The organism is Pseudomonas sp. 29, from assembly GCF_002754355.1.
GTDB lineage: Bacteria > Pseudomonadota > Gammaproteobacteria > Pseudomonadales > Pseudomonadaceae > Aquipseudomonas > Aquipseudomonas neuropathica.
Genome location: NZ_PEEY01000001.1, coordinates 568,382 through 681,762, shown reverse-complemented (window position 1 = coordinate 681,762; position 113,381 = coordinate 568,382). Strand labels below are relative to the sequence as shown.

Genomic DNA, 113,381 nt, shown 5'->3' with positions numbered 1-113,381 from the left:
CCACCAACTGGACCGACGTCAACGGCACCACCAACCAAGCGTGGGGCAACAGCTTCGCGGTGTTCCAGGGCGCGGCCGGCACGGTGACCGTCAACGGCGCGCAAACCATCACTGGCATGCAGTTCGTCACTGACGGCTACAGCTTGGTGAATGGCACGGCGGGCTCGCTGAATCTGGTCAACGGTTCGCTGGGCAATGCCACGGTGCGGGTTGACCCGAATGCCACGGCAACCATCGGTGTCGCGCTCAATGGCAGCGGCACGCTGGGCAAATACGACAGCGGTACGCTGGTGCTCAACGCGGCCAACGGCTACACCGGCGGCACGGCGCTCAATGGCGGCAAGATTGTCGTTGGCAACAACGCGGCGCTCGGCACTGGTGTATTGACCGCCGCCGATGGCACCGCGCTGGACAGCAACGCGGCCGTCAGCCTGGGCAACGATGTTGTGCTCAACGGTGGCTTGAATGTCGCAGGTTCCAACGCTTTGACCCTCGACGGCGTGGTCAGCGGCAGCGGCAGCCTGATCAAGGCCGGCGCATCGAGCCTGACCCTCAACGGCAGCAACACTTACAGCGGCGGCACTCAGCTCACCGGCGGCACGCTGGTTCTTGGCAACAACAGTGCGATCAGCAGCGCTGCGCTTAACGTGACCGGTGACGGCACGCTCGACAGCACCTCGGCGCTGCAACTGGCCAATGCCATCAACCTTGGCGCGCAACTGACCCTCGCCGGTAATCAGTACACCACATTGATCGGTGCGGTGACCGGCACCGGCAGTCTGCTGAAAAACGGTAGCGGCGATCTCGTCCTCAGTGGTGCCAATACCTACAGCGGTGGCACCACGCTGAACGGCGGCACGACGCGCGGTGACACCAGCAGCCTGCAAGGTGCGATCGTCAACAACGCAACGCTGACCTTCGAGCAAAACGCCGACGGCAGCTACACCGGTAACCTCACCGGTGCCGGCACGCTGAACAAAACCGGGGCTGGAGAGTTGCTGCTGACTGGCAACAACACCTTCACTGGCAACACCTCGGTGCAGGCTGGCAACCTGATCGTCAACGGCGTGCTCAACAGCGCCAATGTCGACGTTGCCAGCGGTGCGGGCATCGGCGGCGGTGGCCAGTTTGGGGGTGCCGTGCAACTGGCCAGCGGCGCGACGCTGCTGGGTGGCGGTACGGCAACGCCATTGTCAGTCGGTTCGCTGGCACTGTCGTCGGGGACCAATCTGGATTTCAGTTTCGGCTCGGCGGCCAGTTCGACCACCGTGGTCAATGTCGCCGGCAATCTGACCCTCGACGGTACGTTGAACATCAGCAACGCCGGCGGTTTCGGCACTGGGGTTTATCAACTGTTCAGCTACGGCGGCAGCCTGACCGACAACGGTCTGGTGTATGGCAGCCTGCCGGTGTCGGCGGCCAATCTGACCCTGCAAACCGCGATTGCCAATCAGATCAACCTGCTGGTGCAAGGCACCCCGGGTGAGGTGCAGTTCTGGAACGGTGGCACCACCAATCCGGACGGCAGCATCGGTGGCGGCAGCGGTGTTTGGGGGCCGGGCACCAACTGGACCGATCCGAGCGGTACTCAGGCGCTGGCTTCAAATGGTCAGTTCGCGGTGTTCGGCGGTCAGGCAGGTACGGTTACCGTGCAGGGCAATCAGAACTTCACTGGCCTGCAATTCCTCGCCGGCGGCTACAGCCTGACGCCGGGTGCCGGTGGCTCACTGACCCCGGTCAACGGTGCGGACGGCAGCCTCGCGCCAGTGCGGGTCAATGCCGGAGGGAGCGCGGAAATCTCCGCGCCGCTGGTGGGCACGGGCGGTATCGAGAAACTTGATTCCGGCACGCTGGTATTGAGCGGCGCCAACACCTACAGCGGTGGCACCACCGTCAGCGGCGGTACGCTGGTCGGTAACACCACCAGCCTGCAAGGCAATATCCTCAACAACGCTTCGCTGTTTTTCGTGCAGAACTTCAACGGTCAGTTCAATGGATCGTTGCGCGGACTGGGCGCGATGCTTAAACGCGGTACCGGCACCTTGCTGTTGACCGGTGATCAGCCATTCAGCGGCACGGTCGCAGTCGATCAAGGCGTGCTGCAAGTCGGCAGCCGTGCGGCGCGGGCGTCGCTGGGCGGGCAAGTCACCGTGGCCAACGGCGCAGGGCTGAGCGGTAATGGCAGCGTCGGCTCGGTGGTCAACCATGGCGTTGTCGCCTCGGGCTCCGAAGCAGGAACGCTGAGCGTGGCCGGTAACCTGACCAATGCGAGCGACGGGGTGCTGGCGCTGACCGTCAGTTCGCCAACCGCGACACCGTTGGCCGTCGGTGGCACTGCGACGTTGGGCGGCGCTTTGCAAGTCAACTCGCTGGCACCGTTCACCGGCAACACCACGTATTCGCTGATCACGGCGGGCGGTGGCGTGAATGGCACCTTCAGCGCTGCGGACCTGCCGCAATACGCGTTCCTCAACACAGCACTGGTGTATGACGCCAACGCGGTGAACCTGATGGTCAGCCGCAATGGCAATTCGTTCGCCGATGTCGCCGCCACTGGTAACCAGTTCCGGACTGCTACTGCGCTGTCGAACAACGGCCCGGCCGGTGCGGCGTTGCAGAACGAGATCGTCAACCTCAGTGTTGCCGGTGCGCGCAATGCCTTCGACAGTCTGTCCGGTGAGATCCACGCCAGCACCGCCAGCGCCATCCTCGAGGATTCGCGCTATGTGCGTGACGCGGTCAACGATCGCATGCGCCAACCGTCATGCAGCGCGGCGGATGATCCACGCCGTGCCTTGGCGCCAAGTGACAACCAACTGAGCAGCAACGGTTGCCACGGCGAAATGGTTGGCTGGGCGCGGGCCCTCGGCGCGTGGGGTGAGTCGGATGGCGACAGCAATGCGGCGAAACTCGATCGTAACCTCAGCGGCTTCATGCTCGGCACCGACAAGCAACTCGATGACCAGTGGCGCGTGGGCATGGCCGCCGGTTACACCCGCAGCGACCTTGATGCCCATGATCGTCGCTCGGACGCCACCGTCGAAAGCTACCATCTGGCCGCGTACCTCAACTCGCAGTTCGATGCCCTGGCCGTGCGCCTCGGCGCGGCTTACAGCTGGCACGACATCGAGACCAAACGCAACGTCAGCGTCGGCAGCTACAACGACCGCTTGAAAGCCAACTACGACGCGCGCAGTGCGCAGGTGTTCGGTGAAGTCGGTTACACGATTGACGCCGGCGGCATTGCCCTTGAGCCGTTCGCCGGTCTGGCCTACGTCAACTACGACAGCGACAAAGCCAAGGAAAAAGGCGGAGCAGGGCGCCTGGAGGCCGATGCCGATCAGGACATCACCTTCTCGACCCTCGGCGTGCGCGCCGGCAAAGTCATCACCCTGGCCAACGGCGGGCAATTCACCCCGCGCGCGGCGCTCGGCTGGCGCCATGCGTTTGGTGACACCAAGCCTGACGCTGATCTGACCTTCATCGACGGCGGCGCCTCGTTCAGCACCCAAGGCGTGCCGATCGCCAAGGACAGCGCCATCGTCGAAGCGGGGGTCGACTTCCAGATCAGCCCGACCGGCAAACTCGGGGTCGGCTACTCCGGCCAACTGTCGAACGACAGCAACGACCATGCGATGACCATCAGCTTCAGCCTGGGCTTCTGATTTAGGGTCGAAGCACTTTTAGCCGCCCGCGAGGGCGGTTTTTTTTGCCTTGTCTCAAGCTGCTCGTTCCCACGCTCTGCGTGGGAATGCCTCTAGGGACGCTCCGCGTTCCGGCTCCGGAAGGGACGCGGAGCGTCCCGGGCTGCATTCCCACGCGGAGCGTGGGAACGATCGGATAGACCCGGCGTGCTCTGCTAGAATCGGCCCCATCAACAGCCTGAGACTCCCCCATGAGCGAGCCGATTCGTCTGACCCAATACAGCCACGGCGCCGGTTGCGGCTGCAAGATTTCCCCACAGGTACTGGAAGTGATTCTGGCCGGCAGCGGTGCCCAGAACCTTGATCCGAAACTGTGGGTCGGCAATGCCTCGCGCGATGATGCGGCGGTTTACGAAATTGATGCCGAGCGCGGTGTGGTCTCGACCACCGACTTTTTCATGCCGATTGTCGACGATCCGTTCGACTTCGGCCGGATTGCCGCGACCAACGCGATCAGTGACATCTACGCGATGGGCGGTGATCCGCTGATGGCCATCGCGATTCTCGGCTGGCCGGTCAATGTGCTGGCGCCGGAAGTGGCGCGTGAAGTGATTCGCGGCGGCCGTGCCGTGTGCGACGCGGCGGGCATTCCACTGGCAGGCGGGCATTCGATCGATGCGCCAGAGCCGATCTTCGGCCTCGCTGTCACCGGTCTGGTCGAGAAGCGCCACATGAAGCGCAACGACACCGCCACCGCCGGTTGCCTGTTGTACCTGACCAAACCGCTGGGCATCGGCATCCTCACCACCGCCGAGAAGAAGGGTAAATTGCGCGCCGCCGACGTCGGCGTGGCCCGCGACTGGATGTGCACCCTGAACAAACCCGGCAGTCGCTTCGGCAAACTCGCCGGCGTTACAGCGATGACCGACGTTACCGGTTTCGGCCTGCTCGGGCATCTGGTGGAAATGGCCGATGGCAGCCAGCTCACCGCGCGCATCGCCTATGACCGTGTGCCACGTCTGGACAGCGTCGAGTATTACCTCGATCAAGGTTGTGTCCCCGGCGGTACGCTGCGCAACTTCGACAGCTATGCGAGTAAGGTGGGCCGCGTGCAGGAACTGCACAAACGCGTGCTCTGCGACCCGCAAACCAGTGGCGGTCTGCTGATCGCGGTGACGCCGCAAGGCAATGAAGAATTCCTCGCTGTTGCCGCCGAATTGGGTCTGAACCTTGCGCCAATCGGCGAACTGGTTGAGCGACAGACGAACGCAGTCGAGGTGATTTGATGCTCCGCGACTGCACTGACTACCGAGACATTTTCCTCAACGATCGGCCGCTGATGGATGCCCGTGCGCCGGTCGAGTTTCACAAGGGCGCGTTCCCCGGCGTGATCAACCTGCCGCTGATGAATGATGTCGAACGGCAGAAGATCGGTACCTGCTACAAGCAACACGGCCAGCAGGCCGCCATCGAGCTGGGCCATCAACTGGTTTCGGGCGCGGTGAAGGCCGAGCGTATCGAGGCTTGGGCCGATTTTGCCCGCGCCCATCCTGACGGTTATCTGTATTGCTTTCGTGGCGGCCTGCGCTCGCAGATCACCCAGCAATGGCTGCGTGACGAGGCTGGCATCGACTATCCGCGCATCGGCGGTGGTTACAAAGCGATGCGCAACTTCCTCATCGACACCCTTGAACAGGCCATCGCGCAATGTGATTTCGTCCTGCTCGGTGGCATGACCGGCACTGGCAAGACCGAAGTGCTGGTGCAGTTGCGCAATGGCCTGGACCTGGAAGGGCACGCCAATCATCGTGGCTCAAGCTTCGGCAAACGCGCCACCGGACAGCCGTCGAACATCGATTTTGAAAACCGCCTGGCCATCGACATTCTCAAGAAACGCGACGCGGGGTTTGCGCAGTTCGTGCTGGAGGACGAGAGCCGGGTGGTCGGCAGTTGCGCCTTGCCGCTGCCGCTGTATCAGGGCATGCAGCAGTACCCGATGGTCTGGCTGGAAGACAGTTTTGACGATCGCGTGGAGCGGATTCTGCGTGATTACGTGGTGGATCTGTCAGCGGAATTTACGGCTGTGCACGGTGAAGAGGGCTTCACGTTGTTCTCTGAACGCTTGCTGGAAAGCCTCAACAATGTGCAAAAACGCCTCGGTGGCGAGCGTCATCGGCGAATGCTGCTGTTGATGGAAGAGGCGTTGATCGAGCAGGGGCGGAGTGGGGCGGTGGACTTGCATCGCGGCTGGATAGAAGGGTTGCTGCGTGAGTATTACGACCCGATGTATGTGTTTCAGCGCGAGAAGAAGGGCGGGCGGATCGAGTTTGCCGGGGAGCGCGGGGCGGTGCTTGATTATCTGCGTGAGCGGGTCAGCCAGAAAGTTTGAGGTTGTCGCGGCTGGCCCCTTCGCGAGCAGGCTCGCTCCCACAGGGGATTTGTATTTCACGCCGATCCAATGTGGGAGCGAGCTTGCTCGCGAAGGGGCCGGGCCAGGCCACACAACACTCAGGTCGGGCAGGTTTCCTTGCCATGATCCAGCCCCTGCTTGTAGCTGTGGCTCTGCAGACTGGCCTTGCCGTTGTGCCAGGTCAGGGTCAGCACATACAGCGAGTCAAAGTCGTTGCCCGCCCAGTCATCAGTGATGTTCTGTTTCTCGCCGACCGCTTTGCCGGCGACCTTGTTGATCAGCTCCGGCAGATAGCCGTGGGACCAGGCGGTGTAGATCGTCGAGTTGTGATACTTGTCTTCCAGCAGTTCGCGGGCCAGATCGCTGGTGTCGTTGGCCGAGAACTCAATATTCACCGGCAGGCCGAGCTTGATCGCGGCGGGGCTGATGGTCATCAGCGGGCGAATGTAGCTGTAGGAATTATCCAGCTCACCTTCCTCGACATTGCGCGTCGGGTTGGCGGCAAACACGTAATCGGCCTTGCCGAATTTCTCCGGCAGCAGCGTCGACAGGTCGATGGCGCGGTTCAGGCCCTGACAGTTGAGCTGGCCGAGGCCACCTTCGGGTTTCTCCGCATGGCGCAGGAACACCAGCGTCTGGGTACCGTCCACCGGTTGCGCGCGGCTTTCGCTGGACTCCAGCGACAGGAACAGCGCACTGACGGCCAGCAGGGAAGGCAGGGCCACATATGCGCGGTGTTTGAAACGTTTGGCGAATCGCATAAGGATCGTCATGAAATAAAAGGTTCTTCAGCAAATTCGGTTAAGGCTGACAAACCTTTACACCGCGGGCTCCCAGCGCCGGGTGTTTTCCCTGTCGTGAACGGCTTCCTCTGCAACAAAGCCATAGCTCAGAGTCCCTTGGGGCCGATTTGGTTCGATCCGTACGAGTGCGCGGCACTTTAGCGGCAAACTTCAACGGCTTGGGCACAGGTTAGCGACAGGATGTTACGGTTCGACGCAGCAGACGTTTTTTTGCGCCGGCTCCACGAGAATGCACAAAACTCCCTTTTATGTGCGATATCCATGTACCGCACCCGATGCTGCTCAGTCGATTGCAATGGCGCCTGTGTGATAGACGACTATCGCGACGTCTGCCTGGTTTTTCATTGGGCAGCACTCTTAAAAAAAGGATTTTTATGGGCATTGTTCGCAAAACCGCTACTTACTCGCTGTCCAGCCCTGGACTGGCAGACGCAAACCCGTCTCGTAAAAGAAGCAACGGTGTGCTCGCCGACGACGGGCCGGTGAAGAATTCGCGGCTTGATGAGCCGCAAACGCAGGTGGCGGCTGCCAATCAACCTGAAATGTCGACTACACCTTTCACGGTCTCAGCATTGCCGTCTGCCGGGGCTTTACCTATTCGTCCTGTGGTCGGATCACTTGAACACTATCGCTTGAAATCACCGGCCAGCTTGCCTACGGCCGATGCCCAGGGCTTGAGGATCTTCAACGGGCGCCAATACGTCGATATTGCTCACGACGAGATCGTTCAGGTTCGGCAAACAGCAGCAACCGGCGAGTATCGGGCGACATTGGCATCCGAATTGGCAGCTTCCGGGCCGGCGCTGATCTTTGATCCGCAAAACAGGCTGTGGAAGCTCGCCGCTGCTCAGCCTTCCTCTGACTTAGCCAACGTGATTGATATCGATATTGATGAGCTGATTCGCGGCATCAGAAATGAATCGACCGCAAAAAAACGGATTCATGATGGCAGCGAAGACATGATCGAGCGTGACACGTTGATCGGTGCCACCCTGGTTGCGCGTGGGTTGAAGCAGTTCAAGCCAAAACAGGCAGCACTCATTCGTTCGGAGTTGCGGGCGATCGAAACGGTTTTCTCTGATGCCAATTACGCCATAAGTCAAAATCTGCACGAAGCCGATGCGGTTTACACAAGCTTCTTTGGCGCTGACCATCGAGTCGTTGCAGGGCAATTCGCTGAGTCAGTCTCGCGAGGCCTGGCGCTGTCCAGGGAGTATCAGGGCGTGTGGGGGGAGGAAAAATTTATCGGCGTTGATGTCGATAATGACGCCGCCGCATGGATGTACAAAAGAGATTTTCATGGCCGGTTCTTCATCAACCGGAAGTACATGCGACGTGGAATTTTGAGTATGTCGCTGGGCCATGAAATGTTGCACACCAACAGAGTCGACCGGTTCCAGGCCATCGGGCCCAATGCCGCGGATTTCTTCTATCTGAGCAACCATCTGCAAGGTCTGTTGAGCCCGGATTTGCCAAGCATTTATGACGTGCCGGAGCGCGGTGTTTCCGAAGCGATCATGCGTGGTGGATTGACGGTCGATTACTTGAAGGCCTTCGGGGACGATCACGATAGCTTTTTGTTCGGCGTCAGTGACTACCTGGGCGTCGACGACGATCTGGATCTTCATACGGCGGTTGAACTGTTCAATGCCAATTCGCAAATGCGCGCGCACATGGCCGCGAACAATGCTGACAGCGTTGTTTACGCGGCGAAAAGCCTGCAGACGTTGCAGCGCAACAAAATTGAATATGCGTGGCTTGACAGCCTTATCGAGGATTGATGTGGGCGAGCACTGGCCAAAAGATCACAGGCTGCGGCGGCTCTGAATTATGATCTGGCTTTAATTTGTGACTGGATGCTTCCCATGACCGATCTGTCCGCGTTCCCGATCACCCAGAAATGGCCGGCGCAGTACCCTGACTGGATTCAGCTCTATTCCTTGCCGACGCCCAATGGTGTCAAAGTCTCGATCATGCTCGAAGAGATCGGCCTGCCGTACGAGCCGCACAAGGTCGCTTTCGACAGTAATGATCAATTGTCTGCCGAGTTCCTCTCGCTGAACCCGAACAACAAGATCCCGGCGATCCTGGATCCGCATGGCCCCGAAGATCAGCCACTGGCGCTGTTCGAATCCGGTGCGATCCTGATTTATCTGGCCGACAAAAGCGGCCAGTTGCTCGCGCAGGAAGGTGCGCAGCGCTACGAAACCATCCAGTGGCTGATGTTCCAGATGGGCGGCATCGGTCCGATGTTCGGCCAGCTCGGTTTCTTCAACAAATTCGCTGGCAAGGATTACGAGGACAAGCGCCCGCGTGATCGTTACGTCGATGAAAGCAAACGTCTGCTCAAGGTGCTCGACGGCCGGCTCGAGGGCCGTGACTGGATCATGGGCGAGCGCTATACCATCGCTGATATCGCTACGTTTCCGTGGGTGCGTAACTTGATCGGGTTTTATGAAGCGGGTGATCTGGTCGGCATCCAGAACTTCCCGAATGTCACCCGCGTACTCGAGCGATTCCTCGCCCGCCCAGCGGTCATTCGCGGCCTGACCATCCCCTCGTAATCTCAGGGCTATACACATAACCCTGTGGGAGCGAGCTTGCTCGCGAAGGCGTCGTGTCAGCCAGCATTGCTATTGCTGATACACCAACTTCGCGAGCAAGCTCGCTCCCACAGGGGATTTGTTGTGCCACAGGGATTATTACACCCCCGGTAATGCACTCTTGATTGATCCAGGTTTGTACCGCGCGCCCCGCAAGGCATAAGCTTCGCCCCCTACGACTTTCGTCTCATCTGCCGTTTTCAGGAAAGGCCCCCATGTCCAGTCAGTTCCCCGAAGCACGTCCCCGCCGTCTGCGCCGCAATGCGAGCCTGCGCAGCCTGTTCCAGGAAACCGAGTTCAGCCTGAATGATCTGGTGCTGCCGATTTTTGTCGAGGAAGAAATCGATGACTTCGTGCCGATCAAGAGCATGCCCGGGGTGATGCGCATTCCCGAGCGCAAACTGGCCAGCGAAATCGAGCGTTATGCCCGTGCTGGCGTCAAGTCGGTGATGACCTTCGGCGTGTCGCATCATCTGGACAGCAACGGCAGCGACACCTGGCGCGAAGACGGTCTGGTCTCGCGCATGTCGCGCATCGCCAAGGACGCTGTGCCGGAGATGATCGTGATGTCCGACACCTGCTTCTGCGAATACACCGATCACGGCCACTGCGGCGTGATGCACAACCATGAAGTCGACAACGACCAGACCCTGATCAACCTCGGCAAACAAGCTGTAGCCGCTGCTCGCGCCGGTGCCGACGTGATCGCGCCGTCGGCGGCGATGGATGGTCAGGTGCGGGCGATTCGTCAGGCACTCGACGCGGCCGGGTTCACCCAGATTCCGATCATGGCTTACTCGACCAAGTTCGCCTCGGCACTCTACGGCCCGTTCCGCGAGGCCGGTGGCAGTGCGCTGAAAGGCGACCGCAAAAGCTATCAGATGAACCCGATGAACCGCCGCGAAGCCCTGCGCGAATCGCTGCTCGACGAGCAGGAAGGCGCCGATGCGCTGATGGTCAAACCGGCCGGCGCTTACCTCGACATCATCCGCGACATTCGTGAAGCCTCGAACCTGCCGCTGGCGGCGTATCAGGTCAGTGGCGAGTACGCGATGATCAAGTTCGGCGCGCAGGCCGGGGCAATTGATGAGGATCGCGTGGTGCGAGAGAGTCTGGGCGCGATCAAGCGTGCGGGTGCTGATTTGATCTTTACTTACTTTGCGATGGATCTGGCATTGGCCGGGATCTAAGTAACAACGCAAATCCAAACTGTAGGAGTGAGCCTGCTCGCGATAGCGTCGTGCCAACCGACATCAATGTTGACTGATACGACGCTATCGCGAGCAGGCTCACTCCTACAGGGTTTTGTGGTGTGTCAGGGGCAGTTGAAGTAGGGCCGGATGCCGTGATCGCGGAAGTAGCGTTCAATCACTTTCGGGTCCGCGCTGCTTTCGGCAATCGCCACATAAGTATCCGGGCGCAGCAGATAAAAACCGTTGCGCCCTAATCCTGCCGCTTCAAACGCCGGGCGCCAGTCGAACACATGCAGCGGTAAATGGTGTTCATTGCACCAGGCGATCATTTCGTCGCTGGTGTCGCCGTACACATGGACCTGCCAGCACGGTTGCCTTAGCGGTTCGTAATTATCCCCCTCACCATCATGCGCCCACGGCAAGCGATCGCCGCCATGCACATGGCCGGCCGCGCCCTGGCTCAGCGGCATGCCGCGATAGTTGAGGGTGACTTGTGACACGGTGCGAAAAAGGAACTCGCGACTGGCCTCGAACGAAGCCATTTTCGGGATCAGAAACGGTGCCACACGCATGCGCAGCAGATCGGCCATGCGTCCCTCGGCGGTGACAAAACTGAAGACTTTGTCGGTGGTCGACACCAGTCGGCGGGCGAAGGCAATGCGTTCGGTTTCGTAGCTGTTGAGCAGGTTTGGTTCGGCGGCACCGCTGAGCACGGCGGCGAGTTTCCACGCCAGATTGATCGCGTCGCCAATGCCGGTGTTCATGCCCTGACCGCCCGCCGGGCTATGCACATGCGCGGCATCGCCGAGCAGAAACGCACGACCGCTGCGAAAATGCTCGGCCACGCGGTGATGCACGCGGTAGGTCGAGAACCAGTGCACGTCTTCGATATGCACTTTCAGGTGTTCGATGGCACGGCTGCTGACGTCGGAGAATTCCAGGCTTTCGGCGCGATCCGCGCGCTCATCACGCACCGTGCCGATCAGCCGCGCGCGGCCTTCGCCGGCCAGGGGAAACACGGCGAGGAAGTCCGCCTCATCCAGATCCAGGTGCAACTCGCCGTTCATCGCCGGGCCGCTGGCCTTGACGTCGGCGACGTAGAAAATCTGCTGATAGGTGCCGCCGGGAAAACCGGTGTCGAGGGTTTTGCGCACCACTGAGCGGGCGCCATCACATCCCGCCAGATAACAGGCCTGGCAGATTTCCTGCTCGCCATCGGGCAGGCGCAAGTGCGCGGTGAGGCCGTCGCCGGTTTCCTCGAAGCTTTCCAGCGTCGTGTCGCGTTCGACCGTGACGCCGTAATCTTCGAGGCGTTCGATCAGCAGCCGTTCGTGCTCATCCTGCGGGAAGATTTCGACGAATGCGTAGGGCGTCAGGCCTTCGCCGATGCGATTGAGCGGCAACTGCGCGATCGGTTTGCCGTTGACCCAGAAATTCGCCGCCGCCACCCGATGGCCGTTGCGCACCACGGTGTCGGCGAGGTCCAGTTGCCGGTACAACTCGAGGGTGCGCGCCTGCACCGCCAGCGCTCGCGACGTGGTACCGGGCGCGGAGGCCTTGTCGATGATCCGCACGCGCACGCCCAGTTTGCTCAGCCACAGGGCCAGCACCAGCCCGGTCGGGCCGGCGCCGATGATCAGAACGTCGCTGCGGTTCATGGGCCTGTCCTCCGTTTGCTGTGCAGCAAGTATGGATCAGAAGGAGAGGCTGGCCAGTTGATCGGCCAGACGGGGATGTTTTGATGGTGTTCGGCTGGGGGGCTGTTGTGTGACGTAAATACGGGCCCCTCACCCCAGCCCTCTCCCGAGGGAGAGGGAGCCGATTTGGGGGCCGTTCAAAACCTGAGTTCAATTCGATTGCACATGTCGGCTTAACTCGAAAGAACACCCCTGTCAGTCCCCTCTCCTTTAAAAAGCGAGGGGGGAAGGGAGCCGATTTGGGTGCCTTTCAAAACCTGAGTTCGACTTGGTGGCACACGTCGGCGTAGCTGAAAAGCCCCTCACCCTAGCCCTCTCCCTCTGGGAGAGGGCTAGGGTGAGGGGCTTTTCAGCTTTAAAAATCAATGGTGCCGGACAACTTGGCAACCCGCGGCTCACCCTGAGTCAGATACCCACCCTGAGCCGATTCCCAGTACTTCTTGTTCGCCAGATTCTCCACACCCAGACGCAACGTCACGTCCTTCTCCGACATCTTGAACGCATAACGCGCCCCCGCATCGAAGCGGTTCCAGGTCGGCAGGCTCAGATTGTTCGCCGCATCCGCGTATTGACCGCCAGTGCGCAGCATCCGCGCATTCAGCGCTACACCTTGCAGACCCGGCACGTCCCAATCCGCACCAGCGTTGAACTGGAAGGTCGGCACACCGATCGCACGGTTGCCGTCGTTGGCGCCGTTGAGGGTGTTCTTCAGTTCGGTGTCCATCAGGGTCAGACCGCTGATCAGACGCAGGCCCTGGATCGGCTCGCCGAACACGTTCATTTCCACGCCTTTGTTGATCTGCTCGCCTTCACGCACGTAGGTGCAGGTGGTGGCGCTGTCGATTTCGCAGTAACCATCGCTCGGCTGTTCGATGCGATAGACACCCAGGCTGGCGCCGTAAGTGCCCATGTCGACTTTCACCCCGACTTCGGTCTGCTTGGAACGCGCCGGTGCGTAGACTTCGTTGCCGTTGGTCACGCGAAAGCCGCCGGTGCTGGTCGGCGAGGTTGGGCCCTGGGCCAGGCCTTCGATGTGGTTGGCGTAGAACGACACGTGTTCCCACGGCTTGAACACCACACCGTAGACCGGTGTGGTAATCGATTCGTCGTAGCTCGACTTGCGGCCGCCGCTGCCCCAACTGGCGTAGTTGTAGCCTTGCACCACCAGTTGCTGGCGACGCAGGCCGGCGGTGACCAGCAGGCGATCATCGAAGAAACCGAGGGTGTCGGAGAGTGCGATGCTGCGGTTGAAGGTCTTGCCGACGATGCCCGGATCATTCAAGTCGCCGCCGGCAAAATTGCCCACTGGCGACGGCGTCTGTACCGGGTGGTAGATGTTGTTGGCGTACTTGGTCAGGTCGAAATCATAGGCGCTGCGTTGTTCGGCCCAGATTCCGGTCAGGCCGAAGTTGAGCTTGTGGCTGACCGCGCCAGTGTTGAATTTACCGTTGAGGCCGGCCATGACGCTGGTGTTGTCTTCATCGTGCGGAATGAACGAGCCAGTGGTGAACGAAGCGCCGTTGTTGCCGACCAGGGTGGTCGAGTTGTAGCGCCCGACTTCGCGGGTGTGCTTGGCGCCGCCGGCCGCGTAGGCGGTCCAGTTGTCATTCAGGTCGTATTCGGCGCGGAGCATGCCGAAGGTGTCTTCGATGTCGGTGTAACCCCACTTCGGCGCGTAGTTGGTGTCGGCCGACGGCGCATCCGGAATGTGCGTGGCAGTGCCGAGGTTGACCGAGTTGCGGCCACCGTTGACGCGTTCTTTTTGATACGCGAAATCGCCGGAAATGCGCAGGGCATCACCGCGATAATCGAGGCCGATGGCGAACAGTTTCGAGCGCTGGTTTTCGTGATCGATGCCGGTGTCGCCTTCGCGCTGGGACAGGTTAATCCGTGCACCGAAGCGGTTGTCTTCACCGAAGCGCTGGCCAATGTCGAAGTGATGACCGATACGGCCTTCGCTGTTGATGTCGGTGGTGTAACGACGCAGCGGCACATCGCCGGCGCGTTTCGGTTGCAGGTTGACGCCGCCGCCGATGCCGGAACCGGTCGGCGTTACGCCATTGATAAAGGCGTTCGGGCCTTTGAACACTTCCACGCGCTCCAGCGCGTCGGTGGAAATGATCTGCCGTGGCAGAACACCGTAGAGGCCGTTATAGGAAATGTCGTCGCCGGTCAGCGGCAGGCCGCGGATCATGAAAATCTGCGCCTGGTTAGAGAAACCGGAGGCCTGACGCACCGACGAATCGTTGAGCAATACGTCGGCGACGTCTTCGGCCTGCTGATCCTGAATCAATTGTTCGGTGTAGGAGGCGGCGCTGAACGGCACGTCCATCATGTCCTGATTGCCCAGCACGCCGAGCTGGCCGCCACGGGCGACCTGGCCACCCGCGTAAACCGGGGGCAGGGCGTTAGGCGTCGGGGCTTGGGCATTGACGTTGACGTCGTCCAGCACCAGCGCCTTGTTATCGCCGTCTGCGGCGTGAGCGGTGACAGTCAGGGAGCACAGCAGGGCGAGAAGCGTCGGGCGAAACGGGACGGCGAGTCGAGCTGGAACGGGCATTTAGGGACCTGGAGGCGCACGGCCGGTGAGAAAAATAAGGGCGGCGCGGGAACTCCTTGCGCAAATGCGACTCCAGGTGCAAATGATAGGTTTTCTCAGTAGCGACTTGCAATCAGTTTGTCATCACCCCTTCAATACCCGCATTCCTGTGTAGGAGCCTGCGGCAGCTCCTACACGGATTGTGTATGGTGGTTTGGGCTTAACGGACTGGATAAAGCTTCATGCACAACTTTCAATTACCGATCACCCTCGCCGCACTACTGGTGCTCGCCGGTTGCGCCGGGCAACGCAGCCAGGAACCGGTGCCCCGTGCGCCTGCTGAAGTGAAGGCCGAGATCGTGCGGCTGATGCCGGCCAAGACTGCCGATCGGCAAGGCTGGGCCACCGATATCTACGCTGCATTTGCCGCGCAGAACATCAGCCCGACCACGCAAAACCTCTGTTCTGTGCTGGCCGTCGCCGAACAGGAATCTACCTTTCAGGCCGACCCCACGGTGCCCGGCCTAGGCAAGATCGCCCGCGACGAAATCGACCGTCGCGCCGCTAAAGTGCACATCCCCAGCCTGTTGGTCAGCGGCGCGTTGCAAGTGCGCTCAACTAACGGCAAGACCTACAGCGAACGCTTGAATGCGGCGCGCAGTGAGAAAGAACTCAGTGGTATTTTCGACGACTTCATCGGCCGGGTGCCGATGGGGCGCACGCTGTTCGGTGGCTTCAACCCGGTGCACACCGGCGGGCCGATGCAGGTCAGCATCGAATTTGCCGAACAGCACGCCAAGGATTATCCGTATCCGGTTGACGGCACGATCCGCCGTGAAGTGTTCAGCCGCCGTGGTGGCATGTATTTCGGCATCGCACATTTGCTCGGTTATCCGGTGAGTTATCGCGAGCCGCTGTATCGGTTTGCCGATTTCAACGCCGGTTGGTACGCCAGTCGCAATGCCGCGTTTCAGAATGCGGTGAGCCGCGCTTCGGGCATCCCGCTGGCGCTCGATGGCGACCTGATCCGCTACGACTCGATCATGCCCGGCGGCACGGAACTGGCGGTGCGCACCCTCGGCAAGTCGCTGGGCATGCGCAACCCGACGATTCGCGACCAATTGGAGAAGGGCAAAACCCTGGAATTCGAAGAGACCAAGCTCTATCAGCGAGTGTTCGAACTGGCGGAGCAAGCGGAGGGGAAAAAGCTGCCGCGCGCGGTGTTGCCGGGGATCGTGCTGCAGAGCCCGAAGATCACCCGCAAACTCACCACAGCGTGGTTCGCCAAGCGCGTGGACGAGCGCTACAAGCGCTGCATGGCCAAGGCCGGATAAATCAGGCAGACATAAAAAACCCGGCCAAGGGAGCCGGGTTTCTCTGGGTTGTTGCGCTTACAGCCAATCATCAGGCAACGCGACGTTCGATCAGACGATCCGAGCCACCTTCAGCAACGCGACGTTCGAGCAGACGATCAGCGCCACCTTCAGCGACGCGACGTTCGAGCAGACGATCAGAACCACCTTCAGCAACACGGCGTTCGATCAGACGATCCGAGCCACCTTCAGCAACGCGACGTTCAAGCAGACGATCAGCGCCACCTTCGGCAACGCGGCGTTCGAGCAGACGATCCGAACCACCTTCAGCAACGCGACGTTCAAGCAGACGATCCGAACCACCTTCAGCCAAACGGCTTTCGATCAGTTTGTCCGAGCCGCCTTCGGCGATCATGGTGTGGGCCGGGGTAGCGGCGAAAGCGTTGATAGCGAAGACCGAGAAAGCGATTCCGAGAAGAGTTTGGCGTTTCATGATGGTGTGCTCCGGGGTGTTGTTGGTTGGTATGGAGCAGATGTTACGCCCGGGATTTTTTATGAGAACTTCATTGCCGTGATGGTGAACATCGATGCCGATGATGGTAGCCAGGAGCCGCAGAGCAGAGCCTCACAGCACCTTCACAGCGCGCCCGATCGCCTGAATCGGCCCGGTCGGTTTGCCGATCGGCGAGCCATTGGCGCCCTCAAGTGTCAGCTCGAATAGCTGATTGGGTTGCAGCGGCGGCAACTTGTCCAACGGCACCGACAACGCCTGTCCAGGCTTGACCAACCCTAGCGAAACCGGCCCCTGCCAGCCGTCAGCCTTGGTCCAGAATTCCAGCGCCTTGTCCGCCGGCACCTCAACCACACCGAGCGGAATCAACTGAATTTCCCGCGAGTTGCTCGCCTGAATCACCCAGCCCGGGGCCTTGTCCTGCGGCGCAACCAGCACTACCAGATAGCTGGGTTTCGGCGTGGTCTGGGTCAGCAGGATCGAACCCAGAATCAACGTGGCGGCCAAACCGGCTGCGCTCAACCCACGCCAGAGCGGCAGCAGGTTCCACCATGAAGTTGAAGGTGCTTGCCGCGCCAGTCGCCCGACACTGCGCTCGATGCGTTGCCACAACTGCGCCGAGGGTTGCTGCGGTTCGGCCAGATCCGTCAGCTCCAGCAGACGCCGTTCCCAGGCGTCTACCGCTGCGCGCAATTGCGGATCATTCGGCAAGCGCCGTTGCACCTCGCTGCGCTGTTCGAACGACAGCGTGCCGAGCACATATTCGCCGGCCAGTTCATCTCGTTCCTGCGCTGATTCGCTGGTCATCCCACGCACTCCCGCAAGGCATTGAGGCTGCGCTTGATCCACGCTTTGACGGTGCCCAGCGGCGTGTCGAGGCGCGCGGCAATCTGCGCGTGGCTGTAGCCGTCGACGTAAGCATGCAGGACGCAACTGCGCCGTTGTGGCTCCAGCTGTTCAAGGCAATGGTGGATGCGCGCCGAATGCGCGTGGGCGTCGAAGCTGGCATCGTCCGCAGCGGTTTCGTGGGCCTCGCTGAACGGCGTTTCCCGGCCGTGATCACGCAGCAGATTCAGCGCCAGATGCCGGGTCACGCTGAACATCCAGCCACGCGCCGAACCGCGCGCCGGATCAAACCCCGCCGCGCCGTTCCAGATTTTGATGAAGGCCTCATGAACGATGTCCTCCGCCAGCGCCGTATCGCGCACCAGGCGCTTGGCCACGCCGAGCAGACGCGGACCTTCCTGCACATACAAATCGCGCAGGGCCGAACGCTCGCCACGGGCACAAGCAGCGAGGCGGGCTTCGTAATCGAAAACGGATTCGGCTAAAGGCATGTCGTGCAATCTAGCTCACATTCCGTAAACATCCAGAACCCATTGACCACTGTGGGAGCGAGCTTGCTCGCGAAGGCGGCCGGTCAGAGAAGACTGTGTTGACTGACACTCCGCCTTCGCGAGCAAGCTCGCTCCCACAGGGTTTATCAGTGGTGCCAGAAGTCAGTTCGCCGCCCAGAAAATGTAATCGGCCTGATACTTCACCACTTCCTGCTTGCCCTTGTTCGCCGTCGTGCATTCGCTGCCCGGCGCCACGCCGCCCTTGAGCGCGACACGCTGGATGTAACTCACGCCGCTCATCGCGCCTTTACCCTCGGCGGGGTTGGCCTTGACCAGTTGATAGGGCAGGTTGCCAGGAGTCGACGGCGCCACGGCCAGTTGCGTGCCGGTGACTTTCGAACCGTCCTTGGCCTGCCAGGTCGCTGGCGGGCCGAAGTAGGTGCCGACCTGCTTGCCGCTGCGATCATTGAGCACCGCTTTCGGACCGACAAACGTCCACTCGGTCTGCCCGGCCGCGTTAGGCTTGTCGCGGCACTCGTAGGTGATCTCGCCGACGCCGGTGGTTTCCATCGCAATCTTGTGGCCATCCGGCACTTTGATCGCGTCGGGATAGCTGCTTTGGGCGAAGGTCGTCGAGGACAGGGCGAGCAAACCGGTGAGGCCAATCAGCTGGGTGATGTTCATCAGTGTTATCTCCAAAAAAGGGTAGACCGCTGACAGCCGAAGAGGGCTGTTACAGGGACTACCCGTGACGGAGGCGTTTGGATGCAGTGCCTGAAAAATAAATTTCAATGACTCACCACCATCCCTGTAGGAGTGAGCCTGCTCGCGATGGCGGTGGGTCAGGCAGCACTCATGTCACTGGAATACCGCTATCGCGAGCAGGCTCACTCCTACAGGGTTTTGTGTCGGGCTTGAGGCCGGAGGCTTTCAGGAGTTCCTGGGTATAAGGGTGTTTGGGCGCGGCAAAAATCTCCCGCGACGAACCCTGCTCCACCACCTTGCCATCCTTGATCACCATCAAGTCATGCGCCAGCGCATGTACCACCGCCAGATCATGGCTGATGAACAAATAGGTCAGCCCATGCCTGATCTGCAACTGCCGCAACAACTCCACCACCTGTTTCTGCACCGTGCGATCCAGCGCCGACGTCGGTTCATCCAACAGAATCAGCGCCGGCTCCAGCACCAGTGCGCGGGCGATGGAAATGCGTTGGCGCTGGCCGCCGGAAAACTCGTGGGGATAACGATGGCGGCTCTGCGGATCGAGGCCGACTTCCTCCAGCACCCGGATCACCGCCGCTTCCCGCTCAGCCTCAGTGCCGATACCGTGAGTCAGCAAGCCTTCCGCAATGATCTGCTGCACCGACATCCGTGGGCTGAGGCTGCCGAACGGGTCCTGGAACACCACTTGAATCTGCCGCCGCAACGGCCGCATCAAACGCTGATTGAGCAGGCTCAGTTGTTTGTTACCGAATCGGATATTGCCCTCGGACTCGACCAACCGCAGGATCGCCTGACCCAGCGTCGATTTACCCGAACCCGACTCACCGACAATCCCCAAGGTCTTGCCCCGTTGCAGAGCGAAACTGACCCCGTCCACCGCTTTGATGTAATCCTGCTGCCGGCTGAACAACGCCTTGGGCAACGGAAACCACACCTTCAAATCATCGACTTCGAGCAGGTTGTGATCGTACTCACTCGGCACCGGCGCGCCGCTGGGTTCCGCCTCGATCAGCAAGCGACTGTAAGGATGCTGCGGCGCGCGAAACAGCGTTTCGCAATCGGCCTGCTCAACGATCTCGCCCTGGCGCATCACGCACACCCGTTGCGCGATGCGCCGGACCAGATTGAGGTCATGGCTGATCAGCAACAGCGACATGCCCAACCGTTGCTGCAACTCGATCAGCAGTTCGAGAATCTTCTGCTGCACCGTGACATCCAGCGCCGTGGTCGGCTCATCGGCGATCAACAGTTCCGGCTCGTTGGCCAGCGCCATGGCGATCATCACCCGTTGCCGTTGTCCGCCGGAAAGCTGATGTGGATAGGCTTTCAAACGCTGCAACGGCTGGCGAATGCCGACCAGTTCCAGCAGCTCCAGAGTCCGTTCGCGGGCAGCGCGGCCCTTGAGGCCTTTGTGAATTTCCAGTACTTCGCTGACTTGCTTTTCCACGGTGTGCAGCGGATTCAGCGAGGTCATCGGCTCCTGGAAAATCATCGCAATGCGGTTGCCGCGCAGGCCGCGCATATGCTGCTCGCTGGCGTGCAACAAGTCCACGCCGTTGTAGCGGATCGCGCCGCTGCTGCTGACGTTCTTGCCCGGCAACAAACGCAGAATCGAATGCGCCGTCACCGACTTGCCCGAGCCGGATTCACCGACCAGTGCCAGACACTCGCCGCGGCGAATATCGAGGTTCAAACCGTGCACCACTTCCTGCCCGGCGAAGGCCACGCGCAGATCGCGGATCTCGATCAAATTGTCGTTCATCTCAGCTCCGGGGATCGAATGCATCACGGCAAGCCTCACCAATAAAAACCAACAAGGACAGAATCAGTGCCAACGCAAAAAACGCCGTTAGCCCCAGCCATGGCGCTTGCAGATTGCGCTTGGCCTGACCGATCAATTCGCCCAGCGACGCAGTGCCGGCCGGCATGCCAAAGCCGAGAAAATCCAGCGCAGTCAGGGTGGCGATGGCGCCGGTGAGAATGAACGGCAGGTAGGTGAGGGTGGAGGTCATCGCGTTGGGCAGGATGTGCCGGCACATCAGTTCGTTGTCGGTCAGGCCTAGCGCTCGCGCGGCTTTGACGTATTCCAGATTGCGTCCGCGCAGAAACTCGGCACGCACCACATCGACCAGCGCCAGCCAGGAAAACAACGCCATGATCCCCAGCAACCACCAGAAACTCGGCGAGACAAACCCGGACAAAATGATCAGCAGGTACAGCACCGGCAACCCCGACCAGATCTCCAGCAGCCGTTGTCCGAGCAAGTCGACCCAACCGCCGTAATAACCCTGCAATGCCCCGGCAACGATGCCAATCAACGCACTGATGCCAGTGAGGATCAGCGCAAACAGAATCGAAATCCGCGTGCCGAAAATCACCCGTGCCAACACGTCGCGCGCCTGATCATCGGTGCCCAGCCAATTGCTCGATGACGGCGGACTCGGTGCCGGTTCGCTGAGGTCGTAATTGACCGTGTCGTAACTGAACGGGATCGGCGGAAACAGCATCCAGCCGCCCTGATCCTCAATCAGCTTGTGTACGTAACTGCTGGCGTAATCCGGTTGAAACGGCAGCTCGCCGCCGAAATCGGTTTCCAGGTAATCGCTGAGGATCGGGAAGTAAAAGGCGTCGTGATAACGGATCACCAGCGGCTTGTCGTTGGCGATCAACTCACCGCCCAGACAAATCAGGCACAGTCCGATAAACAGCCACAACGACCAGCGTCCGCGCCGATTGGCCTTGAATTGCGCAACGCGACGCTGACCGAGAGGAGAAAGAGTGAACATCAGGCAGTCCTCGCCGAGAAGTCGATGCGCGGGTCGAGCAGGGTGTAGCAGAGGTCGCCGATCAGCTTGATCAACAGGCCGAACAGGGTGAACAGAAACAGCGCGCCGAACACCACCGGGTAGTCGCGCGATACCGCCGCTTCGTAGCTCATGCGCCCGAGGCCGTCGAGGTTGAAGATGGTTTCGATCAGCAGGGAACCGGCGAAAAACACCTCGATCAGTGCCGACGGCACACCGGCCACCACCAACAGCATTGCGTTGCGAAACACATGGCCGTAGAGCACGCGCCTCTCGGTCAAACCCTTGGCCCGTGCGGTGATCACGTACTGACGGCTGATCTCGTTGAGGAAGCTGTTCTTGGTCAGGATCGTCAACGTCGCAAAGCCGCCGATCACCAGCGCCGTCACTGGCAGCACCAGGTGCCAGAGGTAGTCGCCGACCTTGCCCAATGTGCTGAGGCTGTCGAAGTTGTCCGAGACCAGCCCTTGCACCGGAAACCAGTTGACGTAGCTGCCACCGGCAAACACCACGATCAACAGAATCGCGAAGAGAAACGCCGGCATCGCATAGCCGATGATGATCGCCGTGCTGCTCCAGACATCAAACGCGCTGCCGTTCCTTATCGCTTTGCGAATGCCCAGCGGAATGGAAATCAGGTAAGTGATCAGCGTCGCCCATAAACCCAGCGACAGCGAGACCGGCAACTTCTGCACGATCAGATCAGTGACCTTGGCGCCGCGAAAAAAACTGCTGCCCAGATCCATCTGCGCATAGTTTTTCAGCATCAGCCACAAACGTTCGTGCATCGGTTTGTCGAAGCCGTAATGGTGTTTGATCTCCTCGATCAGCGCCGGATCGAGGCCACGGCTGCTGCGCCCGGCGCCGCCAATTGCAGTAACCTCGCCACCACCGCCCATGCTGTGCCCGCCGAAGCCTTGCAAGCGGGCAATCGCCTGCTCCACCGGCCCACCCGGCGCGGCCTGCACAATCAGAAAATTCACCACCAGAATGCACAGCAGCGTCGGGATGATCAGCAGCAAACGTCGACTCAGATAACGCAACATGTCACTGGCCCCCCGCAAGCTGGCTGTGCATCTGATGCGTGGTCAACGCCTTGGCCGAGACCTCCCACCAGGTGTTGAGGCCTTCGTCGTACGCCGGTTGCACGGCCGGCATGCCGAAGCGGTTCTGATACACCGTCGGTGTGCCTTTGGAGTAGTAGTTGGGAATCATGTAGTAACCCCATTGCAGCACCCGATCGAGGGCGCGGGCGTAATGCACCATGGCTTCGCGGCTGTTGGCCTGGACCAGTCCGTCAATCAGTTGATCGACCGCCGGATTGGCCAGCACCATCGAGTTCGAACTGCCGACTTGCGTGGCGCTTTGCGAGGCGTACAGGCTGTACAACTCGCGGCCGGGAGAGACGATCGGATCGCCGCTGCGCGGGAAACTGGTGACGATCATGTCGTAGTCGCGGGCGTTGAGGCGGTTGACGTATTGCGCTGAATCGATGCGCCGCAAATTGAGGGTGATGCCGATCTGCGCGAGGGTGCGTTTGAACGGCAGCAACATGCGGTCGAAGCCGCCCTGACCGTCGAGAAAAGTGAACTCCAGCGGCTCGCCGTCAGCGTTGACCAGACGATTGTGTTGCGGCGTCCAGCCGGCCTCGGCGAGCAGCTGCAACGCTTGCAGTTGCTTGTCGCGAATGTAGCCGCTGCCGTCGGTTTTCGGCGCTTCATAGACCGTGGTGAAAACCTCGTCGGGAATCTGCCCACGCAGCGGTTCGAGGATCTTCAATTCTTCGGCGTCGGGCAGGGCGGTGGCGGCCATTTCGCTCTTCGGCCAGAAGCTGTTCTGGCGCACGTAGAAGCCGCGCATCATCTGTTTGTTGGTCCACTCGAAATCCCACAGCAGGCTGATCGCCTGACGCACGCGGCGATCCTTGAAGAACGGGTTCTGCAGGTTGAACACGAAGCCCTGAGCGGCAGTGGGTTTGTCCGGGGCGAGGATCGACTGTTGCAAACGACCGTCGCGCAATGCCGGGCTGTCATAGCCGACCACATAACCGGACGAGGAGAACTCGCGGTTGTAGTCGAACGCGCCGGCCTGCAGCAGTTGGCGGGCGACGTCGGTGTCACCGTAGAAATTCACCGTGAGCGTGTCGAAGTTGTACATCCCGCGACTGACCGGCAGGTCTTTGCCCCACCAGTCCGGATCGCGCTCGAAACTGATGCTGCGCCCGGCGTCGACCTTGCTGACCCGGTACGGGCCGCTGCCCAGCGGTGGCTCGAAACCGCCGCCATTGGCGAAGTCGCGAGTTTTCCACCAGTGCTCGGGGACCACGCGCATCGTCGCCAGATCCAGCGCCAAGGTGCGGTTGAGGTTGTTCTTGAAGGTGAAGCGCACCTGCCGTGGGCCTTCGATCAGCACGTCCTGCACATCGGCGTATTGCTGGCGATAACTCAGGCTGCCTTTGGTCATCAACAGGTTGAAGGTGTAGCGCACGTCTTCGGCGGTGATCGGTGTACCGTCGGCGAAACGTGCTTTTGGATTGAGGGTGAAGCGCACCCAGAGTCCATCGGGATCGCGCTCGATCTGCTGCGCGACCAGTGCGTAAACGGTGTACGGCTCGTCGAGTGAACGGAACGCCAGCGGCGAATACACCCAGTCGTTGACCTGCACCACGGAAATGCCCTGATCGGCATACGGGCTGATGTAGTTGTACTGGCCGATCTCCATCGACGCGCGACTGAGCGAACCGCCCTTCGGCGCGTTGGGATCGACGAAATCAAAGTGCTGGAAGTTCGCCGGATACTTCGGCGCCTCGCCGTACACCGTCAGCGCATAGCTGCCAGCGGCCAGCGCCGAGGTGCCGGTGCACAGCAGCGCACTGCCGAGCAGCAAGCCAGCCATGTTGCGCAAAAAACTCATGCAATCACTCCTCAAAATCCCTGAAGGAACCCGACCCCCCCTGTGGGAGCGAGCTTGCTCGCGAATGCGGTGTATCAGTGAAGGATGTGTTGACTGATACACCGCATTCGCGAGCAAGCTCGCTCCCACATTGGGTTTGCGGTGCTCTTGGTTAGAAGTGGTAAGTCATGCGCGCAAACAAGGTGCGGCCCAGCGGGTCGGTGTAGCGCGGGTCATAGCCGCTCTGGAAGTTGTAGGCCTGGTTGGAGAACGGCGGGTTGCGGTCGAATACGTTCTTCATCCCGGCATCGACATCCAGCACCTTGTTGAAGGTGTAGCCGGCCGACAGGTCCCACACCGAATACGACGCCACGCGTGCGTGGGTGTCGCGGTCGTAGTCGTTGTAACCCGTGGTGAAGCGGTTGGTCAGTGCCGCCCGCGCCGCGCCGAAGGTCCAGCTGCCGGTGAGGTTGTGCTTCCAGCGCGCGATCACGCCGTCACCCTGGAAGTCGCCGACCTTGTCGGTGAACGGGCCTTTGATGGTGCTCTGGAAGTCGTATTCATCGACGTAGGTGCCTTGCAGGCCCAGACCGAACTGACCGTACGGCGTGTTCGGAAAGCGATAATCCAGCGACACATCGACACCGTTGGTTTCGACGATACCGAGGTTGGCGTTGCCGGTGACGATGTAGTTGAGCGTGCCGTCGGCGTTGCGCACGAAGCGGTCCGGGTAGGAACCGGCCTGATCAAACACGGTGGATTCCGGGAACGGCTGGATCTGGTTGGAGATGTGAATCCACCAGAAATCCAGACCCACCGAGAGGTTGTTGATCGGCTGATAGACGAAGCCGAGGGTCACGTTACGGGCCTTTTCCGGGGCCAGATCTTCGTTGCCGCCAATCTGATTGAGGAACTGCTGACCGCAATCACGGCCGCCGTTACCGCCCGGTTGCACCACGCCGCCAGTACACAGCACCGGGTCGTTGTAGTAACCCTGAGTGAAAGTGATGCTGCGCGGCGAATACAGCTCGTACAGCGACGGCGCCCGGAAGCCTTCACTGTAGGCGCCACGCACCACCAGCTCTTTCAACGGCTGATAACGGAACGAGTATTTCGGGTTGGTGGTGCTGCCGAAGTCGCTGTATTTGTCGTGACGCACGGCGGCGGACAGTTCGAGGCTGTCGAGCACCGGCACGTTGATTTCCGCGTAGGCGGCTTTGACGCTGCGGTCGCCCTCGACACTGCCGTTGGGGTCGATGCCGAGGCTCTGGATGTCGCCGGCGAACGACTCGAAGTCCTGATGGAATTTCTCTTTGCGGTATTCGCCACCCAGTGCCAGACCGGACGGGCCGGCGCCGAACCAGTCGCCGATTTCACGACTGATACGACCATCAAAACCGGCGACACGACCCACAGCAGTGGAGTAGGCACCGTGGTAGGCCGCGTTGTCGATGTACTGCTGACCGGCGGCGGACTGCGGGCCGAACGGGTTGAGCAAACCACTGGCCAGACCATTGATCATCGCCTGGTCGCTGACAAAGCCATTGGTGACGCTGGAGACGATTTTGTTCTGGTTGTACGAAGCGCCGACGTTGTAATCCCAGCCGCCAACCAGACCATCGAAACTGAGCAGGAAGCGCTGGCTGGTGTTCTGGTCTTTCGATTCACGCGGGCCGGCCGCAGTTTCACGCCAGTTGACGTCGACCGGTTGGGTCGGGTCGAGGGCGAAATCGGTCGGCGCTGGGGTGATGCCGTTGCCGGGGTAGTAGGGCGACGAGCTGTCGAGGCTCAGGCCGGTCAACGGCGCAGGGCCAATCGCCGTGGCGTTGTTGTTGCGCGACCAGAAGTACTCGAGATTGACGTTGTGATCGTCGCCGAGTTTGCCGGTGGTTTTGCCGAAGAACGAGGTCTTCTCGGTCTGTGGCACCAGGTCGATGTATTCGCGGGTGCTGAAGCGGCACAAGCCGTCTCGGGCGACCAGGTTCGGCCCGTTGCAATTGCTGTTGGCCAGCGGGTTGGTGGCGTTGCCGTTCTGGCTGTAGTTGCCGGGAAACGCGGTGCCGGAGGTCTGATCGAGGCCGCGACCCGGGGCGTAGTCGGTGGCGAAGGAGCGGTCGTTGGCGTCGAGGTTCTGCTGCTTGTTGTAGTTGAACACGCCGAGAACGTTGAAGCGGTCTTCTTCCAGATCGCCGTAGCCCCAACTGGCGCTCATGTCTTTGGTTTGGCCGCCACCGCTGTGGGTCGGGGTTTCGCCGCCGAGGGTCAATTGGCCGTCGGTCAGGGATTTCTTGGTGATGAAGTTGATCACGCCGCCGATGGCGTCGGTGCCGTACAAGGCCGAGGCGCCGTCACGCAGCACTTCCACACGTTCGATGGCGGCAAACGGGATCATGTTCAGATCCACCGCGCCGCCGGCCGAGTTGGTCCCCGACAAGGCGTTGTTGGCCAGGCGTCGACCGTTGAGCAGCACCAGCGTCTTGTTTGCGCCGATGCCGCGCATGTCGGCGAATGAGGCGCCGCCAGTGGCTGCGCCCACGGAGCCGGCGCTGTTGTTGATCGACTGGCTGCCGGTGATGCGCTGCACCAGTTCGGCGGTGGTGGTCACGCCCTGTTTGCGCAGCTCATCGGCCTTGAGAATGGTGATCGGCACCGCCGTTTCCGCATCGACCCGGCGAATCGCCGAACCGGTCACTTCCACCCGTTGCAGTTGCGTGGTCGGCGCAACCACCGCCGCAGCCGCCGGGACGTTAGCGTTGTCGTCCTCGGCCGCCTGCACAGTCCCGGCGCCCATCCCCATGGCCACCAGATACAACGGAACAAAACGGTGACGAGAAATCGTTGCCACCAATGGTTTGAGCGTGAAGCGTGGAGTGTTCATCAGCATGGTTATTTCCGACTTTTTAGACGTTATCGAATTGGCCTTGTGAGCCCCTCATTGCTCCGCTATCGGTGATACCGCGTGCGGAAAACCACTTTCTTCAAGCAAGCCGATCCCCTCCGAAGACGCGTGGCGTTTTTTCGGTCGGCCGTTTACGACGGGATTCGGTCAGCGGTGCCGGACGCGTGTTTTCAGTACGCGGCCGCCACCGCACTCAGTGGGTGGTCATCACCGAAATCTTGGTAATGCCCGAGCGTTCGATCGACGCCATGGCTTTCGCCACCTGGCCGTAATTGACGGCGGAGTCGGCCTGCAACTGCACGCGCACTTCGGCGTCCTTGGCCTTGACCTCCTTGAGGCTGGCTTCCAGTGATTCCGGGGCCAGCTCGGTTTTCGCCAGATAGAACTTGCCGTCCTGATCGACGCTGACCACCACCGGATCCTTCTTCTCGGCGGGGGCGACGGCGTCGGTTTTCGGCAGGTTGACCTTGATCGCGTTGGTCATCAGCGGCGCGGTGACGATGAACACCACCAGCAGCACGAGCATCACGTCAACCAGTGGCGTGACGTTCATTTCGCTGAGCACTTCATCGCTGTCTTGAGTGGAAAAGGACATCAGCTGGCCTCCCGCACGGCGGCCGTGGTTTTGCTGGCGATGGCCTGACGGCTGATGGAAAACGCACTGCGCGAGGCGAGGGCGTCGAAGTCGTGGGCGAAGTCGTCCATGTCCGCCGAGGCGAGCTTCAAGCGACGCAGGAAGAAGTTGTAAATCAGCACCGCCGGTACGGCGACAGCGATACCGACGCCGGTGGCGATCAACGCGTGACCGATGGGACCGGCGACCGCTTCCAGGCTGGCCGAACCGGTTTCGCCGATGCTTTTCAGCGCTTCCATGATTCCCCACACGGTGCCGAACAAACCAATGAACGGCGCGGTGCTGCCGATACTGGCGAGAATTGCCTGGCCGTTTTCCAGCGAGCGGCGTTCCTTCTGGATCTGCTGGCGCAGGTTGCGTTCCAGGCGATCCGAACGGTTGATGGTGTGCGCCAATTGCTGGGTGGTACGCGGCGAATCTTCCACCAGCAGCGCTTCGAAACCGCTGCTGGCGATACGCGCCAGCGAGCCCGGATACTGGCTGGCGTGTTCGGCGGCGGTGAGCAGATCCGGCGCGCCCCAGAAGGCTTTGCTGAATTGTTTGTTCTGCGCTTTCTGCCGCAGGTACTGCGCCGACTTGACCAGCAGGATCGCCCAGCTGACCACGGAAAACAGCACCAGACCCCAGAGCACGCCGGGGACAATCATCGAAGACAAATCGTTCATGGTGACACCTCGCTTGCGTTATTCGGTTGTGCGTTGATTGAGCGTTCGGTTATTGCGGCAATTTGAAATCGATGGTCTGGGTGGCGAAGCCGTCGATCGGCGTGTCACCGCGTTTGGCCGGAATAAACTTCCAGTTCTTCACAGCGGCGACGGCGGCTTCATCCAGTTGCGGCTTGCCGCTGGATTTGGTCACCGTCACCGTGCCGGCGCGACCGTTGGCGAGTACCTGAATGCGTAGCACCACGCTGCCTTCCCAGTTGCGCCGCAGTGCCAGCGACGGGTATTCCGGCGGCGGATTGCCAAGGCTGGCGAGACCGGAAATCGCTGCCGACTCCTTGACCGGACCCGGCGCGGCGGCAGGAGCCGGTGGCGCGCTCGGGGTAGCCGGGGCAGCAGGAGCCGCCGGTTGTGCCGGCGCCGGTGGCGCTTTCGGTGGCTCGACCTTTTTCACCGGTTTCGGCTTTTCGACCGGTTTCGGTTTTTCGATCGGCTTGGGTTTCTCCACCGGTTTCGGTGGTGGCTTGACCGCGTCCTCGTCTTCCACCGGTTGTTCCGGTTCCGGCGGTGGTGGCGGAGGAGGCGGTGGTGGCGGTTCCGGTGTGGGCGGTGCCGGTGGCGTCGGACTGGTCAGCTCGACGGTCATTTCCGGAATCTGCGGTGGCGTTGGCAATGGCTCTGTTTTGGATTGCTGGAGAAACCACCAGGCGCCGCCGTGTATCAGCGCCGACACAGCCACCAGCAACACCATCTGCTGTTTATTCAGACCGCCGGGTTGCGAAGTGTTGGCTTTAAACGCCGGCCTGCCCGGAGGCGGCGGAATTGGCGCTTCCCGCAACGACCCCGGCAGGGTTCTGTGCTTTACCGCATCGTTCATTAAAGCTCCCTCGGGTTGATGAAGGGCAATAAGGTGCCGTCCGAACATCCAGGAGATGTTCGAGTGGGTGGGTGCAACTTTCTTCAAGGTGAGCAGAAGCCGATAGTTGAACTATCCGGTTAACAAGGCTTGTGCAAACTTACTGGCTTGGCGTCATCGACTTTGAGTGTTCATTGGCCATTCCCTGGTTGTTCTTCTATTGCGTAAGACAACGGTCGGTGTCTCATGCTTGTTACACATAGCAACCGCTGTGCCAGATATTGCTGAAATGTAGAGTGCGTATTTCATGAGTGTTACCCATGTCGCATTTATATAAGTTTTAACCTTGTCGTGGTTTTTCCATGGCGCGCAGATTGCCGTTACTCCGGTCGAGGGAGCTTTTTCACAGGCGAGTCAGGCTGTGCGCCATATCACGCTGATCGGCGGGATAGAGCGGCGGCTTGGCTTGCGGCCAGGGCACTTGCTGGTGCGCGGCGGACCGAATTGGTGCGGGTCAATGTTTTAGCGGCTCACGGGGCATGTTCCTTGTTGTTGGTTAAATGAAATCACTGTTTAAAGTATTGAATAGTTCAAATCCGTGGAGCAGTTTTGGTGCACTTGAAGTGGCGCTGAAAGTTATTGTTCGACAATCCTGCTGTCGTTCAATGCGCACTGCGTTTGCGTAGTAAATGTCCGAGTCTTATTTAAAAAATAAATAGCACGCTGCCGTCGGCCAATAACTCATTGGCGAACGCAGTGCGCTGTCGAGGTGTCAGGTAATAAAGTAAGTGTGAAGGCAGCCGGGACTGTTCGGATGAACTCGGCGGCGAACGGATAAATGCAAATAGGCTGTGATGCGGCAGAGCGTTTGAAGATTCACGCGGTGAACTCCTTGTTGCCAGCTCGGATACGCGAACTTTTGGTTCGGTATCGCACCTTACAAGAACGCGGATAGCGTTCGATGAATGCTCTTGGTGCGGGATGGGCACCGCCAGCGCTGTTTTGCGAGGTTTGAATTCGCAAGTCGCGAGTGCATGGGAAAACCGTGCCAAAGCCGATACACAGGCAGATTATTTCTACATCCACGCTACAGCCATCTACCCTGTGGCAATGGCTTTTTCGGGGGGATTGGATATGTACCAGCTCTATGGGCACAGAAATTCAGGCGCGGCGGCCATCGAAGCGGCGCTGGAACTGTGCCAGATCGCTTACCGTTTCATTGATGTCGAAGCCAGCACCGAAGCTGCCGAGGCGTTGGCGCAGCTCAATCCACTCAAGCAGATACCGACCTTGCAACTGCCCGACGGCAGCGCCATCACCGAGAGCGCGGCGATCCTGATTCATCTGGGCCTGACATTTCCCAAGTCCGGCCTGCTGCCAGCCAAGGCGAATGATCGTGATCAGGCGATTCGCGGCCTGGTCTATATCGTCAGCAATTGCTACGCAGCGATCGGCGTCATCGATTATCCGGAGCGCTGGCTGCTGATGCCCGACGAAGCCTCGCGGCAGAATCTGGTCGCCGGCGCGCGCGAGCGTTTGCACTGGAGTTGGGAGGTGTTTGCCGACCAATTTTCCGCCGAGCTGTATCTGGATGACGAAACGCCGGGGGCGCTGGATGTGCTGGCGGCGGTGGTGACACGCTGGGCGGGCAGTCGCGAGCATTTGCGCCAGACGCGACCGGGGTTTTATGCGTGGTTGCAGCGGATTGACCGGCATCCGGTGCTGGCGCCGGTGTTTGCCCGGCATTGGCCGTCCTGACCGCTAAAGAACCCTGTGGGAGCGAGCTTGCTCGCGAAAGCGGTGGGTCAGAAAAACAAGCGTCGACTGATACTCCGCCTTCGCGAGCAAGCTCGCTCCCACAGGGGTAGGGGATGATCCTGAAGGGTTATTCCCCGCGAATGTACTGCTCCAGCTGCTTGATCAGCTCCGCCTGTTCGGCAATGGCTTCCTTGACCAGGTCACCGATCGACAGCAAGCCGATCAACTTGCCGTTCTCGACCACCGGCAAGTGGCGCAGGCGTTTGTCAGACATGATGCCCAGGCAGGTGTCGACAGTTTGGTGGGTGTCGACGGTGATCACGTTCGCCACCATGATATCGCGCACCGGCGTGCCCACGGATGAGCGGCCATGCAGCACCAGTTTGCGCGCGTAATCGCGTTCACTGATGATGCCGACCACCTTATCGTCTTCGACCACCAGCAAGGCGCCGACGTTTTTTTCGGCCATCTTCATCAGCGCTTCGAGCACCATGTGATCAGGCTTGATCTGGTGCACTTCCTGATTTTTCTGATCTTTGAGCTTGAGCAGTTGGGCGACGGTCTTCATGGTGGTTACTCAGGTGTTGTCGTTGTTCTCCAAGCATCGTAGACGCAAGCGCGCAGGGCAAGGTGGCAAAGCGGCAGATAACACGCAAAAAACGTCATTCGCCGGTTTTTTCCGTGGTTGACGCCGATTTATCGCCAGGGTCATCCCGGGTAATGCCGCGTAGAATGCCCCTCTGTTTCAATTTCTGAGGTTGCAGTGGTGGATTTACCGCAGGGCTTCGTCCTGACCCGGCATTGGCGCGATACCGCGGCCGGCACCGAAGTCGAGTTCTGGCTGGCGACTGACGCCGGGCCGCGCCGTGTGCGTTTGCCGCATCAGCCGTCGGTGGCGTTTATTCCCGCCGAGCAGCGCGCAGCGGCCGAACGTCTGCTGCACGACGAGAAGAATGTCGAACTGCGCCCGCTGGCCTTGCAGGATTTCGAGCATCGCCCGGTGCTCGGTCTGTATTGCCAGCAACACGGCCAGTTGATGCGCCTGGAAACCGCGCTCAACCGCAACGGGGTCGACGTGTTCGAAGCCGATGTACGCCCGCCGGAACGCTACCTGATGGAGCGCTTCATCACTGCGCCGGTGCAGTTCAGCGGCACGCCCGATGCCGACGGCGTGTTGCTCAATGCCCAGCTCAAACCTGACCCCGATTATCGACCGAAGCTGCGTCTGGTCTCGCTCGACATCGAAACCACCGAAACCGGTGAGTTGTATTCGATTGCCCTCGAAGGTTGCGGCGAACGTCAGGTATACATGCTCGGCGCGCCGAACGGCGATAACAGCATCGTCGATTTCGACCTCGAATACTGCGACTCGCGCACCATCATTCTGAAGAAGCTCAATGACTGGTTCGCGCGCCACGACCCCGACGCGATCATTGGCTGGAACGTCGTGCAGTTCGATCTACGCATCCTCCACGAACACGCGCGGCGCCTCGGCGTGCCGCTGAAGATCGGCCGTGGCGGCGAAGAAATGCAATGGCGCGAACACGGCAGCCGCAATCACTACTTCGCCTCGGCGGCGGGACGGCTGATCATCGACGGCATCGAGTCCCTGCGTTCAGCGACCTGGAGTTTCCCGTCGTTCAGTCTGGAAAACGTCGCCCAGACCCTGCTCGGCGAAGGCAAGTCCATCGACAACCCGTACCAGCGCATGGACGAAATCAACCGCATGTTCGCCGAGGACAAACCGGCGCTGGCCAAGTACAACCTTAAGGACTGCGAACTGGTCACGCGGATCTTCGCCAAGACTGAATTGCTGACCTTTTTGCTGGAACGTGCCAGCGTCACCGGGCTGCCGGCCGATCGCAGTGGCGGCTCGGTGGCAGCATTCACGCATCTGTACATGCCGTTGATGCACCGCCAGGGTTTTGTTGCGCCGAACCTCGGCACCAATCCGCCGCAGGCCAGCCCCGGCGGGTTTGTCATGGACTCGCAACCGGGCTTGTACGAATCGGTGCTGGTGCTCGATTACAAGAGCCTGTATCCGTCGATCATCCGCACCTTTCTGATCGACCCGGTGGGCCTGATCGAAGGCCTGCAACACCCGGATGACGCCGACTCCGTGGCGGGTTTCCGTGGCGCAAGGTTCTCGCGTACTCGCCATTGCCTGCCAGCGATCGTCTCGCGTGTTGCCGAGGGCCGCGAGACCGCTAAGCGCGAACACAACGCACCGCTGTCGCAAGCGCTGAAAATCATCATGAACGCCTTCTACGGCGTGCTCGGCTCCAGCGGTTGCCGCTTCTTCGATACGCGGCTGGCTTCATCGATCACCTTGCGTGGTCACGAGATCATGCTGCGCACGCGCAAGTTGATTGAAGAGCAGGGCCACGCGGTGATCTACGGCGACACCGACTCGACCTTCGTCTGGCTGCGTCGTCCGCACGGGCAGGAAGAAGCGGCCAGCATCGGTCATGCGCTGGTCAAGCACGTCAACGACTGGTGGCGCGCGCATGTGCGTGAAGAATATGGGCTAGAAAGCGCCCTCGAACTGCAATTCGAAATTCACTACAAACGTTTCCTGATGCCGACCATTCGCGGCGCGGAGGAGGGCAGCAAGAAACGTTATGCCGGTCTGGTCACCCGTGCCGACGGCAGCGATGAAATGGTCTACAAAGGTCTGGAAACCGTGCGCACCGATTGGTCGCTGCTGGCCCGGCAATTCCAGCAGGAACTCTACGAGCGGATTTTCCAGCGCAAGCCCTATCAGGATTACGTGCGCGACTACGTGCGCAAAACCCTTGCCGGCGAATTCGATGATCGGCTGGTGTACCGCAAACGCCTGCGCCGCACCCTCGACGATTACGAGCGCAACGTACCGCCGCATGTGCGTGCGGCGCGGCTGGCCGACGACTACAACGCGCAGCACGGGCGCCCACGGCAATACCAGAACGGCGGCTGGATCAGCTACGTCATCACCCTGGCCGGCCCGGAGCCATTGGAAGTGCGCCGCGCCGCCATCGACTACGACCACTACATCACCCGGCAACTGCAACCGGTGGCGGATGCGATTCTGCCGTTTGTCGACGACGATTTCTCAACCCTGATCGGGGGGCAACTGGGCCTGTTTTGAGTCGAGCAACTGCAGCGTCCATTCATCGAGAATGCCGTGGAAGTAGCGCTCCAGCGCTTGGGTGAACACGCTGTCTTCAGCGGCAAACTGGGCGAACAGGGTCATCGAGGAATGAAACTTCAGGTCATCGGGATGGCCGAAAATCTCCGCGATCGAGCGCTGTTGCACCTTCAGTACTAACTGCGTGCAGGTACGCAGGCGCGCGCCGAGCAGCTCGTGGGCCAGATAGGCCCGGGCTTCCTCGGCTGAACCGATGGCGAAGCGCCGGGACATTTCACTGCCGCCCAGGCCGGCGAACTGCGGAAAGACAAACCACATCCAGTGGCTGCGTTTGCGGCCCTCATCAAGTTCGCGTTGCACGCGCTCGAACACCGGGTCCTGGGCCTGGACAAAACGTTGCAGGTTGAACGGGTCGTACTGATCTGTGCTTCTCATCGCGAAGCCCTCGCCAGTCGGCGGCTCAGACCATGGCCAGCCGCTGCTTGCGTTGTGGCGCTTTAAAAACCTGGTCCAGCGCCGCCAGATCCCCGGCCTCCAGTTGCAGTCGCGCGGCTTGTGCATTGAGTTGCACGTGTTCCGGTCGCACAGCCTTGGGAATCGCAATCACACCATCCTGACGCAGAATCCACGCCAGCGAAACCTGTGCGGGGGTTACGCCATGACGAGCGGCAATCTCATTCAGCAGCGGTTCAGCCAGCATCGCGCCGCCTTGGCCAATCGGGCAGTAAGCCATCAGCGGCATGCGCTGGTGTTGGCACCACGGCAGCAGATCGAATTCGATACCGCGCTCTTCGAGGTTGTAGAGCACCTGATTGGTCGCGCAGACCGAACTGGAGAGTTCTTCGAGATCGTCGACATCGAAATTCGACACGCCCCAACGACCGATCTTGCCGTCCTCGCACAGGCGTTCAAAGGCTTCGACGGTTTCTTCCAGCGGATACTGGCCGCGCCAGTGCAACAGATAGAGGTCGATGTAATCGGTGTCGAGCCGCCGCAGACTGCGCTCGCAGGCCTGCGGGATGCCTTTGCGGCTGGCGTTGTGCGGGTAGACCTTGCTCACCAGAAACACCTGATCGCGCAGACCGGCAATGGCTTCGCCAACCACGCTTTCGGCGCCGCCCTCGGCGTACATTTCCGCCGTGTCGATCAGGGTCATGCCCAGCTCGATCCCCGTGCGCAGCGCCGCCACTTCACGCTTGTGCGCCGAGCGGTCTTCACCCATGCGCCAGGTGCCCTGGCCAATCACCGGCACCTGCACGCCGGCCAATTCGAGGGTAGGCATGCAAACCTCCTTGCTGAATGTGTCGATACCTTTTAGTGGGCAGCAGGATAGCGCAGGGGTTCCTTCATCTACCCGTACAAGTGCGCAAGAAGTTGCGCAGTGCCTTGCCTGTTTTCACCCGGTTTTGCTTGGATAAAGCTATGAATGCAGGTATTGATCCTGCTGGAGGAACCATTCGGACCGTTAATATTGGTGGCTCCGGAAATGGTCATGGCACAAACAAGGCTCCCTGCTCCTCGTGTGCCGACCTTTTACAACATTTCAAGGTTAACGTCGTATGAATCAAATTGATTTTAAGAAATATAACGTTGGCGCGATTATTCGGCCATCTGACAATCGCGAAGCGCTCAAGCAGCAGATCGGATTTTTGGTCAAGGTTGTGGATGCTTTGGATATCAAATTCTCTGATTGTGAGAATGATCCTTTGCGTCTTGCTAAAGACTATGTGGAAGGCAAGATCCCAATTGAAGTCTGTAAGGCCGAGGCTTCGGTTTGGTGGGCTAAAATCGATGAGATAGGCGCAATACGTGACTTTCAAGATAAGGACGTATTACTGGCGCGGCTAGCTATCTGCCTGCTGTCAAATGATGAAGATGATGTTTCTGTAATGGGAGATAATCTTTCATGGTTTTTTGAGGTGCTGGGATTCTTGAAAGTTGATATGACAATGCCAATGATAATGATGATTGAGTATTTTGAATTTAAATGAAATTTAAGTTCGCTAGGCAAGGATCAGTGTAGTGGCACTGTGAGGCGAAACTTGCCGCTGACGCCTAAAGGAATAAGGATATTTGGATGGCAATGGCGTCAGCAGGTCAGAATTAGGCTTCGGTTCGATGACTGTGTAGAGCTTTTCGAGATCCCTCGTATTTCTCTCCGGTGAGGTGCGAGACCACGGACGTTCCCGACAGCCTGCGCCACCGGATTTCAGGTTGGAGCTCACCATGGTTAGTCATGAGAAAATTGTTGATTTTTCAAATCGCTTAACCAATGGTAAGGATGAAGCTGAAGCGTCTCGGGACGTAATGAAGTTCATGTGCGCGGGTATCGGTATGGTTCTTCAAGACGAACAAGTGTCCACTATTGTCAGAGACGCGTTTGCAGTAGCGCGCAGATACTGGTTTGAGGGTGCAAAGAATAAGAACGAATTGAATGCTGCCAGAATTAAATGTTGGGATTTCCTGGAAGCGAAAGGGCGTGATGTAGAGATTGAAGACAATGAAGACGCTGCAGTCAGAGCCTTATTTTGCGTGATGTATCCCGACAGAGTTTCTGATGAGGATTTCGTGCAGGAGTCTATTGATTGGTTTTTCGAAATGATCAATAGGATTGGCGATTTCGGGCATGCATTTGAGCAGGCGGCCACAAGAGTAACCCGCACCGCAGAGTAGCGATCAAGAGGAGGCAATCTGCCGCCGAGTCTGACGCTGAAGCAGTGGTGCGAGCAGGCGGATCAAGGCATGCGCCAGGGATTGGAGCGTGTGGGTCTGTAATCTCCTTGGTGATTGATCGTTCCCACGCGCAACAATGGAATGCCTCAAGGGACGCTCCGCGTTCCAGTTCGCGAAGGGACGCGGAGCGTGGGAACGATCAGCGTTGGAGGTTATTTGGCGGAGAACTTCAACACCACGCTGTGGCTGTAGGTCTGCCCCGGATCAAGCCGAGTACTCGGGAAGTCCGGCTGATTCGGTGAATCCGGATAGTGCTGAGTCTCCAGGGTAAACGCGCCCCAGTGCGGATACACCTTGCCACCCTTGCCCTTGACGGTGCCGTCGAGGAAGTTGCTGGTATAGAACTGCACGCCCGGTTCCGTGGTGAACAACTGCAGAACACGACCGGACTGCGGATCGCTGACCTCAGTCGCAACTTTGCCGATATCACCCTTGGTATCCAGCGCCCAGTTGAAGTCAAACCCACCCTGTTTCGGCTCAGCGAATTTCAGCTGCGGATGATCAGCCTTGATGTGCGTGCCAATCGCGGTCGGCTTGGTAAAGTCCATCGGCGTGCCGGCCACGGGCGCCAGTTCGCCGGTCGGGATCAGTTTGGCGGTGACCGGGGTGTAATGGCTGGCGTGCAGGGTGGCGACCTGTTTGAGGATGTCGCCATTGCCGGCGCCGGCGAGGTTGAAATAGCTGTGGTTGGTCAGGTTGAGCACGGTCGGTTTGTCGGTGCTGGCCTTGTAGTCGATGCGCAGCTCGTTGTTGTCGGTGAGGCGATAGGTCACCTCGGTGGTGAGGTTGCCGGGGAAGCCCATTTCACCGTCCGCCGAGAGATAGGTCAGGGTCACGCCGACGGAATCCTTGTCTTTGGTTTCCTGCGCTTTCCAGACTTTCTTGTCGAAGCCCTGCGGGCCGCCGTGCAGCGCGTTGGTCTTGTCGTTTTGCGGCACTTGATAGCGCTTGCCGTCCAGTTCGAACGCACCTTCGGCGAGGCGATTGCCGAAGCGGCCGATGGTTGCGCCGAAGTAGGCGGTGCCTTTCTGGTAACCCTGTACATCATCGAAGCCAAGCACGACGTCGTCGAACTTGCCGTGCTTGTCGGCGACTTTCAGCGATTGCAGGGTCGCGCCGTAGGTGATGACAGTGGCTTGCATGCCGTGGCTGTTGCGCAGGATGTATTGCTCGACGGGCGTGCCGTCATTGGTTTTGCCGAAAGCTTTGTGTTCGGCGCTGAGGCCGGCCGCGTTGGCGGAGAGGGTGGCGATCATCAGGGACAGTCCGAGGCCGGAGAGCAGGTGACGGGATTGAAGCATGGTTGACCTTCCTTTTTGTTGTTGTTTTTGAAAGCGGCGTTCTATCGGTATGTTGATCACCGAAAAAACAAAGTAGTCATACTAAATACTCATCAGGTGAAAATTTATAGCTGATTAATCGTTTATTTCAACAATAAAGACAGACTAAATTGCAAGTCGTAGTAGGTGCAAGGACGACCGGGCATTCGGTGCACTGCACTTTTTCGCAATCGGCGGCTCTATCCATGGCCAGGATGCGGTGACTCCCGCCGCACAGGAATGTGCCTGTTCGAGATTTCATGCCGAGAGCTTTTGCCCTGATCGCTGCTTTTTTCCGCCGCCCGTGCCTGTTGCTGGCCTGTTTGTCGTCGCTGCTGTTCAGTGGTTGCAGTCACCAGGACGGCAACGGCTTCTTCAATCAGATGCGTGAAGGGCAGCCGCAGGAGTTCCTGCAGACCAGCGTCGACCGCATGGCCACGCTGGCGATGCGCGACAACCTCAGCAGTCTTTACCGCTTGCAAGCCAAGCTGTACCTGCGCAACCCGGACGAGCTGCGCAAGTCAGGGTTTCTCAACATCCATGCCGCTGTGAAGCAGGTGCGGATGGCCGTGGAGCAGCAACAGCCGTTGCCGGTGCTTGGCGGTCGAAAAGATCTGGCGGCGCTCAGCTATGCGATGAGTCCGGAGTTTCTCGGCGACCGTGTCGGCGCGTTCATCTATGCCATCGGCAGCATGCTGGTCACCGCCCATGGCAATCGCACTGAGTTCTACATGACCGATGCGATCAACCCGACGTTCGTTCACAACGCTGCACGCAATATCGAAAAAGCCACGTGGATTTTGTCCCAGCGACAAAACAAAGAAGGCCAGCCGCTACTGTTTTCCAATGAGATCTCGGAGGAGGGCAGCAACCTGAGCTTCGCCACCGAGTTCGGCAAAATCGTTGCGCGACTGGATCTGATCACGCAGATGCTTGATGAGCGTTACCGGCGGATCGGCCTTAACTACGCGCAGAGTTTGTTGTTTTTGAATTTCCTGCCGGTGCAGTGAGTGCAGAGATCCAATGTGGGAGCGAGCCTGCTCGCGAAAGCGGTGGATCAATCAACACTTCAGTGCCTGAAAGAGCGCATTCGCGAGCAGGCTCGCTCCCACATTGAATCAATAGTGCAGGTGATTTTTGTATACAATCCGTCACCGCTATTGATCAAAATGGAGCCGCACCCGTCATGACCGACCCCGCCAGCGCCGATTTCAGCCGCGTCGACCGCACCGCCCGTGCGGACAAATTGCCCTATGCCGCGTTGCTGGCGTTCGCCATGACCGGTTTCATTGCCATCCTCACCGAAACCCTGCCCGCCGGGCTGCTGCCGCAGATCGGCGCCGGGCTCGATGTCAGCGAAGTGCTCGCCGGGCAACTGGTGACGCTGTACGCGCTGGGTTCGATTGTCGCGGCGATCCCGCTGACCGTCGCCACGCGCGGTTGGCCTCGGCGGCGGGTGTTGTTGATGACGGTCGGCGGGTTTCTGATATTCAACACTGTCACCACATTCTCCAGCCATTACGGTCTGACCCTGGCTTCGCGTTTTCTCGCCGGGATGGCGGCGGGGCTGTCGTGGGGGATCATGGCTGGCTACGCGCGCGGCATCGTGCCGGTGCATCAGCAGGGGCGGGCGCTGGCGATTGCCATGCTCGGCACGCCGGTGGCGTTGTCACTGGGCACGCCGGCAGGGACGTGGCTGGGCAATCTGATCGGCTGGCGCGCGTCGTTCGGGATCATGTCGGCGCTGGCCCTGGTGTTGGCGGCGTGGATTGTCATCGCCGTGCCGGATCGTCCGGGGCAGGCCAGTGACGAGCGTCTGCCGCTGCTCGAATCGATGCGCCTGCCGGGTGTGCGACCGGTGTTGTTCGTGGTGCTGACGTGGATGCTCGGACACAACATTCTCTACACCTACATCGCGCCGTTTCTGATGCAGGCCGGATTGGCTGACCGGGTCGATCTGGTGCTGCTGGTGTTTGGCCTGTGTTCGCTGGTGGGGATCTGGATCATCGGCATGCTGGTGGATCGCTGGTTGCGCTGGCTAACGCTGATCAGCCTTGCGGTGTTTGCGCTGACGGCATTGGTCTTGGCGCTGGCGGCGCCGTCACCGCTGGTCATTTACGCCTGCATGGCGGTGTGGGGCCTGTCGTTTGGTGGCTCGGCCACGTTGCTGCTGACCTCGGCGGCGGACTCGGCCGGTGATCACGTCGACGTGGTGCAGGCGATGCTCACCACGTCCTGGAACGTAGCGATTGCCGGTGGCGGCTTGTTTGGCGGGTTGTTGCTGGATCGGGCCGGGGCGATGTCGTTTCCGTGGGCGTTGCTGATTTTGTCGCTGATCGCGCTGGCCACTGTCTGGATCAACAAAACCCATAGCTTCAAACCGGGTCGAAGGGTGCATTAACTCTGGAAACCACCGCTTCACCCTGTGGGAGCGAGCTTGCTCGCGAATGCGGTGGGTCATTCAATTTACCTGTCGACTGACACAACGCCTTCGCGAGCAAGCTCGCTCCCACAGGGGATAATTGTGGTGAGTTCGATATGGCATAACGATAGACCGCATCGATATATGTGGTTATAAGAAAAATCGCTATGCTGCGGGCCAGATTTTTCCTGTCGTTTTTCTGGACGGTTTAATGGAATTGGCAAATTTCGGCCTGGTGATTGCCGGGCTGGTGGTGGGTTTTATTGTCGGCATGACCGGTGTCGGCGGTGGTTCGTTGATGACGCCGATCCTGCTGTGGTTCGGCATCAACCCGGCAACGGCGGTGGGCACTGACCTGCTGTACGCCGCCATTACCAAATCCAGTGGCGTACTCGTCCATCGCAAAAACAAGAACATCGACTGGGCCATCACCGGTTGGCTGACCCTCGGCAGCGTGCCGGCGGTGGCTATGACCTTGTGGTTCCTCAGCACCCTGCACACCGCGCCGGACGCGATGAACGCCATCATCAAACAGGCATTGGGCTTCGTCCTGTTCGCCACGGCGCTGGCGATCTTCTTCAAGAAACGCTTGCTCGACTTCGCCCACAAACGCGCCGGCGGCAACTACAACCCGAGCGGTTCGCGCCTGAACGTGATGACTGTGATCACCGGTCTGATCCTCGGCACCATGGTCGCCCTGACCTCGATCGGTGCCGGCGCCCTCGGCACTGTCGCGCTGTTCATCCTCTATCCGCTGCTGCCGACCCGGCGTCTGGTCGGCACCGAAATCGCCCACGCCGTGCCGCTGACCCTGGTTGCAGGCCTCGGCCACGCGAGCATGGGCAACATGGATTGGGGCGTGCTGGGCTTTTTGCTGGTGGGTTCTCTGCCAGGCATCTGGCTCGGCAGCCACCTGACCGGACGCATCTCCGATGAAGTGCTGCGCCCGTGCCTGGCGACGATGCTGGTGCTGATCGGCTACAAACTGGCGTTCTGATCTGGCCCCGCCAAATACGGTCTCATGTAGGAGCTGCCGCAGGCTGCGATCTCTTGATGTTGTTTTTAAAGATCAAAAGATCGCAGCCTTCGGCAGCTCCTACGGGTGTTCTTACTGGCGGGTGGCGTATTTCATCACCGTCACCGGCAAATCGTCGTAGACCAGCTCTTCAACCACTTCCCAACCCAGTCGCGCATACAGCGACTGCGACGTGTCGGTGTACAGATACAACTCGGGCACGCCTAGCGCCGCCGCTTCTGCAACCACTCGATCGACCAGTTGCGAAGCAATCCCGCGACCGCGCTCCTCAGCCTTCACATAAACCCCCGCCAGCCATGGCGTCAGGTTCGGGCGCAGCTTCAGATCGCTTTCGATCAGCAGCGCGCCGCCCAGCAAACGTGAACCCTCAAGCGCTACCACCACGCTGGGCACTGCGCCTTTGCCGCAGGATTCGCGCATGTGTTCGATACGGTCCTCGACGGTTTGCCCGGGACGAAACTCGCCCCACTCCTTGAAGTTGAGCGTGGCCAGTTCTTCGATCAATTCGGGGTGATCGCACAGGTAATCGATGTGCATGTGGCTGAACTCCATTCCATTGGCAGAACCACCACCCTAATGCGGTCATAAAAGGTAATCAAATCCGCGTTGCGATCACCTCGGATATGTTGCGCAATGTCGCGCCTGTCCTAAGCTTCTGACTAGGCGGAAGATATTTGCCGGGTTGTCCCGGAACAATCGCCACGATGCGCAATCATTAGAGCGTGGATATCAAAAGGAGATGCGCATGCTCATCAGGTCATTGACCCTGACACTCTTGCTGGCGATTGCCGGCCCCTTGTTCGCCGCTGACAACGATTCGCCCATCGCCGGGGACATGGGCCGCGCCCGACCGCTGATCGTGATCGCACAAAGCACGGTCGACCCCGTGTGGGTAGCCCTGAAAAAGTCGCTGGAAGACCCCGCGAACAAAAAAGGCGTAGCCGACCGCAACATCAAGGTTTACACCATCCTCAACATGTCCGGCCAGCTCGACGGCAAAGACATGGGCCAGCAAGACACCATGGCACTGCTGCGCTCGCTGAAGCTCGGTGCCGGGGCGTATCCGAAAGTGTTCCTGGTGGGCAAGGACGGCGAGACCAAGCTTTCGGCCTCGGGGGATGAAGCGAAATCGGTGGATTTGAAGAAGATCTTTGACACCATCGATGCCATGCCGATGGCTGAGAAGGAAGCGGCCGCTGCGGCTCAGGCGCCGGTCGCTGCTACGCCGGAACCTGCCAAAGGCGCGAAGAACGCGAAGCCGACCAAGCCTGCGAAACCGAGCAAGCCGCCGGAAATGCCGGATGATTGATCGCGCTGTCACTGAATAAAACGCGTCCCCTGTAGGAGTGAGCCTGCTCGCGATAGCGGTGTATCAGTCACCATCAGCGTTGACTGATACACCGCTATCGCGAGCAGGCTCACTCCTACATATTTGCGGACACCGAAGCCCTCACTGCAACCTGTCTACCCACGGCTATCGCCCTCATCAAGCAGGTAAACCAGCACACCTTTGGTATCACCTACGACCAGTGGAGAATGCGTGGTCAACACGAACTGGCAATTGGGAAAGGTCGTACTTAACTGTGCAATCAGACCGAGCTGCCATTGCGGATCCATGCGCAATTCCACATCGTCGATCAGAACAATGCCATCGCCGTGCAGCGGGTTGTCCATCGATGGATTCATCATCGCCAGACGCCTGGCCATGTCACCCACCAACGCAATCATCGACTTTTCGCCAAGCGAGAGCTGAGTGACATTGAATGTCGCGCCATGCTTGTCGATAGCCATATGCAAGTGCGGTTTGCGTTGCACGCGCAGGTTAGTGAAATCCGGCATGAATGCGGTGAGGGCCGAACGAACGGCAGTCAATTGGCGATCGCGAGTGGAGGCTTTCACATTGGCCAGCGTTTTCCAGGCGTCGCTGTCAGTACCGAATTTTTCCGCCATTTCGGCCAGTGCGGTATCGGAAATCCCGTCTTCGTTTTCGCTGTCTTCGCGTTCGCGGAACCATTCGAAAAAACTGCCAAAATCGGCACCCCCGTGAAAACTGGTGTCGTAGCCGTCGAGTTGATCGAAGGCTTGTTTGCCGCTGATTTTCAGCGGGACTTCTAAAACGCAACGTTCGGCCGGGTAATAAGCGATCAGCGGGAGTGAGGCACTATCGTCGGCGGTGAGTTGAGTGCGGTAGTGGTCTGCAAGCAGTCTGACTTCGTTTAAATATCCACGGCCCGAAACAGCACCTTCTTGGCGACTTCGGGCAGCGCCCCATACGAACAATTCGTTTTCGGAACCCGCACCACTCTCAGCTGCGCGCGGATGTGAAACGTCGGTGATGCCAATCGAGAGGACAGCTCCTGAGGCGCCGTTGCGAATATCTTCATCGACAAGGTATTTGCCATTGCCTTTATTGGAGCGAATTTTTGCGATCAGCCAGCTCAGACAAATATTCAGGGATTTGAGAATGGTGGTTTTTCCGCTGCCGTTGTTTCCCACCAGCACCGTGATGTTCGAACGGTGTGTTGGGGTGGGGGCAAACTGAATATCCATGTCGCCAAAGTGTCCGACATCCGCAAGTTTCAAACTTTTGATTTCCATCACTGCGCCCTTCGAATGACTGTTTTTTGCCCGACGCCATCCTCGTCCAAAGATTGACTCGATGCAGTGTAGATACAACAAATTCATTCGCTAATACAAAGTCGTTGCAGCATGTGCCGGCCGAAATGTCTTACACAAAGCTCCTTCGGGTCTCGCGGATTTTTCCTGCAAGTCGCGGCGGCGGTGGTGAACTGGTGGGGTTGGGAGAGGAGGGATAGTCTTCTTTGGCCGCTGCAAAACACAGTGGTCGGATGTGGAAGTCCGGTGATTCCCGAGAGCGCGTTGCGCCTGTAAACACATGTTGGTGGTTTTTATGCCAACATTGTTTGCTTATGGCAGCGATGCGCAGGAGCACTCTCGAGTGCACCGGGTTCCTCGGGTTTCCCCGGACTTCCACCCCTGCGCAAAGCTGCCACCCTCTCGTGGAAGTGAGTTCGGCAGTTTTTTCTTTGAATGTCCCGAGGATTTACTAATGAAAAAACACACTCCAAGTCCCCCCGAATCCCCCATGGATTCAGGGTCCTTCGATGCCAACAACCCCCGCTTACGCAACCCCCGTCACCCCGATCCCATCAGCCACCTCTTCACCATCCTCCCCGATATCGATACCCCCACGCTGCTCTGCCACGCTTGCGAAACCCTCGCTTCATTGAACGTCCTGACCACCGACCTGGCCGCTGAACTGCAAGGTTCGCCGCGTAGCCTTGCCTTGTCGATTCAGCAGTTGGCCGTACTCGGCGAGTTGCTGGTCAACCGAGCGCTGGACAATCTCGATCCACCGGCGGCGACGCAACATTGAACAGGGAGGTTCAAACATGGCGCGATACATTCCGATTACCGGGATCGACTGCAAGATTCCCAGTCTGTTGATCGACAGCGAAGCACCGGTGGATGTGCTGCACGGCACAGCGGCTTACCGTTTGCGCTGTGTGACGCAATTAATGGAGACCTTGGCGCTGGGAGACGGCAAGGGCCACGACGCATTACTGCTACAGGATTTCGCCCGGGTGATAGCGATCCCGTTGCGGGACAGTTGCGACTTGATGGATGTCATCGGCTGGAAGTTGCAGGCGCAGCTTTAAAGGCTGAAACGAAAAAGGGCGACCTCGAAAGGTCGCCCATTTTTATTGCCTGACGCGAAACTTTTAATCGGCGACAGCACTGAGAATCTTATGGGCGATCTTCACCCGCTCAGGAATCGGGAAGTTCTTGTTGGCCATGATCACGATGCCAACATCCTTGCTCGGCACAAACGCCACGTAAGTCCCGAAACCACCGGTAGAGCCGGTCTTGTTGATCAGCACGTCATGCGGCTGCGGTTGCGGCGGGTTCAGCCACTGCACCTTGTGCGCCTCCATGGCCATTTCCGTCGAGTTGCCGGCGAGCAAACGCTCGAGACTGATCGGGTAACGGTACATCTCCCAACCCAAACCTTGAGTCATATCGCCGACGGTGTAGTACCCGGTGTGGGTGTTGGCGATGGTTTTTTGCAGGGAGGCTTCCAGCGCTTCAGGTTTCAGGTTGGCCTGCACGTAACGCAGCATGTCCACCGCGCTGGTTTTCACCCCGTAGGCCTGCGAATCCAGGGCGCCGGGGGTGACGCGCACCGGTTTGCCGTTCTTGTCATAGCCCTGCGCATACAGGTCCATTTGCGCGGCCGGCACGCTGAGGTAGGTGTGCTGCAAACCGAGTTTAGGCAGCAGGGTTTGTGTCATCGCCTGATCAAACGGCTGGCCGAGGCTTTGAGCGGCCAGATAACCGAACAGGCCCAGACTCGGATTGGAGTACTGGCGATGGCTGCCGGCGGGATATACCGGTTTCCACTGTTGGAAATAGCCGAGCATCTTGTCAGACGAATCCGCACTGTCCGGGAATTGCAGTGGCAAGCCTCCGGCGCTGTAGGTGCCCAGTTGCAGCACAGTAATGTTGTCGAACGCGCTGCCTTTCAGTTCAGGCCAGAGCTGGCTGGCCTTGGTCGACAGGTCCAGTTTGCCAGTGGCCTGGGCGTAACCGGCCAGGGTGGCAGTGAAGGTTTTGCTCACCGAGCCGATTTCGAACAAGGTGTTTTCGCTGACTTTTTGCCCGGTGTCTTTACTGGCGACGCCGTAGTTAAAGTAATGCGCCTTGCCGTTGATGGTCAGCGCTACGGTGAGGCCGGGAACGTTCTGCTGCTGCATCACCGGCGTCACCGCCGCGTTGACCAGCGCTGACAGTTGCGCATCGTCGGGCACGGCGGCGAAGCAGGCACTAGCGCCGAAGAGCAGACCGAAAGCGGCGCAGGAAATGACTTTGCTCGATTGAATGGATGACATGAATGAACCACTCTCCATGAGTGTTGATGACGTTATCCCGCTACACTGCGGGCGATTTCTGTGTTTGGCGACTGATCAGCGCCGCCAATTTATTCAGCGCGGCGCCAATCGACAAACGACGAAAACTCGCACGAGCCATTAGAAAAACTTGGGACTGGGCATGATTCGACCGCAATTGCCGCTCAACGCGCTGCGTGCCTTTGAAGCGTCCGCGCGTCATTTGAGTTTCACTCGCGCCGCCGTGGAGCTGTGCGTCACGCAAGCGGCGGTCAGCCATCAGGTGAAAAGCCTTGAGGCGCAACTCAACGTAACCCTGTTCAAACGCCTGCCCCGTGGGCTGATGCTGACCAGTGAGGGTGAAACCTTGCTGCCGGTGCTGAGCACCTCGTTCGATCACATCGCGCAGATTCTGGAGCGCCTCGCTGGCGGACAGTACCGCGAAATGTTGACCGTTGGCGCGGTGGGTACGTTCGCCGTGGGTTGGCTGTTGCCGAGGCTGGCGGACTTCCGGACGAAACATCCGCTCATAGATTTGCGGCTGTCGACCAACAACAATCGCGTGGATGTCGCCGCTGAGGGTTTGGATTACGCGATACGCTTCGGTGCCGGGGCGTGGCATGGCATCGAGGCGACGCGTTTGCTCGATGCGCCGCTGTCGGTGTTGTGCGTGCCGGAAATCGCACGGCAATTGCATTCGCCGGGAGATCTGCTGCAACAAACGCTGCTGCGCTCTTATCGCACCGATGAATGGCCGGAGTGGTTTCAGGCTGCCGGTTTGGCGACCCAGGCTGCTCCGCCGCAGAGCATCGTGTTCGATTCGTCGCTGGCGATGATGGAGGCTGCGTTGCAGGGCAATGGGGTGGCGTTGGCGCCACCAATGATGTTCGCCCGGCAACTGGCGGCGGAGGCGATTTGTCAGCCGTTTGCGATTGAGATTACGACGGGGAGTTACTGGTTGACGCGGTTGCAGTCGCGTCCCGAAACGGCGGCGATGCTCGCCTTTAAAAACTGGCTGCTGCAAATCTCTGGTTAATGCAAAACCCTTGTAGGAGTGAGCCTGCTCGCGATAGCGGTGTGTCAGTCAAAATTGGTATCAACTGACACACCGCTATCGCGAGCAGGCTCACTCCTACAGGGACCGTGGTGGATTGGAGATCAGCGCACCAGACACGGCCGCTTGTTATCGAACTTCCACCCCGGAATCAGAAACTGCATCGCCACGCTGTCATCCCGCGCGCCGAGGCCCATGCCTTTATATAGCTCATAAGCCTTGGCCACCTGGTCCATGTCCAGCTCGACACCCAGCCCCGGTTTTTTCGGCACTTGCACCAGACCATCGACAATTTGCAGCGGCGCCTTGGTCAACCGCTGGCCGTCCTGCCAGATCCAGTGGGTGTCGATCGCGGTGATCTCGCCCGGCGCCGCAGCGGCGACATGGGTGAACATCGCCAGCGAGATGTCGAAGTGGTTGTTGGAGTGCGAGCCCCAGGTCAGCCCCCATTCATGGCACATTTGCGCCACGCGCACCGAACCTTGCATCGTCCAGAAATGCGGGTCAGCCAGCGGAATGTCTACCGACTGCAACTGGATCGCATGACCCATTTCACGCCAGTCAGTGGCGATCATGTTAGTGGCGGTTTTCAGCCCCGTGGCACGACGAAACTCGGCCATAACCTCTCGACCGGAATAACCGTTTTCCGCACCGCACGGGTCTTCGGCATAGGCGAGCACCTGATGCTGATCGCGGCACAAGCGAATGGCTTCTTTCAGTGACCAAGCGCCGTTCGGATCGAGGGTAATCCGCGCCTCAGGAAAACGTTCGGCCAGCGCCGTCACCGCTTCAATTTCCGCATCGCCACTGAGCACGCCGCCCTTGAGCTTGAAGTCCTTGAAACCGTACTTCGCGTGGGCAGCTTCGGCTAGGCGCACCACGGCTTCGGCGCTCATGGCCTTCTCGTGACGCACGCGGAACCAGTCATTGTCGGCGTCCGGTTCGCTGCGATAGGCGAGGTCGGTTTCGCGCTGATCGCCAACGTAAAACAGATAACCGAGCATCTTCACTTCATCACGTTGCTGACCTTCGCCGAGCAGCGCCGCCACCGGTACATCGAGATGCTGACCGAGCAGATCGAGCAGCGCGGCTTCGAGGCCCGTCACTGCGTGGATGGTGATGCGCAGGTCAAAAGTCTGCAGACCACGACCGCCAGCATCGCGGTCGGCGAAGGTCTGGCGCACTTGATTGAGGATCTTCTGATACGTGCCGATCGGGCTGCCGACCACCAGGCTGCGCGCGTCTTCCAGGGTCTGGCGAATACGCTCGCCGCCGGGCACTTCTCCGACGCCGGTGTGGCCGGCGTTGTCCTTGAGGATGACGATATTGCGGGTGAAAAACGGCCCGTGAGCGCCGCTCAGATTGAGCAGCATGCCGTCGTGGCCGGCCACCGGGATGACTTGCATGTCGGTGATGATCGGGGCTTTGGCGGTGTCGTGTGCGGTCATGGTTTTTATCCTTCTTATTCGCAATCTTTAAAAATGGACGTCAGGCGTGCTTTGGCGCGGCATCGGCGACGGCAATGTCAGCCGCAGGTTTCGGCGTGGTGCGCGCGAAGAAGACGATGATCGCGGCAATGATCGAGGTCGCGGCCAGGCCATAGAGGCCGCCCTGAATCGAGCCGGTGTGTTCTTCGAGCAGGCCGAAAGTGGTCGGCGCGACGAAGCCGCCGAGGTTGCCGACCGAGTTGATCAACGCGATCACCGCCGCCGCGATGCGTGCATCCAGATACGCCTGCGGAATCGGCCAGAACAGCGACGAAGCGGATTTGAAACCCAGCGCGGCAAAACAGATCGCGACGAAAGCGAAGATTGGCCCGCCGGTGGTGGACATGAACATCCCCGCAGCGGCGATCAACAGGGCGGTGGCGACCCACGCCTGTTGGTGTTTCCACTTGGCCGAGAACGAGGCGAAGGCGTACATGCCGATGATCGACAGCAACCATGGAATCGAGTTGAACAGGCCGACCTGGAAGTCGCTCATCTCGCCCATTTTCTTGATGATGCTCGGCAGCCAGAACGTCGCCGCGTAAATGGTCAACTGAATGAAGAAGTAGATCAGGCAGAACAGGATGATCTGGCGGTCCTTGAGCAGTTTGCCCATCGATGGCCGGATCGGCGTCGCGGCTTCGCGGGCCTTCTGTTCAGCATCGATGGCGTTGACCAGGGCGTCCTGTTCGGCGCGGGTCAGCCATTTCGCGTCGTGGGGTTTGGCGTCGAGCCAGAACCAGACGAACACGCACAGGCACACGGAAAACATCCCTTCAATGAAGTACATCCATTGCCAGCCGTGCATGCCCAGCCCGTTGATTTGCAGGAGCAGACCGGACAACGGGCCGGAGATCAACGAGGCCACGGCGGAGCCGCTGAGGAAGATCGCAATCGCCTTGCCGCGTTCGGCACCGGGCAACCAGCGGGTGAAGTAGTAGATCACCCCGGGAAAGAACCCGGCTTCGGCCACGCCGAGCAAAAAGCGCAACACGTAGAAGTGGGTTTCGTTCTGGATGAAGGCCATGCCGGCGGCGACCAGGCCCCAGGTGAACATGATGCGGGTCAGCCAGATGCGTGCACCGACTTTCTGCAGCAGCATGTTGGAGGGGACTTCGAACAGCGCGTAACCGATGAAGAACAGGCCGGCGCCGAAGCCATAAGCGGCAGCACCAATACCGAGGTCATGTTCCATGTGAGTGCGGACGAAACCGATGTTCACTCGGTCAATGTAATTGACGATGAACATGATCACGAAAAGCGGCAGGACGTGGCGTTTCACTTTCGAGATGGCCGACGCGAGTGTCGAATCGACGCCCTCGTTCATCCCGGAGACGGAGGTTTTCACTTGGTTTTCTCCCACTGATTATTTTTATGCGGGGTAGGGCAGGTGCTGCGTTGTTGCTAGACATCATACAACTGAGAAATTTTGTCCGACAAGTAGGGTTGGCCGATTATTTTTCTCTGGGATGCCGGTTTTTTATGCTTTTTTGCGTTAATGATCAATGTTTGCTGGGTTTTTAAAGGCGTAGAACATCGTGTCACCCCCAGGGGGACACGCTTCTGTTTGTCAGGAGTGTTTGAAGGTATTTCCGTTTATTTAAGTGTTGTCATACAAGTTGAGCCGCTAAACTCGATTTCGTCATCCCCGCAGGATGCTACGATCCACAAGCCCCGATCACTGGAACCGATCATGCAAGAAGACCTCGACGCTCCCGCCCGTAAACGTGCGCACAACCTCGCCCATGACCTGGTGGAGAAGCTCACGCAAAGCATCCTGCTCGGTCAGCTGTCGCCCGGCGACAAGCTGCCCTCAGAGAATTCCATCGTTCAGGAACACGGGGTCAGCCGCACGGTGGTGCGCGAGGCGATTTCCAAGTTGCAGGCTTCCGGGCTGGTGGAGACGCGCCACGGCATCGGCACCTTTGTCATTGAGCGTGTTGCGGAGCAGGGCTTGCGCCTGAATGTCGACACGGCGCTCGGTGTGCGCAGCATTCTCGAACTGCGTCTGGGCCTGGAAACCCAAGCGGCGGCGCTGGCGGCGCAGCGGCGCACGGAGGCGCAAGTGCTGCAGATGCGTCAGGCGCTGGATGACTATCAGCGTCTGCTCGACAACAACGACAGTTGCGTCGAAGCGGATCGGCGCTTTCATCTGCTGATTGCCGAGGCCACCGGCAATGTTTGCTTCAGCGAGATCATGCAGCACTTGGGCAGCGCGATGATTCCGCGTCATCGCCTCAACGCTTCTGAACGTGGCGCGGCGGATTTGAGCAAGCTCGGGCAACTGGCCCATCTGGAACATGAGGCGATTCTGAATGCGATCAAGCGTCAGGATGCGGACGCCGCGCGCGCGGCCATGTGGCTGCATCTGACCAACAGCCGCGACCGGTTTTCCGCGCGGGGCTGATGGCCGTTGGTCTGTTCGGTAGCACGCCGTGCACAGGGCTGATTCCAAGTTGTACGGCCCGGGTATTCCGGACCTCCTGAGTGAGGTGCGTCATGGCTAACGATTTGCTGTTTCAGGGTGGCGTGCTGCCCACCGATCCAACCCGGCCGCTGCCCGGTACCGATGAACCGACACTGGCTGATCATGATTCTCCAATGGGGATGCCACCGGGGCGCGACCCGCTGAGCGATGCCGATCGGCCCGAAGACTGGAAGGACCCGGCGGCGGAAGATGAGGATGTGCCGCCGGCGGATGAACCGACGCCTCTTTCCGATGATCGGCGCTGAATCCTGGTTGTTGTGCTGGATTTACCGTCCCCTTCGCGAGCAGGGAAGCGCGTCCCAATGTGGGAGCGAGCCTGGCGATGTTGCGGGAAGAGTCTGTTTTCGTAAGCTTCCCTCACCCCAGCCCTCTCCCGGAGGGAGAGGGGGCCGACCGAGATGTCTTGCGTTATATATCGACCTGAACAACCGAGTCGATTATGGACTCGGCCAAGTCCAGTTTTCTTGATCAGAAGAGTCGATTGTGGATTCACCGGCGTAATTTCAGGTCGGCGGATTTCTCCAATTTCCCCCAATCGGTCCCCTCTCCCTCTGGGAGAGGGCTAGGGTGAGGGCCTTCTCAGGCATCACGCAGATCCCGCATCAACAACCCAAACCGCAAATCCACTGCATCCGGAATCGGCAGATACACCGTGTGCCCATCCCCCGGTGCCACCTCGATCGCTTCTTCTTTAGCGTTCTGCAACTCATGCAGATCAAAATGGAAATTGCCCTTCGGCGTCATCAACTCCAGATGATCACCCAAGGCAAAGCGGTTCTTCACCTTGACCTCTGCCAACCGCCCACGCCGCTCGCCGGTCAACTCGCCAACGAACTGCTGACGCTCCGACACCGAACTGCCGTGCTGATAATTCTGGTACTCGTCATGCACATGCCGACGCAGAAATCCTTCGGTGTAGCCACGCTGTGCGAGTGATTCCAGATCCGTCATCAGGCTGCGATCAAATTCACGCCCGGCCACCGCATCATCAATCGCGCGGCGATACACCTGGGTGGTGCGCGCGCAATAGAAGTGCGATTTGGTCCGGCCTTCGATTTTCAGGGAATGCACGCCCATGCGCGTCAAGCGTTCGACGTGCTGCACCGCGCGCAGGTCCTTGGCGTTCATGATGTAGGTGCCGTGTTCGTCCTCGAACGCTGGCATCAATTCATCGGGGCGATTGGCTTCCTGCAGCAGGAACACCTGATCGGTGGGCGTGCCCAGCCCCAGCGTTGGCTCTGGCTGGAAGGTCTGGACGATCTCGCCGAGCTGGTTTTCGGTGGCCTCTTGCGCTGAGTATTTCCAGCGGCAAGCATTGGTGCAGGTGCCCTGATTGGCATCGCGCTTATTCATGTAACCCGACAACAGACAGCGCCCGGAATAGGCCATGCACAGCGCGCCGTGGACAAATACTTCCAGTTCCATGCCCGGCACCTGCTCACGGATTTCGCCGATTTCCTCTAGCGACAATTCCCGCGACAGGATGATCCGGCTCAAACCCATCTGCTGCCAGAACTCGACGCTCGCCCAGTTCACCGTATTGGCCTGCACCGACAGGTGAATCGGCATCTGCGGGAAATGTCGTCGCACGAGCATGATCAATCCCGGGTCGGACATGATCAGTGCGTCGGGGGCCATGTCGATGACCGGTGCCAGATCCTTGAGGAAGGTCTTCAACTTGGCGTTGTGCGGGGCGATGTTGACCACCACGTAAAAGCGTTTGCCTTGCGCCTGCGCTTCACGAATCCCCAGCGCCAGATTGGCGTGATCGAACTCGTTGTTGCGCACCCGCAGACTGTAACGCGGCTGGCCGGCATAGACCGCATCGGCGCCGTAAGCGAAGGCGTAACGCATGTTTTTCAGGGTGCCAGCGGGGGCGAGCAGTTCGGGGGCGGCGAGGGTAGGGATCATGGCGGTGTCGGTCGCAAAAGCGCGGCAGGGTAAGGCGGATTCGGGCGCGGCTTATTGATCTGGATCTACGCTTTGCACTGAGCGCGTTTTGTTGTGGGTGAACGAGCTCGATAAGCGGCTAACGCTGATCCGCAACTATGCTCCATGAATAAAGATGGCACTCGTGCAGGCCGCGGTTGACTAAGCATCGGGGCGTGCATGACGCCTGACTGACATGGATCGGACATGAACGAAAAAAGCCTTCAATTCAAATCCCTCACCGTGCTGCTGTTGCTGGTCACGGTGGCGTTTATCTGGATCCTCTTGCCGTTCTACGGCGCGGTGTTCTGGGCGGTGATTCTCGGCATTGTGTTTGCGCCGATGCAACGCCGGCTGCAGGCGAAATTCGGCTGGCAGCGCAACCTGACGTCCCTGTGTACTTTGTCGGTCTGCCTGGTGATCGCGATTCTGCCGGTGATCATCCTCAGTGTGCTGCTGGTGCAGGAAGGCGCGGCGGTCTACAAGAACATCGAAAGCGGCGAACTGGACATCGCTGCGTATCTGGCGCAATTCAAGCACAGCCTGCCGCCATACTTTCAGCATTTGCTCGACCGTTTCGGCATGGGCGAGCTCAATGGCCTGCGCGAGAAAATCGTCAAATCGGCGATGCAGGGCAGCCAGGTGCTGGCCAGTCAGGCGTTCAGTTTTGGCCAGGGTACGTTCGAGTTCGTGGTGAGTTTTTTCATCATGCTGTATCTGCTGTTTTTCTTTCTGCGTGACGGCGCCGAGCTGGCGCGCAAGGTGCGCACCGCCGTGCCACTGGAGGAAGGCCACAAGCGGCGCTTGCAGTTGAAATTCAACCGCGTGGTACGCGCGACGGTGAAGGGCAATCTGGTGGTCGCGGTGACGCAGGGCGCATTGGGCGGGGCGATTTTCTGGTTTCTCGACATCCCCAGCGCGCTGCTGTGGGCAGTGTTGATGGGGTTTTTGTCGTTGCTGCCAGCTGTCGGCGCGGGGATTGTCTGGGCGCCGGTGGCGGTGTATTTCCTGCTCAGCGGGATGATCTGGCAGGGCGTGGTGTTGGGCTTGTTCGGGGTATTCGTGATCGGTTTGGTGGACAACGTGCTGCGGCCGATCCTGGTGGGCAAGGACACCAAAATGCCCGATTACATGATTCTGATCTCGACCCTTGGCGGCCTGGCAGTCTTCGGTCTCAATGGCTTTGTGATCGGGCCGCTGATCGCGGCATTGTTCATGTCGAGCTGGGCGCTGTTCGCCGAGACCAAGCCCAAAGTGCAACTGCCTTAAGCGTGAAACGGCTCGCTGACAAGCTTCTGCGACAGTGCCTGCGCAGCGGGCAAGGAAGTCAGCGGGCCACTGATCGCTTCGCCGTCGCGCATCAGATACCAGCAGGCAAGCAGGCCCGTGGCCCTGAGCGAAGCGGGGACGGCGCTGCCGATAACGGACATGATTTGAACCTGAGCCATGACGAGTACCTCCATCTATCAATGGAGCTACCTTAAAGATTCGCCGGTTCTACGGACAATCAACGCTTTCGATAGTGGTCATTGATGCCGTTGAGGCTTCAGTCGACCACTTGATCAAGCATGTGCATGACTTCACGCTCGTTGAGCAAACCTTTGTGCACGAGGTTTTCCGCCAGCAGCGAAAGGAACTTGGCGCAACGATGGCCTTCCAGGTGCTTGAGCTCGGTCAGCGCGCTGTACACCTTGCTGGAGGTGCACAGGCCGACGATGCGGTGCGGGTTTTGTGTTGGCATACAGTCGTCCTTGTTGTTATCAACCTGTTGTTTACGGACGGATTCAGATTGCGGTTCCGTCATGACAAATAAATGACCGTTTTATGGAAAAGTACATAACGGTCAATCAATCATGCCGACTTTAGCCGGTGAAACTGTCCTCACAGCGACCTTGGCGAGATTTTTTCAGACGCTGGCCGACCAACGGTCATAAAAAAGCCCCGCTATACAAGCAGGGCTTTGTGTTTCGGTTACCAGCGTGGGCCGCCGTAGTAGTGCGGACGACCGTAGTAGCCGCGCGGCGGGCCGTAATACACCGGGGCCGGTTGCACGTAGACCGGTTGTTGCACATACACCGGCGCGGGCTGGTAGTAGACCGGTGGCGGTGGCTGCTGCACATAGACCGGTGGCGGGGCGTACACCGGCGCCTGTTGCACATAAACCGGACGATCCTGGTTGATAAGCGCCGAACCGATGATGGCCGAGCCGACGATTGCGCCAAACACCGCCGGCCCCTGCCAGCCACCGCCGTGGGCTTCTGCTTGCCCTGTGACAGCAAAAGCACCGATCAGCAGGGCGACGATAGGGAGTTTACGAATCATGATAATTCCTCGGTTCTTCGACCCGGCATCGGGGCCTGCACCAGGCCCACAGTTGTCGCGGGGATACTTCTAAGACAGCGAATTTTGGAAAATCAGCACAGCCACTGGGTAAATTTTGTGTAAGGTCTGTACCGGTTTATTTACCAGGCTGTGTGATGGCCGCGGAACACGTTTAAAACAGGCCTCTATGATCGTTCAGAAGCCGTTGGGCTGGCTAATCCCGTTTATCCGAAAGTGCGTTTGAAGGAGAAGTTTCATGCAGATGAACCCGAACAAAGACACCCAACTGTGCATGTCCCTGTCGGGGCGCCCGGGGAACTTCGGTCTGCGTTTTCATAACCATTTGTATGAGCAGTTGGGCCTGAACTTCTACTACAAGGCGTTCAGCAGCCAGGACCTGACCGGCGCAGTCGGCGGCATTCGCGCCTTGGGTATCCGTGGTTGCGGCGTGTCGATGCCGTTCAAGGAAGCGTGCATTGCGCTGGTCGATGAGCTGGATGCGTCGGCGGCAGCGATCCAGTCGATTAACACCATCGTCAATACCCACGGCCATCTCAAGGCTTACAACACTGATTACATCGCTGTGGCGCAGTTACTGGAAACCCACGCGGTGCCCAAGGAATCGACCTTTGCTTTGCGAGGCAGTGGCGGCATGGCCAAAGCGGTGGCCAGCGCCCTGCGTGACGGTGGTTACAAAAACGGCTTGATCGTCGCCCGCAACGAACGCGCCGGGCGTGCATTGGCGGATTCGCTGGGCTATCGCTGGCAGGCTGAACTGGGCGATGAACGCCCGCAGATGCTGATCAATGTGACGCCAGTGGGCATGGACGGCGGGCCGGAAGCGGGGCAGTTGGCGTTTGAACCGGAGGCGATCAAGGCTGCAGATACGGTGTTTGATGTGGTCGCGATCCCGTCGGAGACGCCGCTGATTGTGCGCGGTCGAGCAGAGGGCAAGCGGGTGATCACCGGACTTGAGGTGATTGCGATTCAGGCGCTGGAGCAGTTTGTGCTGTACACCGGCGTGCGGCCGACTGAAGAGCAGTTTGCGGCGGCGGTGGCGTTCGCCCGAAGCTGATTGAGTATTGTGGTGGCTGGGCGGGCCTCTTCGCGAGCAGGCTCGCTCCCACAGTTGAATTTTTGTCATACACAAGTTGTGTGTTCGCTGTAGATCCCCTGTGGGAGCGAGCTTGCTCGCGAAGGAGGCGACGCGGTTTCACGCCGGCCATCAATGCCTATACTGCCTCCTCAGCAAGCCCAGACTTGCCCACCATAAAAACCGTGACCGAGGCTCCTATGCATCCGCCTATCCTCAACCTGCATCAGGTCGAACTCGAACCCCTGCCCGAAGCACTGGCCCCGGAAGGCGAAACCGCCGGGCGCTATCAACAGCGCATGGCGCGGATTGGCCAGCAACTGGGTTCGCAGAAACTCGGTTATCGCCTGTATGCCTTGCCACCGGGCATGCGTGGCAGCCCGTTTCACAGCCATCGGGTCAACGAAGAGATGTTTTACGTGGTGGCCGGGGAGGGTGAGGTGCGTCTGGGCGCCGAGCGTTTCCCGATCCGCGAAGGCGACGTGATCGCTTGCCCGCCGGGTGGGCCGGAGAAGGCGCATCAGATCATCAATACCAGCTCGGGCGAATTGCGCTATCTGGCGGTGAGCACCCAGCAGCAGCCCGATATTTGCGAATACCCGGATTCGAACAAGTATGTGGTGATGGATAACTTCAAGTTGGATGCCGAGGGCAATGCCTCAGGCTTTGTCGCGGTGGCACGGCAGGCGGATTGCGTGGATTACTGGGACGGTGAATAACACGCAGATCCCTTGTAGGAGTGAGCCTGCTCGCGATAGCGGTGTGTCATCCAAAAATAATGTGACTGATACACCGCTATCGCGAGCAGGCTCACTCCTACATTGGTTTTGTGTGGTTATTCGAGGCGGGCCAGGCGTTCTTCCAGCGCGGCGATTCGCGCTTCTAGCTCTTCGATACGCTCAACCGAAACGCCACTGCTTGCACCGCGATCCTGCGGACTCTGCCGCGCTGCCATAATTGCCTCGCTATCCGCCGGATCACCCAGCGCATGGGTATAACGGTCTTCGCGCTGCCCGGCCTGACGCGGAATCAACACCGCCAGCCCCCGCGCAATCAAGCGCTCAAGCTGATGCACCACCTGTTCGGCGTCTTCGAAATCATGCATGCGCCCGCTGCGGGTCAGCAGCTCATTGACGGTTTGCGGGCCGCGCAGAAACATCAGTCCGCTGAGAATCACCTGCGCCGGCACCAATTCCAGCGCCTTGTCGACTTTGTGTTCCCAGCGGTCGGCGCGGCTGCCCATCACCAGTTTGGCGAAACCGCGACCTTCCAGCGCCCGCAAACTCTGGCCGACCTGACCCTGAGTCAGGTTCATCACCGGTTCGCGGCTGGTTTTCTGATTACACGCCGTGACCAGCGCATTAAGGGTCAGCGGGTAGGTTTCCGGGCTGGTCGCCTGTTTCTCGATCAGCGAACCAAGGATGCGGATTTCCGTGGCATTGAGCCGTGGTTCGTCGAAGCTGGATTCTGTCTCTGTGGTCATCGCGCGTTCCCTCTGCAGTCGAAGGCGCCTAGCCTAATCCTTGCCAAACAAAAGGCAAGCCGTGTGGTCATCAAGCATGGCTATAATCGCCTCCTGTTCCACCCAGCCACCACACGAGACTGCCATGACCATTTCCCTGTACGCCGCATCCGTCCCGGTTTTTCAACAAATGCTCAACGCCCTGAGCGATGTCCTGAAAAAGGCTGAAGCCCACGCCACCGAGAAAAACATCGATCCGAACGCTTTCCTGCAGGCCCGTCTGTACCCGGACATGTTCCCGCTGACCCGCCAGGTGCAGATCGCCGTGGACTTCGCTAAAGGCGTTTCCTCGCGTCTGGCTGAAGTCGAAGTGCCTAAGTACGACGATACCGAAACCACCTTCGCCGAGCTGCAAGCCCTGATCGCCAAGGTTCTGGCCTACATCGGCGAGATCAAGCCGGAGCAGATCAATGGCAAGGAAGGCATCGAAATCGTTACTCGTCCGGGCACGCCGAAAGAGAAGCGCTTCAGCGGTCAGGCTTACCTGCTGACTTATGGTCTGCCGCAGTTCTTCTTCCACGTCACTACCACTTATGCGCTGCTGCGTCATAACGGGGTTGAAGTGGGCAAGCGCGATTACATGGGCGCGTTCTAAACCGCCAGAAGCCCCTCATCGGAACGCCGCCCGCCTAGCCCTCTCCCGGAGGGAGAGGGGACTGACTGAGTTGTTTGTTCGAATTACACCGACCTGAACTATCAAGTCGAACTCAGGTTTTGAACAGCACACAAATCAGCTCCCTTTCCCCCTCGCCCCCTTGGGGGAGAGGGTTGGGGTGAGGGGGAAAGATCTCAGCCACAAAAAAGCCCGCCAAGGTTCACACCGTGGCGGGCTTTTCATTACAGCGTCTGTTACGCCGTACGTTGGGCTTTTGCTTCCTCACCCAGGCACGCCGCAGCGGTAAACAGCACATCAGTCGACGAGTTCAGCGCCGTCTCTGCCGAATCCTGCAACACGCCAATAATGAAACCGACCGCCACCACCTGCATGGCAATCTCGCTCGGAATCCCGAACAGGCTGCACGCCAACGGAATCAGCAACAGCGATCCACCCGCCACACCCGACGCGCCACAGGCGCAAATGGCGGCGACAACGCTGAGCAGAATTGCCGTTGGAATATCCACGGCAATACCCAATGTGTGCACGGCCGCCAAGCTCAGCACCGTAATGGTGATCGCTGCACCGGCCATGTTAATGGTCGCGCCCAGCGGAATCGACACCGAATAGGTGTCTTCATGCAGACCCAGACGCTTGCTCAATTCCAGATTGACCGGAATGTTTGCCGCCGAGCTGCGGGTGAAGAATGCGGTGATGCCACTTTCACGAAGGCATTTGAGAGTCAGCGGATACGGGTTGCGACGCAGTTTCCAGAACACGATCAGCGGGTTCATCACCAGTGCCACGAACAGCATGCAGCCGAGCAGCACGGCCAGCAGGTGCGCGTAACCGATCAGCGCGCCGAAACCGGAGGTGGCCAGTGTCGATGCCACCAGACCGAAAATGCCCAGCGGGGCGAAGCGAATCACCACGCGCACGATCACCGTCACGCCATTGGACAGATCACCCAGCACTTCACGGGTGGTGTCGCCGGCATGGCGAATTGCGATGCCCATGCCGATCGCCCACGCCAGGATACCGATGAAGTTGGCGTTCATCAGTGCGCTGACCGGGTTGTCGACCACGCTCAACAGCAGGCTTTGCAGCACTTCGCCGATACCGCCCGGCGCAGTCACCGAAACGTTGTCGGTCGACAGCACAAGGTGCGATGGGAACGCCATGCTCGCAACCACGGCCACGACCGCCGCCGCAAAAGTGCCCAGCAGATAGAGGAACAGAATTGGGCGGATATGAGTTTCCTGGCCGTGCTTGTGGTTGGCAATCGAGGCCATCACCAGCACGAACACCAGAATCGGTGCGACGGCCTTTAACGCCGATACAAACACTTTGCCGATGAACGCCGTGCCTTTCGCCGCTTCCGGGGCGAGCAGCGCCAGGGCGATACCGGCGATCAGGCCGATGACGATCTGCGTGACCAGGCTGAGGTTCTTGAGGCGTTGCAGTAGAGAAGGGGATGAAGCGGTCATAGCGGCATCTCTGATTTTTTATAGGGTGCAAGGTTGCGTAAAGCGATGGCAAAACAGGGGCAGACCACCGCCACGAACCGAAAGTGTTGACGCGACATCAACGCCAATAAACCGGTCGTTGAGCAGGTTGTACGTTTTTCAGGGCGCGGACTTTATCACAGCGTAGGCCTTATCCTTCAGGCATGTGACGATCTGCCACCGGATCAGGCAACAAAGTCGGCAGGTTTGTGCAAGTCAGCCCGGACACACTCTGTTAAGATTGCGCATCCTTATTTTCAAATTTCGCCAGCGGGCCTTCGGGTCAACGCTGGTGTCGTCGTTTTGCTGGAGTTGCGCATGCTGTTGCCCATTCTTCTGTTGTCCGCCGCCGGGTTCACGGTGCTGACCACGGAATTCGTCATCGTCGGCCTGTTGCCGGCGATTGCCCGAGACCTCGAAGTCACCATCCCGCAGGCCGGGTTGCTGGTGACTTTATTCGCTTTTACCGTGGCGATGTTCGGGCCTTTCCTGACCGCGTATTTCGCCCGCTTTGAGCGGCGCAAGCTGTTTATCAGCATCCTGATCATGTTTGGTCTGGCCAATACCGTGGCGGCGCTGGCGCCGAACATCTGGGTGATGGCGATTGCCCGGTTGATCCCGGCGCTCGGGCTGCCGGTGTTCTGGGCCTTGGCCAGTGAGACCGCAGTGGACATCGTCGGCCCGGATTTCGCCGGTCGCGCGATCGCCAAGATCGGTTTCGGCATTGTCTGCGCCACGGTGTTCGGCATCCCGGTTGGCACGCTGATTTCCGATGCGTTCGGCTGGCGCAGCGCCTTTGGCATTCTGGCGGTGATCGCTTTTGCCAAAGCCTTGTTGCTGTTTGTTTATCTGCCGAAAACCAGCCTGCACCAACATCAGGTCAGCTTCCGCTCGCAGTTCAAGATTCTGCGCAGCCCGTTGATGATCGGCCACATCTTCCTGTCGATCCTGGTGTTCAGCGGCATGTTTACCGCTTACACGTATCTGGCCGACATTCTTGAGCGCCTCGCCGGGTTCAACGGCACCGTGGTCGGTTGGTGCCTGATGGCTTTCGGTGCGGTCGGGCTGATCGGCAACTCCCTGGGCGGTCGTGCGGTGGATCGCCATCCGCTCGGCGCGTCGGTGTTGTTCTGTGCGTTCATGATTGCCGGCATGGTCTCGCTGGTACCGAACATTCATTCGCCGCTGGGGCTGGCGGTGGCGATGGGGATCTGGGGCGTGACTCAGGCTGCGTTGTTCCTGGTCAGCCATGTGCGCCTGATGAAAGCCGCGCCGGAAGCGCCAGCGTTTGCTGCTTCGTTGAATATCGCCGGGGCCAATCTGGGGATCGGCCTGGGTGCCATCGTCGGTGGCCGGGTGATCGACAGCGCGGGTTTGGGCTTCCTCGGGTTTGCCGCCGCCGGGTTCATTTTGCTGTCGGTGTTCCTCGCCATGGTGCTGATGACGCTCAAGCCGCGCGAAATGTGCGCCGAGCCCTCATAACGCGGTAAACAGCTCGCGTCGGGCACCTTCGGTAATCGCAACGATGCCGGGGTGCTTGACCTTGCGCTCTACCGAAATGGCATAGAACGACTCAGTCACTGCGTCGGTTTGGCCAATCAGCTCGACGCCGTACTGGCGCTTCACTTCATCGGCAATCACGCTCGGACCGATAAAAATCCCGCTGCCGGATTGGCCGAACGCCTGCATCAACGCACTGTCATCAAACTCGCCGACGATTTGCGGCTGGATCTGCTGCTCGGCAAACCAGCGCTGCAAGCGGCTGCGCACCACGGTTTCCGGTCCGGGAATCAACAGTGGCGCACCGTGCAGGCTACGCGGGAAATCCTGACCGTATCTGGCTGCCAGTTCCGGGGTGGCGAAGAAACTGATTCCGCACTCACCGAGCTTCTGGCTGTAGCCCTTGATGTCGAGGTGCGAGGGCATCGGGCTGTCGGAAATCACCAGATCCAGGCGCTGGATCGCCAGATCGGCGAGCAAACGTTCGAGTTTGTCTTCGCGACAGGTAATGCGCAGAGGCTCGTTCAGCTCCATGGTTGGCGCGATCAGGCGATAGACAATGGATTTAGGCACCACGTCAGCCACGCCGACGCGGAACAGTATCTGCTGTTCGTGGGGCTGGGCACGCAGCATCAGTTCCAGCTCGCCGCCGAGCTGGAACATCTGCTCGGCGTAGGGTAGGGCTTGTCGCCCGGCTTCGGTCAATTCGAGTTGCCGGCCGACGCGTCTGAATAACTCGATGCCATACGTCTGTTCGAGCAGTGATATCTGCCCGCTGATGGTCTGTGGCGTCAGGTTCAGTTGCTCGCAGGCGCGCACAATGCTGCCGGTCTTGGCCACAACCCAGAAGTAATGCAGTTGTCGGTAATTGAGCATGACGTTCTACAGTTCGTGAAAACCGAAGTATAGCCAATAAAAATACGAATTTTCCTGAAGTGTTTGTCTCCCTAGAATGCCCAGCCATCGACGGCCGGTCTGTGAGCCTGTCTGTTCATTCGAAGGAAACCTTATGAAATACACAATCCCGGCATTGATGTTTACGTCTTTACTGCTTATGGCCGGTTGCGATCAGGCCGAGAAAAGCGCCCAGCAGCTGATGGGCAAAGCGGCCGAAAGCGCCAAGCAAGCGATTGACGACACCCATAAAGCCGCTGAGCAGGCACTCAGTGATGCCACCGGCGGGTTGATCGAGAAGAAAGAAACTCCGGAAAAAGATGCGGAAAAATCCGAATCTTCCTCCAAGACCATCTAATTCGTCTTACACAGAGTCAGGACTGACCCATGGAATATCTGTTACAGCTCGCCGCCAGCCCCACCGCTTGGGTTGCTTTGGCCACACTGGTGGTGATGGAAATCGTGCTCGGCATCGATAACCTGATCTTTATCTCGATCCTGACCAACAAATTGCCCAAGCAGTACCAGCAGAAAGCACGCCGTATCGGTATCGGCATGGCGTTGATCCTGCGTCTGGCACTGTTGAGCACCATCGCCTTCATCGTGCAGCTGACCGCACCTGTGATCGAAATCCTGGGCCAGGCCTTCTCCTGGAAGGACATGATCCTGATCGCCGGTGGTCTGTTCCTGGTCTGGAAGGCTACGACCGAGATCCATCACAGCATGGACCCGGCGCCGGAAGATCCGAAGTCGGCGACCTCGACAGTCACTTTGGGTTTCGCCGCGGCTATCGGCCAGATCCTGATGCTCGACATGGTGTTCTCGATCGACAGCATCATCACTGCGGTCGGCATGACCGAACACTTGCCGATCATGATCATCGCGGTGGTGGTGTCGGTGCTGGTGATGCTGTTTGCTGCTGAACCGCTGGCCAAGTTCATCAACGACAACCCGACGGTGGTGATGCTGGCGCTGGGCTTCCTGATCATGATCGGTATGACCTTGATCGCTGAAGGCTTCGGCGCCCATGTACCGAAAGGTTATGTGTATGCGGCCATGGCGTTCTCGGCTTCGATTGAAGTGCTGAACATGATGTCGCGCCGGGCGAAGCAGAAGAAGCTGGCTGAGCAGGTGTAACCGCTGAAAGTGAAAAGCCGCCTGAACTCTTTGAGGTCAGGCGGCTTTTTTTCGATTCGAGATTTTCAGTGTGGGATAGAGCCAGCCCCTCACCCCAGCCCTCTCCCGAGGGAGAGGGAGCCGATTTGTGGAGTGTTTTAGTCTTTAGTTCGGCTCGATATTTCAGGTCGGTGTAACTCGAGAAAACAACTCGATCAGTCCCCTCTTCCTCTCCCTCGGGGAGAGGGCTAGGCGGGCGGCGTTCCGATGAGGGGCTTTTGCCTTTGCTGTTCAATTTCAATGTGCGGCCGCGTGACGCACTCGGTGTTCCTCGGCTTTCTCAACCGCAGCAGGCTGAACCGGATGGTGATGATGGCGCCGCGAAACCCGCAGCACCCCCCACAACATGGCAGCGGCCACGGCCAGCCAGCCGGCAATCAACATTACGATGGTCATGGTCAGGCTCATCAGTGCCTCCTCTTCGCCCTGCATCGGGCCCACACTTTTTCAATTCGCTCTGTTTCAGTGACAGTCTAGACAATGGGGTGTTGCAGACTATTGACCAAAGGTCGATTGCGACCAATCACTTTGCTCTATGCAATCGATGGGTCTGCCGCTTAAGGCTATACCGCAGCCGGGCGCGGCCCTATGATCGCAAGCGTTGCCGGAACACGATGACCGGCGTCTGAACAGAGAGTGATGATGGTGCAGGTATTTTCTCGAATTCGTGCGGCGCTACTGGTGGCAGGTTGTGCGGCCGTGTTGGCCGGATGTGCAGGTACTGTGGCGCCTGAGGTCAAGCGTCTGCCGGAGCGGGTCGAACTCAGTGGCACGTTCTATCGCGGCGAAGCCAATCAGAGTGGGCCGCAAGTGTTGGCCAGCCTGTTGTCGCAGCAGGGCATCGTGATCACTCCGGGGTTGCTCGAGAAACCTCTGCACTTGCCGGGTGCCGAAGACAAATTGCAACAGAACCTGCAAAACCTGGCCCGCGAGTACGGCATGGTGGTTTACCCGCTGGACAGCAACCTGCCCGCACTGTTGACCCAAGTGGCGGCGGGCTATCCGGTGATGGTGCGCTTCAGCGAGGGGGCGGCATTCTGGGCCGAGCCGCGTTACGCAATCCTGTCCGGTTACGACCGCAACAAACAGAAGGTCTTGCTGCGTGCCGGTATGAACCGTCGCGAACTGATGAGTTTCAGCTCCTTTGAGTCGGCACTGGAAAAATCCGGTGGCTGGGCCGTGCTGATCCAGAAACCGTCGCAGATCCCGGCAGCCGTTGACCGTCAGCGCTGGCTCAAAGCGGCCGATGAACTGGCCCAGGCCGGTCAGGAAAACGAAGCGGCGCAGGCGCGCAAGGCGCTGGCAGCCCACTGAGTTCCGTTCGTCATTTGCCGGGCACGACTGCGCCCGGCAAGCCTCCTACGAATAGAACCCGTTTTCTGCGGGTGACTCAGGAGGCGAACATGGCAGATTCCCCATCCCCGAAAGGGCCGCATTCGACCGAGCATTCGTCGGGTCATGATCTGGGTTTCGACCCCGATTCGCCGGACCTTGATGATCCGCAAGTCGATCCGGTTGGCCCGGCCAAGGCGCCGAAAGACGTGAAACCCGGTGAAGACGACAAGACGCCGGCCAAACCTTATGACCCGTTAGCCAATCTGAAACCTTGATGTGAGGTGCGTATGAGTACTGACTCAAGCTTCGATGAGCAAAAACCGGACAGCGTGCCCACGACGCCGGAGCCGGAGATTGATCCGGTGCTGAATCCGGACAGCCCGCTGCGCGATCCGATGGCCCGACCTAATGTCATGACGCCGGAACCTTCGCGGGATCCAAGTGCAGGCGATGGCATTCCTGATGACGACAAGATGCCGCTGCCCAATGACTGAAATGCAGGAATGCAGGCGAAAAAAAACCCCGAGGATTCGGGGCTTTTTCTTGCGGGCGCGGGTTACTTGGACGCTTCAACCACACCGCTCTGGCGTGACTTAAGGTTTTTCTCGGCCTTGTATTGTTGCGCCACCGCAGGGACGTTGGCGCTCTTGCCGGTTTCCACCCAGCTGCGAATACGGCTGGCATCGGCAAAGTGGGTGTATTTGCCGAAGGCATCGAGAATCACCAGCGCGACCGGGCGGTTAGCCATTTTCGTTACCAGGACCAGGCAATGACCGGCAGGATTGGTGAAACCGGTTTTGGTGATCTTGATGTCCCAGTCGGCCTTGTTCACCAAGTGGTCGGTATTGCGGAAACCCAGGGTGTAGTTGGGTTTGCGGAAAGACACGGTCTTTTCCTTGGTGGTGGTGAGTTCGCTGAGGAGCGGGTACTTATGCGCGGCCACCAGCAGCTTGCTCAGGTCGCGGGCGGTGGAAACGTTACGTTCCGACAGGCCTGTCGGTTCGACAAAGTGCGTACTGGTCATGCCCAGTGCCTTGGCTTTCGCGTTCATGGCCGCGATAAAGGCCGCATAACCTCCCGGATAGTGGTGAGCGAGGCTGGCGGCCGCGCGGTTCTCCGAAGACATCAAGGCGATCAGCAGCATCTCGCGACGCGGCAGCTCACTCTTGAGTTTGACTCGGGAGAACACACCCCTCATTTCCGGTGTGTTGCTGATATCGACATTGATCCATTCGTCCATGTTCTGCCGGGCTTCAACCACTACCAATCCAGTCATGAGCTTGCTGACAGAGGCGATCGGCACGATCACGTCAGGGTTGCTGGAGTAGATGACTTTATTGGTCTGCATATCCATGAGCAGTGCGCTGCCGGAGGCGATCTTCAGGCTCGAAGCGTCACGTGGGGCAGCGGTGGTTTCCGCAGCGTTGATCGTTGGCGTGATGAATGTGCCTGTAAAAGCAAAAAACAGGCTCAGAATCGAAAGACGAATTTTCACGCGGGCGAACTCATAAAGGTTGGATATTCCGTTAGTTTGTAACGGGTTATTTCTTCAAAGCGTCGCATTCTAGGAGTATGGCTGAAGATCTGTCGATGGTTGTTTGAATGACCTGAAAAACTCGTGAAAAGGCCTGTAAAAAGAGGGGTTTCCGGCGAACGGTTACAGTTTTTTCTCAGGCATGAAAAAACCCGCACAAGGCGGGTTTTTCTTATTGCTGAAAGTACCGATCAGGCGTGCAGGGTTTCTGCCGCATAAAGGGTGTTTTCCAGCAGGCAGGCGCGGGTCATCGGACCTACGCCACCCGGCACTGGAGTGATCCAGCCAGCGCGGGGCAGGGCGGTTTCGTAGACGACGTCGCCGACCAGTTTGCCGTCGTCCTGACGGTTGATGCCGACGTCGATCACGATCGCGCCTTCCTTGATCCACTCGCCTTTGACCAGGCCCGGCTTGCCGGCGGCCACCACCACCAGATCAGCACGACCAACGTGGCCGGCCAGATCCTTGGTGAAACGGTGAGTCACGGTCACGGTGCAGCCGGCCAACAACAACTCCATCGCCATCGGGCGACCGACGATGTTGGAGGCGCCGACGACCACTGCGTCCATGCCATAAAGGTCGGCGCCAGTGCTTTCCAGCAGCGTCATGATGCCTTTAGGTGTGCAGGGACGCAGCAGCGGAATGCGCTGGGCCAGGCGGCCGACGTTATAAGGATGGAAGCCGTCGACGTCTTTGTCCGGGCGAATGCGCTCCAGCAATTTGGAGGCATCCAGGTGCTCGGGCAGCGGCAACTGAAGCAGGATGCCGTCGATTGCAGGGTCGTCGTTGAGGCGATCGATCAGATCGGTCAACGCGTCTTGCGTGGTGTCGGAGGGCAGGTCGTAGGCTTGAGAGAGGAAGCCAACCTCTTCACAGTCTTTACGCTTGTGCGAGACATAAACCTGAGAGGCAGGATCGCTGCCGACCAGGATCACCGCGAGGCCGGGAGTGCGCAGGCCTTGCTGGCGACGCTCGGCAACTCGTTGGGCGATCTGCTGGCGCAGGCTGGCGGCGATCGATTTGCCGTCGATTAGTTGTGCAGTCATTGCGCGTGATTAACCATCGAGAGGGGAAAAAATGAGAACGCATTCTCGCATGTCGAGCGGTGAGGGCAAAGGCGCTTGGTCAGCAAATTCCTCTAACTCCTTTAATTAAATGAATTTTTTTCAAAAAGGATTTGACGACCTTCGGAGCGCTCTATACTATTCGTCGCACTTGTCGGGCACAGCCTAGCACTGGTTAAGAAGGTGAAGCGGAATCAAGGTTCTGCGACACTGGAAAGCACTTAGTTTGTAGTCCTTTAAGAGTACAGATTAATAAGGCGCCCGTAGCTCAGCTGGATAGAGCATCCGCCTTCTAAGCGGATGGTCGCAGGTTCGAGTCCTGCCGGGTGCGCCATTAGGCAGCTTTGGCACAAGTAACGCGATATGGTGGGCGTAGCTCAGTTGGTAGAGCACGGGATTGTGACTCCCGTTGTCGTGGGTTCGATCCCCATCGTCCACCCCATATTTCGAAAGGCGCCAGATGTAACAGTCTGGCGCCTTTGCTTTAAAAGCTTCATCGCGGATGTGGTGGAATTGGTAGACACACTGGATTTAGGTTCCAGCGCCGCGAGGCGTAAGAGTTCGAGTCTCTTCATCCGCACCAATTAAAGCTTCATTCATGTCTTCGGGCTGGTGAGGTTCCAACAAAGAAGTTGTTTGGCTTTTTTGTTACGCAATATGGTGGGCGTAGCTCAGTTGGTAGAGCACGGGATTGTGACTCCCGTTGTCGTGGGTTCGATCCCCATCGTCCACCCCATATTTCGAAAGGCGCCAGATTTAACAGTCTGGCGCCTTTTTTGTTTTAGCGGTTCTGAAAAGCGGCAATTGCCGGTTTCGGGGCGCAGGGGCAGGGCGCTTCGTCGTATTTATGCTGCTCGATGATGCTGTGCTGCTCGCCGGGCTTGCTTTCAGGTTCGGCCGTCAGGGACTGATTGGCAACCTCTTCTATATATAGAAGAGGTTGGCGCAGAGCCCTGGCGTGATTGGTTGTATTCGCCTGTGGGACGCGCTGCATCCGTGCATCGATCCCTATAAATTGCCTGCTGTTTTTTTACCCGTTTTCAGTAGGGTGACTTCTTGAGTTTGACCCACTAGAATGCATGCCCTTGATTCTGGGGTCGGAAACGGCCGGCTAACGTCTGTGCAACGAGGAATATCCATGCAAGTTTCTGTTGAAAATACTACTGCTCTCGAGCGCCGCATGAGCGTCACCGTGCCGGCTGAGCGCATCGAGACTCAGGTCAACAAGCGTCTGCAGCAGACTGCCCAAAAGGCCAAGATTGCTGGCTTCCGTCCAGGCAAAGTGCCAATGAGCGAAATCAAGCGCCGTTTCGGTGCTGATGCTCGTCAGGAAGCTGTAGGCGACGTGATCCAGTCCTCCTTCTACGAAGCTGTGGTTGAGCAGAAGCTGAACCCGGCAGGTTCGCCGTCGATCGAGCCTAAGTCGCTCGAAGCTGGCAAGGACCTGGAATACGTTGCTGTATTCGAAGTGTTCCCTGAGTTCACCGTTGCCGGTTTCGACGGCATCACTGTTGAGCGCCTGAGCGCTGACGTGGCTGACGCTGATCTGGACAAAATGCTCGACATCCTGCGCAAGCAGAACACTCGTTTTGAAGTGGCCGATCGCGCTGCCCAGAACGAAGACCAACTGAACATCGATTTCGTTGGCAAGGTTGACGGCGAAGTATTCGCTGGCGGTTCCGCCAAGGGTACTCAGCTGGTACTGGGTTCCGGCCGCATGATCCCGGGCTTCGAAGAAGGCCTGGTTGGCGCTAAAGCGGGCGAAGAGCGCGTTCTGAACCTGACCTTCCCAGAGGACTATCAGAACCTGGACCTGGCTGGCAAAACCGCCGAGTTCACCGTGACCGTCAACACTGTTTCCGAGCCTAAGCTGCCAGAGCTGAACGAAGAGTTTTTCGCTCAATTCGGCATCAAGGAAAGCGGCATCGACGGTTTCCGCACCGAAGTTCGCAAGAACATGGAGCGTGAACTGCGTCAGGCGATCAAATCCAAGGTCAAGAATCAGGTAATGGACGGTCTGCTGGCCACCAACCCGATCGAAGTGCCTAAGGCGCTGCTGTCCAACGAAGTTGACCGTCTGCGTGTGCAGGCTGTTCAGCAGTTCGGTGGCAACATCAAGCCTGATCAACTGCCGGCCGAGCTGTTCGAAGAGCAAGCCAAGCGCCGCGTCGTGCTGGGCCTGATCGTTGCTGAAGTGGTCAAGCAATTCGATCTGAAGCCTGACGAAGCTCGCGTTCGCGAAATGATTCAGGAAATGGCTTCCGCTTACCAGGAGCCTGAGCAGGTTGTGTCGTGGTACTACAAAAACGAGCAGCAGCTGAACGAAGTGCGTTCGGTTGTGCTGGAAGAGCAAGTTGTGGATACTGTTCTGCAGAAAGCTAGTGTGACCGACAAAGCGGTCTCTTACGAAGAAGCAGTCAAGCCGGTAGAAGCTCCAAAAGCCGACTGATTGATTCCGCGTTAAGAAGTACACACCATAAGCCAGCTCTCGAGCTGGCTTATGCGTATTCAAGACATAACTATTTGGGAGCGACTGCAGAGCATGTTCCGTAATTCTTATATTCAGCAGAACTCTGATATCCAGGCCGCCGGCGGCCTGGTCCCGATGGTTGTCGAGCAATCTGCTCGTGGCGAACGCGCCTATGACATCTATTCGCGCCTGCTCAAGGAGCGAGTGATCTTTCTGGTTGGTCCGGTAGAGGACTACATGGCCAACCTGATCTGTGCGCAACTGCTGTTCCTTGAAGCGGAAAACCCGGACAAGGACATCCATCTCTACATCAACTCCCCGGGCGGTTCGGTGACTGCAGGCATGTCGATCTACGACACCATGCAGTTCATCAAGCCGAACGTGTCGACCACCTGCATCGGCCAGGCCTGCAGCATGGGCGCATTCCTGCTGACCGCAGGTGCCCCGGGCAAGCGTTTCTGCCTGCCGAACTCGCGCGTGATGATTCACCAGCCACTGGGCGGTTTCCAGGGCCAGGCGTCGGACATCGAAATCCACGCCAAGGAAATCCTCTTCATTCGCGAGCGTCTGAACACGCTGATGGCCAAACACAGCGGGCGTACTCTGGAAGAAATCGAGCGCGATACCAATCGCGACAACTTCATGAGTGCAGAAGCTGCGAAGGAATATGGCCTGATCGACGAAGTGATCAACCAGCGCCCAGCTTAAAATAAGCAGCTCAAAATAGGCTTGGTCGGCTTGTCTGATCAGCGGCGGGCTTGAAAAAGCCCGCAATAGCCTTCATCTTGTGTTGCAAGCCTATCGGATTTGGATCGAACGAATGACTGACACCCGCAACGGCGAGGACAACGGCAAGCTGCTCTATTGCTCCTTCTGTGGCAAAAGCCAGCATGAAGTGCGCAAATTGATTGCCGGCCCCTCGGTCTTTATCTGCGACGAGTGCGTCGACCTGTGCAATGACATCATCCGCGAGGAGGTGCAGGAAGCCCAGGCCGAGAGCAGCGCGCATAAATTGCCTTCGCCTAAAGAAATCAGCGGCATCCTTGACCAGTACGTCATTGGTCAGGAGCGTGCGAAAAAGGTTTTGGCCGTAGCGGTGTACAACCACTACAAGCGCCTGAACCAGCGTGACAAAAAGGCTGACGACGTCGAACTCGGCAAGAGCAACATCCTGCTGATCGGCCCGACAGGCTCCGGTAAAACCCTGCTGGCCGAAACACTGGCCCGCTTGCTGAACGTTCCGTTCACCATTGCCGACGCAACCACCCTCACCGAGGCGGGTTACGTGGGTGAAGATGTCGAGAACATCATTCAGAAGCTGCTGCAGAAGTGCGATTACGACGTAGAGAAGGCCCAGATGGGTATTGTCTACATCGACGAAATCGACAAGATTTCCCGCAAGTCCGACAACCCGTCGATCACCCGGGACGTTTCCGGTGAAGGCGTGCAACAGGCCTTGCTGAAGTTGATCGAAGGCACGGTCGCTTCCGTACCGCCGCAAGGTGGTCGCAAGCACCCGCAGCAGGAATTCCTGCAGGTCGACACCCGTAACATCCTGTTCATCTGCGGTGGTGCGTTCTCCGGTCTGGAAAAGGTTATTCAAAACCGTTCCACCAAGGGCGGCATCGGCTTCAACGCAGAAGTGCGCAGCAAGGAAGAAGGCAAGAAAGTCGGTGAATCCCTGCGTGAAGTCGAGCCTGACGATCTGGTCAAGTTCGGTCTGATCCCGGAATTCGTCGGTCGTCTGCCGGTCCTCGCGACGCTGGACGAGCTGGATGAGGCTGCGCTGATGCAGATCCTCACCGAGCCGAAAAATGCTCTGACCAAACAGTATGCCAAGCTGTTCGAGATGGAAGGCGTGGATCTGGAATTCCGGACCGACGCACTGAAATCGGTCGCCAAGCGTGCCCTGGAACGTAAAACCGGTGCTCGTGGTCTGCGCTCGATTCTCGAAGGTGTACTGCTCGACACGATGTATGAAATCCCCTCGCAGTCCGAGGTGAGCAAAGTCGTGATCGATGAAAGCGTGATCGAAGGCAAGTCCAAGCCACTGTATATCTACGAAAACAGTGAGCCGACGGCCAAGGCAGCGCCGGACGCTTAAGCGTCCAGTCTGCTGGAATAAAGAAGGGGCCTTCGGGCCTCTTTTTTTTTATGTCATTTTTTACATCCGCTTTGTGCTTGTTTTTTTTCAAGGCAGCCCCCATCTTGGTTTCAAGCTCAATTCCATCTGATTACGGCCATATGGCCGCCGTAGAGGCGAAATCATGAAGACAACCATCGAATTGCCTCTCCTGCCATTGCGTGATGTCGTGGTTTATCCGCACATGGTTATCCCGCTGTTCGTGGGGCGCGAGAAATCCATCGAAGCCCTCGAGGCCGCGATGACGGGCGACAAGCAGATCCTGCTGCTGGCCCAGAGAAACCCGGCTGACGATGATCCCGGTGAAGACGCTCTCTATCGCGTAGGTACCATCGCCACTGTTCTACAGCTGCTCAAGCTGCCTGACGGCACCGTCAAGGTTCTGGTCGAGGGTGAGCAGCGTGGCACCGTCGAGCGCTTCAGCGAAGTTGACGGCCACTGCCGTGCCGAAGTCTCGCTGATCGAAGAAGTCGACGCCGCCGAGCGCGAATCCGAAGTGTTCGTGCGCACACTGCTGTCGCAGTTCGAACAATACGTACAGTTGGGCAAGAAGGTTCCGGCTGAAGTCCTGTCGTCGCTCAACAGCATCGATGAGCCGGGTCGCCTGGTCGACACCATGGCGGCGCATATGGCGCTGAAAATCGAGCAGAAGCAGGAAATCCTCGAAATCATCGATTTGTCGGCTCGGGTCGAGCACGTTCTGGCGTTGCTGGATGCCGAGATCGATCTGCTGCAAGTCGAAAAACGCATTCGTGGCCGCGTCAAAAAGCAAATGGAGCGCAGTCAGCGCGAGTACTACCTGAATGAGCAGATGAAGGCCATTCAGAAAGAGCTCGGTGACAGCGACGAAGGCCACAACGAAATCGAAGACCTGAAAAAGCGTATCGACGCTGCCGGTCTGCCGAAAGACGCGTTGGCCAAAGCCACTGCCGAGCTGAACAAGCTCAAGCAGATGTCGCCGATGTCCGCTGAGGCCACCGTGGTGCGCTCGTACATCGACTGGCTGGTGCAAGTGCCGTGGAAAGCGCAGAGCAAGGTACGTCTGGACCTGGCGCGCGCAGAAGACATTCTCGATGCCGATCACTACGGTCTCGAAGAGGTCAAGGAACGTATCCTTGAATACCTCGCCGTGCAAAAACGCGTGAAGAAAATCCGTGGCCCGGTGTTGTGCCTGGTCGGTCCTCCGGGCGTGGGTAAAACCTCGCTGGCGGAGTCGATTGCCCATGCCACCAACCGCAAATTCGTGCGCATGGCCCTCGGTGGCGTGCGTGATGAAGCGGAAATTCGCGGTCACCGTCGGACTTACATCGGTTCGATGCCAGGAAGATTGATTCAAAAGATGACAAAAGTGGGGGTGCGCAACCCGCTGTTCCTGCTCGATGAAATCGACAAAATGGGCAGCGACATGCGTGGCGACCCGGCGTCGGCGTTGCTGGAAGTGCTCGATCCGGAGCAGAACCACAACTTCAACGACCATTATCTGGAAGTCGATTACGACCTCTCGGATGTGATGTTCCTGTGCACCTCGAACTCGATGAACATCCCGCCGGCGCTGCTCGACCGGATGGAAGTGATCCGTCTGCCGGGCTACACCGAAGACGAAAAGATCAACATCGCCGTCAAATACCTCTCGCCAAAGCAGATCGCCGCTAACGGTCTGAAAAAGGGCGAGTTGGAATTCGACGCTGAAGCGATCCGCGACATCATCCGTTACTACACCCGTGAAGCCGGTGTGCGTGGCCTCGAACGTCAGATCGCCAAGGTCTGCCGCAAGGCCGTTAAAGAGCACGCAATGGAAAAACGCTTCTCGGTGAAAGTGACAGCTGACCTGCTGGAGCACTTCCTCGGGGTGCGCAAATTCCGCTACGGTCTGGCTGAGCAACAGGATCAGATCGGTCAGGTCACGGGGCTTGCCTGGACTCAGGTGGGTGGTGAATTGCTGACCATCGAAGCCGCGGTTGTGCCGGGTAAAGGTCAACTGATCAAGACCGGTTCGCTGGGCGACGTGATGGTCGAATCGATCACTGCCGCGCTCACTGTAGTGCGCAGCCGGGCCAAGAGTCTGGGCATTCCTCTGGACTTCCACGAGAAGCGTGACACGCACATCCACATGCCGGAAGGGGCGACGCCGAAAGACGGCCCTAGCGCTGGCGTAGGCATGTGTACGGCGCTGGTGTCGGCCTTGACCGGCATTCCGGTGCGCGCAGATGTCGCCATGACCGGTGAAATCACGCTGCGTGGTCAAGTGCTGGCGATTGGCGGTCTGAAGGAAAAACTGCTGGCGGCTCACCGCGGCGGAATCAAGATCGTGATTATTCCGGAAGAGAACGTGCGCGATCTGAAGGAGATTCCTGACAATATCAAGCAGGATCTGCAGATTAAACCGGTTAAATGGATTGACGAGGTCCTGCAAATTGCGCTGCAATACGCGCCGGAGCCCTTGCCGGATGTGGCTCCCGAGATAGTTGCCAAGGACGAAAAACGTGAGTCTGACTCTAAGGAAAGAATTAGCACGCATTAATACGCTTTTGCCTGGGGGGCTTCCTTGACAGTTTTTTAGAGCCCTTGTTATAAAGCGGCTCTTAAGTGTCTGTAGGCCATTCAGCACTCGTTTTTGCTTTCACCAAAAAACTTAGAATCATCTCAAAATAGATATAAGGGGACTTAGAGTGAACAAGTCGGAACTGATTGATGCTATCGCTGCATCCGCTGATATCCCGAAAGCTGCTGCTGGCCGTGCGCTGGACGCTGTAATCGAATCCGTCACTGGCGCTCTGAAGGCTGGCGACTCCGTTGTTCTGGTTGGTTTCGGTACTTTCTCCGTGACGGACCGTCCGGCTCGTACCGGTCGTAACCCTCAAACCGGCAAGACTCTGGAAATCCCGGCTGCCAAGAAGCCAGGTTTCAAAGCCGGTAAAGCACTGAAAGAAGCTGTTAACTAAGTTTTCAGGTTTTTACCCATCCGGGTCGGGGTCATGCCTGACTTGGCAGCGGAGCGGTAGAGCAGGTCGCTGAAACAGTGGCCTGTAACGCCGGGATCGAGGGTTCGAGCCCTGTCCGCTCCGCCAGTTACGAGAAGGCGCATCCTCGGATGCGCCTTTCTTCTATCCGGATTCTACCCACGCTCCACGGTTGCCTAATTTTGAAGTTCAACCGTTTCTGGGGGACGCATGCTGCAGAATATCAGGGACAATTCACAAGGCTGGATTGCCAAGACCATTATCGGGGTCATCGTTGCACTGATGGCTCTGACCGGTTTCGACGCCATTTTCCAGGCCACGACTCACAAGAATGAGGCGGCCAAGGTCAACGGTGATGAAATCAGCCAGAACGAGCTGAGCCAGGCCGTTGATATGCAACGCCGTCAGCTGATGCAACAGCTGGGCAAGGACTTCGATGCTTCCTTGCTCGACGAGAAAATGCTGCGCGAATCGGCCCTCAAGGGTCTGATCGATCGCAAGCTGCTGCTGCAAGGTGCAGAACAAGCGAAATTCGCTTTCTCCGAAGGCGCACTGGACCAAGTGATCCTGCAGACACCTGAATTCCAGGTGGACGGCAAGTTCAGCTCCGAGCGTTTCGACCAGGTGATCCGTCAACTGGGTTACAGCCGTATGCAATTCCGTCAGATGCTGGCTCAGGAAATGCTGATCGGCCAACTGCGTGCCGGTGTGGCAGGCAGCGGTTTCGTCACTGACGCCGAAGTGCTGGCATTCGCCCGTCTGGAAAAACAGACCCGCGATTTCGCGACCCTGAACGTCAAGGCTGACCCGGCGGCGGTCAAACTGACCGACGACGAGGTCAAGGCTTACTACGACGAGCACGCCAAGGAGTTCATGACTCCGGATCAAGTGATCATCGATTACGTAGAACTGAAGAAGTCTTCGTTCTTCGATCAGGTTGCCGTCAAGGACGAAGACCTGCAGGCGGCGTATCAGAAAGAGATCGCCAACCTGTCGGAACAGCGTCGTGCCGCGCACATCCTGATCGAAGTGAACGACAAGACCACCGAGGCTCAGGCCAAAGCTAAGATCGAAGACGTCCAGGCGCGTCTGGCCAAGGGCGAGAAGTTTGAAGCGCTGGCCAAAGAGTTCTCGCAGGATCCGGGTTCGGCCAACAATGGCGGCGACCTCGGTTATGCAGGCCCTGGCGTTTACGATCCGGCGTTCGAAAAAGCCTTGTACTCCTTGTCGAAAGACCAGGTGTCCGAGCCGATTCGTACCGACTTCGGTTATCACTTGATCAAGCTGTTGGGTGTGGAAGCGCCTGAAGTGCCGACCCTGGCCAGCCTGAAAGACAAGCTCACCCGCGAGCTGAAAGCCGCTCAGGTCGAGCAGCGTTTTGTCGAGGCGACCAAGCAACTGGAAGACTCCGCATTCGAAGCGTCTGACTTGGCTCAGCCAGCGGCAGATCTGAAGCTGACCGTGCACACCTCCAAGCCATTCGGCCGTGAAGGTGGCGAAGGTGTTGCGGCCAACCGTGCCGTGGTCACCGCAGCGTTCAGCACCGAAGTAATCGACGAGGGTGCCAACAGCACTGCCATCGAGCTGGATCCGGAAACCGTGATCGTGCTGCGTTCCAAGGAACACCTCAAGCCTGCGCAACTGCCGCTGGAAAACGTGAGTGCGGCGATCCGCACCCAGTTGACCAAAGAGCACGCCAGCGCGGCTGCCAAGACCAAGGCCGAGAAGCTGATCGCTGATCTGCGCGATGGCAAGGCGCCGTTGGACAAGGCGGTTGATGGTCAGAACTGGAAAGCCACTGAAGCGGCCACCCGTGGTCAGGAAGGTGTTGATCCGGCGGTGCTGCAAGCGTTGTTCCGTATGCCGAAGCCGGCTGCCAAGGACAAGCCGACGTTCACCAGCGTGACGTTGCCGGATGGCAGTCTGATGATCGTGCGTCTGAATGGTGTTAACGAAGCGGCTGCGCCGACGGATGAAGAGAAGGTTCAGTACCGTCGTTTCCTTGCTTCGCGTGAGGGGCAGCAGGACTTTGCTGCTTATCGCAAGCAGTTGGAAGCTCAGGCGGACATCAAGCGGTTTTGATGGTTGACTGAGATGTGATGAGAGCCCCGGCCTGATAGGTCGGGGCTTTTTTTTGGGCGTTGTGTAGTGGCGGCCTTTGGGCCGGCCATGTTCTTGGGGTTTTGGGTGAATATCCGTTGCTGCGAGTGTTGCCGCTGGCGGTTTCGCCCTTACGGCGAGTCCCTTTGGCAAACGCCCCAAAGGAACCAAAGGTCTTTGCCCTGACGTTCGGCCCACTCGCTAAAGCTCGGGGTTCCTTCGCTGCGGGATTGATCCGGGCGCAGCGTCTCCGGTTTGCTTCGCTGCACCTACTCCCGCTGTGTTTGGCTTCGCCAAACGGTCGCTGCGCTCCCACGCCCGGATCAAGCCCTCCACTCAGCCTGCCGACGGGCCTTCAGATCAAGATCAAGAGCTGCAGCCGAGCTAACGCTCATCCTGTTGAGTGGTGAGGAGCAGAAGCAGCATGCGTTCTGCTGTTGCTCTTCTGTGTGCGAGCTTGCTCGCGAAGGCGGCCTGACAGCCGAGCTGTTTTTTGCGGATGTACTCATTCCAATTGTAGGAGTGAGCCTGCTCGCGATAGCGGTCTGCCAATCGACCCATTTTCCGTCGTTCATGAGCCGGCATCCATGTGCAGAGTTGACGAGGCTCAAGGCCGTTTGCGTCGCGTGCTTGATACGCATCTGGAACACACCGGACAGTTCTGGGTCCTATGGCCATCCAGTCGCCACGCCACGGCAAAGTTGCGCGTGTTCATCGATCATCTGGCATTGCGACTTTTTCCCGCAACTGAAGGTCGATAGAGTTGTAACTGCTTTAAGACACTAATCCATGCGCCGCCGGGGCGTGATCTGTTGCACAATACGCCCCGGACTGTTTTCTCTCAGGATGTTCAATGTTGATTTCCACTCCCATGCGTGTTGTCGGGTTGGCGCTGTTGTTGACCGCTGTTGCCGGCTGTTCGAAAGACAAGCCGATGTATGAGCATGAGAACTTCGATGACTCCGGTACGTTTTCGCGCAATTACCCGGTGACCGACGCGGTCAGTTGCGAAGCGGCGCGCCGTGCATTGCTTAGCCAGGGCTACATCATCACCAGCAGTGACCCGAAACTGGTCAGTGGCCACAAGAGCTTCCAGCAAACCGGCGACACCCACATGGAGATCAGCTTCAACGTGGTCTGCGCCGATGACGGCAGTGTCGGGCACCATGCGACGATGTTCGCCAACGCCTTGCAGGATCGTTATGCGCTGAAGAAGACCAACAACTCGGCCAGCCTCGGCGTGGGTGTGTTGGGCTCGGTGTCGATGCCGATCGGCTCGTCCGACGATTCGATGGTCAAAGTCGCCAGCGAGACGGTGACGGCACAGAAGTTCTACGAGCGTTTCTTTACCCTGGTCGAGCAGTTCCTGCCGACGGATGCGAAGAAAGCTGCGCACATTGAAGAGAAACCGAAGACTGACCTCGGCGTGCCTGAGGCGAAGCCTGCTCCGGCAGCGCTGGTGCCAGCGCCGACTCCAACGCCTGCGCCCGCCGCAACCCCGGCGCCTGCAGCGGAGCCCGCTCCCGCACCTGCCGAGACCGCACCCGTGACGTCTGAACCGGTTGCGCCACCGGCAGAGGCCGCGCCGATCACTCCGGCGCCGAGTGCAGAACCTGCACCGGCGACCGAAACCATCACGCCACCGGCCAACCCGGATATCCCCCCGCCATCCGAGCCGATTCCGGCGATGCCAGCGTCCGGCCAATAATCCAGCCTCACCGCACACCCTGTGGGAGCGAGCCTGCTCGCGAAAGCGTCGGAACATTCAGCACGCATGTGACTGACTGGCCGCCTTCGCGAGCAAGCTCGCTCCCACAGTAGTTTTTGGGGTGGCTTAAAATCTCGTTACATTCCCCTGACAAAAATCCTGCGATAAAATCCTGACCACCTGCTACGTTTTATTCATGAAGGCCGGGTTTCACTTTTCCTTCATACGAGCACGTTAAGCTCGAGGCACTGGGCATTTGCGCAGGCCCATTCAAGAGAGCAGCAGGGGGATTACACGATGGATGAATATCAAGAAGAGCTGCTCGAATACCAGGCCTTTGAACTGGACCAACCCGAGCCAGCCGAAGACGCCACCGAGCTTTAACTTGCAGATTGCAGCTTATAGCTCGCAGCTGCTTTCAGGCCGTTTTGCGGTGACTGCGGCGGAATTCGCCGGGCGTCTGACCGCTCCAGCGTTTGAAGGCGCGCTGGAAGGCTTCGGCTGAGGCAAAACCCAGCAGGTAGGCGATTTCACCGAATGCCAGTTCGGTATCGCGGATGTAAGTCATCGCTAGGTCCCGGCGAGTGTCATTGAGGATTGCGCGAAACTGCGTGCCTTCCTCGGCCAGTTTGCGCCGCAACGTCCAGGTCGGTAGCTTCAGGCGTGCCGCCACTTCTTCCAGGTCGGGTTCCCGGCCACCATTGAGCAACGGCCCCAACAGTTGAGTGATGCGTTCGCGCAGGCTGCGGGTGCGAGTCAATTGCTCCAGCTCACGTTCACACAATTGCAGCAGATGCCGCCAGGTACTCGGGCAATGCTCGGGATTGCGCTGTGCGAGGCTGTTCAGGCTCAGGCGCAGTTGATTGCCCTCGGCACCGAACTGGATCGGGCAATCCCCCAGCAAGTCGTACGCCACGCGGTAATCCGGCTCATCGAATTCGATTTCAATGCGTTCGGCGCGCAGCGGTTCGCGGCTGACACTGGAGAGCTGATGCAGCCATCCGGCAATGATCGAGTCCACGACAAAACGGTTATAGGCGTTGTACGGGCTGATCGAATAGAAACGCAGCCACGCGCCATGGGCATCTTCATGGAAACTGGACTGACCGCGATAATTGGAACCGTACAACGCCTCGAAACGGATCAGACAGCGCGCGGCTTCGCGCACGGTTGGCGCCTGTGCGGCGGTAACGCCGGCCAGCCCCGCCTGACTCAGGCGACTGAGCTGGCCCATGCGCAGGCCCAGCGCCGAATCGCCGGTCAACTGAATCGCCGCGTGGCCCAGGCGCATATAGCGCGGAATCGACAAACGCGCCCCGGCCTCGGCCAGTCGCGCGGCGTCCAGACCATATTGCTCCAGCAACGACTGCGGATCCGCCCCATGACTGCGCACGGCGTCGGCGAGGCTGTGAACAAAGCCCACCGACAGGTCCCCGAGGCGCATCGGCAGGGGCTTCATGGCTTACAACCAGATGTTCAACAAACGCGCGCCCCGGGCATCGCCATCGGCGAACTGCTGACCGTTGCTGCTGAGGAAACTCTGACCGGCACTGGCCTTGTCCCAGAACTGCCCGCGCAGGAACACACTGATGCCGGCAATCGCTCGACTGCTCGGTGGTTGCGCGGTCAGTGTCAGTCGATGCCAGGCTTGTCCTTCGGTGACTTCACCGGGTTTTAGGCTGACCGACCCCGGTGTGCTTGAACCTTTGTAACCGCGCCATGGCTGATTCCACGCACCTTGACCGAATACCTGCGCCGGTACCGCGATCAATTGCGCGTTTTGCTCGTCGAGTTTGCGGTAATTGTCGGGGTACCAACTGTCGCTGCCAATCAATACGCCAAGGCGTCCGGCCGGGGTGTCGACGACGTTGAGCGCGTGTTTGTCTGCGCTTTCGAGCACTTCGCGCTGATCGAATACCGGGTGCATCTGCCGTTGCGGCTGGCCCAGCGGCACGCCATCGCGGCCGAACACCACGCTGCTGTTGAACAGGGCACCGCTACCGGGTTTGAGCTGGCCATCGCGAACGCTGGGTTCCGGTAACACGATCGAGCCGGCCACCAGGGTCACGTGAAATTCTTTGGCCAGACCACCGAACAGCGCCTGGTAATCCTTGGCCATCGCCTTGGCTTTCATCCGCAGGTACGCGTCGTTGAGGCGGTCGCTGCCGTTGGCGCTGAGCCAGGCGCGGGCGAACAGCAAGGGATTGCTCGCCGCCAGCCAGTTCATTGCTTCGGCGAGGGTCGGGGCCTGATACAGCTCATCTTTCTCGCCGCTGAGCAGCAGCCAGGTGCCGACGTTCTCCGGCAGCACCACGACGGTTTTATCGTTCAGCAGGCCTTGATCCTGGGCTTGCTGCAGATAGGCTGCGAGTTTGCGGTGCAAGCGCTCGGTGCTTTGATAGTCAGTGGGAAACAGTTCGGGCTGGATGCCCAGCAGATTGCCGCGGTCGCCGGGCGTGCCCTGATCGACCGCCACGTTTATACGTAAGTCCGACAGGTAATGGCCTGCCGGCCGGTCCGCCGCCCACATGGCGTAGGTGGTCAGGGCGGCGACGAGGGCCATGGAGAAAAACAGGTACAAAAGTTTGCGCATGAAAACCAACAGCTACCGGGTACAGGGTATGGCGACTAGGGTAGGGCCCATGGAGCTGATTGCCAAGGGGCGCTGCGCATTTGGATCAATAAGTTGTCAGTTACGGTCATTGAGTGACAGCGATGCGACTCTTAGTCTGTCGAACATGACTGACGGGAGCCGCAGAGCGCCCGCAACTTTTCCGTGATTGCTCGTTGTGGAGTTACCGATGACCGCCGCTCATTACCCGCACCTGTTGGCCCCGCTGGACCTGGGATTCACCACGCTGCGCAACCGCACCTTGATGGGTTCGATGCACACCGGTTTGGAAGAAAAACCGGGCGGTTTCGAGCGCATGGCGGCGTACTTCGCCGAACGTGCCCGTGGCGGCGTTGGCCTGATGGTCACCGGCGGTATCGGCCCGAACGACGAGGGCGGCGTGTACTCCGGGGCGGCCAAGCTGACCACCGAGGAAGAAGCGCTCAAGCACCGCATCGTCACCCGCGCGGTGCACGACGCGGGCGGCAAGATTTGCATGCAGATCCTCCACGCCGGGCGTTATGCCTACAGCCCGAAACAAGTCGCGCCGAGCGCGATTCAAGCCCCGATCAACCCGTTCAAGCCCAAAGAACTGGACGAGGAAGGCATCGAGAAACAGATCAGCGATTTCGTCACCTGTTCGGTACTGGCGCAAACCGCCGAGTATGACGGTGTCGAGATCATGGGCTCGGAAGGTTATTTCATTAACCAGTTCCTCGCCGCACACACCAACCACCGCACCGACCGCTGGGGCGGCAGCTACGAAAACCGCATGCGCCTGCCGGTGGAAATCGTTCGTCGTGTGCGCGAGGCGGTAGGGCCGAACTTCATCATTATTTTCCGTCTGTCGATGCTCGACCTGGTCGAGGGCGGCAGCACCTGGGACGAGATCGTTACCCTGGCCAAAGCCATCGAGCAGGCCGGCGCAACCATCATCAACACCGGCATCGGCTGGCACGAAGCGCGGATCCCGACCATCGCCACCAAAGTGCCGCGTGCGGCATTCAGCAAGGTCACCGCCAAGCTGCGCGGTTCGGTGAAGATTCCGCTGATCACCACCAACCGTATCAACACCCCGGAAATCGCCGAGCAGATTCTGGCTGAAGGCGATGCCGATATGGTCTCGATGGCGCGGCCGTTCCTCGCCGACCCGGACTTCGTCAACAAGGCCGCTGAAGGCCGCGCTGACGAAATCAACACCTGTATCGGTTGCAACCAGGCGTGCCTCGATCACACCTTCGGCGGCAAGCTGACCAGTTGCCTGGTCAACCCGCGTGCCTGCCACGAAACCGAACTCAATTATCTGCCGGTGCAGCAGATCAAGAAAATCGCTGTGGTTGGCGCCGGCCCTGCCGGTTTGTCCGCCGCGACCGTGGCTGCCGAGCGTGGCCATCAAGTGACCCTGTTCGATTCGGCCAGCGAAATTGGCGGCCAGTTCAACATCGCCAAACGCGTGCCGGGCAAGGAAGAGTTCTTCGAAACCCTGCGTTACTTCAAACGCAAGTTGCAGACCACGAATGTCGAGGTGTGCCTGAACACCCGCGTCGATGTCGCGAAACTGGTGGAAGGCGGTTACGACGAGATCATCCTCGCCACTGGCATTGCACCGCGCGTGCCGGCAATTCCGGGAGTCGAGAATGCCAAGGTGCTGAGCTACCTGGACGTGATCCTTGAGCGCAAGCCGGTCGGTAAACGCGTGGCGGTGATCGGCGCCGGCGGTATCGGTTTTGACGTCTCGGAATTCCTCGTTCACCAAGGCGTGGCCACCAGCCAGGATCGCGCCGCGTTCTGGAAAGAGTGGGGCATCGATACGCAACTCGAAGCCCGTGGGGGTGTGGCCGGGATCAAAGCCGCACCGCACGCGCCGGCCCGCGAAGTGTTTCTGTTGCAGCGCAAGAAAACCAAGGTCGGCGATGGTCTGGGTAAAACCACTGGCTGGATTCACCGTACCGGTCTGAAGAACAAACAGGTGCAGATGCTCAACAGCGTTGAATACCTGAGCATCGATGACCAAGGCCTGCATATCCGCATCGGCGAAACCGGCGAGCCGCAAGTGCTGGCGGTGGACAACATCGTGATTTGCGCGGGGCAGGATCCGCTGCGTGAATTGCATGACGGTCTGGTGGAAGCGGGGCAGAACGTGCACCTGATCGGTGGTGCCGATGTCGCGGCCGAGCTGGATGCCAAACGCGCGATCAACCAAGGCTCGCGCCTCGCTGCTGAACTTTAAGCTCCACCGCTGAACCTGTGGGAGCGAGCCTGCTCGCGAAGGCATCGTGTCAGTCGACATATATATTGACTGACACTCCGCTTTCGCGAGCAAGCTCGCTCCCACAGGATTGGTGCACATCGTGAACCTTGTGAGCCTGCTCGCGATGGCTGCTTGTGAGCGACTAGAATGCTGGCTCTGTCCAGATCGAATCGCCGCTCATGCTTTTGCCTCCCACCGATTGGCTACCCCAAGCCCCTCTTGAACACCTTCACCTCGACTGGCTCGCAAACGCCGGCATTGAAATGGCCATCCTGCGCCTCGACCAGATCGACCCGCTGATCAGCGGCAACAAATGGTTCAAACTCGTCGAACACCTCAAAGCCGCCGACCGTATGGGTGCCGAGGGCATCATCAGTCTCGGCGGTGCGCACTCCAATCATCTGCACGCGTTGGCGGCGACGGGGAAACGGCTGGGCTTCCAAACCGTGGGGCTGCTGCGCGGGCATGCGCAGGAAACTCCCACGGTGCTGGATCTGCAGGCGTTTGGCATGCAATTGCATTGGTTGGGTTATGGCGGTTATCGCGCGCGCAAGGAGCCGGGATTCTGGCAACCCTGGCACGAGCAATACCCCAATCTGCAAGCGGTTCCTGAGGGGGGAGGTGGACTTGCAGGGGCGCTCGGCTGTGCAGCCATCAAGGAACAGGCGCAAGCGCAATTGCCTGCGCTGGGCTGGAGCGACTTTCACGGTTGGTGGCTGGCCTGCGGCACCGGGACGACACTCGCCGGACTGGTCCTCGCCGAGGCGGGTGCGCACCGGGTCTATGGCGCGTTGGCAGTCCCTGAGGATCACGGCGTGGCGCCGCAGGTCGAGTCGATTATGCGGTCAGCCGGACTGGCCACTGCCGACTATGAGTTGATCGATGCCAGCCGTGGCGGTTTTGCCAAGGTTGATCCGCTGCTGCTCGCGTTCATTGAGCAGACCGAGCAGGCCAGCGGCGTCCCACTGGAGCCGCTGTACACCGGTAAGGCGTTGCTGGCGCTCAAGCAGCAGGTGGAGGCAGGCAGGTTCGCGCCCGGCACGCGGCTGATCTTCATTCATACCGGAGGCTTGCAGGGCCGGCGTGGGTTTAGCGCCAGCCGCTGATATTCAACCGCGTTTGGGCATCATCCGCAGCAGCGTGTTATCGCCCACCACATAGTGGTGATAAATCCCCGCCAGTGCATGCAGGCCGATCAACCAGTAGCCGATCGTGGCGATCAGCACATGCCAGTGTTCGACCTGCTTGGCGAAGGCTTTGTTTTCCGCCACCAATAGCGGTAGGTCAAAGCCATAGAACATCACTTGATGTCCTTCGGCGCTGGTGATCAGCCAGCCCAGGATCGGCATGCTGATCATGAACAGGTACAACGCCCAGTGCATCAGCCGCGCCAGCACGGTTTGCCATTGTGGTGAGGCGGGGAAGATTTTCGGCGCCGGACCAATGCTGCGCGCGAGCAGGCGAAACCACACCAGCACAAACACGGTCAGGCCGAGCATGTAGTGCACTTCGCGGATCAGCGTGCGCCCGCCACTGCCTTTGGGAAACAGGCCGCGCAACTCCATGCTGGCGTACACCAGCACCAACAGGACCAGCATCAGCCAGTGCAACAGGACCGAGACGGTGCTGTAGCGGGATTCGGAACTTGTCCACGGCATACGGTGTTTCCTCACAGATCAGGGTTCAAACCTGCCGTTCTTGGCCGACGGCATGCTTTAACTGTAATCCGCTTTGGCGGATTTGCCTGAGGCTGATCGGACTTTCAATGCTCTGAATCGGGGCTTTGCCAATAAAAAACGCCAGTGTCGGCAAGACACTGGCGTTTTTCTTTGCAGCAAGCGGCAGGAATCAGCTCGATTGCGGCATTTCACCGTTGGCCAGACGCTTGTTGATGTCGGCGATGACTTCCGGCAAATCAGTAATGGTGTCGATCATGTAATGCGGGCGCGAGCCTTCGAACAGCGCGTGAATGCGTTTGCGCTCGCTGGCCAGTTCATCGCTGCCCAAGGCGCGGAAACCGGCGTAATCCAGACCCAGTGCGTTGCCTGAGCAGATCAGCGCCACGGTCCACATCCCGGCGCGGCGGCCTTCGAGAATGCCCGGCACGGTGTCATCGATCTTCACGCACGCTGCGACATCGTCGATGCCCAGCGCGATCACGTTGGCCAGCGCCTGAGCCGGCCACGGACGGCCATTCGGCACTTCGTCGGTGGCAACCACGTGGTCGGCGACATAGCCGTTGGTGGCGGCCAGTTCGACGACCTTGTCCATCACCTGCTTCGGGTAGCCGGAACAGGAGCCGATCTTGATGCCTTGCTGACGCAGATTGGCGATGGTTTCCAGTGCGCCGGGAATCAGCGCCGAGTGTTCGGCGATCTTCTCGATCTGCAGCGGCATGAAGCGGTTGTAGATGGCGGTGACGTCATCGTCGGTCGGCGTGCGGCCGAACGCCTTGCGATAACGCTCGGCCACTTGCGGCTGATCGCAGAGGGTGCGGATGTGGTCCCACTTGCCCATGCCCATCGGGCCACGCGCTTCTTCGATGGAGACCTGCACGTCGAATTCGGCGAAGGCCTCGACGAAAATCTGCGTGGGTGCGAACGAGCCGAAATCGACCACGGTGCCGGCCCAGTCGAGGATCGCGGCTTGCAGTTTGTTTGGATTGACGTAGTTCATGTTGATCAAATTCCTGAGTTGGCAATGCAATTCAAATGTAGGAGTGAGCCTGCTCGCGATAGCGGTTGATCATTCAACATCTTCGTCGACTGACACGGCCTCATCGCGAGCAGGCTCACTCCTACAGGGGATTGGTGGTGTTCTTAGATTTCGAGGACTTCCATCTCGCGCAGCACTTCGCCGATCGCTGCAACGGCCTGGCGCATTTCGCCCGGGCTGACGTGACCGATGCAGCCGACACGGAAGGTTTCGACCTGAGTCAATTTGCCCGGATAAAGGATGTAACCCTTGGCCTTCACGCGTTCGTAGAAATCCTTGAACTGGTAGCGCGGATCTTGCGGCGCATGGAACGTGGCGATGATCGGCGCTTGAATCGCCGCTGGCAGGAAGCTGCGCAAACCGAGTTTGCCCATCTCGTCCATCAGCGCCTGGCAGTTGGCGGCATAACGCGCATGGCGTGCCGGCAGGCCACCTTCTTCGTTGTATTGCAGCAGCGCTTCGTGCAGCGCCGCGACCACGTGAGTCGGCGGGGTGAAGCGCCATTGACCGGTTTTCATCATGTAAGCGTGCTGGTCGTACAGGTCCATCGCCAGCGAGTGCGAATTGCCAGCGGCTGCGGCCAAAGACTCTTTGCGAGCGAAGACAAAACCCATCCCCGGCACGCCTTCCAGGCATTTGCCGGAAGCGGCGATCAGTGCGTCGAACGGCACTTTCTGCGCGTCCACCGGCAGTGCGCCAAAGGAACTCATGGCGTCGATGATCAAGCGTTTGCCGTGTTGCGCGACGACTTGGGCAATCTCCGGCAGCGGATTGAGAATCCCGGTGCTGGTTTCGCAGTGGATCAGGGCGACGTGGGTGATATTGCTGTCGGCGCGCAGCAAGCGGTCGACGTCGGCGGCGGTGGTCGGTTCATCTTCAGCGGTTTCGAAGGTGCTGAACGAGCGGCCGAGCACTTCGCAAATCTTCGCCAGACGCTTGCCGTAGGCGCCGTTGATCAGCACCAGGACTTTGCCGTCACGCGGCACCAATGTGCCGATGGCCGCTTCAACAGCGAAGGTGCCGCTGCCCTGTAAGGGTACGCAGTGGTGAGTCGCGGCGCCGTTGAGGATCGCCAGCAGTTGTTCGCAAAGGCTTGCGGTCAGTTGATTGAAGCGGTCATCCCATGACCCCCAGTCGACCATCATCGCCTGGCGGGTGCGGGCCGAAGTGGTCAACGGGCCGGGAGTGAGCAGGATGGGTTCGGCAATACTCATTCGTGTGTCCTCGGATAGCGCTGTGGGATGAAGCTACGGGGCATACGTTGCAATTCGCCGTTGCATCAATCAAATTGTTTGTTGTTATGCCAGCCATCAGTGAGAGTTATTCATGAACCTGTTCCAGCTCCGCGCCTTCGACGCCGTGGCCCGTGAAGGCAGCTTCACCCGTGCCGCCGCGCGCTTGTTCATCAGTCAGCCGGCGGTTACCGGGCACATCAAGGCGCTGGAGGAGCACTACCAGATCACCCTGTTGCGGCGCACCGCGCGACGGGTGGAACTGACCGAGGAGGGCACTAAACTCGCGGCGATTACCCGCGCGATGTTTGGCCTGGCGGAAGAGGCGCAAACGATGCTCGAGGCCAATCGACAGTTGCTGACCGGGCGGCTGGAAGTGGCGGCGGACGGGCCGCATATGGTCATGCCAATGTTGGCGAGCCTGCGCGCGCGGTATCCGGGAATTACGGTGAACCTGCGCTTGGGCAATGCTCAGGAAACCCTCGCTGCATTGTTGTCGGAACACGCGGATGTGGCGGTGTTGACCGAAGTGGAGCCGCGCAAAGGCCTGCACCTGCAGGCATTGAGCGAATCACGGATTTGCGCGTTGGTGCCGGCAGGGCACCCGTGGGCGATGCGCGCCGGGGAAGTGAAACTCAAGGAATTGGATCAGGTGATCATGGTGCTCCGTGAGCCGAGTTCGATCACCCGTCGTACATTTGATGACGCCTGTGCGCACGCGTCGATCCATCCGCGCGTGTTGCTGGAACTTGATAGTCGTGAGGCGGTGACTGAAGCCGTCGCCGCTGAGTTGGGCGTTGGCGTGGTGTCATCGGTGGAGGTCAGCCATGACCCGAGGGTGATGGCGATTCCGATTGCCGGGGCAGGGCTGGTCAATCGGCACATGATCGGCTGCATGGAGCGGCGGCGGGAGTTGCGCCTGATTCAGGCGTTCTTTGGCCTGGCGCCGGCCTGATACACCGAGTCGCTCCCTTCGCGAGCAAGCTCGCTCCCACATTTGGAATGCGTAACCCCTGTGGGAGCGAGCTTGCTCGCGAAGGGGCCATCACGGTTCACACAAGACTCTGGCGCACCATATCGAGAAAGGTCGCCACCACCCGTCGATTGCTTTGCTCGCGCAAGCACACCAGCGTCTCCGTCAACCGTCGGGTGCAGTCGACAATCGGCAACGCGCACACCCGCGAATCCGCACCAAATTCCGCCGCCGATACCACGCCAACGCCAATCCCGACCACCACCGCCTCACGCGCCGCTTCCCGGCCCTCAACCTGAATCGCCGGACGAATGCGAAACCCCGCGCGGGCCATTTCCTCTTCCAGCGTCTGCCGCGTCACCGAACCGTGCTCACGCAACACCAGCGGCGTGTCATCCAGGTCTGCCAGGCAGATCGATTCACGCTCGGCCCACGGATGATGGCGCGACACGAACGCGACCATCGGATCATTGCGCAGCGGCACGCACAGCAAGCGTTCATCACTGACGTCACGCCCCAGCAACGCTAGGTCGGCCTGATAGTTGAACAGGCGAAACAGCGATTCATCGGTATTGCCGGTTTCGATCTTCACGCTGATCCCCGGATAGCGCTCGCAGAACCGCGCGATCTGCGGCAGCACGTGGACCGGCGCATCCACTGCCAGAATCAGGCTGCCGGTCTGCAAGGCCTGGGATTCCTGCAACAGTTCCTGTGCTTCGGCTTCAATCACAAACAGGCGCTGGGTGATCGCCAGCAAGCGTTCGCCCAGGTCAGTCAGGCGTACGGAACGTTTATTGCGGTGAAACAGCAAAACGCCAAAACGCTCTTCGAGTTTGCGCACTTGGTCGGATATCGCCGGTTGCGTGAGAAAAAGGCGCTCGGCGGCTTTGGTGAAGCTTCCATGCACAGCCACGGCGTGGAAGGCTTTGAGTTGGGCGTGGGACACCGACATGCAGTCACCTGATCGTTTAGTCAGTAACAAGCTGAGCTTATGTGTGAAATACGATAAATCGATTTTATTTATTAAACAGTAATTGCTTTGATCGGCTCACGCCATCGCTGACTGCCCGCTCGGGCCGCACGGTAGCCATGAGCCTGTGCGTGCAACAACAGGACTCATCTGACCGATATCGCCACAGGGACGGGGTGATATCGCAGTGCTCAACAATAAAAAACACAGGCGTTTTTCTTAACGATTCTGCCGGCACACTCACACCCTGAGGTCAGAACCACCATGAACAAGCACATCGGCACCATTGCGCGTTGGCGCGTGCAGATTTTCGCGATTACCTGGCTTGCGTACGCTGCTTTCTATTTCACCCGCAAAGCGTTTTCGGTGGCCAAACTCGGCATCGCCGAAGACCCGACCTTCATGCTCGACAAGATGGCCATGGCCAACCTCGATGCGATCTATCTGGCGGCTTATGCCCTCGGCCAGTTCACTTGGGGCATGCTCGCTGACCGCTTTGGCCCACGGGTCGTGGTGCTCGGCGGTTTGCTGATTTCCGCCGCGGCGGCGCTGGTGATGGGCAGTTACGCGACGTTGCCAATCTTCGCCACCTGCATGTTGATACAGGGCTTGGCGCAGTCCACTGGATGGTCGGGATTGTGCAAAAACCTCGGCAGTTTTTTCCCCTCCCAACAACGCGGGCGAGTGCTCGGGTTATGGAGTTCCTGTTACGCGTTTGGTGGTCTGGTAGCGTCGCCGTTCGCCGGCTGGTGGGCGTATACGTTGGTGGGCACCTGGCACGCGGCGTTCATTTCCAGTGCGGTGGTGGTCGCCGTGGTGGCGGTGTTGTTCTTTATCTTCCAGCGCAACAAGCCGGAAGACGTCGGCTTGCCGGCGGTCGAGCCGGAACCTGAATTGACGGCGGAAGAAACCGAAGCCAACAGCAAGCTCAGCGTCTGGGAGCCCTTGAAGGAAATCCTGCGTAACCGCACGGTGCTGGTGTTGGGCCTGGCGTATTTCATGTTGAAACCGGCGCGTTACGCGATTCTGTTGTGGGGCCCGGTGATTGTCTTTGAACAGATGCCCAGTGTCGGCAAGGTCGGCGCGGCGATCATTCCCACTTCGTTTGAACTGGCCGGGTTGCTCGGGCCGATCCTGATTGGCCTGGCCTCGGACAAACTGTTCGGTGCCCGGCGCATGCCGGCCTGCGTGTTGAGCCTGCTGGCGCTGACCGTGACGCTGGCGCTGTTTATGGCCGCGTTGCATACCGGCAGTGTGTTGCTGGTGGTCGCGCTGCTGTTCGTCATGGGCCTGACTTTGTATGGCCCGGACTCGATGATCAGCGGTGCCGCCGCGATCGACTTCGGCAAAGCCAAGGCCGGCGCCACGGCGGCCGGTTTCGTCAACGGCTGCGGCTCGGTTGGTGCGGTACTTGGCGGTTTGCTGCCGGGTTACTTCGACTCGGTGACGGTGTTCATCGTCTTCGCCGGTTGCGCGCTGTTCTCGGCGCTGGTGCTGATTCCGCACTGGAACAGCCGCCCGGTTGGCGTGATGGAACCGCGCGCCTCTATCCCCAATTGCCCGCTGACGATCAAACCCCTGCGTTCCTGAAACCCTTGCCTCGTGGCCTGCTGCGACGCTCGGGGCAGGCTGGGTCGTGGCCATCTGACTTGGAGAAACCCCATGAGACCGTTTTGGCTGGAGCAGGCCTTGCAGGCCGACACCTCGCAAACCTGCCCGCCGTTGCAAGGCGAAGTCCGCGCCGATGTGTGCATCGTCGGAGGCGGGTACACCGGGTTGTGGACAGCGATCATGCTCAAGCAACAAAACCCCGAACTCGATGTCTTGCTGATCGAAGCGGACATCTGCGGCGCCGGCGCCAGTGGGCGTAATGGCGGATGTGCACTGTCGTGGTCGGCGAAGTATTTCACCCTTGAACGCTTGTTTGGCGTCGAGGAAGCGGTGCGCCTGGTCAAGGAATCGGAGCGCAGTATCCACGCGATCGGCGAGTTCTGTGAGCAGTACGGCGTCGATGCCGATTATCGGCTCGACGGCACGCTGTACACCGCGACCAACCGCGCGCAAGTCGGCTCGACCGATGCAGTAATTGCCGCACTGGAGCGCAACGGTATCAACTCGTTTACCCAGCGTCCGCTGGCCGATGTGCAGCGCATGGCCGGTTCGAACAAGCATCTGGAAGGCTGGTTCTCGCCGGCAGCGGCCAGCGTGCAACCGGGCAAACTGGTGCGTGGCTTGCGTCGCGTGGCGCTGCAATTGGGCGTGAAGATTCACGAAAACACGGCAATGACCGGGCTGGAAGAAGGACGCCCGGCACGCCTGCAAACACCGAACGGCAGCATCGTTGCCGATCGCGTGGTGCTGGCGATGAATGCGTGGATGGCCCGTGCCTTTCCACAGTTCGAACGCAGCGTGGCGATTGTTTCCAGCGACATGCTGATCACCGAGCCGCGACCGGATCTGTTGCAGCAGATCGGCCTGACCAGCGGGGTCACTGTGCTCGATTCGCGGATTTTCGTGCACTACTACCACAACACCCCGGACGGCCGGATCATGCTCGGCAAGGGTGGCAACACCTTCGCGTTTGGCGGGCGCATGCTACCGGTGTTCGATCAGCCATCGCCTTATGCCGGCCTGCTGAAAAACAGCCTCGCCGACTTCTTCCCGGCGTTTGCCGATGTCAAAGTCGATGCCACCTGGAACGGCCCGTCGGATCGCTCAGTCACCGGTTTGCCGTTCTTCGGCCAGATGAGCAGCGCCGGCAATGTGTTTTACGGCTTCGGCTATTCCGGCAGCGGCGTCGGCCCGTGCCACATGGGCGGGCAGATTCTTGCTTCGTTGGTGCAGGGCCTGGACAACCCGTGGACCCGCTCGCCGCTGGTCAACGGGCCGCTGGGTTATTTCCCGCCGGAGCCAATCCGCTACCTCGGTTCGTTGATGGTGCGCAACGCCATCCGCCGCAAGGAGCGCGCCGAAGATCACGGGCGGCGTCCTCGGCATCTGGATGTGCGTCTGGCGAAATTCGCTGCGGCGGCGGGCAAGGCTGACAAAGCCTGAAGCACGGCGTGTTGATCTAGGGGCTGCCGCAGGCTGCGATCTTTCGATCTTGTTTTTAAGATCAAAATCAAAAGATCGCAGCCTGCGGCAACTCTTACGAAGGGATCAGCGTGCGCCGCTGTCGAGTAGCCAGTCGAGCAATAGGCTGTCACGTGCGGGTGGTTCGCGAGGTGTGGGCTTGCGTGAGTTGCCCAGACACAGAATCGGCCGGTCGGGGTCGCTGTCAAGGAAACTCACCCACACTTCGCTGCCGGCGCAGGGCAGTTCCTCCCGTGCCACTCGGCCATTGGCGCGAGTCATCGCGATGGGCAGCCAGATCGCCTCGTCATCAAGGGTTTGCAGATGTTCCGAGGGCCACAGCCTGACGGCGACCCGACCCTGTTCATCGAGCTGCGCCGGTTGCCCGGCAGGTCCCAGCACCAGCGCCAGGTGATAACCGGCAATGCCTGGACGCGGTTGGTTGAGCGCCGGGCGAAAATCGCTTGACCAGGGCTGGGCGGTAAAATCGTTTTCGTAGCGGTGCAAGGGTGGGGTCGGGTCAAGAATCGACGGATGTTGCCCGTGATGACGTATCGATGTGAGCCGCCATTGTTCGTTGAAGTGGCTGATCGGATGCGCCGACACTTGCAGCAGTTGTCCACTGAGCAAGCCGATCCGGTCGCTGCGGCCGTTGATCGTGCGATGCTGGCAGCGTTGCCGTTCCAGATGTCGACGGCTGCGTTGTTCGTGGTGTCGTTGTTCGAGGGAAGATGCCTGCGGCAAGGGATTTGCCGTGATGTGGTTGGCGGCCTCGTCGCTGATCGCCCGCTGCCCTCGGTTACGCACGGCATGCAGCGTGGCGACGGGCGCGGCGTGATGATGCTGGTACAGCGAAGTGATGCAGGGAGAAGGCGTTTGCTCACAGGCCTTGAACGGAACCAGTACCGGCGTTTGCGGCAGACTGAGGCTGTCATCGGCAAACACGACCACGTGTCCGTCCATCCGGTGTTCAAAGTGATAGTGAATGCCTTCCTCTTCGCAAAGTCTGTGCAGCAGCGCCAGATCACTTTCTTCGTACTGGATGCAAAAAGGTCGGATCGGGTAGCGGCCGACGGTCATTTCAATCCGGTAGCCGTCGGCGGGCAGGGCGTTTTCCGTGAGCAACTGCTGGAGAATCTGCGGCACACTCTGTTGCACGAACACTCGCCGTTTGCTCGGCTGAGCCAGCCTGTGCAAGCGCGGCACGACCGTCACGCGATAGCCGATCCGGTGCGTACCGCGATGTTCGCAACTGGCACTGTCGATCACGCCGTGGATTCCATGATGGTCGTCCAGACGCAGAAAGGCCCGTTGGTGCAGGAATGTGCCCGGCGCCACGGCGGGGGCCAAACCGATCAGTTCGATATCGAAACGGTAGGGCTGGTTGAGCGCTTCCTCGCCGTGAAAACGCACCACCGGCAGGCACAGACCGCTGTCGGTCAGGGTCAGGGTAAAAGGACTTTCCTTGTCATTGAGCATTCGAACAGGCTCTGTCAGGCAATACGGGCCTGAGAGGGTACGAAACCGCAGCGTTGAATGGTCATGTCAAAGGCGTTTTTCAGAATTCCCCTACAAGCTCTGGTGAAGATGTCGATTCCACATTGCGTTTTTTGGTCGATTGCCGACTTTAGGCCGTATAAACTTGGCGCCACGCGTCGGCCAATAGATGTCTCGGCGCCACAGATCAAGAGAGTGAGTAATGGGCGCACAGTGGAAGGTTAAACACAAAGAAGCGGCAGCCAACGCCAAAGGCAAGATCTTCGGCAAATTGGTGAAGGAAATCACCATCGCTGCCCGCAACGGTGCCGATACCACCACCAACGCACACCTGCGTCTGGTGGTCGAACAGGCCAAGAAAGCCTCGATGCCAAAAGAAACCCTCGATCGCGCGATCAAGAAAGGCGCCGGTCTGCTGGGTGAAACCGTGCAATACCATCGCGTGACCTACGAAGGGTTCGCCCCGCACCAGGTGCCGCTGATCGTCGAGTGCGTGACCGACAACATCAACCGTACCGTCGCCGAAATCCGCGTGGCGTTCCGTAAAGGCCAACTGGGGGCTTCCGGCTCCGTGGCCTGGGACTTCAACCACGTCGGCATGATCGAAGCCTCGCCGGACACCCCGGACGCCGATCCGGAAATGGCCGCGATCGAAGCCGGTGCTCAGGATTTCGAGCCGGGCGAAGACGGCGCAACGCTGTTCCTGACCGACCCTACCGACCTGGATTCGGTGCAGAAAGCGTTGCCAGAGCAGGGTTTCACCGTGCTGTCGGCCAAGCTCGGCTACCAGCCGAAGAACCCGGTCAGCGGCTTGAGTGACGAGCAGATGGCTGAAGTTGAAGCGTTCCTCGAAGGCCTCGACAACCATGATGACGTGCAGGACATGTTTGTTGGCCTGGCGGGCTGATCGGCTGCGTCAGTGATGGCCTCATCGCAGGCAGGCTAGCTCCCACAGGGATTTGTGAACGCCACAGATCCAGTGTGGGAGCTAGCCTGCTAGCGATTGACCGCGCAGCGGTCACAGATCTTCAAGTTGCTTCATGACCTCAGAAAACCCCGGCCGCGCCAGCACATCCGCCTGACAGCAACGCCGCTCCAGCTCTTCAAGCACCGCACGCAGTTCATCACCCAACCCCGAGTCGACGCGCGCCAGCAATTCCCCCAGCAAAACCCCGAACGCACGCACTTCGATGCGTTGCAACGCGCGCGTTTCCAGCGTGTCATCGACAGCATGGAACGACGCCCCGCCAAAATCCCCGAGCAGGCAATCGCCGCGCTCGTTCAACAGAATGTTGTGCCCGTAGAGATCGCCGTGGGTGATGCCTTGCTGATGCAAGTGTTCGGCTGCCGAAGCGATGCCTTTGGCAATGTTCAGCGCGACCTCGGCACTGAACCGGCAATCATCGGCGTACACATCCCGCGAGCAGGACGCCAGGCTGGGCAGGTCGGCGAGGTTGCGGAACGACGGATCGATCAATTGCATCACCAATCCTTGCTGGACGTCGGGATGGCCACTGATGCGTCCCTCGACGCGGATCAGATTGGGATGCAGGCCGGCGGTGATACACGCATTCATTTCGTGCAGCGGCGAGCCGTCGCTGGTCATTTCACCTTTGTACAACTTCACCGCAACCGGTATCACCGAACCATCGTCGCGTTGCCAGTTCGCCCGGGAAATCACCCCCGAGGCGCCTTCACCCAAGCGTTGCTCCAGACTTAGCGCAGACCAGGGGATCTGTGCCGTCGCGTCGAGCGCGGCAGCGTCCGCCTCGGTTTCCAGAGGGTTACCGGCGTAGGCCAGCCAGGTCAGGCTCGGCAGCGCGAGCAGCCACTGCGGCAGCTCGGTCAGGCGGTTGGCGGAGATGCGTAACAGCTCCAGACGATGGCAGTTGCTCAGCGAGGGTGGCAGCGCTTGCAGACGGTTGCCGGACAGCATGAGCTTTTGCAGGGCAGGGCGCTCACCGAGTTCGCTCGGCAGGCTTTCTAGGCAGTTGTCGGTCAGGATCAGCCAGCGCAGCTGTGGTGGCAGGGCTACAGCGGGTACGTTGACGATGCGATTGGCCCTGAAGCCGATCATCGTCAGCGCCGCGCACTGGCCGAGGCAGGTCGGCAGTTCGGTAAACGGGTTGTCGGAGCAGAACAGCACCCGCAGGCGCGTCAGACGGTGCAAGTCATCCGGCAGGCGGCTCAGGGCGTTGCCGCTGAGATTGAGGATTTCCAGGGTGTCGGCCAGATCGAAAATCTCTCGCGGGAATTCGGTCAGGCCACAAGACAGATCCAGTCGAGTGATGCCCGACAACTCGCCGGCACGCAATTGAGCAAGGGTGTGCATGTTTGGTGTTCGCTATTGATCAGGGGCGCGCCGCTGGGGCGCCGGGAATGGGCGACATGATAACGGCAAAGCGGGTTCCGGGTTTGAGCGGAATGCTGCAAGTGCCATGGAGCCATGTGGGAGCGAGCTTGCTCGCGAAGGCGGAGTGTCAGCCGCTGAGATGTGACTGACAGGGCGCTTTCGCGAGCAGGCTCGCTCCCACAGGGCCGGCGTGCTCAGTCGCTGTTGTGTATCTCTTGCAACTGCCCCAACCGACTGCGCGTGCGCGCCAGGTCAATGGCCTGGCCGTCCAGGCTTTCGCGCAAGGGCAGTCGACCGAGTAGCGTCAGGTGCTTGTCCTGGTCGTACAGCACGTCGATCAGGTTGATGAAGCGTTGTTGCGCGGCGATCGAGCACTCCGCCAGTTCCGGCAGATCATCGATGATCCAGCGGTCGAAACGGCGACACAGTTCCAGGTAATCCATCACCGCCGTTGGCTGTTCGCACAGATCGTTGAAGGTAAAACCGACCCGCCGCTTCTCAAAAAACCGCGCCTGAAACTGCCGGGTGCCGACCGTTAGCGCAACGGCCGGTGCCTCTGCAGGCGGCAGATCCAGGGCCGTGCGTTGTGCTGGCGTCGCCGGCCACACGTAATGTCCCTGGGTGAATATCTGGTGTGCAGAGTGACGCGTCTGGCTGCGGTAATCATGCGGGCCGCCGACTTCCATCACCTGCATGTGCGTATTGATCAGTTCGATCACCGGTTTGAAGCGGGCGTGATAAAGCGGATTGGGCAGCAAACCCTCAGGCGCATAGTTGGAGGTCACCAGCAGCAGAATCCGTCGTTTGAACAACGCCTTGAACAGCCGGGTGATCAGCATGGCATCGCCGATGTCATGCACATGAAACTCGTCGAAACACAGCACCCGACAATCTTGCAGCAGTTCGTCGAGGGTCACTTCGAGGGCATCGTCCTGCAGGCGATGGCTGAACATGCCCTGATGCAATTGCGCGAAAAACTGATGGAAATGCAAGCGTCGTTTCTGAGTGATCGGCAGCGCCTGAAAGAAGCCGTCGAGCAGCCAACTCTTGCCACGCCCGACGGCGCCGAACAGATACAGGCTTGGCGTGGTTCGGCTGTTGGCGCCCAACAGCAGACTGGCCTGCTGCGCCATGCACTCAATGACGCGCTGCTGGCTGTGGCTGAGGGTGTAGCCCTGACCGCTGGCCTTGTGTCGGAAGTAATCGCGGATCGACTGGGCGCTGGCGTCATGCCCGGCGCCGGCCGGCAAACCCTTGCCGAACCAGCGGCGCAACGCCGGCCAGCGCTGGATCAGTCGCGATCGTTTCGGCGGGTGGGCAGGCACTGTCGGCGTCTCCGTGTTCGTCAAAACCGGCTCCCGGGAGCGCGGCGATGTAGTGTAACCAGACGCCGAGATGACCAGCCACCGCGACGTGTCGACAGTGGGCGGTTATTGAACAAATTTGTGCGGCACGTACAGCCTTTTTTAGCGACATGGCTCGCCCCGTTGCCAATCTTTCGAAACATATCCCGGCCGATCCATGGATCCAATCGACTGGCGGAATCGTCGACCGTTGCTAACCTCAATCACAGAAACGACGTCGCAAGCGATCACTGACAAGGAATGGCGCAGTGAATGTACATGGGGTTATGGGGCTGTTGGGTGTGCTCGCTGCACCTGTCTATTCGGCGGATCTTCAGGTTGAAGTGCGCGTCGATGTGCAACGCGGCTGCCAGTTGATCGGCCAGCAGCGCAACGCTGGCATTGAGCAACTGGGCGTGCTTGATTTCGGCAGCACTGCACGTCTCGATGACCCGGCCGGGCCTTTGGCAGCGGCGCTGACCAATCAACGCCTGCCACGGCTGGAGTGCAATCCGGACACGCCGTACCAGATGCGTGTCGACGGCGGCTTGCATGGTGGTGTCGGCGAAGTCCGTTACATGGTCGGTTCAACAGGCAGTAAACCGATTCCGTACCGCTTGTATCAGGACGCGGCGCGCCGGGTGCCGCTGGTGGTGGATGTTCCGGTCAGTGGGCGGGTGCCGGACAGCGGCACGGTGGAGTTGCCACTTTACGCGCGGATCGAGCGCCTGGCTGAGGTGCCGCAGGTCAGCCGTTATTCGGATCTGGTCAAGGTGACGGTCACCTGGTGAGTGTGGTTTCAAGGCAGCCGCTGGACGCGGGTGCGCAAGGAAGGCGTTCGATGATGAGCGCGGTGATCGAATCAGCGTAAAGGAGCAGGGACGGGCGCAATGACAGGTAAACACTGGATGGTGGTGGCAGCGGGGACGCTGGCATTGCTCGCAGACGAGGCGCAAGCGGCGGTCAGCGGGCAAATCAATGCGCGGCTGATCCTGATTGCCGGCTGCGAAGTCACCAATACCAGCACACCCGACAGTCCGCTCAGCGCCCTCGGCACCCTCGACTTCGGCCTTCAGGGGCCCACCTGGAACGCGCCGATCAAGGCCAGTCTGGACGGCGACAGCAGCGGCAAACTCAACGTCGCCTGCAATCCCTCGGTCACCGGTTTCACCGTCACCATCGACGGCGGCACCCACGGTGACGGCAATACCCGGCGCCTGAGCAACGGTCGCCAGACCCTCCCTTATCAGCTGTTTGTCGATCCCTCCGGCGTCCGGAGTTACAGCATCGGCCAGCAACACAATTTCGCTGTCACCAGCGGTGCGCAGATACCCATTCCGGTATTTGGCACGGTGGTGGCGAATACCCGTGCGGTACCGGCAGGGGTCTATACCGACACCCTGACGGTGACGCTCGACTGGTAACCCCGTAGAGGACGGACACCATGCGTATGTTTGCATCAAGGATAGGTTTGTCGTTGCTTGGCCTGGCGCTGGTTTCCAGTGCCAACGCCGCCACCACGGTCACCGGCCAGATCACCTCCAGCCTGATTCTGATCAGCAGCTGTCAGGTCAACGGTGCTGGCGGTTCCACCGGGCTGAACTTCGGTGCGTTGAACTTCGGCACTGCCAACAGCCTGTTCACCACCGCCACCGGGCAGGTGTTGGGCGGCGGCGGCGGGGCGTTGTCGATTCTCTGCTCCAGCGGCACCACGCCGACGGTCAAGGTACGCGCGGGCTCCCACGACGGAATGTCACCGGGTGGCACGCGGGCGCTGTACGACGGCGTTGCCAATTACGTGCCGTACGACTTGTACACCGATGCCGGGCACTCGCAACTGCTGGCGATTGACGGGACGATCAACCTCGCCGCCAGTACCGGTGTCGCGCAGACAGTGAACATCTACGGTCAGGCAGTGGGCAAGGCCGGTTTGCCGGCGGGGACGTACACCGACACTGTCGCCGTCGAACTGACGTTCTGATGCCATGCGCCGCCATGGCTGTGCCGCGCTGCTCCTGCTCTGCGCAGGCAGTGCGCCGCTGCCGCTGACCGCAGCAACGAGCCAGAGCTTTCAGGTCAGTGCCACGGTCACTGCCGGGTGTCTGGTGGTGGGCGGGGTGTCGAATTATGGCGGGCTGAATTTCGGTTCGCGTTCGGCACTGGCCACCGGCACCGTGCAGGTCGCGCTGACGGGTGGGGTGCAATTGCAATGCACGCCGGGCGTGACGCTGAACATGAGCGTTGATGGCGGCCAGTACAACAACAGCGGCCGGCACATGCAGGTCAACAGCGGCACTGCGCGGGTGGCGTATGCGCTGTTTAGCGATGCGGCATACAGCCAGAGCCTGGGCATCGGCCAGAGTGTGGCGGTGGCCTACAGCGATGCGAACAACATCAGCCTGCCGATTTACGGTCAGGTGCAATTGCCGGGCAATCAGCCTGGGGGGACGTACAGCGACGTGTTGCAGGTGCAACTGTCGTGGTAAGGCGAAGTTGAATGGCCGACAAGGAGCAGGTTTATGGGGTCAGTTACGTCACGGCATTCTTTCGTGCGCTGCGCGATGTGGACGCTGGTCATGCTTGGGGCAAGTCAGGCACACGCGGCGAGTTCGGTGCTGATCTGGCCGATCGATCCGGTGCTGGAGGCTGATCAGCAGGCCAGTGCGCTGTGGCTGGAGAATCGCGGCAGCGAAACCGCCAATCTGCAGATCCGCGTGTTCGGCTGGAGCCAGAGTGGTTTCGCCGAGCAATACCAGAACCAGCGCGACGTGATCGGCAGCCCGCCGGTGGCGAAAATCGAGCCGGGACAGAAACAATTGGTGCGTTTGACCCGGACAAAGGAGGTGCCGCCGGGGCAGGAGCTGGCCTACCGGATCATCATCGACGAAATTCCTTCCGCGCAACCCGCGACTGCTGACGGCGGAAAAACAGCGGCAGCGATCCGCTTCCAGATGCGCTACTCGGTGCCGTTGTTTGCCTATGGTGCCGGGCTGTGGAGCAAGGAAGATAGCAGCCGCGCGCGTGATCCCAAGGGTGTCGGCCTGCCGCAATTGAGCTGGCGCACGGTGGCCGTGGACGGCAAGCCCTATGTCGAAGTGCGTAATCAAGGCGCGGTGCATGCGCGACTGACTGACGTGGCAATCAAACAGGCAGGGCAGAGCAGACCGCTGGCCGAAGGACTCTTGGGTTACGTCCTGCCGGGGGCGGTAATGCGCTGGCCGGCACCGGGGCCGTTGGCCGGTGATTCGGCGTTGCAGGTGCGGGTGAACGGCGCGCCGCAGGTGCAGAGCATTACACCTGCCAAGTGAGTGAGTCATAGCGCAGTTATCTGACGTCGGCTAAAGCGGTATCAGGGAGGATTCAGTCCATTGACGGACGTAAAACGGGTATGAGCCCAGGACGGGTTCGTCGTATTCAGCGTCCGTTGTGGCTCATCACCGGCGCGTGTTGCCTGATGTTCGTTCAACCATCCGGGGCCGGCGATCTGCCGCCGCCACCGAGCGGCATGGAGGCCGTGAGTGATGCACAGTTGTTTCTGGAACTGGTGGTCAACCAGATGAATACCGGACGCGTGGTGGCGGTGCAGCAGCGCGACGGGCGCTTGTTCGTGCCAGTGACCGCGTTGCGCGAGACCGGCATGAAACTGCCCGACAGCCTCGGCGCCGAGGTCGATCTCGACAGTCTGGCGGGGCTGCACAGTGATTACGACAGTGTCGGTCAGCGCCTGCTGCTGGACGTGCCGCCGGACTGGCTGCCGGAACAGTTTATCGGCAATCGCCAGGCTTACCCGCGCACCCCGGCGCTGAGCAGTTTCGGCGCACTGTTCAACTACGATCTGTACCTCAACGACACCGACGATGCCGGCACTTACCTGGCGGCGTGGAACGAAGTGCGGCTGTTCGACAGCTGGGGCACATTGTCCAGCACCGGGCAATACCGGCGTACGTTGTCCGGTGATTCGCTCAACACGCTGGACAATGGCTACCTGCGTTACGACACCACCTGGCGTTACTCCGACGACGAGCGAATGCTCACCTACGAGGCCGGTGACGTGATCAGCGGTGCGTTGCCGTGGAGCAGTTCGGTGCGTCTGGGCGGCGTGCAGTTCTCGCGGGACTTTGCCGTACGCCCGGATCTGGTGACTTATCCGTTGCCGCAATTTGCCGGTGAAGCAGCAGTGCCGTCCTCGGTGGACCTGTTCATCAATGGCTACAAGTCGAGCAGCGCAGATTTGCAACCTGGGCCTTATACGCTGACCAATATTCCATTCATCAACGGCGCTGGCGAAGCGGTGGTGGTGACCACCGATGCACTGGGTCGGCAGGTGTCGACCACGGTGCCGTTCTATGTCACCAGCACGTTGTTGCAAAAAGGCTTGAGCGATTTTTCCGTGGCGGCCGGTACGTTGCGCCGCGACTACGGCTTGAAGGACTTCAGTTATGGCCCGGGTGTCACCTCCGGCAGCCTGCGTTACGGCGTCAGCGACAGTTTTACTCTGGAGAGCCACGCCGAAGCGGCCGATTCGCTGACACTGGGCGGCCTCGGCGGCAACCTGCGGCTGGGTAATTTCGGTGTACTCAATAGTGCCCTGAGTCAAAGCCGCTTCGACGGCGATGACGGTCAGCAATTGAGCCTGGGCTACCAGTACAGCAATCAGCGCTTCAGCTTTTCGTACCAACGCCTGCAACGTCACGATCAATATGCCGACCTGACCGTGGTTGACAGCCCCTACATCAGCCTGAGTCGACGCAGCGAACAGGCGACCTTAAGCCTTAACCTTGAGCGTTGGGGCAGCCTCGGCGCCGGTTATTTCGATGTTCGTGCGGCGGACGACTCGCGCACGCGGCTGCTCAACCTCAGCTGGAGCAAACCGCTGTGGCGCAACAGCAGTTTTTACCTGTCGGCCAACCGCGAAATCGGCGACAGCAACTGGGCGGTGCAGGCGCAACTGGTGATTCCGTTCGATCTGCGTGGCAGCCTGGCGATCAGCAGCGATCGCAGTAAAACCGGGCAGAGCCAGCAACGGGTCAACTACAGTCGTGCGGTGCCGACTGAGGGCGGCGTGGGTTTCAACCTCGGCTACGCCAAGGGTGATGGCGCCGATTATCGCCAGGCCGACGTCACCTGGCGGCTGCAATCGGTGCAGTTGCAGGCCGGTGTCTACGGCACTTCCGACGCCGAAACCCGTTGGGCCGACGCCAGTGGTTCGCTGGTGTGGATGGACCGTCAGGTGTTCGCCGCCAACCGCATCGACGATGCGTTTGTAGTGGTCAGCACCGATGGTTTCGCCGACATTCCGGTGCGCTACGAAAACCAGCAGGTCGGTCAGACCGACAAGAACGGTCATCTGCTGGTGCCGTGGAGCAGCGCCTATTACCGGGGCAAGTATGAAATCGACCCACTGAATCTGCCGGCCAATGTGCGCAGTCCCAATGTCGAACAACGCATCGCTGTAAGGCGCGGTAGCGGATATCTGCTGGAGTTTCCGCTGGCCCGGGTGATTGCTGCGAGCATCGTGCTGGTCGATGCGCAACAGCGCGAACTGCCGCTGGGCGCGGGTGTGTTGCATGAGCAGAGCGGTACGCGGACGGTGGTCGGTTGGGATGGGCTGGTGTATCTGGAAAACCTGCAGGCGCAGAACTCGCTGCAGGTCACGCTGGCCGACGGCAAGACCTGTCAGGCGCAGTTCAGCGTCGATATGAATCAGGACCAGGTGCCGCTGATTGGCCCGTTGGTGTGTCAATGATCGGCGCACGCTTGCTTCTGTTGCTGGCGCTGATGCTGCCGGGGGCGGCGCAGGCTGCGTGCTCGGTGGTCAGCACCACGCCGGCAGCATTCGGTACGCTCAGTTCGATCGCCGTGCGCACGACGTCGCAGCCCAGCTCCACGCTGAATGCAGGTTTGAGCTGTACCGGTTCGCTGCTGTCCCTGCTGACCAGCAACGACCACTTCTGGGGCACCGTTTCTTCGACTCAAAGTGGTCTGGTCGGGCCGACCGGCGATGTCATCAGTTACACGGTCTACGCCAACAACAGCACCAGCTACCCGCTGACGCGTGGCACGGCCTACGACTTTGCGCGCAACGGCATCATCGATGCCTTGGGCCTGCTCAACGGTACAACGCCGAAAACCGTGCCGCTGTATCTCGGCACAACCATTGGCAGCAACGTCGCCGCCGGGGTGTACACCGAGACCCTGAGCATTTTCTGGAATTGGAATTACTGCTCGGGGATTGGTATCGGTTCTGTCTGTCTTGGGCGCGACATCGCCAGTGGCACGACCTCGTTGACGGTGAACATGACGGTGTCCAACGACTGCACGATTACTGCGCCGAACATTGCGTTCGGCAGCGCTCCGGTGATCAGCGCGTTCACCCCGGTGACCGGGCAAACCATCAATCTGGCCTGCACCAAGGGCAGTGCCTATACCGTGGGGCTGAGCGACGGGCAGAACGCGGTGAGTGTCGGCGGCCGGCGACGGATGATTTCCGGGAGCAATTATCTGGCCTACGACATTTTCAAAAGTGCCGGCACCACGCGCTGGGGCAGCGTCGGCGCGGCGCGGCGGGCGAGTAGCGATGCCGAGGTCAATCCGGGAAACGGCTTGGGCACGGGCAGCCAGATTTTCAACTACAACGCAAAGATCTACACCGACCAGACCACGCCGCCTGCGGGTACTTATCTGGACAATGTGGTGCTCGACGTAGGTTTCTGAGCCTGACGCTGATCCCTCGTGGGAGCAAGCTCGCTCCCACAGGGGAAAGGTGGTGTTCTCAGAATGGCAGTGATTGCTTGAGCTGTTGCGCCGCCGGTGTATCGACCGGGCTGACCATCGCGTAGTTATAGCCACCACCTGACCAGTACTGGGCCTGCAAATCTCCGTCACTGCGCGTGCCACGCGGCAAAAAGGTGTTCTTCGGCCCCGGCGGGCGCACGTAGAAACTCACTTTGTGGCCGCTGCCATCCTCGTACACCACCATCGCCGCCGGACCTTCATCAGTGCTGAGCAAGCGTCCGCTGACCGGTTCAAACCCGGCCGCCTTCAGGTCGGGCAAGCGACTGGCCCGGGTGAAATAGCGGTCGAGCCAGCGCTGCATGTCGCCGGCACTCTCGACCTGGTAATCGGCCGGCAACATGCCTTGCTGGGCAATCAGGCGATAGGCTTGCAGGGCGTCGGTCATTGGCAACATGGCCGGGCGCACAAGGGTCATTTCCCGGGCCTGCCAGCCACTGAAACCGCCGAGGCTGACCGCGATCAGCAACACCGCAGCACTGGCCAGATGACGACGCGACTGGCGCTGACGGCGCTGGCGAATCATCGCTGGGTCAAGCGCTGGGTTGGCCGGTTGCTGCAACGCGCCGCTGAGTGCCGCGCGTAATTGCTGGGCATCCTGTTGCCAGGCGCGAACCTGCGCCGCTTCGTCCGGGTGACTGGCCAGCCAGGTGTCCAGCACACGCCGGTCGGCGTCGCTGAGCTGGTGGTCGACATAGGCGTGCAGATCACGCTCGGTGGGAGGCAGGCTGATCATTTGAGTATCCGCAAAGAAGGGCTGCTGATTTCGCCGTCGCTGAGTTGGCGCAAGGCCTGGCGGGCGCGGGACAGGCGCGACATCACGGTGCCGATCGGGGCGCCGAGAATCTCGGCGACCTCTTTATAGGAAAGGCCTTCCACTGAAACCATGAGCAACAGCGCGCGCTGTTCGCTGGGCAGTCGGTCGAAGGCTTGCAGGGTTGACTGAGCGATAACGGTGCGCTCCACCGAGGGTTCGGCATCGTCGCGACCGGTGAAGAATTCGAGCATTCGCGCATAACGCCGCGAGCGCCGGTGGGCGTCGAGAAACTGCCGATAGAGGATCGCGAACAGCCAGGCACGCAAGTCGCCGTCGGCGCGTTTGTCGCCCCAACTCGACAGGGCACGCTCCAGACAGGCCTGCACCAGATCGTCAGCACTGCTGCTGTTGCGCGTCAACGACACGGCAAAGCGGCGCAATCTGGGAATGATTTCTCTCAACTGTTCGTCGAATTCGCTCATGAAATTCTGCTAGTCACTACGCTGTGGACTAGGGAGACGCCCGCCGTTGGAGGTTATTCCACGTTCGGAAAAATAAATACCGTTGTGTGGAATAAACCCGGATGAGGCGCGTCTTGCTGATTCTTCCTACTTGTGGCCATTGGCCCTGGAGTCCTTCATGGTTGATCGCACCTCACCCAACGCTTCACCGCCCGGCGGGCCGCAGCGCCCGCCACTGAGTGTCGCGAGCCTGATATTGCGTCTGGGCGGCATTGCCGTGGTAGTCGCTGCGGTGGCCGGGGCGTTTGCCTACGTTCACGGTAACTTCGACCCACAACGCCTGACGCCAAAGGCGCTGGTCGATGTGCTGGAGAAGAACAATGGCGTGCATCCCGGGTTTCGTCGTAATCACGCCAAAGGCGTGTGCGTGATCGGGCATTTCGAAAGCAGTGGTGAGGCACGGGCATTCTCCACTGCGCAGGTGTTCAACGAGCCACAGACTCCAGTGGTCGGGCGCTTTGCGCTGCCGGCGGGCAATCCCTATGCACCGGACAGCAGCGTGCCGATTCGCAGTCTGGCGTTGCGGTTCACCCAGGCTAACGGGCAGCAATGGCGCACCGGGATGAACAGCATGCCGGTGTTCCCGGTCGGTACGCCTGAGGCGTTTTATCAATTGCAACAGGCGCAATCGCCAGATCCGGCCACCGGTAAACCTGATCCGGCGAAGGTTCCGGCGTTCTTCGCCGCGCACCCGGAAACCGTGCCGTTTTTGACCTGGGTGAAGACAGCCAAACCGTCGGCCAGTTATGCCACCGAAACCTATAACAGCGTCAACGCGTTTTATCTGGTCGACGCCAGCGGTAAAAAACAGGCCGTGCGCTGGAGCATGACACCGTTGGCGCGCGATGCTGCGGGCGCCAGTGCGCCTGAGGGCGGTGATTTTCTCGAGAAAGATCTGGTGCAACGGTTGTCGTCTGCACCGCTGCGTTTTCAGTTGAATATCACTCTGGCCAATCCCGAGGATCCGGTGAACGACGCCAGCAAGACCTGGCCCGAGGGGCGCAAAGTGTTGAACGCCGGTACGCTGGTGCTGGAAAAGACCCAGCCGCAATTGAGCGGCGAATGCCGGGACATCAACTATGACCCGCTGGTGCTGCCGGCCGGGATTCAAGGTTCCGACGACCCGTTGCTCGCGGCGCGTTCCGCCGGTTACGCCAATTCCTACTTGCGTCGCACCAGCGAAGTCAGTCAGTTGCCCGCCGCCAAACAGGAGGCTCGTCCATGAGCACTCAACCGACGCATTTCGCCCTGTTGGCGCGCCTGCTGCACTGGCTGATGGCGCTGATGATCATCGCCATGCTGTTTATCGGCGCCGGCATGGTCACCTCGGTGTCCGAGCGGCATGAATGGTTGATCCATCTGCACAAACCGCTGGGCATCGCGATTCTGGCGCTGGTGATCGTGCGTTTGCTGGTGCGGCTCACCACGCGCCAGCCACCGTTGCCCGCCGATCTGCCGGGCTGGCAAGTACTGGCGGCCAAGGCGTCCCATCTGCTGCTTTACGCGTTGATGCTGGTGTTGCCGTTGCTCGGTTGGGCGATGATCAGCGCTTCTGGTGAACCGGTGATGCTCAGCACAACGTTGCAGTTGCCAGCGATCGTTCCGGCCGATGCGCAGTTGTTCGCGTTTCTGCGCGAGGCTCACGGGTATCTGGCCTATCTGCTGTTCCTGACGGTGCTGCTGCACCTGGCGGCGGCGTTGTTTCATGGCTGGGTCCGCCGCGACGAGGTGCTCGACAGCATGTTGCGTGGTCGCGATCGCAGCTAACCCGTTTGCGTGGCGCATCGTAGCGATGCGCCGCGTTTCAGGGTCAGCCACCAGTACGCCAGCGCCACGGCGTTGATGCTGGCGCCGAGCAGGCACACGCCGATCCAGCCGGCCCACGCGTACATCGCGGTCGAGCCGATGGAACCGAGCGCGCTGCCGATCGAGTAGAACAGCATGTAACCGGCGGTGAGACGGCTTTGCGCTTCGGGGCGCACGCTGTAGATCATGCTCTGGCTGGTGACGTGCACGGCTTGCAGACCCAGATCCAGGGTGATTACGCCGAGCAGCAATGCCCACAGCGAGGATTGAGTCAGGGCGATCGGCAACCATGAGGCGAGCATCAGCAACAGCGACAGACCGCTGACCCATTGCCCCAGACCACGATCAGCCAGATGCCCGGCCCGTGCGGCTGCCAGTGCACCGGCAGCACCGGCCAGTCCGAACAGACCGATTTCACTGTGCGACAGGGACAGTGGCGGCGCGGCCAGTGGCAGCACCATCGGCGTCCACAGCACCATCGCACTGGCAAAAGTCAGCAATGCGAGGATCGCGCGTTGGCGCAGTACCGGTTCTTCTTTGAACAGGCTGAATACTGAGGCGATCAGGGCGGCGTAAGTCGTAATCGGTTGCGGGACCTCATCCTTCGGCAGAACACGCAACAGCAGCAACGCCATCAACAGTGTCAGCCCGGCTGACAGCAAGTAAATCGCTCGCCACCCAGCCAAATCGGCCATACCGCCGGCAACCGTGCGTGCCAGCAAGATGCCGACGACGATGCCGCTGGTGACCACCCCGACCACGCGCCCGCGTTGGGCCGGGATTGCCAGCGTCGCGGCATAAGCTACCAAGACCTGCGTCACTACCGCGAGCAGCCCTGTCAAGGTCATGCCAAGCAGTAGCCACGCACTGTTGGGCGCCAGCGCGATCATCAACAGCGCCGCTGCCGACAGCAGGGTTTGAGTAACGATTAATCGGCGTCGATTGAGCAGATCACCGAGAGGGACCAGTAGCACCAGTCCGATGCCGTAGCCGATTTGCGTCAGGGTGATGACAATGCCGATGGTCGCCGGCGACATCGCAAACGCCTCGGCCATCGCGTCCAGCAATGGCTGGGCGTAATACACATTGCCCACGGCCAGACCGCAGGCTACAGAGAAAAGCAAAACGGCACTGCTCTTTAGAGGTTTCATTTCCCGCATCCTTTTAGGTTTCAAAATAAAACCTTTGGTACCGTATTGATTCGGGTTTTATTTTGCAACCTGTTTGCGCGAGATGGCGAATGGCGGAAAGCAAAAGATCGCAGACAAGCTGCGATCTTTTACAGAACGGAGGAGGGGATCAGCGCAGGGTATCAACCATGTCAGCGATGGTGGTCAGCACGTCTTTGCCCAGCTGTTTAGAGCGTTTGCCCGACCAGCCGGTGACGTTGTCGGGATGGTCGTCGTGATCCTTGAACGGCATTTCCAGGGTCAGCGACAGGCAGTCGTATTTCTGGCCGACGCTGTTGCACGCCAGGGTCATGTTGGCCTGACCCGGTTCGTCGCGGGTGTAGCCGTACTTGGTCTGGAAATCTTTGGTGGTATGTTTCAGGTGATTGCGGAAATGCTCTTCGAGCTTCTCGATACGCGGCGTGTAGCCCGGATTGCCTTCGCAGCCGGCGGTGAATACGTGAGGAATGGTTTCATCGCCATGGGCGTCCAGGAACAGATCGACGCCGTACTTTTCCATTTGCTGCTGGACGAAGAGCACCTCGGGACTGATCTCCTGGTTGGCGTTCTGCCAGGCCCGGTTCAAATCCTGGCCCATGGCGTTGGTGCGCAGATGGCCATGGAACGCGCCGTCCGGATTCATATTCGGCACCAGGTACAGATCGGCACTGGCGAGCAGCTTGTTCAGCACCGGATCATCGTGCCTTTCCAGGCGCTCGATCACGCCTTCCATGAACCATTCGGCCATGTGCTCGCCGGGATGTTGCTGAGCGATGATCCAGATCTTGCGCTGGCCTTCAGCGCCAGTGCCTTTGCGCAGCAATTGAATGTCGCGACCTTCGACACTTTTACCGGTCGCCAGTAATTCGGTGCCGGCCTTGCTCAGCGCCTGCTCGATCAGCCAGTCGTGACGGCCACGGCTATAGGGTTCGAAGTAGGCGAACCAGGCATGGGTCTGCGTGGCCTCGAGGCAAAAGCGCAGGCAGTCGCCCTCGTAAATAGTTGGCACGCGGAACCAGTTGACGTGATCGTAGGACGCTACGGCCTGATAACCGGGCCAGCCCTTGCTGTACGTGGATTGGCTGGCATTGTTCAGGCGGAACCAGTGTTCCTGGCCGACATGCAGGCCGCTGGCCTTGAAGTGAAACCACTGGAAATGCGCGCTGCGAGTATCTGGACGAATGGCCAGAACCGGATTGAGTGGATTGCTGATGTCGATGACTTGGATGTTGCCGCTGTCGAAGTTGGCGCTGATGTCGAACGAAGATTTGGCCACGGTCATAATCGATTCCTGAATATGATTTTTATGGCCGTTACTGTACACGCAGGCAGGGCTGAAACCGAGGGGAATTGCGGTGTGTGGCGGGGGGCGTCCTCCATGACGCGCAAGCAGCTTAGAGACTGTGCGATTGATTCTCAAGTGCTAATTGGCATTAGTTTGCCCCAATGCGGCCGGGCTTCGCTTGCCAACCAATATTCTTTTGATATTATCCGCGCCATCGAATTTGCAGCACCTAAAGACTTCATTAGCCTGAAGCCATAAGCCTGAAAAACGGGCAAAAAAAAGACCCGGCAAAAAGCCGGGTCAAAAACCGTGATTAGCCTGATGAGGAGATAGTCCAGAAGACCGACCTAAGGTCTCTGGTCCATCGACTGATCTCGCGACCAGCTGCTTGCAATAATAATCATTATCATTTGCAAGTCAAATGTTTTTACCTGCTCGATTGGAAAATTCTTTCCCGTCCGCCCGCATTTCCGTTTCTCAGGCTTCATCGCCATCGAGTGAATGGTCGACCATCGCCCGCGCCATATCCACCATATGCACCACTGAAAATGCCAGATCGCGACTCGCGCCTTGCAGATTTTCGGCTGCCTTGAACGCCGTGGCTGCCGCGCAGCGCAACAGGTCCGAGGCGTGCACCAGGGCTTCCTCGCCACTGAGATGGCGCCTGACATCGAAAAAGCGCTCGTCGACCTCAGGTTCTGACACAGCTGGTTTCAAGTAATAGTCCAGCGCTCGTTGCGCCGCCGCATTGCCTTGGGGCGAGGTGAAGGTGGTGTCCATTTGCAGATCGGGCAAGTCTTTGCTGCTGATATTCATGATGAGGGGGCACTCCTTGGTCGATTGAAAATCCGTGCCTTCAGAATAGTACTCTGTGTAGTTGTGACGAGAATTTAAATACTACAATATGTGTTTTGCTGGCCGAAGGCGTCCACGTAAGGTGCTGCACATGGATAAATGGATTGAGTTGGTCAAGGCCAAGATGAGTGAACTCAAAATCACTCAAACAGAGCTCGGAGAGCGCGTCGGCATGTCCCAGGGCGGGATCGGCCATTGGCTGAACAAGCGTCGCGAACCCGGTATCACTGAAATGAACCGGGTGCTGCAAGCGCTGGGCATGGATTTCCTCGAAGTGGTGCTGGTGATCCGTGAACCGCAACCCACGTCCGAGGACGAGATGCCGCTGGCGCAGAAGTACAACCCGTACTTCCGTTACCCGGTCAGCGATTGGCAGACGACGTGCGAAGTGCGTGAAAGCGATCCGGCGTCCTACGACAAGGTAGCAGGCAAGCAGCGCTTCGAATTGACGGATTACCACGCGCGAGGCCCGGCGTTCTGGTTGACGGTGACGGGAGATTCAATGACCGCACCCAGTGGCCAGAGCATTGCCGAAGGCATGCTGATTCTGGTCGACCCGGCCGCCGAAGCGCTGCCCGGTAAACTGGTGATCGCCCAGTGGCCCGACAGTACGGAGGCGATTTTTCGCAAACTCGACGAAGAGGGCGGCCAGCGTTACCTGGTGCCGCTCAATCCGACATGGCCGAAAGCCCTGCTGACCGATGAGTGTCGAATCATCGGTGTTGTGGTGCAGGCAACGGCGCGTTACTAGTCAGATCGATCCTCGCCAGGCGCAGGATCGATCCTCCCGTTCATACTTCTTCCAGCTCAACCAAAGCGCTGCCTTCGCCAACCATTTCACCTTCCTGGCAATACAGCGCTTTGATCACCCCGGCATGCGGCGCGCGGATGCTGTGTTCCATCTTCATCGCTTCCAGCACCACCAGTTGCGCACCGGCCTCAACCGATTGCCCGGCCTCCACCAACACGCGGACGATGCTGCCGTTCATCGGCGCGGTCAGGCCACCCTGATGGCTGTGGCTGGCTTCGACGGCGCTGATCGGATCGTATGTTTCGATACGGCGCAACTCACCTTCCCATTGCAGGTACAGCGCATCGCCCTGGCGAATCGCACGCAACGTACGACGAACGCCTTCGTGCTCGACGATAAGTGCTTCGCCGGACAGTCTGGCGTGGTCGGCAGCATTCAGCGTCAAGGCGCGATCCTGCCCCTCGCAACTCAAATGCAGGGTGATTTCCGGCGGCAGCCCAGCACGCAAACCGCTATTGAGTGACCAAGGCGAAGCAGGGTCATCTTGGCGTGCGAGTTGTGGCAGGCTCTGCGCCACCGCTTGAGCCGCCGCCGCCCAGAACGCATCGCTCAGCGTGCCCGGTGCAGGCAGCAATTGCTCCTGGTAACGCGGAATAAACCCGGTATCCAGTTCCGCCGCCGCGAACGCCGGGTGCGCAATGATCCGCCGCAAGAAGTTGATGTT

104 protein-coding genes, 4 tRNA genes and 1 pseudogene (2 of these 109 running past the window's edge) are annotated in these 113,381 nt (G+C 59.5%); 59 read left to right on the top strand and 50 right to left on the bottom strand.

Going from position 1 to position 113,381, the window contains the following annotated elements; genetic code table 11:
- The 3 genes from CLU80_RS03155 to mnmH form a co-directional block, all read left to right on the top strand.
- Positions 1-3,665 carry the final stretch of an autotransporter-associated beta strand repeat-containing protein gene (locus tag CLU80_RS03155; protein ID WP_099756734.1) on the top strand. It extends 6,862 nt beyond the left edge of the window, so only the last 3,665 of its 10,527 coding nucleotides appear in the window; its start codon lies off the left edge, out of view; the stop codon is at positions 3,663-3,665.
- Between the two features lie 230 nt (positions 3,666-3,895).
- The gene (selD, locus tag CLU80_RS03145) at positions 3,896-4,930 is read left to right on the top strand and encodes a selenide, water dikinase SelD (protein ID WP_093433889.1); all 1,035 of its coding nucleotides are present in this window, start codon (positions 3,896-3,898) and stop codon (positions 4,928-4,930) included.
- Positions 4,930-6,033, top strand: a complete 1,104-nt coding sequence (gene mnmH / locus CLU80_RS03140; RefSeq protein ID WP_099756732.1) for a tRNA 2-selenouridine(34) synthase MnmH — start codon at positions 4,930-4,932, stop codon at positions 6,031-6,033. Before selD ends, mnmH begins: the two co-directional genes overlap by 1 nt.
- A 119-nt stretch (positions 6,034-6,152) precedes the next feature.
- Here mnmH and CLU80_RS03130 read toward each other — a convergent pair whose 3' ends face one another.
- Positions 6,153-6,827: a histidine phosphatase family protein gene (locus tag CLU80_RS03130; protein ID WP_099756731.1), complete on the bottom strand. Its 675-nt coding sequence runs from the start codon at positions 6,825-6,827 to the stop codon at positions 6,153-6,155.
- Positions 6,828-7,231: 404 nt separating this feature from the next.
- Here CLU80_RS03130 and CLU80_RS03125 point away from each other — a divergent pair, with 404 nt between their 5' ends.
- From CLU80_RS03125 to hemB, 3 genes are all read left to right on the top strand, one after another.
- Positions 7,232-8,638 (top strand): hypothetical protein, encoded by a 1,407-nt coding sequence (locus tag CLU80_RS03125; protein ID WP_286079694.1) that lies wholly within the window; start codon positions 7,232-7,234, stop codon positions 8,636-8,638.
- Positions 8,639-8,722: 84 nt separating this feature from the next.
- Positions 8,723-9,421 carry a glutathione binding-like protein gene (locus tag CLU80_RS03120; protein ID WP_099756730.1) on the top strand — a complete coding sequence of 233 codons (699 nt, stop codon included), beginning with the start codon at positions 8,723-8,725 and terminating at the stop codon, positions 9,419-9,421.
- Between the two features lie 254 nt (positions 9,422-9,675).
- Positions 9,676-10,650, top strand: coding sequence for a porphobilinogen synthase (gene hemB / locus CLU80_RS03115; RefSeq protein ID WP_034154617.1), 975 nt, complete (start codon positions 9,676-9,678; stop codon positions 10,648-10,650).
- Between the two features lie 125 nt (positions 10,651-10,775).
- Here hemB and CLU80_RS03105 read toward each other — a convergent pair whose 3' ends face one another.
- Entirely contained in the window at positions 10,776-12,311 is a 1,536-nt protein-coding gene (locus CLU80_RS03105) for an FAD-dependent oxidoreductase (protein ID WP_099756729.1), read from the bottom strand.
- A 394-nt stretch (positions 12,312-12,705) separates the two neighbouring features.
- Positions 12,706-14,910 (bottom strand): TonB-dependent receptor, encoded by a 2,205-nt coding sequence (locus tag CLU80_RS03100; RefSeq protein ID WP_099756728.1) that lies wholly within the window; start codon positions 14,908-14,910, stop codon positions 12,706-12,708.
- A 221-nt stretch (positions 14,911-15,131) separates the two neighbouring features.
- Here CLU80_RS03100 and CLU80_RS03095 point away from each other — a divergent pair, with 221 nt between their 5' ends.
- Complete coding sequence (locus tag CLU80_RS03095; RefSeq protein WP_099756727.1) at positions 15,132-16,223, top strand: DUF1615 domain-containing protein; 1,092 nt, start codon at positions 15,132-15,134, stop codon at positions 16,221-16,223.
- 70 nt (positions 16,224-16,293) lie between these two features.
- Here the strand turns inward: CLU80_RS03095 and CLU80_RS03090 are convergent, their stop codons facing one another.
- The 12 genes from CLU80_RS03090 to CLU80_RS03035 all read right to left on the bottom strand — a co-directional run bounded on the left by CLU80_RS03090 (position 16,294) and on the right by CLU80_RS03035 (position 29,544).
- Positions 16,294-16,695 carry a hypothetical protein gene (locus CLU80_RS03090; protein WP_099756726.1) on the bottom strand — a complete coding sequence of 134 codons (402 nt, stop codon included), beginning with the start codon at positions 16,693-16,695 and terminating at the stop codon, positions 16,294-16,296.
- Between the two features lie 132 nt (positions 16,696-16,827).
- A complete protein-coding gene (locus CLU80_RS03085) occupies positions 16,828-17,520 on the bottom strand; it encodes an anti-sigma factor (protein ID WP_099756725.1) in 693 nt (230 codons plus the stop codon).
- Positions 17,517-18,050, bottom strand: a complete 534-nt coding sequence (locus CLU80_RS03080; RefSeq protein ID WP_099756724.1) for a sigma-70 family RNA polymerase sigma factor — start codon at positions 18,048-18,050, stop codon at positions 17,517-17,519. Before CLU80_RS03080 ends, CLU80_RS03085 begins: the two co-directional genes overlap by 4 nt.
- A gap of 162 nt (positions 18,051-18,212) precedes the next feature.
- Positions 18,213-18,734 (bottom strand): DUF3455 domain-containing protein, encoded by a 522-nt coding sequence (locus CLU80_RS03075; protein WP_093433916.1) that lies wholly within the window; start codon positions 18,732-18,734, stop codon positions 18,213-18,215.
- Between the two features lie 169 nt (positions 18,735-18,903).
- Positions 18,904-20,538, bottom strand: a complete 1,635-nt coding sequence (locus tag CLU80_RS03070) for an ABC transporter ATP-binding protein (RefSeq protein WP_099756723.1) — start codon at positions 20,536-20,538, stop codon at positions 18,904-18,906.
- Position 20,539: 1 nt separating this feature from the next.
- Positions 20,540-21,562, bottom strand: coding sequence for an ABC transporter permease (locus CLU80_RS03065; RefSeq protein WP_099756722.1), 1,023 nt, complete (start codon positions 21,560-21,562; stop codon positions 20,540-20,542).
- On the bottom strand, positions 21,562-22,626 hold the full coding sequence (locus tag CLU80_RS03060; RefSeq protein ID WP_099756721.1) for a microcin C ABC transporter permease YejB: 1,065 nt from the start codon (positions 22,624-22,626) through the stop codon (positions 21,562-21,564). The genes CLU80_RS03065 and CLU80_RS03060 overlap by 1 nt, the downstream gene beginning before the upstream one ends.
- A gap of 1 nt (position 22,627) precedes the next feature.
- Positions 22,628-24,493 (bottom strand): extracellular solute-binding protein, encoded by a 1,866-nt coding sequence (locus tag CLU80_RS03055; RefSeq protein WP_099756720.1) that lies wholly within the window; start codon positions 24,491-24,493, stop codon positions 22,628-22,630.
- A gap of 151 nt (positions 24,494-24,644) precedes the next feature.
- Complete coding sequence (locus CLU80_RS03050) at positions 24,645-27,356, bottom strand: TonB-dependent receptor (protein WP_286079693.1); 2,712 nt, start codon at positions 27,354-27,356, stop codon at positions 24,645-24,647.
- 208 nt (positions 27,357-27,564) lie between these two features.
- Positions 27,565-27,966, bottom strand: coding sequence for an ExbD/TolR family protein (locus tag CLU80_RS03045; RefSeq protein ID WP_007918272.1), 402 nt, complete (start codon positions 27,964-27,966; stop codon positions 27,565-27,567).
- Complete coding sequence (locus tag CLU80_RS03040; RefSeq protein WP_371748312.1) at positions 27,966-28,652, bottom strand: MotA/TolQ/ExbB proton channel family protein; 687 nt, start codon at positions 28,650-28,652, stop codon at positions 27,966-27,968. The genes CLU80_RS03045 and CLU80_RS03040 overlap by 1 nt, the downstream gene beginning before the upstream one ends.
- 67 nt (positions 28,653-28,719) lie before the next feature.
- Positions 28,720-29,544: an energy transducer TonB gene (locus CLU80_RS03035; protein WP_099756719.1), complete on the bottom strand. Its 825-nt coding sequence runs from the start codon at positions 29,542-29,544 to the stop codon at positions 28,720-28,722.
- 1,113 nt (positions 29,545-30,657) lie between these two features.
- On the opposite strand from CLU80_RS03035, the gene CLU80_RS03030 reads away from it, so the two are divergent.
- Positions 30,658-31,281: a glutathione S-transferase gene (locus CLU80_RS03030; RefSeq protein WP_093433937.1), complete on the top strand. Its 624-nt coding sequence runs from the start codon at positions 30,658-30,660 to the stop codon at positions 31,279-31,281.
- A 127-nt stretch (positions 31,282-31,408) separates the two neighbouring features.
- Here CLU80_RS03030 and CLU80_RS03025 read toward each other — a convergent pair whose 3' ends face one another.
- Positions 31,409-31,849 (bottom strand): CBS domain-containing protein, encoded by a 441-nt coding sequence (locus tag CLU80_RS03025; protein ID WP_008084932.1) that lies wholly within the window; start codon positions 31,847-31,849, stop codon positions 31,409-31,411.
- 198 nt (positions 31,850-32,047) lie between these two features.
- Between CLU80_RS03025 and CLU80_RS03020 the strand changes: the two genes are divergently transcribed.
- The gene (locus CLU80_RS03020; protein WP_286079692.1) at positions 32,048-34,408 is read left to right on the top strand and encodes a DNA polymerase II; all 2,361 of its coding nucleotides are present in this window, start codon (positions 32,048-32,050) and stop codon (positions 34,406-34,408) included.
- Here CLU80_RS03020 and CLU80_RS03015 read toward each other — a convergent pair.
- Positions 34,373-34,843 carry a DUF1810 domain-containing protein gene (locus CLU80_RS03015; protein WP_099756717.1) on the bottom strand — a complete coding sequence of 157 codons (471 nt, stop codon included), beginning with the start codon at positions 34,841-34,843 and terminating at the stop codon, positions 34,373-34,375. The two genes, CLU80_RS03020 and CLU80_RS03015, sit on opposite strands and share 36 nt — an antisense overlap.
- 25 nt (positions 34,844-34,868) lie before the next feature.
- Positions 34,869-35,690 (bottom strand): aldo/keto reductase, encoded by an 822-nt coding sequence (locus CLU80_RS03010; RefSeq protein WP_099756716.1) that lies wholly within the window; start codon positions 35,688-35,690, stop codon positions 34,869-34,871.
- 277 nt (positions 35,691-35,967) lie between these two features.
- On the opposite strand from CLU80_RS03010, the gene CLU80_RS03005 reads away from it, so the two are divergent.
- Both CLU80_RS03005 and CLU80_RS03000 read left to right on the top strand, forming a co-directional pair.
- Positions 35,968-36,399: a hypothetical protein gene (locus CLU80_RS03005; RefSeq protein ID WP_099756715.1), complete on the top strand. Its 432-nt coding sequence runs from the start codon at positions 35,968-35,970 to the stop codon at positions 36,397-36,399.
- Between the two features lie 235 nt (positions 36,400-36,634).
- On the top strand, positions 36,635-37,081 hold the full coding sequence (locus CLU80_RS03000) for a hypothetical protein (protein ID WP_099756714.1): 447 nt from the start codon (positions 36,635-36,637) through the stop codon (positions 37,079-37,081).
- 212 nt (positions 37,082-37,293) lie between these two features.
- Here the strand turns inward: CLU80_RS03000 and CLU80_RS02995 are convergent, their stop codons facing one another.
- Positions 37,294-38,442 carry an aldose epimerase family protein gene (locus tag CLU80_RS02995; RefSeq protein WP_099756713.1) on the bottom strand — a complete coding sequence of 383 codons (1,149 nt, stop codon included), beginning with the start codon at positions 38,440-38,442 and terminating at the stop codon, positions 37,294-37,296.
- A gap of 278 nt (positions 38,443-38,720) precedes the next feature.
- Between CLU80_RS02995 and CLU80_RS02990 the strand changes: the two genes are divergently transcribed.
- The 3 genes from CLU80_RS02990 (at position 38,721) to CLU80_RS02975 (ending at position 41,879) form a co-directional block, all read left to right on the top strand.
- Positions 38,721-39,470 carry a hypothetical protein gene (locus tag CLU80_RS02990; RefSeq protein ID WP_099756712.1) on the top strand — a complete coding sequence of 250 codons (750 nt, stop codon included), beginning with the start codon at positions 38,721-38,723 and terminating at the stop codon, positions 39,468-39,470.
- Positions 39,471-39,646: 176 nt separating this feature from the next.
- Positions 39,647-40,861, top strand: coding sequence for an MFS transporter (locus tag CLU80_RS02985; RefSeq protein WP_099756711.1), 1,215 nt, complete (start codon positions 39,647-39,649; stop codon positions 40,859-40,861).
- Positions 40,862-41,093: 232 nt separating this feature from the next.
- Positions 41,094-41,879 carry a sulfite exporter TauE/SafE family protein gene (locus tag CLU80_RS02975; RefSeq protein ID WP_034154648.1) on the top strand — a complete coding sequence of 262 codons (786 nt, stop codon included), beginning with the start codon at positions 41,094-41,096 and terminating at the stop codon, positions 41,877-41,879.
- Between the two features lie 111 nt (positions 41,880-41,990).
- Here the strand turns inward: CLU80_RS02975 and CLU80_RS02970 are convergent, their stop codons facing one another.
- Complete coding sequence (locus CLU80_RS02970; protein WP_099756710.1) at positions 41,991-42,455, bottom strand: GNAT family N-acetyltransferase; 465 nt, start codon at positions 42,453-42,455, stop codon at positions 41,991-41,993.
- A 208-nt stretch (positions 42,456-42,663) separates the two neighbouring features.
- Here CLU80_RS02970 and CLU80_RS02965 point away from each other — a divergent pair, with 208 nt between their 5' ends.
- Entirely contained in the window at positions 42,664-43,227 is a 564-nt protein-coding gene (locus CLU80_RS02965; protein WP_099756709.1) for a DUF4174 domain-containing protein, read from the top strand.
- Between the two features lie 155 nt (positions 43,228-43,382).
- Here CLU80_RS02965 and CLU80_RS02960 read toward each other — a convergent pair whose 3' ends face one another.
- Positions 43,383-44,516, bottom strand: a complete 1,134-nt coding sequence (locus tag CLU80_RS02960) for an AAA family ATPase (RefSeq protein WP_099756708.1) — start codon at positions 44,514-44,516, stop codon at positions 43,383-43,385.
- 472 nt (positions 44,517-44,988) lie between these two features.
- Between CLU80_RS02960 and CLU80_RS02955 the strand changes: the two genes are divergently transcribed.
- Together CLU80_RS02955 and CLU80_RS02950 are read left to right on the top strand one after the other, a co-directional pair.
- On the top strand, positions 44,989-45,315 hold the full coding sequence (locus CLU80_RS02955; protein WP_093433978.1) for a DUF6124 family protein: 327 nt from the start codon (positions 44,989-44,991) through the stop codon (positions 45,313-45,315).
- A 16-nt stretch (positions 45,316-45,331) separates the two neighbouring features.
- Positions 45,332-45,598 (top strand): hypothetical protein, encoded by a 267-nt coding sequence (locus CLU80_RS02950; protein ID WP_099756707.1) that lies wholly within the window; start codon positions 45,332-45,334, stop codon positions 45,596-45,598.
- 63 nt (positions 45,599-45,661) lie between these two features.
- Here CLU80_RS02950 and ampC read toward each other — a convergent pair whose 3' ends face one another.
- Positions 45,662-46,828 carry a class C beta-lactamase gene (ampC, locus tag CLU80_RS02945; protein ID WP_099756706.1) on the bottom strand — a complete coding sequence of 389 codons (1,167 nt, stop codon included), beginning with the start codon at positions 46,826-46,828 and terminating at the stop codon, positions 45,662-45,664.
- Between the two features lie 160 nt (positions 46,829-46,988).
- On the opposite strand from ampC, the gene CLU80_RS02940 reads away from it, so the two are divergent.
- Complete coding sequence (locus CLU80_RS02940) at positions 46,989-47,861, top strand: LysR family transcriptional regulator (protein WP_099756705.1); 873 nt, start codon at positions 46,989-46,991, stop codon at positions 47,859-47,861.
- Positions 47,862-47,983: 122 nt separating this feature from the next.
- Here the strand turns inward: CLU80_RS02940 and gudD are convergent, their stop codons facing one another.
- Together gudD and CLU80_RS02930 are read right to left on the bottom strand one after the other, a co-directional pair.
- The gene (gene gudD, locus CLU80_RS02935; RefSeq protein ID WP_099756704.1) at positions 47,984-49,327 is read right to left on the bottom strand and encodes a glucarate dehydratase; all 1,344 of its coding nucleotides are present in this window, start codon (positions 49,325-49,327) and stop codon (positions 47,984-47,986) included.
- Positions 49,328-49,367: 40 nt separating this feature from the next.
- Positions 49,368-50,714: an MFS transporter gene (locus CLU80_RS02930; protein ID WP_099756703.1), complete on the bottom strand. Its 1,347-nt coding sequence runs from the start codon at positions 50,712-50,714 to the stop codon at positions 49,368-49,370.
- 345 nt (positions 50,715-51,059) lie between these two features.
- On the opposite strand from CLU80_RS02930, the gene CLU80_RS02925 reads away from it, so the two are divergent.
- Both CLU80_RS02925 and CLU80_RS02920 read left to right on the top strand, forming a co-directional pair.
- Positions 51,060-51,773: a FadR/GntR family transcriptional regulator gene (locus tag CLU80_RS02925; protein WP_099756702.1), complete on the top strand. Its 714-nt coding sequence runs from the start codon at positions 51,060-51,062 to the stop codon at positions 51,771-51,773.
- A 92-nt stretch (positions 51,774-51,865) separates the two neighbouring features.
- A complete protein-coding gene (locus CLU80_RS02920; protein ID WP_099756701.1) occupies positions 51,866-52,099 on the top strand; it encodes a hypothetical protein in 234 nt (77 codons plus the stop codon).
- Between the two features lie 334 nt (positions 52,100-52,433).
- Here the strand turns inward: CLU80_RS02920 and trhP are convergent, their stop codons facing one another.
- Positions 52,434-53,765 (bottom strand): prephenate-dependent tRNA uridine(34) hydroxylase TrhP, encoded by a 1,332-nt coding sequence (gene trhP, locus CLU80_RS02915; protein WP_099756700.1) that lies wholly within the window; start codon positions 53,763-53,765, stop codon positions 52,434-52,436.
- Between the two features lie 225 nt (positions 53,766-53,990).
- Between trhP and CLU80_RS02910 the strand changes: the two genes are divergently transcribed.
- Positions 53,991-55,052: an AI-2E family transporter gene (locus tag CLU80_RS02910; RefSeq protein ID WP_093434002.1), complete on the top strand. Its 1,062-nt coding sequence runs from the start codon at positions 53,991-53,993 to the stop codon at positions 55,050-55,052.
- On the opposite strand, the gene CLU80_RS02905 is transcribed toward CLU80_RS02910, so the two are convergent.
- The 3 genes from CLU80_RS02905 to CLU80_RS02895 all read right to left on the bottom strand — a co-directional run bounded on the left by CLU80_RS02905 (position 55,049) and on the right by CLU80_RS02895 (position 56,105).
- On the bottom strand, positions 55,049-55,231 hold the full coding sequence (locus tag CLU80_RS02905; RefSeq protein WP_093434005.1) for a hypothetical protein: 183 nt from the start codon (positions 55,229-55,231) through the stop codon (positions 55,049-55,051). The two genes, CLU80_RS02910 and CLU80_RS02905, sit on opposite strands and share 4 nt — an antisense overlap.
- A 98-nt stretch (positions 55,232-55,329) precedes the next feature.
- Positions 55,330-55,524 (bottom strand): hypothetical protein, encoded by a 195-nt coding sequence (locus CLU80_RS02900; RefSeq protein WP_016984641.1) that lies wholly within the window; start codon positions 55,522-55,524, stop codon positions 55,330-55,332.
- Between the two features lie 230 nt (positions 55,525-55,754).
- Positions 55,755-56,105 carry a hypothetical protein gene (locus tag CLU80_RS02895; RefSeq protein WP_093434008.1) on the bottom strand — a complete coding sequence of 117 codons (351 nt, stop codon included), beginning with the start codon at positions 56,103-56,105 and terminating at the stop codon, positions 55,755-55,757.
- 256 nt (positions 56,106-56,361) lie between these two features.
- Here CLU80_RS02895 and CLU80_RS02890 point away from each other — a divergent pair, with 256 nt between their 5' ends.
- Entirely contained in the window at positions 56,362-57,180 is an 819-nt protein-coding gene (locus tag CLU80_RS02890) for a shikimate 5-dehydrogenase (RefSeq protein WP_099756699.1), read from the top strand.
- A gap of 218 nt (positions 57,181-57,398) precedes the next feature.
- On the top strand, positions 57,399-57,917 hold the full coding sequence (locus tag CLU80_RS02885; protein WP_099756698.1) for a cupin domain-containing protein: 519 nt from the start codon (positions 57,399-57,401) through the stop codon (positions 57,915-57,917).
- A gap of 116 nt (positions 57,918-58,033) precedes the next feature.
- Here CLU80_RS02885 and CLU80_RS02875 read toward each other — a convergent pair whose 3' ends face one another.
- Positions 58,034-58,681, bottom strand: a complete 648-nt coding sequence (locus CLU80_RS02875) for a YceH family protein (protein WP_093434017.1) — start codon at positions 58,679-58,681, stop codon at positions 58,034-58,036.
- A 124-nt stretch (positions 58,682-58,805) separates the two neighbouring features.
- Between CLU80_RS02875 and CLU80_RS02870 the strand changes: the two genes are divergently transcribed.
- Positions 58,806-59,315, top strand: a complete 510-nt coding sequence (locus CLU80_RS02870) for a DUF1993 domain-containing protein (RefSeq protein ID WP_093434020.1) — start codon at positions 58,806-58,808, stop codon at positions 59,313-59,315.
- 254 nt (positions 59,316-59,569) lie between these two features.
- Here the strand turns inward: CLU80_RS02870 and sstT are convergent, their stop codons facing one another.
- Positions 59,570-60,802: a serine/threonine transporter SstT gene (sstT, locus tag CLU80_RS02865; protein ID WP_093434023.1), complete on the bottom strand. Its 1,233-nt coding sequence runs from the start codon at positions 60,800-60,802 to the stop codon at positions 59,570-59,572.
- Between the two features lie 336 nt (positions 60,803-61,138).
- On the opposite strand from sstT, the gene CLU80_RS02860 reads away from it, so the two are divergent.
- Entirely contained in the window at positions 61,139-62,302 is a 1,164-nt protein-coding gene (locus CLU80_RS02860) for an MFS transporter (protein ID WP_099756697.1), read from the top strand.
- On the opposite strand, the gene nhaR is transcribed toward CLU80_RS02860, so the two are convergent.
- On the bottom strand, positions 62,297-63,196 hold the full coding sequence (nhaR, locus tag CLU80_RS02855; protein ID WP_099756696.1) for a transcriptional activator NhaR: 900 nt from the start codon (positions 63,194-63,196) through the stop codon (positions 62,297-62,299). The genes CLU80_RS02860 and nhaR overlap by 6 nt on opposite strands.
- 133 nt (positions 63,197-63,329) lie before the next feature.
- Between nhaR and CLU80_RS02850 the strand changes: the two genes are divergently transcribed.
- Together CLU80_RS02850 and CLU80_RS02845 are read left to right on the top strand one after the other, a co-directional pair.
- Positions 63,330-63,572 (top strand): hypothetical protein, encoded by a 243-nt coding sequence (locus tag CLU80_RS02850; protein WP_007965379.1) that lies wholly within the window; start codon positions 63,330-63,332, stop codon positions 63,570-63,572.
- A 29-nt stretch (positions 63,573-63,601) separates the two neighbouring features.
- Positions 63,602-64,351, top strand: a complete 750-nt coding sequence (locus tag CLU80_RS02845) for a TerC family protein (protein WP_016986876.1) — start codon at positions 63,602-63,604, stop codon at positions 64,349-64,351.
- A gap of 276 nt (positions 64,352-64,627) precedes the next feature.
- Here the strand turns inward: CLU80_RS02845 and CLU80_RS02840 are convergent, their stop codons facing one another.
- Positions 64,628-64,798, bottom strand: coding sequence for a hypothetical protein (locus CLU80_RS02840; protein WP_177413122.1), 171 nt, complete (start codon positions 64,796-64,798; stop codon positions 64,628-64,630).
- Positions 64,799-65,032: 234 nt separating this feature from the next.
- Here CLU80_RS02840 and CLU80_RS02835 point away from each other — a divergent pair, with 234 nt between their 5' ends.
- The 3 genes from CLU80_RS02835 to CLU80_RS02825 all read left to right on the top strand — a co-directional run bounded on the left by CLU80_RS02835 (position 65,033) and on the right by CLU80_RS02825 (position 66,219).
- Positions 65,033-65,704, top strand: coding sequence for a peptidase C39 family protein (locus tag CLU80_RS02835; RefSeq protein ID WP_093434034.1), 672 nt, complete (start codon positions 65,033-65,035; stop codon positions 65,702-65,704).
- An 89-nt stretch (positions 65,705-65,793) separates the two neighbouring features.
- Complete coding sequence (locus tag CLU80_RS02830) at positions 65,794-66,000, top strand: DUF6021 family protein (protein ID WP_093434037.1); 207 nt, start codon at positions 65,794-65,796, stop codon at positions 65,998-66,000.
- 12 nt (positions 66,001-66,012) lie between these two features.
- A complete protein-coding gene (locus CLU80_RS02825) occupies positions 66,013-66,219 on the top strand; it encodes a hypothetical protein (protein WP_093434040.1) in 207 nt (68 codons plus the stop codon).
- 62 nt (positions 66,220-66,281) lie between these two features.
- Here CLU80_RS02825 and pbpG read toward each other — a convergent pair whose 3' ends face one another.
- Positions 66,282-67,220 carry a D-alanyl-D-alanine endopeptidase gene (pbpG, locus tag CLU80_RS02820; RefSeq protein ID WP_093434043.1) on the bottom strand — a complete coding sequence of 313 codons (939 nt, stop codon included), beginning with the start codon at positions 67,218-67,220 and terminating at the stop codon, positions 66,282-66,284.
- A gap of 230 nt (positions 67,221-67,450) precedes the next feature.
- Positions 67,451-68,305 (bottom strand): bifunctional methylenetetrahydrofolate dehydrogenase/methenyltetrahydrofolate cyclohydrolase FolD, encoded by an 855-nt coding sequence (folD, locus tag CLU80_RS02815; RefSeq protein ID WP_038362797.1) that lies wholly within the window; start codon positions 68,303-68,305, stop codon positions 67,451-67,453.
- Positions 68,306-68,580: 275 nt separating this feature from the next.
- Between folD and CLU80_RS02810 the strand changes: the two genes are divergently transcribed.
- The 4 genes from CLU80_RS02810 (at position 68,581) to CLU80_RS02795 (ending at position 69,059) form a co-directional block, all read left to right on the top strand.
- Positions 68,581-68,657 (top strand) — tRNA-Arg (locus tag CLU80_RS02810).
- 32 nt (positions 68,658-68,689) lie between these two features.
- Positions 68,690-68,765: transfer RNA gene (locus CLU80_RS02805), tRNA-His, on the top strand.
- A gap of 56 nt (positions 68,766-68,821) precedes the next feature.
- Positions 68,822-68,906 (top strand) — tRNA-Leu (locus CLU80_RS02800).
- A gap of 77 nt (positions 68,907-68,983) precedes the next feature.
- Positions 68,984-69,059: transfer RNA gene (locus CLU80_RS02795), tRNA-His, on the top strand.
- A gap of 45 nt (positions 69,060-69,104) precedes the next feature.
- Here CLU80_RS02795 and CLU80_RS02790 read toward each other — a convergent pair.
- On the bottom strand, positions 69,105-69,317 hold the full coding sequence (locus CLU80_RS02790) for a hypothetical protein (protein WP_093434046.1): 213 nt from the start codon (positions 69,315-69,317) through the stop codon (positions 69,105-69,107).
- A gap of 144 nt (positions 69,318-69,461) precedes the next feature.
- Between CLU80_RS02790 and tig the strand changes: the two genes are divergently transcribed.
- From tig to CLU80_RS02750, 8 genes and pseudogenes are all read left to right on the top strand, one after another.
- The gene (gene tig, locus CLU80_RS02785; protein WP_093434049.1) at positions 69,462-70,772 is read left to right on the top strand and encodes a trigger factor; all 1,311 of its coding nucleotides are present in this window, start codon (positions 69,462-69,464) and stop codon (positions 70,770-70,772) included.
- A 93-nt stretch (positions 70,773-70,865) separates the two neighbouring features.
- Entirely contained in the window at positions 70,866-71,501 is a 636-nt protein-coding gene (clpP, locus tag CLU80_RS02780) for an ATP-dependent Clp endopeptidase proteolytic subunit ClpP (RefSeq protein ID WP_007951559.1), read from the top strand.
- Positions 71,502-71,613: 112 nt separating this feature from the next.
- Positions 71,614-72,897 carry an ATP-dependent Clp protease ATP-binding subunit ClpX gene (gene clpX, locus CLU80_RS02775; RefSeq protein ID WP_003223632.1) on the top strand — a complete coding sequence of 428 codons (1,284 nt, stop codon included), beginning with the start codon at positions 71,614-71,616 and terminating at the stop codon, positions 72,895-72,897.
- A 163-nt stretch (positions 72,898-73,060) separates the two neighbouring features.
- Positions 73,061-75,457, top strand: coding sequence for an endopeptidase La (gene lon, locus CLU80_RS02770; protein ID WP_016986884.1), 2,397 nt, complete (start codon positions 73,061-73,063; stop codon positions 75,455-75,457).
- Positions 75,458-75,605: 148 nt separating this feature from the next.
- Positions 75,606-75,878, top strand: coding sequence for an HU family DNA-binding protein (locus CLU80_RS02765; RefSeq protein ID WP_003183171.1), 273 nt, complete (start codon positions 75,606-75,608; stop codon positions 75,876-75,878).
- 228 nt (positions 75,879-76,106) lie between these two features.
- Entirely contained in the window at positions 76,107-77,978 is a 1,872-nt protein-coding gene (locus tag CLU80_RS02760) for a SurA N-terminal domain-containing protein (protein WP_095050815.1), read from the top strand.
- Between the two features lie 614 nt (positions 77,979-78,592).
- Positions 78,593-78,757 (top strand): annotated as a pseudogene (locus CLU80_RS02755) (LysR family transcriptional regulator); the annotation flags it as partial.
- Positions 78,758-78,849: 92 nt separating this feature from the next.
- A complete protein-coding gene (locus CLU80_RS02750; RefSeq protein WP_099756694.1) occupies positions 78,850-79,704 on the top strand; it encodes a DUF2242 domain-containing protein in 855 nt (284 codons plus the stop codon).
- 418 nt (positions 79,705-80,122) lie between these two features.
- On the opposite strand, the gene CLU80_RS02745 is transcribed toward CLU80_RS02750, so the two are convergent.
- Positions 80,123-81,163: an AraC family transcriptional regulator gene (locus tag CLU80_RS02745; protein ID WP_099756693.1), complete on the bottom strand. Its 1,041-nt coding sequence runs from the start codon at positions 81,161-81,163 to the stop codon at positions 80,123-80,125.
- A 3-nt stretch (positions 81,164-81,166) separates the two neighbouring features.
- Complete coding sequence (locus tag CLU80_RS02740; RefSeq protein WP_099756692.1) at positions 81,167-82,297, bottom strand: carbon-nitrogen hydrolase family protein; 1,131 nt, start codon at positions 82,295-82,297, stop codon at positions 81,167-81,169.
- A 208-nt stretch (positions 82,298-82,505) separates the two neighbouring features.
- On the opposite strand from CLU80_RS02740, the gene CLU80_RS02735 reads away from it, so the two are divergent.
- Both CLU80_RS02735 and CLU80_RS02725 read left to right on the top strand, forming a co-directional pair.
- The gene (locus CLU80_RS02735) at positions 82,506-84,545 is read left to right on the top strand and encodes an NADPH-dependent 2,4-dienoyl-CoA reductase (protein WP_093434064.1); all 2,040 of its coding nucleotides are present in this window, start codon (positions 82,506-82,508) and stop codon (positions 84,543-84,545) included.
- Between the two features lie 200 nt (positions 84,546-84,745).
- The gene (locus CLU80_RS02725; RefSeq protein ID WP_099756691.1) at positions 84,746-85,672 is read left to right on the top strand and encodes a 1-aminocyclopropane-1-carboxylate deaminase/D-cysteine desulfhydrase; all 927 of its coding nucleotides are present in this window, start codon (positions 84,746-84,748) and stop codon (positions 85,670-85,672) included.
- Between the two features lie 3 nt (positions 85,673-85,675).
- Here the strand turns inward: CLU80_RS02725 and CLU80_RS02720 are convergent, their stop codons facing one another.
- The 3 genes from CLU80_RS02720 to CLU80_RS02705 form a co-directional block, all read right to left on the bottom strand.
- Positions 85,676-86,224, bottom strand: coding sequence for a cytochrome b (locus CLU80_RS02720; RefSeq protein ID WP_093434069.1), 549 nt, complete (start codon positions 86,222-86,224; stop codon positions 85,676-85,678).
- A 190-nt stretch (positions 86,225-86,414) separates the two neighbouring features.
- Positions 86,415-87,242 carry a phosphonoacetaldehyde hydrolase gene (phnX, locus tag CLU80_RS02715; protein WP_093434071.1) on the bottom strand — a complete coding sequence of 276 codons (828 nt, stop codon included), beginning with the start codon at positions 87,240-87,242 and terminating at the stop codon, positions 86,415-86,417.
- Between the two features lie 143 nt (positions 87,243-87,385).
- Positions 87,386-88,495 (bottom strand): 2-aminoethylphosphonate--pyruvate transaminase, encoded by a 1,110-nt coding sequence (locus CLU80_RS02705; RefSeq protein ID WP_099756690.1) that lies wholly within the window; start codon positions 88,493-88,495, stop codon positions 87,386-87,388.
- 112 nt (positions 88,496-88,607) lie between these two features.
- On the opposite strand from CLU80_RS02705, the gene CLU80_RS02700 reads away from it, so the two are divergent.
- Positions 88,608-89,468: a LysR substrate-binding domain-containing protein gene (locus CLU80_RS02700; protein ID WP_099756689.1), complete on the top strand. Its 861-nt coding sequence runs from the start codon at positions 88,608-88,610 to the stop codon at positions 89,466-89,468.
- A 97-nt stretch (positions 89,469-89,565) separates the two neighbouring features.
- Here CLU80_RS02700 and CLU80_RS02695 read toward each other — a convergent pair whose 3' ends face one another.
- Positions 89,566-90,438 carry a LysR family transcriptional regulator gene (locus CLU80_RS02695; protein WP_093434080.1) on the bottom strand — a complete coding sequence of 291 codons (873 nt, stop codon included), beginning with the start codon at positions 90,436-90,438 and terminating at the stop codon, positions 89,566-89,568.
- A 282-nt stretch (positions 90,439-90,720) separates the two neighbouring features.
- Here CLU80_RS02695 and CLU80_RS02690 point away from each other — a divergent pair, with 282 nt between their 5' ends.
- Entirely contained in the window at positions 90,721-92,046 is a 1,326-nt protein-coding gene (locus CLU80_RS02690) for an MFS transporter (RefSeq protein WP_093434083.1), read from the top strand.
- A 72-nt stretch (positions 92,047-92,118) separates the two neighbouring features.
- Positions 92,119-93,510, top strand: coding sequence for an FAD-dependent oxidoreductase (locus CLU80_RS02685; RefSeq protein ID WP_099756688.1), 1,392 nt, complete (start codon positions 92,119-92,121; stop codon positions 93,508-93,510).
- A 105-nt stretch (positions 93,511-93,615) separates the two neighbouring features.
- Here CLU80_RS02685 and CLU80_RS02680 read toward each other — a convergent pair whose 3' ends face one another.
- Positions 93,616-95,007, bottom strand: coding sequence for a type VI secretion system Vgr family protein (locus CLU80_RS02680; protein WP_099756687.1), 1,392 nt, complete (start codon positions 95,005-95,007; stop codon positions 93,616-93,618).
- Positions 95,008-95,227: 220 nt separating this feature from the next.
- On the opposite strand from CLU80_RS02680, the gene CLU80_RS02675 reads away from it, so the two are divergent.
- Complete coding sequence (locus tag CLU80_RS02675) at positions 95,228-95,932, top strand: YebC/PmpR family DNA-binding transcriptional regulator (protein WP_099756686.1); 705 nt, start codon at positions 95,228-95,230, stop codon at positions 95,930-95,932.
- A gap of 111 nt (positions 95,933-96,043) precedes the next feature.
- On the opposite strand, the gene CLU80_RS02670 is transcribed toward CLU80_RS02675, so the two are convergent.
- Both CLU80_RS02670 and zapE read right to left on the bottom strand, forming a co-directional pair.
- Complete coding sequence (locus CLU80_RS02670; protein WP_099756685.1) at positions 96,044-97,357, bottom strand: leucine-rich repeat-containing protein kinase family protein; 1,314 nt, start codon at positions 97,355-97,357, stop codon at positions 96,044-96,046.
- Positions 97,358-97,572: 215 nt separating this feature from the next.
- A complete protein-coding gene (zapE, locus tag CLU80_RS02665; RefSeq protein WP_099756684.1) occupies positions 97,573-98,703 on the bottom strand; it encodes a cell division protein ZapE in 1,131 nt (376 codons plus the stop codon).
- A gap of 305 nt (positions 98,704-99,008) precedes the next feature.
- Here zapE and CLU80_RS02660 point away from each other — a divergent pair, with 305 nt between their 5' ends.
- The 7 genes from CLU80_RS02660 (at position 99,009) to CLU80_RS02630 (ending at position 105,435) form a co-directional block, all read left to right on the top strand.
- A complete protein-coding gene (locus tag CLU80_RS02660; protein ID WP_093434104.1) occupies positions 99,009-99,512 on the top strand; it encodes a Csu type fimbrial protein in 504 nt (167 codons plus the stop codon).
- Between the two features lie 99 nt (positions 99,513-99,611).
- Complete coding sequence (locus tag CLU80_RS02655) at positions 99,612-100,145, top strand: Csu type fimbrial protein (RefSeq protein WP_093434107.1); 534 nt, start codon at positions 99,612-99,614, stop codon at positions 100,143-100,145.
- Between the two features lie 20 nt (positions 100,146-100,165).
- Complete coding sequence (locus CLU80_RS02650; protein ID WP_064389251.1) at positions 100,166-100,702, top strand: Csu type fimbrial protein; 537 nt, start codon at positions 100,166-100,168, stop codon at positions 100,700-100,702.
- 4 nt (positions 100,703-100,706) lie between these two features.
- Positions 100,707-101,207 (top strand): Csu type fimbrial protein, encoded by a 501-nt coding sequence (locus CLU80_RS02645; protein ID WP_099756683.1) that lies wholly within the window; start codon positions 100,707-100,709, stop codon positions 101,205-101,207.
- Between the two features lie 33 nt (positions 101,208-101,240).
- Positions 101,241-102,029, top strand: a complete 789-nt coding sequence (locus CLU80_RS02640) for a fimbrial biogenesis chaperone (RefSeq protein ID WP_099756682.1) — start codon at positions 101,241-101,243, stop codon at positions 102,027-102,029.
- 80 nt (positions 102,030-102,109) lie between these two features.
- A complete protein-coding gene (locus CLU80_RS02635; RefSeq protein WP_099756681.1) occupies positions 102,110-104,467 on the top strand; it encodes a fimbria/pilus outer membrane usher protein in 2,358 nt (785 codons plus the stop codon).
- Positions 104,464-105,435, top strand: a complete 972-nt coding sequence (locus tag CLU80_RS02630) for a Csu type fimbrial protein (protein ID WP_099756680.1) — start codon at positions 104,464-104,466, stop codon at positions 105,433-105,435. The genes CLU80_RS02635 and CLU80_RS02630 overlap by 4 nt, the downstream gene beginning before the upstream one ends.
- 58 nt (positions 105,436-105,493) lie before the next feature.
- Here CLU80_RS02630 and CLU80_RS02625 read toward each other — a convergent pair whose 3' ends face one another.
- Both CLU80_RS02625 and CLU80_RS02620 read right to left on the bottom strand, forming a co-directional pair.
- Positions 105,494-106,249, bottom strand: a complete 756-nt coding sequence (locus CLU80_RS02625; protein WP_099756679.1) for an anti-sigma factor family protein — start codon at positions 106,247-106,249, stop codon at positions 105,494-105,496.
- Positions 106,246-106,752, bottom strand: a complete 507-nt coding sequence (locus CLU80_RS02620) for a sigma-70 family RNA polymerase sigma factor (RefSeq protein ID WP_007917263.1) — start codon at positions 106,750-106,752, stop codon at positions 106,246-106,248. The genes CLU80_RS02625 and CLU80_RS02620 overlap by 4 nt, the downstream gene beginning before the upstream one ends.
- 157 nt (positions 106,753-106,909) lie before the next feature.
- Here CLU80_RS02620 and CLU80_RS02615 point away from each other — a divergent pair, with 157 nt between their 5' ends.
- Both CLU80_RS02615 and CLU80_RS02610 read left to right on the top strand, forming a co-directional pair.
- Positions 106,910-108,016 (top strand): catalase family peroxidase, encoded by a 1,107-nt coding sequence (locus CLU80_RS02615; RefSeq protein ID WP_093434124.1) that lies wholly within the window; start codon positions 106,910-106,912, stop codon positions 108,014-108,016.
- Positions 108,013-108,558: a cytochrome b gene (locus tag CLU80_RS02610; RefSeq protein ID WP_099756678.1), complete on the top strand. Its 546-nt coding sequence runs from the start codon at positions 108,013-108,015 to the stop codon at positions 108,556-108,558. The genes CLU80_RS02615 and CLU80_RS02610 overlap by 4 nt, the downstream gene beginning before the upstream one ends.
- On the opposite strand, the gene CLU80_RS02605 is transcribed toward CLU80_RS02610, so the two are convergent.
- Positions 108,555-109,748, bottom strand: coding sequence for an MFS transporter (locus CLU80_RS02605; RefSeq protein WP_099756677.1), 1,194 nt, complete (start codon positions 109,746-109,748; stop codon positions 108,555-108,557). The genes CLU80_RS02610 and CLU80_RS02605 overlap by 4 nt on opposite strands.
- A 148-nt stretch (positions 109,749-109,896) precedes the next feature.
- The gene (locus CLU80_RS02600; RefSeq protein WP_093434131.1) at positions 109,897-111,048 is read right to left on the bottom strand and encodes a M14 family metallopeptidase; all 1,152 of its coding nucleotides are present in this window, start codon (positions 111,046-111,048) and stop codon (positions 109,897-109,899) included.
- Between the two features lie 96 nt (positions 111,049-111,144).
- Between CLU80_RS02600 and CLU80_RS02595 the strand changes: the two genes are divergently transcribed.
- Positions 111,145-111,309, top strand: a complete 165-nt coding sequence (locus CLU80_RS02595) for a hypothetical protein (protein ID WP_156685516.1) — start codon at positions 111,145-111,147, stop codon at positions 111,307-111,309.
- Positions 111,310-111,528: 219 nt separating this feature from the next.
- On the opposite strand, the gene CLU80_RS02590 is transcribed toward CLU80_RS02595, so the two are convergent.
- Positions 111,529-111,867, bottom strand: coding sequence for a DUF6124 family protein (locus tag CLU80_RS02590; protein ID WP_093434137.1), 339 nt, complete (start codon positions 111,865-111,867; stop codon positions 111,529-111,531).
- Positions 111,868-111,997: 130 nt separating this feature from the next.
- Between CLU80_RS02590 and CLU80_RS02585 the strand changes: the two genes are divergently transcribed.
- Positions 111,998-112,657: a LexA family protein gene (locus tag CLU80_RS02585; RefSeq protein ID WP_099756676.1), complete on the top strand. Its 660-nt coding sequence runs from the start codon at positions 111,998-112,000 to the stop codon at positions 112,655-112,657.
- Between the two features lie 40 nt (positions 112,658-112,697).
- Here CLU80_RS02585 and CLU80_RS02580 read toward each other — a convergent pair whose 3' ends face one another.
- Positions 112,698-113,381: the 3' end of an acetyl/propionyl/methylcrotonyl-CoA carboxylase subunit alpha gene (locus tag CLU80_RS02580; RefSeq protein ID WP_099756675.1), read on the bottom strand. The gene runs 1,266 nt beyond the window's last position; only the last 684 of its 1,950 coding nucleotides appear in the window; the start codon falls outside the window, past its right edge; the stop codon is at positions 112,698-112,700.

Coding starts and splice junctions, on each gene's coding strand:
- selD (WP_093433889.1), top strand. CDS start 3,896: ATGAGCGAGCCGATTCGTCTGACCCAATACAGCCACGGCGCCGGTTGC.
- mnmH (WP_099756732.1), top strand. CDS start 4,930: ATGCTCCGCGACTGCACTGACTACCGAGACATTTTCCTCAACGATCGG.
- CLU80_RS03130 (WP_099756731.1), bottom strand. CDS start 6,827: ATGACGATCCTTATGCGATTCGCCAAACGTTTCAAACACCGCGCATAT.
- CLU80_RS03125 (WP_286079694.1), top strand. CDS start 7,232: ATGGGCATTGTTCGCAAAACCGCTACTTACTCGCTGTCCAGCCCTGGA.
- CLU80_RS03120 (WP_099756730.1), top strand. CDS start 8,723: ATGACCGATCTGTCCGCGTTCCCGATCACCCAGAAATGGCCGGCGCAG.
- hemB (WP_034154617.1), top strand. CDS start 9,676: ATGTCCAGTCAGTTCCCCGAAGCACGTCCCCGCCGTCTGCGCCGCAAT.
- CLU80_RS03105 (WP_099756729.1), bottom strand. CDS start 12,311: ATGAACCGCAGCGACGTTCTGATCATCGGCGCCGGCCCGACCGGGCTG.
- CLU80_RS03100 (WP_099756728.1), bottom strand. CDS start 14,910: ATGCCCGTTCCAGCTCGACTCGCCGTCCCGTTTCGCCCGACGCTTCTC.
- CLU80_RS03095 (WP_099756727.1), top strand. CDS start 15,132: ATGCACAACTTTCAATTACCGATCACCCTCGCCGCACTACTGGTGCTC.
- CLU80_RS03090 (WP_099756726.1), bottom strand. CDS start 16,695: ATGAAACGCCAAACTCTTCTCGGAATCGCTTTCTCGGTCTTCGCTATC.
- CLU80_RS03085 (WP_099756725.1), bottom strand. CDS start 17,520: ATGACCAGCGAATCAGCGCAGGAACGAGATGAACTGGCCGGCGAATAT.
- CLU80_RS03080 (WP_099756724.1), bottom strand. CDS start 18,050: ATGCCTTTAGCCGAATCCGTTTTCGATTACGAAGCCCGCCTCGCTGCT.
- CLU80_RS03075 (WP_093433916.1), bottom strand. CDS start 18,734: ATGAACATCACCCAGCTGATTGGCCTCACCGGTTTGCTCGCCCTGTCC.
- CLU80_RS03070 (WP_099756723.1), bottom strand. CDS start 20,538: ATGAACGACAATTTGATCGAGATCCGCGATCTGCGCGTGGCCTTCGCC.
- CLU80_RS03065 (WP_099756722.1), bottom strand. CDS start 21,562: ATGTTCACTCTTTCTCCTCTCGGTCAGCGTCGCGTTGCGCAATTCAAG.
- CLU80_RS03060 (WP_099756721.1), bottom strand. CDS start 22,626: ATGTTGCGTTATCTGAGTCGACGTTTGCTGCTGATCATCCCGACGCTG.
- CLU80_RS03055 (WP_099756720.1), bottom strand. CDS start 24,493: ATGAGTTTTTTGCGCAACATGGCTGGCTTGCTGCTCGGCAGTGCGCTG.
- CLU80_RS03050 (WP_286079693.1), bottom strand. CDS start 27,356: ATGCTGATGAACACTCCACGCTTCACGCTCAAACCATTGGTGGCAACG.
- CLU80_RS03045 (WP_007918272.1), bottom strand. CDS start 27,966: ATGTCCTTTTCCACTCAAGACAGCGATGAAGTGCTCAGCGAAATGAAC.
- CLU80_RS03040 (WP_371748312.1), bottom strand. CDS start 28,652: ATGATTGTCCCCGGCGTGCTCTGGGGTCTGGTGCTGTTTTCCGTGGTC.
- CLU80_RS03035 (WP_099756719.1), bottom strand. CDS start 29,544: ATGAACGATGCGGTAAAGCACAGAACCCTGCCGGGGTCGTTGCGGGAA.
- CLU80_RS03030 (WP_093433937.1), top strand. CDS start 30,658: ATGTACCAGCTCTATGGGCACAGAAATTCAGGCGCGGCGGCCATCGAA.
- CLU80_RS03025 (WP_008084932.1), bottom strand. CDS start 31,849: ATGAAGACCGTCGCCCAACTGCTCAAGCTCAAAGATCAGAAAAATCAG.
- CLU80_RS03015 (WP_099756717.1), bottom strand. CDS start 34,843: ATGAGAAGCACAGATCAGTACGACCCGTTCAACCTGCAACGTTTTGTC.
- CLU80_RS03010 (WP_099756716.1), bottom strand. CDS start 35,690: ATGCCTACCCTCGAATTGGCCGGCGTGCAGGTGCCGGTGATTGGCCAG.
- CLU80_RS03005 (WP_099756715.1), top strand. CDS start 35,968: ATGAATCAAATTGATTTTAAGAAATATAACGTTGGCGCGATTATTCGG.
- CLU80_RS03000 (WP_099756714.1), top strand. CDS start 36,635: ATGGTTAGTCATGAGAAAATTGTTGATTTTTCAAATCGCTTAACCAAT.
- CLU80_RS02995 (WP_099756713.1), bottom strand. CDS start 38,442: ATGCTTCAATCCCGTCACCTGCTCTCCGGCCTCGGACTGTCCCTGATG.
- CLU80_RS02990 (WP_099756712.1), top strand. CDS start 38,721: ATGCCGAGAGCTTTTGCCCTGATCGCTGCTTTTTTCCGCCGCCCGTGC.
- CLU80_RS02985 (WP_099756711.1), top strand. CDS start 39,647: ATGACCGACCCCGCCAGCGCCGATTTCAGCCGCGTCGACCGCACCGCC.
- CLU80_RS02975 (WP_034154648.1), top strand. CDS start 41,094: ATGGAATTGGCAAATTTCGGCCTGGTGATTGCCGGGCTGGTGGTGGGT.
- CLU80_RS02970 (WP_099756710.1), bottom strand. CDS start 42,455: ATGCACATCGATTACCTGTGCGATCACCCCGAATTGATCGAAGAACTG.
- CLU80_RS02965 (WP_099756709.1), top strand. CDS start 42,664: ATGCTCATCAGGTCATTGACCCTGACACTCTTGCTGGCGATTGCCGGC.
- CLU80_RS02960 (WP_099756708.1), bottom strand. CDS start 44,516: ATGGAAATCAAAAGTTTGAAACTTGCGGATGTCGGACACTTTGGCGAC.
- CLU80_RS02955 (WP_093433978.1), top strand. CDS start 44,989: ATGAAAAAACACACTCCAAGTCCCCCCGAATCCCCCATGGATTCAGGG.
- CLU80_RS02950 (WP_099756707.1), top strand. CDS start 45,332: ATGGCGCGATACATTCCGATTACCGGGATCGACTGCAAGATTCCCAGT.
- ampC (WP_099756706.1), bottom strand. CDS start 46,828: ATGTCATCCATTCAATCGAGCAAAGTCATTTCCTGCGCCGCTTTCGGT.
- CLU80_RS02940 (WP_099756705.1), top strand. CDS start 46,989: ATGATTCGACCGCAATTGCCGCTCAACGCGCTGCGTGCCTTTGAAGCG.
- gudD (WP_099756704.1), bottom strand. CDS start 49,327: ATGACCGCACACGACACCGCCAAAGCCCCGATCATCACCGACATGCAA.
- CLU80_RS02925 (WP_099756702.1), top strand. CDS start 51,060: ATGCAAGAAGACCTCGACGCTCCCGCCCGTAAACGTGCGCACAACCTC.
- CLU80_RS02920 (WP_099756701.1), top strand. CDS start 51,866: ATGGCTAACGATTTGCTGTTTCAGGGTGGCGTGCTGCCCACCGATCCA.
- trhP (WP_099756700.1), bottom strand. CDS start 53,765: ATGATCCCTACCCTCGCCGCCCCCGAACTGCTCGCCCCCGCTGGCACC.
- CLU80_RS02910 (WP_093434002.1), top strand. CDS start 53,991: ATGAACGAAAAAAGCCTTCAATTCAAATCCCTCACCGTGCTGCTGTTG.
- CLU80_RS02905 (WP_093434005.1), bottom strand. CDS start 55,231: ATGGCTCAGGTTCAAATCATGTCCGTTATCGGCAGCGCCGTCCCCGCT.
- CLU80_RS02900 (WP_016984641.1), bottom strand. CDS start 55,524: ATGCCAACACAAAACCCGCACCGCATCGTCGGCCTGTGCACCTCCAGC.
- CLU80_RS02895 (WP_093434008.1), bottom strand. CDS start 56,105: ATGATTCGTAAACTCCCTATCGTCGCCCTGCTGATCGGTGCTTTTGCT.
- CLU80_RS02890 (WP_099756699.1), top strand. CDS start 56,362: ATGCAGATGAACCCGAACAAAGACACCCAACTGTGCATGTCCCTGTCG.
- CLU80_RS02885 (WP_099756698.1), top strand. CDS start 57,399: ATGCATCCGCCTATCCTCAACCTGCATCAGGTCGAACTCGAACCCCTG.
- CLU80_RS02875 (WP_093434017.1), bottom strand. CDS start 58,681: ATGACCACAGAGACAGAATCCAGCTTCGACGAACCACGGCTCAATGCC.
- CLU80_RS02870 (WP_093434020.1), top strand. CDS start 58,806: ATGACCATTTCCCTGTACGCCGCATCCGTCCCGGTTTTTCAACAAATG.
- sstT (WP_093434023.1), bottom strand. CDS start 60,802: ATGACCGCTTCATCCCCTTCTCTACTGCAACGCCTCAAGAACCTCAGC.
- CLU80_RS02860 (WP_099756697.1), top strand. CDS start 61,139: ATGCTGTTGCCCATTCTTCTGTTGTCCGCCGCCGGGTTCACGGTGCTG.
- nhaR (WP_099756696.1), bottom strand. CDS start 63,196: ATGCTCAATTACCGACAACTGCATTACTTCTGGGTTGTGGCCAAGACC.
- CLU80_RS02850 (WP_007965379.1), top strand. CDS start 63,330: ATGAAATACACAATCCCGGCATTGATGTTTACGTCTTTACTGCTTATG.
- CLU80_RS02845 (WP_016986876.1), top strand. CDS start 63,602: ATGGAATATCTGTTACAGCTCGCCGCCAGCCCCACCGCTTGGGTTGCT.
- CLU80_RS02840 (WP_177413122.1), bottom strand. CDS start 64,798: ATGAGCCTGACCATGACCATCGTAATGTTGATTGCCGGCTGGCTGGCC.
- CLU80_RS02835 (WP_093434034.1), top strand. CDS start 65,033: ATGGTGCAGGTATTTTCTCGAATTCGTGCGGCGCTACTGGTGGCAGGT.
- CLU80_RS02830 (WP_093434037.1), top strand. CDS start 65,794: ATGGCAGATTCCCCATCCCCGAAAGGGCCGCATTCGACCGAGCATTCG.
- CLU80_RS02825 (WP_093434040.1), top strand. CDS start 66,013: ATGAGTACTGACTCAAGCTTCGATGAGCAAAAACCGGACAGCGTGCCC.
- folD (WP_038362797.1), bottom strand. CDS start 68,305: ATGACTGCACAACTAATCGACGGCAAATCGATCGCCGCCAGCCTGCGC.
- CLU80_RS02790 (WP_093434046.1), bottom strand. CDS start 69,317: ATGCAGCGCGTCCCACAGGCGAATACAACCAATCACGCCAGGGCTCTG.
- tig (WP_093434049.1), top strand. CDS start 69,462: ATGCAAGTTTCTGTTGAAAATACTACTGCTCTCGAGCGCCGCATGAGC.
- clpP (WP_007951559.1), top strand. CDS start 70,866: ATGTTCCGTAATTCTTATATTCAGCAGAACTCTGATATCCAGGCCGCC.
- clpX (WP_003223632.1), top strand. CDS start 71,614: ATGACTGACACCCGCAACGGCGAGGACAACGGCAAGCTGCTCTATTGC.
- lon (WP_016986884.1), top strand. CDS start 73,061: ATGAAGACAACCATCGAATTGCCTCTCCTGCCATTGCGTGATGTCGTG.
- CLU80_RS02760 (WP_095050815.1), top strand. CDS start 76,107: ATGCTGCAGAATATCAGGGACAATTCACAAGGCTGGATTGCCAAGACC.
- CLU80_RS02750 (WP_099756694.1), top strand. CDS start 78,850: ATGTTGATTTCCACTCCCATGCGTGTTGTCGGGTTGGCGCTGTTGTTG.
- CLU80_RS02745 (WP_099756693.1), bottom strand. CDS start 81,163: ATGAAGCCCCTGCCGATGCGCCTCGGGGACCTGTCGGTGGGCTTTGTT.
- CLU80_RS02740 (WP_099756692.1), bottom strand. CDS start 82,297: ATGCGCAAACTTTTGTACCTGTTTTTCTCCATGGCCCTCGTCGCCGCC.
- CLU80_RS02735 (WP_093434064.1), top strand. CDS start 82,506: ATGACCGCCGCTCATTACCCGCACCTGTTGGCCCCGCTGGACCTGGGA.
- CLU80_RS02725 (WP_099756691.1), top strand. CDS start 84,746: ATGCTTTTGCCTCCCACCGATTGGCTACCCCAAGCCCCTCTTGAACAC.
- CLU80_RS02720 (WP_093434069.1), bottom strand. CDS start 86,224: ATGCCGTGGACAAGTTCCGAATCCCGCTACAGCACCGTCTCGGTCCTG.
- phnX (WP_093434071.1), bottom strand. CDS start 87,242: ATGAACTACGTCAATCCAAACAAACTGCAAGCCGCGATCCTCGACTGG.
- CLU80_RS02705 (WP_099756690.1), bottom strand. CDS start 88,495: ATGAGTATTGCCGAACCCATCCTGCTCACTCCCGGCCCGTTGACCACT.
- CLU80_RS02700 (WP_099756689.1), top strand. CDS start 88,608: ATGAACCTGTTCCAGCTCCGCGCCTTCGACGCCGTGGCCCGTGAAGGC.
- CLU80_RS02695 (WP_093434080.1), bottom strand. CDS start 90,438: ATGTCGGTGTCCCACGCCCAACTCAAAGCCTTCCACGCCGTGGCTGTG.
- CLU80_RS02690 (WP_093434083.1), top strand. CDS start 90,721: ATGAACAAGCACATCGGCACCATTGCGCGTTGGCGCGTGCAGATTTTC.
- CLU80_RS02685 (WP_099756688.1), top strand. CDS start 92,119: ATGAGACCGTTTTGGCTGGAGCAGGCCTTGCAGGCCGACACCTCGCAA.
- CLU80_RS02680 (WP_099756687.1), bottom strand. CDS start 95,007: ATGCTCAATGACAAGGAAAGTCCTTTTACCCTGACCCTGACCGACAGC.
- CLU80_RS02675 (WP_099756686.1), top strand. CDS start 95,228: ATGGGCGCACAGTGGAAGGTTAAACACAAAGAAGCGGCAGCCAACGCC.
- CLU80_RS02670 (WP_099756685.1), bottom strand. CDS start 97,357: ATGCACACCCTTGCTCAATTGCGTGCCGGCGAGTTGTCGGGCATCACT.
- CLU80_RS02660 (WP_093434104.1), top strand. CDS start 99,009: ATGGGGCTGTTGGGTGTGCTCGCTGCACCTGTCTATTCGGCGGATCTT.
- CLU80_RS02655 (WP_093434107.1), top strand. CDS start 99,612: ATGACAGGTAAACACTGGATGGTGGTGGCAGCGGGGACGCTGGCATTG.
- CLU80_RS02650 (WP_064389251.1), top strand. CDS start 100,166: ATGCGTATGTTTGCATCAAGGATAGGTTTGTCGTTGCTTGGCCTGGCG.
- CLU80_RS02645 (WP_099756683.1), top strand. CDS start 100,707: ATGCGCCGCCATGGCTGTGCCGCGCTGCTCCTGCTCTGCGCAGGCAGT.
- CLU80_RS02640 (WP_099756682.1), top strand. CDS start 101,241: ATGGGGTCAGTTACGTCACGGCATTCTTTCGTGCGCTGCGCGATGTGG.
- CLU80_RS02635 (WP_099756681.1), top strand. CDS start 102,110: ATGAGCCCAGGACGGGTTCGTCGTATTCAGCGTCCGTTGTGGCTCATC.
- CLU80_RS02630 (WP_099756680.1), top strand. CDS start 104,464: ATGATCGGCGCACGCTTGCTTCTGTTGCTGGCGCTGATGCTGCCGGGG.
- CLU80_RS02625 (WP_099756679.1), bottom strand. CDS start 106,249: ATGATCAGCCTGCCTCCCACCGAGCGTGATCTGCACGCCTATGTCGAC.
- CLU80_RS02620 (WP_007917263.1), bottom strand. CDS start 106,752: ATGAGCGAATTCGACGAACAGTTGAGAGAAATCATTCCCAGATTGCGC.
- CLU80_RS02615 (WP_093434124.1), top strand. CDS start 106,910: ATGGTTGATCGCACCTCACCCAACGCTTCACCGCCCGGCGGGCCGCAG.
- CLU80_RS02610 (WP_099756678.1), top strand. CDS start 108,013: ATGAGCACTCAACCGACGCATTTCGCCCTGTTGGCGCGCCTGCTGCAC.
- CLU80_RS02605 (WP_099756677.1), bottom strand. CDS start 109,748: ATGAAACCTCTAAAGAGCAGTGCCGTTTTGCTTTTCTCTGTAGCCTGC.
- CLU80_RS02600 (WP_093434131.1), bottom strand. CDS start 111,048: ATGACCGTGGCCAAATCTTCGTTCGACATCAGCGCCAACTTCGACAGC.
- CLU80_RS02595 (WP_156685516.1), top strand. CDS start 111,145: ATGACGCGCAAGCAGCTTAGAGACTGTGCGATTGATTCTCAAGTGCTA.
- CLU80_RS02590 (WP_093434137.1), bottom strand. CDS start 111,867: ATGAATATCAGCAGCAAAGACTTGCCCGATCTGCAAATGGACACCACC.
- CLU80_RS02585 (WP_099756676.1), top strand. CDS start 111,998: ATGGATAAATGGATTGAGTTGGTCAAGGCCAAGATGAGTGAACTCAAA.